This is a genomic window from Streptomyces sp. NPDC003035 (assembly GCF_042888285.1).
Classification (GTDB): domain Bacteria; phylum Actinomycetota; class Actinomycetes; order Streptomycetales; family Streptomycetaceae; genus Streptomyces.
Window position 1 is genome coordinate 158,158 of the sequence record NZ_JBIAPJ010000001.1, and the last position, 115,343, is coordinate 273,500.

Sequence of the window (115,343 nt, forward strand, 5' to 3'; positions counted from 1 at the left end):
GGTGGGGGGGGGGGGGGGGGGGGGGGGGGGGGGGGGGGGGGGGGGCGGGGGGGGGCGGGGGGGGGGGGGGGGGGGGGGGGGGGGGGGGGGGGGGGGGGGGGGGCGGCGGGCGCCCCCCCACCTCTCTCTTTCTCTGGAGTCACCCCGTCATGCAGAACGCACCTGTTTCTTCGTTGGTCGGGGAAGAGTACGAGGTCGAGGTCGGCCCCGTGGCCCACGGCGGCCACTGCATCGCGCGGACGGAGGCGGGCCGGGTCCTCTTCGTCCGGCACGCGCTGCCGGGCGAGCGGGTCGTCGCCCGGGTCACCGAGGGCGAGGAGACCTCCCGCTTCCTGCGGGCGGACGCCGTCTCCGTACTCGAAGCCTCCAAGGACCGCGTGGAGGCCCCCTGCCCCTTCGCGGGTCCGGGCAAGTGCGGCGGCTGCGACTGGCAGCACGCCAAGCCGGGCGCTCAGCGCCGTCTCAAGGGCGAGGTCATCGCCGAGCAGCTCCAGCGGCTGGCCGGGCTGACCCCCGAGGAGGCCGGCTGGGACGGCACGGTCATGCCGGCCGAGGGCGACAAGCTCCCGGCGGGCGAGGTCCCGCAGTGGCGCACCCGCGTCCAGTACGCCGTCGACGCCGAGGGCCACGCGGGTCTGCGGAAGCACCGCTCGCACGACGTCGAGGTGATCGACCACTGCATGATCGCCGCCGCCGGGGTCTCCGAGCTGGGCATCGAGAAGCGCACCTGGGAGGGCATGGCCTCGGTCGAGGCCATCGCCGCCTCGGGCTCGGGCGACCGCCAGGTCATCCTGACCCCGAAGCCGGGCGCCCGCCTTCCTCTGGTCGAGCTGGACAAGCCGGTCTCCGTCCTCCGGGTCGACGAGCACGACGGCGGGGTGCACCGCGTCCACGGCCGCCCCTTCGTCCGCGAGCGCGCCGACGACCGCACGTACCGCGTCGGCAACGGCGGCTTCTGGCAGGTCCACCCGAAGGCCGCGCAGACGCTGGTCCTCGCCGTCATGCAGGGCCTGATGCCGCGCAAGGGCGACACGGCCCTGGACCTCTACTGCGGCGTCGGCCTCTTCGCGGGCGCGATCGCCGACCGCGTGGGCGACCAGGGCGCGGTCCTGGGCATCGAGTCGGGCAAGCGCGCGGTGGAGGACGCCCGCCACAACCTCCAGGACTACGACCGCGTCCGCATCGAACAGGGCAAGGTCGAGGCGGCCCTCCCGCGCACGGGCATCACCGAGGTCGACCTGATCGTCCTGGACCCCCCGCGCGCGGGCGCCGGCAAGCAGACGGTCAAGCACCTGTCGGGCTTGGGCGCCCGAAGGATCGCCTACGTGGCCTGCGACCCGGCGGCGCTGGCCCGGGACATCGCGTACTTCAAGGAGGGCGGGTACCGGGTCCGTACGCTGCGGGCGTTCGACCTGTTTCCGATGACGCACCATGTCGAGTGCGTGGCGATCCTGGAGCCGGTGAAGAAGGACGCCTGACCTGCGGTTTCTTCGAGTGCGCGTGATGGGCGTCAACGGCGTATTTCCTGATGGGTCGTCACGTGCGGTTCGAGACTGCTGGGCGAACGTCGTGTCAGGGGCCGTAGGGGCTCCCGTGTCCGAGGGTGGGTTCGGATCTCGCGCTGTCGGTCATGACGACGTTGCTGGTGGTCGGCCCGCTGCCAACGAGCCCGAACCGCCGGAGGCATCCACCACCGATCAGCCGTCGCGCCGCGGCTTCCTTTGCTGACGGACCCAGCGGTCCAGGGCATCCGCAGCATGCCACCCGTTCGGTGGCATTGAGGCGGCGGGGCGTGTCCCGGTCGCGCTCGGTGGCCTTGTTCGGAAGGGACTCCGCAGCAGGGGCTCACCTTCGGCAAAGGGAAACGTGTGCGTATCACTGACATCCAGCGTTGCGAGGTCCGGCCGGGACGGCTCGTCGAGTGGACGCTGAGCCCGGTCACCGTCGCGGCGGCGGAGGCGCTGCCGGTGGATTCCAGGCCGCCGGCGTACATCCAGGAGTCACACCTTCGTCGGGCGCGAAGCGTGCGGGGCGAGGGGGTGTGCGTGCCGACCTGGATCGGCGTCGCCTTCGACCTGCCGGGGCCGGTCGATCTCGACGTACTCGAGGAGGCGCTGCTGTCCTGGACCATGCGGCACGAGACGCTGCGCAGTGGATTCCGCTGGGCGGGCGACTCGGGCGACGAACTGCACCGGTTCACGCTCGACGCGGCGGACATGGCACTGCACCGCGACGAGGTCGCTGACTTTGCCCACGCCGACCATCTGGTCCGGCACCTTCAGGACCGCTTCGACGAGGTCGCGGACGCGCTGGTCTGGCCGAACCTGATCTACACGGCGGTCCTGCGGGACGACTCGACCAGCGTGTACATGGCTTTCGACCACAGCAACGTCGACGCCTACTCTCTGTTCCGCGTTCCGGCCGAGCTGCAGGAGCTGTACGCGGCCGGGCGGGCCCGAAAGGAGCCCGCCCCGGCGGCGAGTTACGTCGACTTCTGCGAGATCGAGCGGATCCGTGCGGACCGTGTCGACGGCGGCCACGGCAGTGTGGCCCGGTGGCAGGAGTTCATCCGGCGCTGTGGTGGTCGGCTGCCGAGATTTCCGGTGGAGCTGGGGCTCACCCCCGACAGCCCGCCCGCTCCGCAGCGGCTGTTGTGCGAGCCGCTCGCCGACGCGGCCGAGGCCGAGGCGTTCGAGGCGTACTGCCGACCGTACGGCGGAAGCATGGCCGGCGTGCTGGCGGCGACCGCGCTGTTCGTCCACGAGACGGGTGGGCAGGACGTGTACCGCACGGTCGTGCCGTTTCACACGCGTGGGAAGTCGGGGTGGAACGACTCGGTGGGGTGGTACGTGGGTGGTGCCCCGATCGAGGTGCCGGTGGGCCGCAGTCCCCGCTTCCGGGAGGTGCTGCGGTCGGTGCGTGGTGAGCTGGTGGCCAACCGGCCGCTGGCCCGGATTCCGCTGACCCGCGTGCTCGCCCTCCTCGATGAGGACGACAGGCCCGGCTCCACGGACCTCTGCTCGCTGGTCTCCTTCGTCGACACCCGCTCTTTCCCAGGTGCCGAGCGGTGGCACGAGCAGCGGGCCCACGGCCTGGTGCGGGTGTCGTACAGCGATCACGTGTACGTCTGGGTCAACCGGACGCACGAGGGCCTGTGGCTGGCGAGCCGCTACCCCGACACCGACGTGGCGGTCAAGGTCATGAGGCTGTACGCCGAGCGGCTGCGGGACCGCATCACATCGGCCGCCTGGTGACGTCCGCGGCCACGCTGTTCACGGGCTGGGAAAAACATCGAAGGGGAATTCGAGAAACGAAAAGAGGAATGTCACTCGTTGGGGGATGAGAACGGTGGGTTCACTTCCTCTCTTGCTATGTTCTCGTGGCGGCCGGGCATATTCCGAGGCCGTGCCGAATTGAACAGGAGCGGTGGTTGGATACGTGTGCGGTCGTCGCCGGGTGGGGTGGGTGTCTTCCCCCGGGATCCGTCTCGAACGACGACCTGGCGACGCGTCTGGACACCTCGCACGAATGGATCCACCGGCGCACCGGCATTTCGGCGCGGCACTGGGCCGACGCTCGGACCAGCACGTCCGACCTGGCCGTGGGCGCCGGACTCGCGGCTCTGGAGTCCTCCGGCTCCCACGCCGCGGACCTCGTCCTGCTGGCCACCACCACTCCGGACCGGCGCTGCCCGGCCACGGCTCCCGACGTCGCGTGGCGCCTCGGGCTCGGGAACGTCCCCGCCCTGGACATCGGGGCCGTGTGCTCCGGGTTCGTCTACGGCCTCGCGCTGGCCGGTGCCCTGATCCGGTCTCAGCCGCCGCAGCGCGTTCTGCTGATCGCGGCGGAGACGTACAGCAGGATCGTCAATCCTGACGACCGGAACACCGCGGTGATCTTCGGCGACGGTGCCGGAGCGGTACTCCTGCGCGGAGGCTCCCCCGACGAGCCGGGCGCGCTGCACGGGGTCCACCTCGGCAGTGACGGCTCCGGCGGTGACCTGATCACCGTGGAAGCCGGCGGGGCTCGTATGCCGGTCTCCGATCACGGTGTGTCGGCCGAGGAGAAGTACTTCCGCATGAACGGCAAAAAAGTGTTCGGGCTCGCTGTTCGGCACATGGTCGATTCGTCGAGGGAAGTTCTTCTGAGGTCCCGATGGGATGCTTCCTCCGTGGAGGCATTCGTCGGCCACCAGGCGAACCAGCGAATTCTCGACGCGGTCGCCGAACGCATGGGAATCGATCCCGGCAAGTGTTTCGGAAACATCGGACGCGTCGGCAACACCGCGGCGGCGTCCATTCCCCTGGCGCTGGCCGACGTGTCCGCACGAGGAGTCGTCCGCCCCGGTGCCCGGACGCTGCTGGCCGCTTTCGGAGGCGGCCTCACCTGGGGGGCGGCCACACTCTCCTGGCCGACGGCCACGGCCGTCCACCGCGAACCCGTCCACCGCGAACCCGTCCACCGCGAACCCGTCCTCGCCGGCCGTCCGTTCGCCTCACGTCCACCTCGTCAACAAGAAGAAGGTACCGATGGACCCGGTTTACGAATTCCTCGTCCGCACGCTGACGGAGAAGTTCGAGGTCGCGCCTGAAGCCGTCTCCGCCGCCGCCACCCTCGGTGAGCTGGATCTGGACTCGTTGGAGATCGTCGAGCTGACCGACATTCTCCAGGAGTACTGCGGCACCCCTCTTGAGGAGGACGAACTCAGGGAGAACTCCACCCTGTCCGACCTGGCCCACTACGTCGGCTCCAAACCGCAGACCGTCTGATCCCCCACCCCACCGTCGTGGCACCGCCATCTGGTACGGCCTGACGGGCGCGCGCAAAGGACGTGAGGCAATGACACGGGCCGTTTCCGTCGCGATCACCGGCATCGGCCTGGTCACCCCCGCCGGAGTGGGAACGAAGCCTTCCTGGCGACGTCTGCTTTCCGCGTCCCCGACGGCCGGCAAAGACCCCCGCCTGGCAGGCCTGAGCATCGACATCTCCTGCCGCGTCCACGATTTCGACACCGCGGCGGATATCGCTCCCACCCTGACGCGACGCCTCGACCTGAGTGCCCAGTACGCGCTCGTCGCCGCACAGGAGGCGGTCAGGGACGCCGGCCACGACTGCTCGGTCTGGGACGCCGGCCGCGTGGGCGTGGTCCTCGGGTCAGCCGCCGGAGGTGTGCAGGCCTACGAGCACGAGACCGAGCGTTACCTCGACCGGGGACAGGCCGCTGTGACAGCCACCTTCCTTCCGAGGTACCTGCCGAACATGGCCGTCGGCCATGTCGCCCAGATCCTCAACGCCCAGGGACCCAGCCTCCATACGAGCACCGCGTGCGCCTCTGGCACGACGGCCATCGGGCTCGGTGTCTCCCTCCTGCGTTCCGGAGCGTGCGACATCGTCGTCGCAGGCGGCACCGAGGCGTTCACCACCCCCGTCATCACCAGCGCCTTCGCCCGCATGCGAGCCCTGTCGAAACGCGTCGACGATCCGTCTGCCGCCTCGCGCCCCTTCGACGTGGATCGCGACGGCTTCGTGATGAGCGAGGGCGCGGGCGTACTCGTCCTGGAACGCGCCGACCAGGCACGCCGCCGAGGAACCCCCGGTTACGCGCACATCGTCGGCTACGGCGCGTCGTCCGACGCCCATCATCCCGTGGCCCCCCACCCCGAGGGCAGGGGCGTCCGGGCAGCCATCCTGGCAGCGCTCGACGACGCCCGCGCACGCCCGCGGGAGGTCGATCACGTCAACGCGCACGGCACCAGCACACCGGCCAATGACGCGGTGGAGGGCGCGGTACTCGCCGAGCTCTTCCCTCATCACCCGGCGGTGACCGCCCCCAAGGGCGTGGTCGGACACATGATCGGTGCCGCCGGAGCCGTCGAGGCCGCCTTCACCGCTCTCTCCCTCGCCCACGGAGTGATCCCGCCCTGCGCGAACCTCGACACCCCCGACCCCTCCCTCAGGGTGGACACGGTGCGCGGCAGCGCACGCCACGGCGACATCGGCCTCGCCCTGAGCAACTCCTTCGGCTTCGGCGGACACAACGCCGTCCTGGCCATGCGGCCCGCGGTGTGAAGGGCGCCCTTGAGCCAGGCGTGGCGTGGGAGGGCCCGCGACGCTGATGACCTTCCCGCCGGGCTTGAGCACCCGCAGGGAGTTCACGAGCGTCTCGCCGCCGAGGCTGTCCAGGACGACGTCGTAGCCGTGGAGGAGCGTCTCGAAAGCCTGCTTCTTGTAGTCGACGACGACGTCCGCGCCGAGCTCCTTCACCAGGTTGACCTTGCCGGTGCTCGCGGTGGCGGCCACGTGCGCGCCCAGCTGTTTCGCCAGCTGGACGGCGATGGTCCCGAGGCCGCCGGAGCCCGCGTGGATCAGGACCTTCTGGCCTGGCCGCACCTGTGCCCGCTCGACCAGCGCCTGCCGCGCGGTGAGGGCGACCAGCGGGAGGGACGCTGCCTCCTCCTAACGACACCCAATGGGGAGGTGGCTGATGCAAAGGCTCCCCGCTCTCCGAGGAGATCCTCACCACCGCGCGCGCGGCGTTGACGGAAGCCGGCTGATCAGGGAATCGCGGGAAGGCCAACGGTTTTTCACGAGGGGCGCGATGCTCAGTCGAGACAGAACTCGTTGCCCTCGATGTCCTGCATCACGATGCAGGAGTCATTGCCGTCGTACAGGAGTCGCACGCGTACCGCGCCGAGCGGGATCAGTCGCGCGCATTCGGCCTCGAGCGCGGCCAGGCGCTCTTCTCCCACGAGTCCGGTACCGACTCTCACGTCGAGGTGCAGCCGATTCTTGGCGACCTTGCCTTCGGGGACGCGCTGAAAGTACAGGCGCGGGCCCACGCCCGAGGGATCGGTGCAGGCGAACCACGAGCCCCGATCCTCGGGAGCCTGGGAGCGGTCGAAATCGTCCCACGTGGCGAATCCCGCCGGCGGCGGCGGTACGACGTATCCCAGCACCTCGCACCAGAAGCGAGCGAGACGCTCAGGTTCCGCGCAGTCGAAGGTGACTTGGAACTGCTTGATCGATGACATCGGCGCACCCTAGCAGGGGGCTCTGTCGCCCATCTCCCGGTAGAAAACCGCTTGTTGATGTGAAGCGGACCGGATGTCCGGGAAAAGGGTAAATTTAGTCTAAAGGGCGAATCGCTCGCCTGGGATGCCTTCGCACAGCCGTAGCGGCCAGGAGGGCGCGATGGATCCATGGCTGATGTGGTTGGTCGCCGCGGCGGCTCTGGCCGTGGCGGAGATCTTCACTCTGACCGCCGCGCTGGGAATGCTGGCCGGTGCCGCTCTGGTGACCGCCGGCGTCGCGGCTTTCGGGGTCCCGCTGCTCGCGCAATTCTTGGTGTTCACCGTCGTCGCCACGCTGAGCGTGTTGTTCGTGCGGCCGATCGCCGTGCGCCACCTGCTCCAGCCTCAGGTGGAGCGGTTCGGAACGGACGCCCTGGTCGGAAAGGCGGCCTATGTCGTCACCGAGGTGACGGGGCTGGGCGGCAGGGTTCGCATCGGCGGCGAGGAATGGACGGCTCGCGCCTATGACGAGACGCTGGTGATACCCCCCGGAACAACCGTCGACGTCATAGAGATCAGCGGCGCGACCGCCCTTGTCTATCCCCGGGAGTGAGCCATGGAAGTTTCCGCGCTGCTCATAGCCGGCGTGATCGTCGCGCTCATCGCCGTCTTCACCGTGATACGGGCGGTACGCATCGTGCCCCAGGCTCGCGCTCGCAACGTCGAGCGTCTCGGCCGCTACCGTCGCACGCTGAAGCCGGGTCTCAACCTCGTCATTCCCTACATCGACCGGGTCTATCCGGTGATCGATCTCCGGGAGCAGGTCGTCTCGTTCAAGCCGCAGCCGGTCATCACCGAGGACAATCTCGTCGTCGAGATCGACACCGTTCTGTATTTCCAGGTCACGGACCCGCGAGCGGCCGCCTATGAGATCGCGGATTTCCTGCAGGGTGTCGAACAGCTCACCGTCACCACCTTGCGCAACGTCGTCGGGTCCATGGACCTGGAAAAGACCCTCACCTCGCGGGACACGATCAACAACCAACTGCGGGGCGTACTGGACGAGGCCACCGGCAAATGGGGTCTCAGGGTGAACCGGGTGGAGATCAAGGCCATCGACCCTCCGCAGTCCATCAAGGACGCGATGGAGAAGCAGATGCGGGCCGAGCGCGACAAGCGGGCCGCGATCCTCGGAGCGGAGGGACAACGGCAGTCGCAGATTCTCACCGCGGAGGGCGACAAGCAGTCCGCCGTTCTGCGGGCCGAGGGCAACCGTACGGCGGAGATCCTCAAGGCCGAGGGGCAGTCCCGGGCCATCGACGAGGTGTTCCAGGCCGTACACCGCAACGACCCCGACCCCAAGCTGCTCGCCTACCAGTACATGCAGATGCTGCCCCAGCTCGCCCAGGGCTCCGGCAGTACGTTCTGGGTGATTCCCAGCGAGGTCACCTCCGCTCTCCAGGGCGTGTCCCGCGCCTTCAGCGAGGTGCTGCCCCAGTCGCCGGCCACCCGGGAGACGTCCTCGGAGGACAGGGCCGCTCAGGCGGCCGACGATGCGGCGCAGGCGGCCGAAGCCGCGGCCGAGGCGCTCGCCGACGCGGCCGAGGCCGGCCCGCCGCGCCCCTTCGCCGAAGGCCGCCGGGAGGTGCCGGACGCGGAGTAGCCCGGTCCGGGTGGGCCGGGTCCCCTCGCAGGGTGGACAGGCTCCCGTCGCGGCCATACCCTCCCATGCACCTATTCAACTTGGTGAGTGATGGGAGGGTGCGTGCACCCGTTCCGCCAAGCTGTCGAGAACCGTGACGCGGACGCCCTGGCCGCGTTGTTGGCCGAGGATGTCGTGTTCACCAGTCCGGTCGCGTTCAAGCCGTACGCCGGGAAGGCGATCACCGCGGCGATCCTCCGCGGTGTCCTGCGTGTCTTCGAGGACTTCGCCTACGTACGCGAGATCGCGAATCCCGACGGCCGCGACCACGCCCTCGTGTTCACCGCCACCGTGAACGGGCGTCGGATCCAGGGGTGCGACTTCCTCCACTTCGACGAGGACGGCCGGATCGACGACTTCACCGTCATGGTCCGGCCGCTGTCGGCGGCGCAGGCCCTCGCCGAGGCGATGGGGGCGCAGTTCGACCGCATCGCCGAGGAGGCTGCTGCCGGCGCGTGAGGCCTGGGAGGGTAGGCCACAGGGAAGGTCAAGCCCGGGAGGGTCAAGCCCGGTAGGGGCAGGCCCGGGAGGGTCAGGCCAGCCTCTTCAGGAGTTCGGTGGCGAGCGGGGCGGCGGAGGCGGGGTTCTGGCCGGTGAGCAGGTTGCGGTCGACCACGACGTGCGGGGCCCACGGCTCGCCGGTCCGGACGTCGACGCCCGCTTCGGCCAGGCGGGTCTCCAGGAGCCACGCGGCCTTGTCGGCGAGGCCGGCCTGGGTCTCCTCGGCGTTGGTGAAGGCGGCGACCTGGTAGCCGGCGAAGGCGTTCGTGCCGTCTGCCTTCGTGGCGGCGAGGAGCGCGGCCGGGGCGTGGCAGACGACGGCGAGGGGCTTTCCGGAGTCGAGGGCGTCGATCAGGAGCCTGCCGGACGTGGCGTCCACGGCGAGGTCCTCCATCGGGCCGTGGCCGCCGGGGTAGAAGACGGCCGCGTAGTCGTCGAGGTTCACGTCCTCCAGGGTGATCGGGTGCTGGAGCTCGGTGAGGGAGGCGAGGACGGCGGCGATCCTGTCGGCGCCCTCCTGGCCGCCGTTGGCCTCGGGGGCGAGACTGCCCTGGTCGACGGTGGGGACGACGCCGCCGGGAGTGGCGACGACGATCTCGTGACCGGCGGCCTTGAACGCCTCGTACGGCGCGGCCGCCTCCTCGGCCCAGAAACCGGTGGGGTGCTTGGTGCCGTCGGCCAGCGTCCAGTGGTCGGCGCCGGTCATCACGAAAAGGATCTTCGACATGCTGAGTCACTCCTGGGGACGAGGGCCTCAAGGCCCGGGGATGATGGGCGGTCTCCTCGAAGCTATGCCTGTGGTCGACGGGTTTCCAATGGGGAATCCCATGGCCGGTATGGGAAGTCCGATGGCTCGGGGGGAATGCCCCCGCCCCGTCTCCGACCTGCAGCGATGCTCACAGGTCGGGCGACAGGCCACCCCGGAAGGTCCGTCGGTAGGCGAGGGGTGAGACCCCGATGGCGGCGTGCAGATGCTGGCGCAGCGAGGTCCCGGTCGCGAAGCCGACCTGGCCGGCGATGTCGTCCACCGCGAGGTCGGTGGACTCCAGGAGATGCCGTGCGTGGGCCACGCGCTGCTGGATCAGCCAGCGGCCCGGGCTCATGCCGACCTCCTCGTTGAAGCGGCGCGCGAAGGTGCGCAGGCTCATCCGTGCGTGGCCGGCGAGCTCCGCCAGGGTCAGCGGCTCGTGGAGGTTCTCCAAGGCCCACTGCCGGGTGGCCGATGTGCCGTTCGCGTCCGGCCCCGGCACGGGCTGCTCGATGTACTGGGCCTGCCCGCCGTCCCGCCACGGCGGTACGACGCAGAGCCGCGCCACCCGGTTGGCGAGGGCGGTGCCGTGGTCCTTGCGTACGAGATGCAGGCAGACGTCCACCCCGGAGGCGGCGCCCGCCGAGGTCAGCACGTCCCCGTCGTCGACGAAGAGAACGCCAGGGTCCAGGTCCACCTGGGGGAACCACGCGCGGAACACCTCCGCCAGCGCCCAGTGCGTGGTGGCCGGCCGGCCGTCGAGGAGACCCGCTGCCGCGAGGACGAAAGCCCCGGTGCAGATGGACACGATCCGCGTGCCCGCGGGGACGGCGGCGAGCGCTTCCGCGACCTCGGTCCGGGGTTCCCGGGTGATCTCGGTGGTGTCGAAAGGCGGGAGGACGACCGTGTCCGCCGTGCGCAGCGCCTCCGGACCGTGCTCCACCGTGACGGAGAAGTCGGAGTTGGTACGCACCGGGCCGCCGTCGACGGAGCAGGTCAGCACCTCGTACCGGCCGTCCGCCGCCCCGAAGACACGGCTCGGGATGCCGAGCTCGAAGGGATACACCCCGTCCAGCGCGAGGACGACGACGCGGTGGGCACGAGGAGGCATGGCACGATCCTGTCGAAAGATGGCAATCATGCCATGGTACGGGTGCTGGGCCGGCAAGGAACCTGGACGCATGACGAACACCGCCACCACCGCTGCCACCGCCGTCACCATGCGCGCCATCAGCCAGGACACCCACGGCACCCCCGATGTGCTCAAGGAGGTCCTCCTGCCCCGGCCCGTCCCCGGTCCCAGCCAGATCCTGGTCGCCGTCCGCGCGGCCGGCGTCAACCCGACCGACTGGAAGCACCGCTCCCAGGGACTGTTCCTCGACCGCCTGCCGCTCGTCCTCGGCTGGGACGTCTCCGGCGTCGTGGAGGCCGTCGGCTACGGCGTCACGCTCTTCGAGCCGGGCGACGAGGTGTTCGGCATGCTGCCCTACCCCTACGGAGTCGGCTCCCACGCCGAGTACGTGACCGCCCCCGCCCGGGCCTTCGCCCACAAGCCCGCGGGCGTCGACCACGTCCAGGCCGGAGCCCTCCCGCTCGCCGCGCTCACCGCGTACCAGGCGCTCGTCGACACCGCCGCGGTGGCCCCTGGGCAGCGGGTCCTCGTCCACGCGGCCGCCGGCGGCGTCGGCCACCTCGCCGTCCAGATCGCCAAGGCCCGCGGTGCGTACGTGATCGGCACCGCGAGCGCGCCCAAGCACGACTTCGTACGCTCCCTCGGAGCGGACGAGGTCATCGACTACCGCACCACCGACTTCAGGGACGTCGCCCACGACATCGACGTGGTGCTCGACGTCATGTCGGGCGAGACCCGCGCCCGTTCCCTGGAGGTCCTGCGCCCCGGCGGCATCCTCGTCTCGCTCCTGCCGCCCACCGACCCCGACGAGGCACGGAAGGCGGAGGCGCGGGGCGTCCGCGTGGCGACCCTCCTCGTGGAGGCCGACCACGCGGGCATGACCGCCATCGCCGGGCTCGTGGGGACGGGCGCGCTGCGCGCCCATGTGGAGGCCACCTTCCCGCTCACGGAGGCGGCGAAGGCCCACGCCCTCGGCGAGACCGAGCGTACGACCGGCAAGATCGTCCTGGTGGTCTGAAGCCGTTGGCCTCTAGCGGAGCGGCTGTGTGGTGCCCGTCAGGCGTTCCGGGGTGAGCAGTTCCGCGATGCGCGCCGCCGGCAGGAGGCCCTTCTCCAGGGTGAGTTCCGCGACGCTGCGGCCCGTGAGGAGGGCCTCCTGGGCGATCGCGGTGGCCGCCGTGTAGCCGATGTGGGGGTTGAGGGCCGTGGCGAGGCCGATGGAGTTCTCCACCGTGGCGCGCAGGGCGTCGGTGTTCGCCGTGATGCCCACGACACAGCGCTCGGCGAGGGTGAGGCAGGCCGCCCGCAGGGAGGTGATGCTCTTCGCCAGGGAGTGCAGGATGACCGGCTCGAAGGCGTTGAGCTGGAGCTGGCCGCCCTCCGCCGCCATCGTGATGGTGATGTCGTTGCCGATCACCTCGAAGGCGACCTGGTTCACGACCTCAGGGATCACCGGGTTGACCTTGCCGGGCATGATGCTCGAACCGGCTTGTACGGCGGGGAGGTTGATCTCGTTCAGGCCCGCGCGCGGGCCCGAGGACAGCAGGCGCAGGTCGTTGCAGGTCTTGGAGAGCTTGACCGCCAGGCGCTTGAGGACACCGGAGAGCTGGACGAACGCGCCGCAGTCCTGCGTCGCCTCCACCAGGTTGGCGGAGGTCACCAGCGGCATCCCGGTGATCTCGGCCAGGTGGCGGCGGGCCGTCTCCGCGTAGTCGGCGGGCGCGTTGAGACCCGTACCGATCGCCGTGGCACCCAGGTTGATCTCGTGGATCAGCTCGACGGCCTCGGCCAGGCGGTTGCGGTCCTCGTCCAGCATCACCGCGTACGTGGAGAACTCCTGGCCCAGCGTCATGGGCACCGCGTCCTGAAGCTGGGTACGCCCCATCTTCAGGACGTCCCGGAACTCCACGGCCTTCGCCGCGAACGCGTCCTGCAGCACCGCCGTGGCCTGGAGCAGCCCGCGCACCGCCGTGATCGCCGCGATGCGGACGGCGGTCGGGTAGACGTCGTTGGTGGACTGACTGAGGTTGACGTCCTCGTTCGGGTGCAGGTGCTGGTACTCGCCCTTGGCGTGGCCGAGGAGTTCGAGGGCGCGGTTGGCGACGACCTCGTTGGCGTTCATGTTCGTGGAGGTGCCGGCGCCGCCCTGGATGACGTCGACGACGAACTGGTCGTGCAGCTTTCCGGTACGGATCTCCCGGCAGGCGGCGACGATGGCGGCCGCCTTCTCGGGGGCGAGCAGGCCCAGCTCCTCGTTGGCCAGCGCGGCGGCCTCCTTGACGGCGGCCAGCGCGTCGATCAGCTGCGGGTAGACGGAGATCGGCGTTCCCGTGATCGGGAAGTTCTCCACGGCGCGCAGGGAGTGGATGCCCCAGTACGCGTCGGCGGGCACCTCCCGCTCTCCGAGGAGGTCGTGCTCATGGCGGGAGGCAGTCTTCATGGAGGTCATGGCCTTCGAGGGGGAGGTGGGTGCGCGATGCGCGGGGGCGCGAACCGCAGGAGAAGCGGGGTCGGGCGCCGCTGGAGGGGCGCGGCGTGAGTCGCCGGGGAAGACGGGGTCGGGCGCCGCTGGAGAAGCGAGGGCCGCCCGCCCGGAGGGAGCGGGTCAGGAGCCGCAGGAGAAGCGGGAGCCCGCCGCCCGGAAGGAGCGGGGTGGGCGCCTTGGGGGAATCGGGAGCCGGGTGCCCGGAGCAAGCGGAGCGCGAGCCGCCGGGGGAAGCGGGTCGGGCGCCGCTGGTGGATCGGGGGCCGGCCGCCTGGAGAGAGGGGGAGCCGGCCTCCCGGAGGGAGCGGGTCAGGAGCCGCCGGAGAAGCGGGAGCCCGCCGCCGTCAGGGCGGGTTCGGCGCGGGCGGGGCCGTTCAGCAAGCCGCTCAGGAGCGCGGGGCGGCGGTCCGGGGCGACGTCCGACAGGAGGGTCGCCAGCACGGCCATCCTGGCCTGCCCCGCACGGAGCGACCCGGTCGGTACCGCGCCCGCGGCCACCAGGTCCACGGCCCCGCCGCCCGTGTAGATCTCCGCGACCGGGCCGGCGGCGACCCGGGTGCTGAGGGCGACCAGGGTGCCCTGGGCGACCGCGTCCGCGACGGCCTCGGCGATCTCGGGGGTGGCGTTGCCCGCGCCGGTGCCGACCAGGACGACGCCCTGGGCGCCCGCCGCGACGGAGGTCTTCAGGAAGAGCGGGTCGCCGTCGCTGTGGTGCATGACCATGTCGACGCGGGGGAGGGTCGCGCCGACGGCCGTGGGAAGCGGAAGGGGAGCGGGCCGGTCGGGGCTGCGGCGGATGTCCACGCTGCCGAAACCGACCTTGCCGAGGTCGTGCTCGGACGGGTCGGCGAAGGCGTCGGCCGCCAGGGTCTGGGTCTTCACCGTGCCGCGCGCCGCGTGGACCCGGCCGTCGAAGACGACGAGCACGCCCAGGTCGCGTACCGAAGCGGCGACCTGCAGGGCGTCGTACACATTGCCCGGGCCGTCGCCGTCACCCGTGCCGAGCGGCCGCTGCGCGCCGGTGAAGACCACCGGGCGCGGGTCGGAGTGGTGGAGGTCCAGGAAGAAGGCCGACTCCTCAAGGGTGTCCGTGCCGTGCGTGATCACGACGCCGTCCACGCCGGGGTCGGCGAGGGCCGCGTGGACCGCGCGCAGCAGCGTCAGCTGGCGCGCGCTGGTCATCCGCGAGCTGTTGACGTTGAACAGGTCGACGACCTCGACCGTCACGCCCTCCGGGAGCGGGGATGTGGCCAGGACGTCGTCCCCGGTCGCGTCGGCGGCGTACCCGGTGCCCTGCCAGCGGCTGGCGATGGTGCCGCCGGTGCTGATGAGGGTGATCCGGCGGGGCCGGTCGTCGCGTATCCACTGCATGTCTGTCTGTCCCGGAGGTCGAGGGTCGTCGCTCCGCAACGATAGGGCAGCTCCCGTGCAATGTGGTTGCGACTTCGGGCCCGTCCGCAGGGCTTTCTTCGTGCATAATTGTGCGATGGACAAGATCGACCGCAGAATCTTGCGTGAGCTCCAGGAGGACGGTCGGCTGACCAACCTGGAGCTGGCCCAGCGCATCGGCCTCAGCGCTTCGGCCTGTCTGCGACGGGTGCGGCAGCTGGAGGAGGACGGGGTGATCCAGGGCTACCGCGCGGTCATCGACCCGGCGGCGGTCGGGCGCGGGTTCGAGGTGCTCGTCTCCATCGAGGTGCGCCGGGACCGGGAGACCGTCGAGGCCTTCGAGGAGGCGTTGCGGGACATCCCCGACGTCATCGAGGCGCACCGCCTCTTCGGCAGTCCCGGCTGCCTGCTGCGGATCGCGGTCGCCGACCTCGCCGCGTACGAACGCCTCTGGATCGAGCGGCTGACCTCGCTGGCCGGGGTCACCGAGGTCAACTCGCAGATCATCATGAAGCGGATCAAGGAACCGCGCGGGCTGCCGGTCGAACGCTGACCTGCCCGTCGAACACTGACGTACCGCCCGAGTCGTTCGTGTCGCTGTTGGGCCGAACGGGTGAGGGGCGGGAGGATGGGTGCATGAGTAGGTACGAGAGGTACGACGTCACCGACGAACAGTGGGAGGGTCTGGCCCAGGTCGTCCCCCTGCGCGGCCGTGACGAATGGCCGTCCAGGGTCGACCACCGCGCGATGTCCGGCCCGTACGAGGCCGCCGAGCAGCGCCGCATGGTCGTCCTGCGCGTGCAGATCTTCGCCGACGCCCGCGAGGTGGCCGAATACCTCATCGCCCAGATCCCGGTGCTGCTCGATCTCACCAGCGCCGACACCGAAGTCGCCAAGCGGATCCTGGACTTCAGCAGCGGCGTCGTCTTCGGGCTCGGCAGCGCCATGCACCGGGTCGACCGCAACGTCTTCCTGCTGACCCCGGCCGGTACCGAGGTCGAGGGTGCGCCGGAGACGGAGTCGCAGGACGACGAGGCGGGGATCTCCGTCCCCCGATCGTAGGAAGGTCATCACGGCGTAACGGTTCGTCATACACCGGTCTGCGTACGGTCCGGGCATGTACTCCACCGGCGGCCTCACGCCCGCTACCGACGTTTCCGCCACCCCTGCCACCGCCCCCACCGCAGTCACCGCTCCCGCTCCCGGGCCCGGTATCGCGCGCGACGTGTTACGGCAGGTCATGGGCGGTTCCGCACGACGCCCCGCCCGCCCCGCCGTCACCGAACTGCGGCTCTCCGCCTTCGCCGCCCACCGCGCCGCCGTCCACCCGCTCGGGCCGGTGACCCTGTTCGCCGGGGCGAGCGGGAGCGGGAAGTCGAGCGCTCTGCGGGCGTACGAGGCGCTGGCGCGGCTGGGCGCGGGCGACGACCTGGCCACCGCCTTCCCGGACGCGGCCGACTGCGTTCCGGAACGGGCCGGGCCCGACGCCCAGGGGAGGCGGGGGTTCAGGATCGGGTGCACGGTCGACGGCCCGGTGGGCCCCGTCCACCTCGACATCGCCGTCCAGGCCGAACCCCGGCTCCGTATCGTCGGCGAACGGCTCACCTGCCGCGGCCGCACGCTGCTCACCACCGCGCTCCGCGATCCCGGGCGCGACGCCGTCCAGGCCGAATGGCACACGGCGGGAGCCACTCCCGTCACGCGGGCTCCCTTCCCCGACGACCTGCTGGGGACGGCCCTGTTGCCCCTGCGGGTCGCGGGCAAGACGAAGGGGCAGTTGGAGGTTCTGGCGGCGGCCGAGCAGGTGGTGGTGGCACTGCGCTCGGTGTTCGTCTGCGACCCCCGGCCCGATCGGATGCGCGCACCGGTTCCGGCCGGGGAGGGGCGGTTGCTGCGGGGCTGCGACAACCTCGCGGAGGTACTGCACCGCACGCGCACCGAGTGCCCGCGTCGGCACGCCCGGTTGGCCTCGGTCGCCGACGCGGGCTGCGCCGGGACGGTGACGGGGCTCGGCGTCGAGGAACTGCCGGACGGGAGGGTACGGGCGGTGCTGGAGCGCGTGGCGCGGGGGCGTGTCGGGTTGGAGCGTCCGGGGTTGGAGCGTCCGGGGTCGGAGCATGTGGTGCTGGAGCGTCCGGCGTCGGAGCGTGCGGCGCTCGCCGGGGCGGGCGCAGGCACCGTGCAGGTCGCCGGGCCGGGGCCGACGGTCACCCCGCTGGGGCGGCTCGGCGACGGGGAGCTCCGCTATCTCGCGTTGGCCCTCGTCCTCCTCACCGGACCGGGTGTGCTCGCCATGGACCAGCTCGCCGAAGTGCCGGACGCCATGCGGACGCTGACCGTTCTCGCCGACGGATGGGACCGGGGGCTGGACCGTCGTCAGCTCCGGGAACTGCTCTCCCTCGCCACCACCATCTGCGCCAACGGGCACATCAGGCTCGTGGGAACCGTCGGGGAGACGGCCGCGGCGAGCGCGCGGGAGACACCCGGGGTGTCGATCGTCGACCTGGTGCGGTGACGGGAGGTACGGGGCGGACTGCCGCGCGGGTGGTCCAGGAGCGCCCTCGCGACCGGTCGTCGTCACTCTTCGGAGTGAGCGGGTTTTCCCCGTCGAGCTTCCTGTCCACAGATTTCCGAATTCCTCTGGCGTTGAGGCTCAGGCGCCTTCACTGTGGGTAATGGACTGAGTGGGCAGTAAGTCGTACGAACGGGGGCGGCGTCGATGGAAGCGGAGCGACTGATCGCGACGGGGCGGAACGCACTGGCGCGCAGCAGGGAAGCATGGGACATCGTGGCGGAGGCCTGGCAGGCGCAGGCCCTCGCCCAGGCGATAGGAAGTCATCTCGCGCTCTGCGGACCGCTGGAGCTCCGGAGCGAGGCGCGGGGGCTGAGCGAGACCGCCGGCGGGAACGGCGGGGTCGACCATCCGGCCCTGCGGGCAGGGGGATTGAGGGCGGCTCAGCTGACCGAGGTGGCGGACGCACGGGTGGCGTTGACCGCACTGGGCGCGCTGCTCGGAGAGGTCGGCATCGCTCTCGTCGGGGTGGCCTGCGTCACCGACGAGGAGGGCCTCTACTGGCAGTGCATCGAGGCGATCGACGCCGCCGACGAGTCGAACGACAGGGTACGGGGGATGCTGCGCCGGCTCGCCGTGCGGGAGCGGGACCGGCCGCCCGATGCCGCACGCGGACGGGCGGGCCCGGCGGGGCCGTCATGAACGGGGACCGCGGGGACGCCCGCCGGGGAAACGGACGGTGGGCGGCCGGAGCGCTGTCAGTCCGTGGGGCGCTTGTCCTCCGCACGGGGCTCATGGCGGTCCGCCGAGGACTGAAGGTCGGCGTCGAGCTGCGACAGATCGGCGGTGAGCGCAGCCATCAGCTCCTCCATCTGCTGCAGCAGGCCCTTGGGGGCGCCGGCACGCTTCTGCTCGGGCACGGACTGCTCGGGCACGGACTGCTGCACCGGCTGTTCGGGCATCGCCCGTTCAGGCGCGGCTTCCTGGGACATGGCGGCCTCCTCGGCCCAGGCCCTTCCCGTGGGGGAGGGCCACACGTGAGAACGACACACCGGCAGCGGCCGCCGGCGCGCGGGCCGGGCGGTCCGGCTCCGCCCGAGCCAACGACGGGCGCCGGGCCCCGGTCACTGGCCTGGCGGGACGCGCCCCGCCAGGAAGCCGGTATTCACCCGACCGGGCAGCCGTCGACCCGATGCTGACGGAAGGATTGACGGAACGATGGAGGGGAGGAGCGGCGGAAGGGTCGACGGCAGCGCGGGCGGTGGGGGACGAGCCGAAGTGGTGCGAGCCAGCAGGGCGGAGCCTCCCGTGGACGACGTCCGGGAGCCGGCGGCGGGGCGAAGCCCCCGCCGACCGGCTCGGAGGCCGCTGGCCGGCCGGGCGGGGACTCCTGCTGTGCGCCATCACCGTCACCCAGGGGGCAGTGGTAGACCTGGTGCCGTGACCGAACAGGACGTAGCGGGATTGCAGCGCCGACTGGCCGCATTCGCGGCCGCGCGGGAGTGGCAGCCGTACCACACGCCGAAGAACCTGGCCGCGGCGCTCAGCGTCGAGGCGGCCGAACTGCTGGAGATCTTCCAGTGGTTGACGCCCGACGAGGCGGGCCGGGTGATGGACGACCCGGAGCGGGCGCACCGGGTCGAGGACGAGGTCGCGGACGTGCTGGCGTACCTGCTCCAGTTCTGCGGGGTGCTCGGCGTCGATCCGCTCGCCGCGCTCGCGGCGAAGATCGACCGGAACGAGCTCCGCTTCCCGGCCGCTCGCCCGCCGGGCCGGTCCACGGACGCCGATGAGAGGGGTTGACGGGCACCCGCAGGTGCAGGATGGAGGCATGGATCTTCGCATCTTCACCGAGCCCCAGCAAGGGGCCGACTACGACACCCTGCTCACGGTCGCCAAGGCCACCGAGGACCTTGGCTTCGACGCCTTCTTCCGCTCGGACCACTACGTCAGCATGGGATCCGCCGACGGCCTGCCCGGGCCGACCGACGCGTGGATCACGCTGGCCGGCCTGGCCCGGGAGACCCGCCGGATCCGGCTCGGCACGCTGATGACCGCCGGAACCTTCCGCCTCCCGGGCGTCCTGGCCATCCAGGTCGCCCAGGTCGACCAGATGTCCGGCGGACGGGTCGAACTCGGCCTGGGGGCGGGATGGTTCGAGGAGGAGCACCGGGCGTACGGGATTCCCTTCCCCAAGGAGAAGTTCGGCCGGCTCGAGGAGCAGCTGGCGATCGTCACGGGCCTGTGGAGCACCGAGATCGGCAAGACCTTCTCCCACGAGGGCGAGTTCTACACGCTCGTCGACTCGCCCGCGCTCCCCAAGCCGGCCCAGGACAGGATTCCGGTGCTCATCGGCGGGCACGGCGCGAGCCGGACCCCGCGCCTCGCCGCACGGTACGCCGACGAGTTCAACATCCCGTTCGCCTCGCTGGAGGACAGCGAGCGGCAGTTCGGACGGGTCAGGGCCGCCGCCGAGGCGGCCGGCCGGCGGCCCGACGAGCTGGTGTACTCCAACGCCCTGGTGGTCTGCGTCGGCAAGGACGACGCGGAGGTGGCCCGTCGCGCGGCGGCCATCGGACGCGAGGTGGAGGAGCTGAAGGCCAACGGCCTTGCCGGATCGCCCGCCGAGGTCGTGGACAAGATCGGCCGGTACGCGGCGATCGGCTCGTCCAGGATCTACCTCCAGGTCCTCGACCTCGACGACCTGGACCACTTGGAGCTGATCTCCGCCCAGGTGCAGTCACAGCTGAGCTGAGGAGAGGACCCCCGATGACACCCGCGACACCCGCCCGCACACTCGCCGAGGCGCTCGCCGACGACGTCCTCGTCCTCGACGGCGGACTCTCCAACCAGCTGGAGGCGCAGGGCTGCGACCTGCGCGACGACCTGTGGTCGGCCCGGCTGCTCGCCGACGGGCCCGAACAGATCGCGGCGGCGCACACGGCGTACGTGCGGGCGGGTGCCCGGGTGCTGATCACCTCCGGCTACCAGGCCACCTTCGAGGGCTTCGCCCGGCGCGGCATCGGCCGGGACGAGACGGCCCGGCTGCTCGGCCGCAGTGTGGAGCTGGCCCGGGCGGCGGGGGAGGGGGCCGCCGAACAGGTCTGGATCGCCGGGTCGGTCGGCCCGTACGGCGCGATGCTCGCGGACGGCAGTGAGTACCGCGGCCGGTACGGGCTGAGCGTGACCGAGCTGGAGCGGTTCCACCGGCCCCGCGTCGAGGCGCTGGCGGCGGCGGGGCCGGATGTGCTGGCTCTGGAGACGGTGCCCGACCTCGACGAGGCGGAGGCGCTGCTGCGGGCGGCCGAGGGTTGCGGGGTGCCGGTCTGGCTCTCGTACACGATCGCCGGGGAGCGGACGCGTGCCGGGCAGGGGCTGGCGGAGGCGTTCGCGCTCACGGCGGGCAACGACCAGGTGATCGCGGTCGGGGTCAACTGCTGCGAGCCGGCGGACGCCGCCCGGGCCGTGGAGATCGCCGCCGCGGCGACGGGGAAGCCGGTGGTCGTCTACCCCAACAGCGGTGAGGAGTGGGACGCCCGGGCCCGGGCGTGGCGCGGGAGCGGATCCTTCGATCCGGAGCGGATGCGGGACTGGCCCGCGGCCGGGGCGCGGCTGCTCGGCGGCTGCTGCCGGGTCGGTCCCGACCGGATCGCCGCGCTGGCCGCCGCGCTGGCCGCCGTCCCGGACACCGGGAGACCTGCGGAGGGCTGAGGACACCACCTGGTCGAGGGCTGAGGAAAATACCTGGTCGGAGGGGGAGGGGCCGACCATACTCGGACAGGTGTTCCTGACGATCAGTACGACCGGCACTCCCGAACGTCCCGCGACCGATCTGGGCTTCCTGCTGCACAAGCATCCCGACAACGCGCAGACGTTCTCGACCTCGCACGGCACGGCGCACGTCCTCTACCCCGAGGCGACCGCCGAGCGGTGCACGGCCGCGCTCCTCCTGGAGGTGGACCCCGTGGCGCTGGTGCGCCGCGGCAAGGGCAAGGGCCGTGGCGGCGCCCCCGACGCCGCGCTCGCGCAGTACGTGAACGACCGGCCCTACGCCGCGTCCTCGCTGCTCTCCGTCGCCCTCTCCGCGGTCTTCAAGAGCGCCCTGCGCGGGAGCTGCAAGGCGATGCCCGAGCGGGCCGCCGCGCCGCTGCCCCTGCGCATCGAGGTGCCGGCGCTTCCCGCGCGCGGCGGGGCCGAGCTGGTCGGCAAGCTGTTCGGGCCCCTCGGCTGGGACACCGTGACGGCGGAGCCGGTGGCGCTGGACACCGCCTTCCCCGAGTGGGGCGACTCCCGCTATGTGCGGCTCGTCCTGGAGGGGGAGCTGCGGCTCGCCGACGCGCTCAACCAGCTCTACGTCCTGCTTCCGGTCCTCGACGACGCCAAGCACTACTGGGTGGCGCCCGACGAGGTCGACAAGCTGCTGCGCGCCGGTGACGGCTGGCTCGCCGACCACCCGGAGCAGAAGCTCATCACCAGCCGCTACCTCTCCCGCCGTTGGGGGCTGACCCGCGAGGCCATGGAGCGCCTGGAGCTCGTACGCCTCGCCGAGAGCGACGGGCTGGAGGTCGAGGACCTCGACAACGCGGTCGACGAGACCTCGGACACGGAAGCGAAGCCGGTGCCGCTCGCCGAGCAGCGCAGGGAGGCGATCCTCACCGCGCTGCGCGCCGCCGACGCCTCCCGCGTGCTCGATCTCGGCTGCGGCCAGGGCCAGTTGGTGCAGGCGCTGCTCAAGGACGTGCGCTTCACGGACATCGTCGGCGTCGACGTGTCCGTACGCGCCCTCACCATCGCCGGACGCCGGCTCAAGCTGGAGCGGCTCGGCGAGCGGCAGGCCGGCCGGGTGAAGCTGCTCCAGGGCTCCCTCGCGTACACCGACAAGCGGCTCACCGGCTACGACGCGGCCGTCCTGAGCGAGGTCATCGAGCACGTCGACCTGGAGCGGCTGCCCGCGCTCGAATACGCCGTGTTCGGCTCGGCCCGTCCCCGGACGGTCCTCGTGACCACGCCGAACGTCGAGTACAACGTCCGCTGGGAGTCCCTCCCGGCCGGGCACGTCCGGCACGGCGACCACCGCTTCGAGTGGACCCGCGAGGAGTTCCGCACCTGGGCCGCGCGCGTCGCCGAGCGGTACGGATACGGCGTGGAGTTCACGCCCGTCGGCCCCGACGACCCCGAGGTCGGCCCGCCCACGCAGATGGCCGTCTTCACCCTGCACACCCCGACCCCGAAGGAGGACTCGGCATGACCGACACCACCGGCGCCCCGCGCGCCCGCACGCTGCCCGTCACCGACCTGTCCCTCGTGGTCCTCATCGGTGCCAGCGGCTCCGGCAAGTCCACCTTCGCTCGCCGCCACTTCAAGCCCACCGAGGTCATCTCCTCCGACTTCTGCCGCGGTCTGGTCGCCGACGACGAGAACGACCAGAGCGCCAGCAAGGACGCCTTCGACGTCCTGCACTACATCGCGGGCAAGCGCCTGGAGGCCGGGCGGCTGACCGTCGTCGACGCCACCAACGTGCAGCAGGAGGCCCGGCGCCAGCTCGTCCAGCTGGCCCGCCAATACGACGTGCTGCCGATCGCGATCGTCCTCGACCTGCCCGAGGAGGTGTGCCAGGCCCGGAACGCGACACGCCCCGACCGGGCGGACCTGCCCCGCCATGTCGTCCAGCGCCACCGCCGCGAGCTGCGCCGCTCGCTGCGTGGTCTGGAGCGCGAGGGCTTCCGGAAGGTGCACGTGCTGCGCAGCGTCGAGGAGGTGGAGGCGGCCGAGGTCGTCCTGGAGAAGCGGTTCAACGACCTGCGCCACCTCACCGGCCCCTTCGACATCATCGGTGACATCCACGGCTGCCGCTCCGAGCTGGAGACGCTGCTCGCCACACTCGGCTATGTCGACGGCCACCACCCCGAGGGGCGTACGGCCGTCTTCGTCGGCGACCTCGTCGACCGCGGACCGGACAGCCCGGGCGTACTGCGCCGTGTGATGTCCATGGTGGCGTCCGGCGACGCGCTCTGCGTGCCCGGGAACCACGAGAACAAGCTCGGCCGCTGGCTCAAGGGCCGCAAGGTCCAGGAGACGCACGGGCTCGCCGAGACCATCGAGCAGCTGGGCCGGGAGCCGGAGGAGTTCCGCGCCGAGGTGGGCGCGTTCATCGACGGGCTCGTCAGCCACTACGTGCTCGACGAGGGCAGGCTCGTGGTCTGCCACGCCGGTCTGCCGGAGAAGTACCACGGCCGGACCTCAGGCCGGGTGCGGTCGCACGCGCTGTACGGGGACACCACGGGGGAGACCGACGAGTTCGGGCTGCCGGTGCGCTACCCGTGGGCGGAGGAGTACCGCGGCCGGGCCACGGTCGTCTACGGCCACACGCCGGTCCCGAACACCTCCTGGGTCAACAACACCATCTGCCTGGACACGGGCGCGGTCTTCGGCGGGAAGATGACCGCGCTGCGCTGGCCGGAGCGCGAACTGGTCGACGTACCGGCGGAGAAGGTCTGGTACGAGCCGGCCCGGCCGCTCGCGACCGAGGCGCCCGGCGGGCACGAGGGACGGCCCCTGGACCTCGCCGACGTCCACGGACGCCGGATCGTGGAGACCCGGTGGATGGGCAACGTCTCCGTACGGGAGGAGAACGCGGCAGCCGCGCTGGAGGTGATGAGCCGGTTCGCCATCGACCCCCGGCTGCTCGCCTACCTGCCGCCGACGATGGCGCCGACCGCGGCCTCGAAGGAGGACGGCTACCTGGAACACCCGGCCGAGGCGTTCGCGCAGTACGCGGCCGACGGGGTCGAGCGGGTCGTGTGCGAGGAGAAGCACATGGGCTCGCGGGCGGTGGCCCTGGTCTGCCGGAACGAGGACGTGGCGCGCGAGCGGTTCGGGGTCACCGGAGCGACCGGCGCCCTGCACACCCGTACCGGCCGGCCCTTCTTCGACGATCCGTCCGTCACCGAGCAGGTCCTCGAGCGGCTGCGCGCGGCCGTCACCGCCGCCGGGCTGTGGGACGAACTCGACACGGACTGGCTGCTGCTCGACGGCGAGCTGATGCCGTGGTCGCTGAAGTCCGCCGGGCTGCTGCGCTCGCAGTACGCGGCGGTCGGCGCGGCCTCCCGCGCGGTCTTCCCCGGCGTGCTCGGCGCACTGGAGCAGGCGGCGGCGCGGGGTGTGGGCGGGGTGGACGCGCTCCTCGCCAAGCAGCGCGAACGGGCGGTGGACGCGGAGGCATTCACCGAGGCGTACCGCCGGTACTGCTGGCCGACGCAGGGACTGGACGGCGTGCGCTTCGCGCCCTTCCAGATCCTCGCCGCGCGGGGCCGGTCGCTGGCGGCCGTACCGCACGACGAGCAGCTCAGGTGGCTCGACCGGATCGTCGACTCCGATCCCACCGGCCTGCTCCAGGTCACGCGACGGCTCGTGGTCGAGACGGGCGACGAACCCTCGGTACGGGCCGGAGTCGCCTGGTGGCGGGAGATGACGGCGGCCGGCGGCGAGGGCATGGTCGTCAAGCCGCTCGCGCCGAACCGGCACTCGCCCGTGCACGGCCCCGGCGGCCGGCTCGTCCAGCCGGGCGTCAAGGTGCGCGGCCGGGAGTACCTGCGGATCATCTACGGTCCGGAGTACACCCGTCCGGAGAACCTGGAGCGCCTGCGCAACCGTTTCCTCGGCCACAAGCGGTCGCTCGCGCTGCGCGAGTACGCGCTGGGCCTGGAGGCGCTGGACCGGCTCGCGGAGGGCGAGCCGCTGTGGCGCGTGCACGAGGCGGTCTTCGCGGTGCTCGCGCTGGAGTCCGAGCCGGTGGACCCGCGTCTGTGACAGGTGTCCCGCGGGGGGTGCGGCGGAGTGGATGGCCGCGCTCCCCCGCCGGGGCGGGGCGACGGCGGGCTGATCGCCTCGGCCGACCGCTCCGAGAACCACGCGTGAGCCGCCCGGCTCCGTCAGGATGGGCGCATGGGATTCCATGTCGACTCAGAGACCGGGCGGCTCCGCCGCGTCATCCTGCACCGGCCCGATCTGGAGCTGAAGCGGCTGACACCCTCCAACAAGGACGCTCTCCTCTTCGACGACGTGCTCTGGGTGCGCCGGGCCCGGCAGGAGCACGACGGATTCGCCGACGTGCTGCGGGACCGGGGGGTCGAGGTCCACCTCTTCGGCGATCTCCTGCGGGAGGCGCTGGAGCTGCCCGCCGCCCGCAGACTCGTCCTCGACCGGGTCTTCCACGAGAAGGAGTTCGGGCCGCTGGCGGCCGACCATCTGCGCGCGGCCTTCGACTCCCTCGACGCCGCCGAGCTCGGCGAGGCACTGGTCGGCGGCATGACGAAGCGGGAGTTCCTGGCCGCGCACCGCGAGCCGACCTCGGTCCGGTTCCATGTCATGGAGCTGGACGACTTCGTCCTCAGGCCGCTGCCGAACCACATCTTCACCCGGGACACCTCCGCCTGGATCTACGACGGCGTCTCCATCAACGCGATGCGCTGGCCGGCCCGGCAGCGCGAGACGGTCCACTTCGAGGCGATCTACAAGCATCATCCGCTCTTCACCGGACCCGAGGCGGGCGGCTTCCACCACTGGTCGGAGGGGCAGTCCGACTACCCGTCGACGATCGAGGGCGGGGACGTCCTCGTCATCGGCAACGGCGCGGTCCTGATCGGGATGAGCGAGCGTACGACCCCGCAGGCGGTGGAGATGCTGGCCCGCGGGCTCTTCGCCGCCGGCTCCGCCCGGACGATCATCGCGCTCGACATGCCGAAGCGGCGGGCGTTCATGCACCTCGACACGGTGATGACGATGGTCGACCACGACACCTTCACCCAGTACGCGGGGCTCGGCATGCTCCGCTCGTACACGATCGAACCGGGTGACGAGGGCCAGTCGTTGCGGGTCACCGACCATCCGCCGGAGCATATGCACAGCGCGATCGCGGCCGCCCTCGGTCTGCAGGACGTCCGCGTCCTGACGGCGACGCAGGACGTCCACGCGGCGGAGCGCGAACAGTGGGACGACGGCTGCAACGTCCTCGCGGTCGAGCCGGGCGTCGTCGTGGCGTACGAGCGGAACGTCACCACGAACACGCATCTGCGCAAGCAGGGCATCGAGGTGATCGAGATCCCGGGCAGCGAGCTGGGGCGGGGGAGGGGTGGCCCGCGCTGCATGAGCTGCCCGGTGGAGCGGGACGCCGTGTGAGGGCCCTGCCGGGGAGGACGAGTGGGCGGCATCACTGTATAGGCATGCTGATCAGCGTATAGACTTCCATGCGTCGTCTCGTTCGCCTTCCCCGACCGTACCCAGGAGTACCCATGGCCCCCGACCTCATCGGCCGCCACTTCCTCAAGGAGCTGGACTTCACCGCCGAGGAGTTCCGCGGTCTGATCGACCTGGCCGCCGAGCTGAAGGCGGCCAAGAGGGCGGGTGCCGAGGTCCAGCGGCTGCGCGGCAGGAACATCGCCCTGATCTTCGAGAAGACCTCGACCCGGACCCGGTGCGCCTTCGAGGTCGCCGCCGCCGACCAGGGCGCCTCCACCACCTACCTCGACCCCTCCGGTTCGCAGATCGGGCACAAGGAGTCGGTCAAGGACACCGCCCGCGTCCTCGGCCGGATGTTCGACGCCATCGAGTACCGGGGCGACAGTCAGGCCGCCGTCGAGGAGCTCGCCGCCCACGCGGGCGTCCCCGTCTTCAACGGCCTCACGGACGACTGGCACCCCACCCAGATGCTCGCCGACGTCCTGACCATGACGGAGCACACGGACAAGCCGCTGGACGGCCTCGTCTTCGCCTACCTCGGCGACGCCCGCTTCAACATGGGCAACAGCTATCTGATCACCGGCGCCCTCCTCGGCATGGACGTCCGGATCGTCGCGCCGGAGGCGTACTGGCCGGCCGGGGAGATCGTCGCCGCCGCACGGAAGCTGGCCGAGGCGAGCGGTGCGGCGATCACCCTCACCGAGGACGTCGCCGAGGGCGTCCGGGGCGCCGACTTCGTCGCCACCGACGTCTGGGTCTCCATGGGGGAGCCCAAGGAGATCTGGGACGAGCGGATCGCCGACCTCGCCCCGTACTCCGTGACCATGGACGTCCTGCGCGCCACGGGGAACCCGGACGTGAAGTTCCTGCACTGCCTGCCGGCCTTCCACGACCTGGGCACGGCCGTGGGCCGCGACATCCACGCCCGTCACGGACTGACCGAGCTGGAGGTCTCCGACGAGGTCTTCGAGTCGGAGCACTCCGTCGTCTTCGACGAGGCCGAGAACCGGATGCACACGATCAAGGCGGTCATGGTCGCCACCCTGGCGGGCAACGCCTGACGGCCGGCCCGGCCCTCGCCGGCCGGTCCGTCGTCAGCCCACCGGCCGACGCTGCCCCGGGACCGCGGGAAGGGTGAACCAGACCGCCTTCCCGCGGGCGGTGGGGCGGTGACCGCAGTCGCTGCTGAGCGCGCGGATGAGCATCAGGCCGCGCCCGTGCTCCTGCCAGGGGTCGGGTGTCTCGGCGGGCTCGGGTGTCTCGCCGGGCTCGGATGCCTCGCCGGGTCCGGGGCGGAGGATCAGGTCTCCGGCGCGGGCCGGACGCCGGTCGTGCACCTCGACCTGGCAGCCTCCCGGCAGCAGCTCGACGATCAGCTCGATGGGGTCCTCGCCCTCGGTGTGCTCGACCGCGTTGGCGACGAGCTCGGCGGTCAGCAGCTCCGCCGTGTCCCTGTCGGCCGGCGCGTCGCGGTCGGTGAGCGCCGTACGGACCAGCGCGCGGGCGATCGGCACGGCGGCGGTGGTGTGCGGAAGCTCGATGCGCCACGTGGTGGGGTCGGTGGCTTCGACCATGGCAGGGAGTCCGTTCGGCGAGGAAGGTGGCGGACGAGGCGTCCCGAGACGTCCTACTTTCAACCTTACGAACCGCAAACGCGAAATCCATGGGCACCCCCTCCCTCGTGCGAGGTCCACGGTCACCCGTGGGCCGGGACCTTCGGCACCTCCGGGGCCGTCTCCGCGTGCACCTATCGCGCACTCGTGACGACAGTCACAACACGGTGATACGCTCCCGGGAGGAGGAAGGGAGGCACGCGCGTATGAGCCCCTTTACCGGCTCCGCACCCCGCACCGAGCGCTGGCACCACCTGCGCCTGGCCATCGACGACGGTGTCGCCACCGTCACCCTCGCCCGCCCCGAGAAACTCAACGCGCTCACCTTCGGGGCCTACGCCGACCTGCGCGATCTGCTCGCCGAACTCTCCCGGGAACGCGCCGTGCGCGCCCTCGTCCTCGGCGGCTCGGGCCGCGGCTTCTGCTCCGGCGGCGACGTGGACGAGATCATCGGCGCGACGCTCTCCATGGACACGGCGGAGCTCCTCGACTTCAACCGGATGACCGGGCAGGTCGTCCGGGCGATCCGGGAGTGCCCCTTCCCGGTGATCGCCGCCGTCCACGGCGTGGCGGCCGGGGCGGGTGCCGTCCTCGCCCTCGCCGCGGACTTCCGGATCGCCGACCCGAGCGCCCGCTTCGCCTTCCTCTTCACCCGCGTCGGCCTCTCCGGCGGCGACATGGGCGCGGCCTATCTGCTGCCCCGGGTCGTCGGCCTCGGCCACGCCACCCGGCTGCTGATGCTCGGCGAACCGGTCCGCGCGCCGGAGGCGGAGCGGATCGGCCTGCTGAGCGAGGTCACGGAGGAGGGCGACGCCGACGCGCGCGCCGCCGAACTGGCCCGCCGCCTCGCCGACGGACCGGCCCTCGCCCACGCCCAGACCAAGGCCCTGCTCACCGCCGAGCTCGACATGCCGCTCGCGGCCTCCGTCGAACTGGACGCCGCGACCCAGGCGCTGCTGATGAACGGCGAGGACTACGCCGAGTTCCACGCGGCCTTCACCGAGAAGCGGGCCCCGAAGTGGCGGGGGCGCTGACGATGCCGCCCGCCGAGGCCCCCCGCACCGCGCCGGGCGGCGCCGGCGCGGTGCGACCGGAGGCCGACGGGGAGGGCGCCCCTGCGAAGAGCACCCGCGCACCGGGCGCCCGCCCCGAGAGCCCCCGCGCCCCGGAGCCCCCCACCCCCCTCCGTATCGCCGTCGTCGGCGGCGGGCCCGGGGGGCTGTACGCCGCCGCGCTGCTCAAACGGCTCGACCCCTCCCGCGAGGTCACCGTCTGGGAGCGCAACGCGCCCGAGGACACCTTCGGCTTCGGCGTCGTCCTCTCCGACGAGACCCTCGGCGGGATCGAGCACGCCGACCCCGCCGTGTACCGCGCCCTCCAGGACGCCTTCGTCCGCTGGGACGACATCCACATCGCCCACCGCGGCCACCTCCTCACCTCCACCGGCCACGGCTTCGCCGCCCTCGGCCGCCGCCGGCTCCTGGAGATCCTGCACGCCCGCTGCGCCGAGCTCGGTGTACGGCTCCGCTTCCGTACCGAGGCCCCGCCCGCCGCCGAGCTGGCCGCCACCCACGACCTCGTCGTCGCCGCCGACGGGGTCCACAGCCGGACCCGGGACGCCCACGCGGACGTCTTCCGGCCCACGCTCACCACCCACCGCTGCCGGTACATCTGGCTCGCCGCCGACTTCGCCTTCGACGCCTTCCGCTTCGAGATCGCCGAGACCGAGTACGGCGTGATGCAGCTCCACGGCTACCCCTTCTCCCGCCCCTCGTCCGACCACCGCCCTTCCACGAGGCCCTTCGGGCCACACGGCCAGTCGGGCTCCTCCACCGTCATCGTCGAGATGCGCGAGGAGGTCTGGCGGGCCGCCGGCTTCGACGAGCTCGACGAGGCGGAGTCCACCGCCCGCTGCGCCAAGCTCTTCGCCGAGGCGCTCGGCGGCCGGGCCCTGCGCTCCAACAACTCCACCTGGACCGCCTTCCGTACCGTCGTCAACGAGCGCTGGTCCCACGGCAACATCGTTCTCCTCGGTGACGCCGCCCACACCGCGCACTTCTCCATCGGCTCCGGCACCAAACTCGCCGTCGAGGACGCCCTGGCGCTCGCCGCCTGCGTGGAGGAACAGCCCACCCTCGACGAGGCGCTCGCCGCGTACGAGACCGAACGGCGCCCGGTCGTCGAGTCCACCCAGCGCGCCGCCGCCGCGAGCCTGCGCTGGTTCGAGGAGCTCGGCGGATACCTGGACCAGCCGCCCCGCCAGTTCGCCTTCAACCTCCTCACCCGCAGCCGCCGCGTCACCCACGACAACCTGCGGCTCCGCGACCCGGCCTTCACCGGATCCGTCGAGCGCGAGTTCGGCTGCCCGCCCGGCACCCCGCCGATGTTCACCCCGTTCCGGCTGCGCGGACTGACCCTCCGCAACCGGGTCGTCGTCTCGCCCATGGACCTGTACGTCGCCGAGGACGGACTCCCCGGGGACTTCCACCTCGTCCACCTCGGCGCCCGGGCCCTCGGCGGCGCCGGGCTCGTCATGACCGAGATGGTCTGCGTGAGCCCCCAGGGCCGCATCACCCCCGGCTGCACCGGCCTCTGGACCGACGAACAGGCGGCGGCCTGGGCCCGGATCACCGCCTTCGTCCACGACCGGTCGCCCGGCACCGCGATCGGCGTCCAGCTCGGCCACTCCGGCCGCAAGGGCTCCACCCGCCGGATGTGGGAGGGCATCGACCAGCCCCTCCCCGAAGGCAACTGGCCCCTGACGGCCGCCTCACCGCTCCCGTACCGCACCGGCGTCAACCAGATCCCGCACGCCCTGGACCGGGACGGGATGACCGCCGTACGCGAGGAGTTCGTGGCCGCCGCCCGGCGCGCCGCCCGCTCCGGCTTCGACCTGCTCGAACTGCACTGCGCGCACGGCTATCTGCTCTCCGGCTTCCTCTCCCCGCTGACCAACCGGCGGGACGACGCGTACGGCGGGGCGCTCGGGAACCGGCTGCGCTATCCGCTCGAGGTCTTCGACGCGGTACGGGAGGTGTGGCCCGAGGACCGGCCGATGACCGTCCGTATCTCCGCCACCGACTGGGCGGACGGCGGTACGACGGCCGAGGAGGCCGTCGAGATCGCCCGCGCCTTCGCCGCCCACGGCGCCGACGCGCTCGACGTCTCCACCGGCCAGGTCGTCCCCGACGAACGCCCCGAGTACGGCCGCTCCTACCAGACCCCGTACGCCGACCGGATCCGCAACGCGCTCGCCGTCCCCGTGATCGCCGTCGGCGCGATCTCCTCCTGGGACGACGTCAACTCCCTGCTCCTGGCGGGCCGCGCCGACCTCTGCGCCCTCGCCCGCCCCCACCTCTACGACCCCCACTGGACCCTCCACGCGGCGGCCGACCAGAACTACCAGGGCCCGGCGGCTCCCTGGCCCCCGCCGTACCGCGCGGGCAGCCGCAAACCCCCGACAGGCCGCACCGACGCGCCGAAGCCACGCCTCACGCTGGGGTAGGACGACCGCTCTCGCCCGTCGGCCGCACGAACTCCGCGCCCCGGTCCCGCAACCTCTCGTGCAGCGCCGCGAAGACCTCCGCCGAGCGGGCGCCCGGCCAGTCCTGCGGCAGCAGCTCGGCCGGCAGGACCGGGTCCGCGTACGGCAGACGGCGCCAGGAGTCCAGGGCGAAGAGGTAGTCGCGGTAGGCGTCCTCGGCCGTGCCGGGGGCCGTCGTCCAGGCCCGCAGGACCGGCTCGTGGGCGGCCAGGAACTCCTCGTGGAGCTTGGCGATCGACGGCAGGTCCCACCAGCGGGCCACCGCCTCCGCCGTCGCCGCGTACCCCAGATGGTCGCCGCGGAAGAGGTCCACGTACGACGAGAGCTCCAGGCGCTCCAGGGTGTGGCGGGTCTCCTCGTACAGCCGCGCCGGGGCGATCCAGACGCCGGGGGCCGCCGTGCCGAAGCCCAGCCGGGCGAGCCGGGAGCGCAGCAGATGGCGCTTGTGGCGCTCGGCCTCGGGGACGGTGAAGACGGCGAGGACCCAGCCGTCGGACAGCTTGGGCTCCGTGCGGGTGTAGATCCGGCGGTCGCCGTCGTCGAGGAGCTGGCGGGCGTCGTCCGACAGGGCGTACCCGGCCGCTCCGTCCGGCGTACGGCGCGGCAGCAGCAGGCCCCGCCGCTTCAGCCGGGACACCGACGAGCGCACCGACGGCGCGTCCACGCCGAGGGCCGCCAGGAGGCGGATCAGCTCGGCCACCGGCAACGGCTCCTCGCCCGGCGCGAGGCCGCGGCCGTACGCGCCGTACAGCGAGACGATCAGGGAACGGGGAGAGTGCTGCTCGACCACGTGATCACTCTAGGGGGTGGAGGTGCCGTCGAGGTCGGCGCGCAGCCGGAAGCGCTGCAGCTTCCCCGTCGCCGTCCGCGGCAGCGCGTCCAGGAAGACGATCTTGCGTGGGCTCTTGTACGGCACCAGCCGGGACCGTACGAACGCCCGCAGCGCCCCCGCCGTCTCCGCGTCGCGCGGCACCCCGTCCCGTACGACCGCGTACGCGACCACGATCTGGCCGCGCAGCTCGTCCGGGTGGCCCACCACCGCCGCCTCGACCACGTCGGGGTGGGCGAGGAGGGCCTCCTCGACCTCGGGGCCCGCGATGTTGAAGCCGGCCGAGATGATCATGTCGTCGGCACGGGCGACATAGCGGAAGTAGCCCTCCGCGTCGCGGACGTAGGTGTCTCCCGTGACGTTCCAGCCGCCGTGGACGTACTCGCTCTGGCGCGGGTCGGACAGGTAACGGCAGCCGACCGGGCCGCGCACGGCGAGCAGGCCCTCCTCGCCGTCGGGGACCTCGGCGCCCGTCCGGTCGACCACCCGCGCCCGCCAGCCCGGCACCGGCCGCCCGGTCGTGCCCGGGCGGATGTCGCCGTCCGCCGCGGAGATGAAGATGTGGAGCAGCTCGGTCGCGCCGATGCCGTTGATGAGTTTCAGACCGGTGCGCCGGTGCCAGGCGTCCCAGGTCGCCGCCGGCAGGTTCTCGCCCGCCGACACGCACCGCCGCAGCGACCCCAGCGAGGAGACGTCGTGCCCGCCGTGCCGGTCGATCTCCTCCAGCATGACCCGGTAGGCGGTCGGCGCCGTGAACAGCACCGACACCCGGTGCTCCGCGATCGCTTCGAGTAGCTGCTTCGGTCCCGCCTGTTCGAGCAGCAGCGCGCTGGCCCCGGCCCGTAGGGGGAAGAGCACGAGCCCGCCGAGGCCGAAGGTGAAGCCGAGGGGAGGGGAGCCGGCGAAGACGTCGTCCGGCTCGGGGCGCAGGACGTGCGCCGAGAAGGTGTCGGCGACCGCGAGGACATCGCGGTGGAAGTGCATGCACCCCTTGGGCCGCCCCGTCGTCCCCGAGGTGAAGGCGATCAGGGCCACGTCGTCCGCGGCCGTCTCCACGGCCTCGTAGGTGTCCGGTCTGCCCATGGCGAGGGAGAGCAGATCGTCCGGGGAGTCCCCGCCGAAGGCGGTGATCCGCAGCCCCGGCACCTCGGCCTTCACCAGGTCGTCGACGCTCCTGATGTCGCACAGCGCGTGGGTGCAGCGGGCCATCTCGCACATCACGGCCAGTTCCCGCGCGCGTTGCTGGGCCAGGACGGTGACGGCGATCGCGCCCGCCTTCATGACCGCGAGCCAGCAGGCGGCCAGCCAGGGAGTGGTCGGGCCGCGCAGCAGCACCCGGTTGCCGGGCAGGACACCGAGGTCGGAGGTGAGGACGTGGGCGATGCGGTTCACCCGCTCCCGGAGCTGTCCGTATGTCCAGACATGTCCGGTGCCGTCCAGGAACGCTGGGCGCTCCGCGCCGAACCGTTCCACCGTGCGGTCGAGCAGTTCCGCCCCGCAGTTGAGCCGCTCCGGGTAGTCGAGCCCCGGCAGATCGAAGAGCAGGCGCGGCCAGGCGTCGGCGGGCGGCAGATGGTCGCGCGCGAAGGTGTCGTGGTGGGCCGAGGGGGTCAGCTCCATGAGTTCGTCCCCTTGTCGTGGTGGGGTCGCCCATCGAGCGTATCGTGATGGTGACGACAGTCAACGGTGCGCGATAGAAGTCATGTCGGCGAACGGGACAGGGGTCAGAATGTCCGTATTCTCACTCGATCCACAGCAGACCGCCCGGTGCGCGGAGCTCCGTGTCCTCGCGGCCGAGCGCCTGCGGCCCCTCGCCGAGAAGGGCGAACCCGGCCGGGTGAACCGCCCCCTCGTCGCCGCCCTCGGCGAGCTCGGCCTCCTCGCCGGACTCTTCGAGGCCGGCGCGCTCGACCTCTGCCTGCTGCGTGAGTCCCTCGCCCACTCCTGCACCGAGGCCGAGACCGCGCTCGCCCTCCAGGGGCTCGGCGGGCACCCCGTCGCCGCCTTCGGCACCCCCGAGCAGCGGGCCCGCTGGCTCCCCGAGGTCGTCGCGGGCCGCGCCGTCGCCGCCTTCGCGCTCAGCGAGCCCGACGCGGGCTCCGACGCCGCCGCCCTCGCCCTGGAGGCGCGGCCGGACGGCGCGGGCGGCTGGCGCCTGCACGGTGAGAAGCGCTGGATCTCCAACGCCCCCGAGGCCGACTTCGCCACCGTCTTCGCCCGGACGACACCGGGCGCCGGAGCCCGCGGCGTCACGGCCTTCCTCGTCCCCGCCGACCGTCCGGGCCTCTCCGGCAGCCCCCTCGACATGCTCGCCCCGCACGCCATCGGCTCCCTCGTCTTCGAGGGCGTCCCGGTCGGCCTCGCGGACGTCCTCGGCGAGCCCGACCGGGGCTTCCGGGTCGCCATGACCACCCTCAACCGCTTCCGGCCCAGCGTCGGCGCCTTCGCCGTCGGCATGGCCCAGGCGGCCCTCGACGCGACCCTGGCCCACACCGCTGCCCGCCACGCCTTCGGCGGCGTCCTCGGGGACCTCCAGGCCGTCGCCCACCAGGTCGCTGAGATGGCCACCCGTACCGAGGCCGCCCGGCTGCTCGTCTACGCGGCGGCGGCGGCGTACGACGCGGGCGCGGCCGACGTGCCGCGCCGCTCGGCGATGGCGAAGCTGCTGGCCACCGAGACCGCGCAGTACGTGGTCGACGCCGCCGTCCAGCTGCACGGGGCGCGGGCGCTTCAGCGCGGCCATCTGCTGGAACACCTGTACCGAGAGGTGCGCGCACCGCGCATCTACGAGGGAGCCACGGAGGTCCAGCGCACGATCATCGCCAAGGAGCTCTACGCCGCGGCAGCGGCACCCACGGAGCCGCACGCCGTCCCCGCCGCTCCCCAGGACCCGTACGCCGCCACCGAGTCGCCGAAGGAGCCGTCCGTATGAGCCTGCACCGGCACAACCCCGCCGAACTCTCCCCGCCCACCGGCTTCTCCCACGCCGTCACCGCCACCGGCTCCCGCCTCGTCTTCCTCGCCGGACAGACCAGCCTCGACCGCGACGGCAAGGTGGTGGGGGAGACCCTGCCCGAGCAGTTCGAGACCGCGCTCGCCAACCTCCTCGCCGCCCTCCGACACGCCGGCGGCACCCCCGCCGACCTCGCCCGCGTCACCGTCTACGCCACCGACGTCGCCGACTACCGGCAGCACGCGCACCAACTGGGCCGGATCTGGCGGAGGTTGGCCGGACGCGACTATCCGGCGATGGCCGTGATCGGTGTCGTACGGCTGTGGGACGAGCAGGCGCAGGTGGAGTTGGACGGCTTCGCGGTGGTGGACTAGAGCCTGTCCCTGGGCGAACGCCTCCAAGCAGCCGAAGGGCTGAGCGAGTTAGACCGGCCCGCGCTCGTCGTCCGGGCGGCCGACGACCTCCTGCATGCCGCGCGAGTACGGCCGCCGGCTCTCCTGCTCAGGGCCTTCCTCGCGGAGACCGCTTGATCAATTGGTCACGCGCCGGGCCCGGGCTTACTGTCGAAAAGGTGGACCGACCCGGCCCACGGCTTCCCACCAGGCGAGGGCGCGATGCGCCATGAGTACCCCGAAGCCGACGACACCAGCTCGGACCGCGGCCCCGAAGCGCCGGGGCGACGGCAAGGGCATCGCCCTGTTCGTCATCGCCTCGTGCCAGCTGATGGTCGTTCTCGACATCACGATCGTGAACATCGCGCTGCCGCACATCCAGAGCTCGCTGGAGTTCTCCACCACCAGCCTGTCGTGGGTCGTCAACGCCTACACGCTCACCTTCGGCGGGCTGCTGCTCCTCGGCGGACGCGCCGGTGACATCCTGGGGCGGCGCCGGGTCTTCATCTTCGGAGTCCTTCTCTTCGGACTCGCCTCGCTGCTCTGCGGACTGGCCCAGAACGACTGGCAACTGCTGGCCGCTCGGGCCCTGCAAGGCGTCGGCGGAGCGATAGCCTCCCCGACCTCACTCTCCCTGATCACCACGAACTTCGACGAAGGCCCGGAACGCAACCGGGCCTTCGGTGTGTTCGCGGCCGTCTCGGCGGGCGGCGGCGCGATCGGTCTGGTCGCCGGCGGACTGCTCGTGGAGTGGCTCGACTGGCGCTGGATCTTCTTCGTCAACGTGCCCATCGCGCTGCTCATCGCCTTCTTCACCCCCCGTCACATCAGGGAGTCCGAACGCCACCCCGGCCACTTCGACTTCACCGGGGCGCTCACCTCCACCCTCGGCATGGTGGCGCTGGTGTACGGGTTCATCCGCGCCTCCCAGGAGGGCTGGCGCGACCCGTGGACGCTGGCCTCGTTCGGCGGTGCGGTCGTGCTGCTCTGCCTGTTCCTCCTCGTGGAGCGGCGCTCGCGGCAGCCGATCACGCCGCTGCACATGTTCGCCGACCGCAACAGGGCGGGCACGTACGCGATCATGCTGTGCCTGGCCGCCGCGATCTTCGGGATGTTCTTCTTCCTGACGCTGTTCGTGCAGACCGTCCTGGACTTCAGCCCCTTGCGGACCGGACTGGCCTTCCTGCCGGTGAGCGCGATCATCGCGGTGGGCGCCGGGATCACTTCCCAACTGCTGCCCACGTTCGGTCCCAAGCCCTTCATGGTCGTCGGCTCGCTGTTCGCGGCGGCCGGTCTCTCCTGGCTCACCCTGACCGATGTGCACTCCACCTATCTGGGCAGCGTCCTCGGCCCGATCCTGGTCTTCGGCTTCGGCATGGGCCTGATGTTCGTCTCGCTGACCCTGATGGCACTGTCCAACGTCGCGCAGCAGGACACGGGCGCCGCCTCCGGACTGCTCAACGCCACCCAGCAGCTGGGCGGTTCGCTGGGGCTCTCGATCCTGGTGACGGTCTTCGGCACGGCCAGCCGCAACGAGGCGAAGGACCAGGTGCCCGCCTTCCTCTCCCAGGCGAACCCGATGGAGAAGGCCGAGTTCGCCAGAACCGGGCAACTGCCCCCGCCCTGGGCCGACGAGGTCCTGACGGCGGGCGTCTCGTCCGGCTTCATCACGGCGGCGGCCTTCTCCCTGGTGGCGTGTGTCATCGCCCTCTTCGCGATCCAGGTGCGCCCCTCGGACATCGAGCGTCTCAAGGGTGGGATGGGACCGCCCGGGATCGGCTGACCATTGCAACGTGCCGTTGCCTTCATCTCCAGCGCCATTGCTTCAATTAACAGCGCTCTACCAGCACTTACGTTCCTCAGGCGATTGACCGTGTTCTGAACGCAACGTAGCTTTCGGTCTGCGTCAAACACGTGCTGTCGCGAGATGAGGAATGGCCATGACCGATTCTGTCCACACCGTCACGACACTGCCGACGGAGCGTCGGCCCGGCTGCCCCTTCGACCCCCCGGCGGAACTGATCGACGCCAGGCGGCACGGCCCCATCAGCCGCTACACCCACCCCGGCGGAAAGCCCGGCTGGCTGATCACCGGCTACGACCTGGTCAGGTCGGTCCTGGCCGACCCGCGGTTCAGCGCCCGCAAGGAACTCCTGAACGTGGTCGACTTCGAGCTCCCTCCGGCGCCGCCCGGCGAGTTCCTCCTCATGGACGAACCCCAGCACGGGCGCTACCGGAAACCGCTGGTGGGCAAGTTCACCGTACGACGGATGCGACTGCTCACCGAGCGCATCGAGCAGATCACCACCGAGTGCCTGGACGCCATGGAGAAGGCCGGGCCGTCGACGGACCTGGTGACGGCGTTCGCCAAGCCCATCCCCACCATCGTCATCTGCGAGATCCTGGGCGTGCCCTACGAGGACCGGGACTCCTTCCAGGAACAGATCGACACGTTCATGAACGGGGAGACGAGCGACGAGGACCTGCTCGCGGCCTACACCGCGACCCAGAACTACCTCGCACAGCTGGTGGCCGCCAAGCGCGCGAACCCCACCGACGACGTGCTCAGCGAACTCACCGACAGCGACCTGACCGATGAGGAGCTGCAGGGGATCGCCCTGATCCTGCTGGCGGCCGGCTTCGACACCACCGCCAACATGCTGTCCCTCGGGACCTTCGCACTGCTGCGGAATCCGGAGCAACTGGCCGCGCTGCGCGCCGATCCGTCGCTCATCGACCAGACCGTGGAGGAGCTGCTGCGATATCTGAGCGTCGCCAAGTCGTTCATGAGGACGGCGCTGGAGGACGTCGAGGTGGGCGGCCGGACGATCGAAGCCGGCACGACGGTCGTCCTCTCGTACAACACCGCCAACCGCGACCCCGAGCGCTTCGCCGACCCCCACTCCCTCGACCTCCGGAGGGACCAGGGCGGGCACCTGGCCTTCGGCCACGGCATCCACCTGTGCCTGGGCCAGCAACTGGCCCGTATCGAGATGCGGGTCGCGCTCTCGGCGCTGCTCCAGCGCTTCCCCACGCTGCGCCTGGCCGTCCCGGCCGAAGAGGTCGCCCTGCGCCCGGAGACCGCGGACATCTACGGGGTCAAGAACCTCCCGGTCACCTGGGACGTCTGAGAAGCCGTATCCCAACCGAGCTGGACCGGCAGGTGATCGCGCGAGAGAAACTCTTCGAGGCCCTGGCCGTGTCCGCTGCCGAGACCACCGCCCTGACCGAGGCGAAGACGGGGACGGAAGCGGAATCGGTGCCCGCTTCCGCGCCGTTGCCGGGAACGACGGTGCCGTCCTGGCGGGAAGGTTTGTCGGCGACGGCTCTCGCGCCGGACTACCGGCGGATCCTGGGCATGCCGGCGGACCGGCCGGATCAGGAGCCGGTGAGGGCCAAGGAAATCACGTTGGTGCTGGGGCTGGAGCCGACGCCGGCGAAGGTGGAGGGCGTACGGTCGAAGGCGAGGCGACTGGCGGAGCGTGGGTGGCTGGTCCAGGAGACGTCGGGGATGTTCAGCGCCGTCAGCAGGCCCGTGGCCGGGCCAGGCGGCGGCTCATCCGCGTGATCACCGACCGCTGGATCATGGCCTCGCTGGTGGCGGTCAGGGCTTCGTAGTCGCGGGCCAGACGGCGCGAATGCACCTGCCATGCGAACGTGCGCTCCACCACCCCTGCGGGGCAGCACCACGAACCCTTCCATGGTGTCGGTGCGCTTGACGACATCCAGAGCGAGCGCGAGTTTCTTGACGCACCAGTGGACAAGGCCCCCGGTGTAACCGGCGTCGGCCCAGACCAGGGTGATCTCCCGGTGCAGCGACCGCAGCCGCTCCAGCAGAGGCACGGCCGCATCCCGGTCGGAGGCCCGCACCGACTGCGCGTCGATGATCCCCGCCGAAGGCTTCGCCTCCCGGCCCTCGCGCTCACGGACCTTCCCACGCAGCCGGTCGTGGAACTCGTGACCAGCCCGTGCTCCCGCCACCGGCGGAAGATGGCATAGACCCGGCCCCAGGCAGGGGACTCAGCGGGCATCGCACGCCAGGAAATCCCGCCCGCGACCAGGTAACGGATCGCGTCCGGCATCTGACGGTGGCAGTAACCCTCGGGCTGCCCGCCCTTGCCCGCCAACCAGGCCGGCGCCGGCAGTAACGCACGCACCGCCGCCCACTCCACATCCGTCATGTCCGAGGGATAGCAGTGCGGCAGACACCGCGTCGAGCAGGGGTCGGCCTTATGGCTTGGCCGGGTCAGGCCACGGGATCTTCCGGGCGTAGTGGGACCAGGCGACCAGCACCATCAGGGCAGCGGCTGTGCCCGCAAGCGTCATGACCATGGATGGGGAGGAGCGGTCAACCACGAGGCCTCCGACCAGCGACCCGATGGAAATGGTGGCCTGGAACGAGGCGGTGAAGAGCACGGAAGAGGCTTCGGGTGAATCGGGTGAGGCTTTGGCGAACCAGGTCTGCGAACAGACAGGCACGGCCCCGTAGGCAACGCCCCACAAAACCAGCAGTGCCACGGCGCCGAGGTCATCCTTGCCGAGCACCGGGAGCAGCACCGTCGCGCCGGCGATCATCAGGGCGGCGGCTGCGAAGGTGCCCCTCGGATACCGCGCCACAGTCGATCCGCCCAGGAAGTTCCCGACAATTCCTGCAGCTCCGTACACGAGCAGATAGACCGTGATGAGCCCGGTGCTCACATGAGTCACCTGCTCCAGGAACGGAGTGACATAGGTGTAGGCACCGAAGTGGGCGAGCACCACAAGGAACGTCATCACCAAGGCAAACCGAGTATTGACACTCCTGAGCATGCCCGTGAGCGCACTCGGACGAGTCGGCTCATCGGCCGGCAGCGGCGGGACCACCAGGAGCAGCATGACGAAGACACAGAGAGTCAGAAGCCCCATGACAAGAAACGCGGTGCGCCACCCCGCGACGTCTCCGATGAACGTACCCAGCGGGACTCCGAGCACGGACCCGAGAGGCACCGCGGAGAAGATCACGGCGGTTGCCCGGCCCACCGATTCGGCAGGAACCAGCCGACTCGCCAACCCCGCGCCGATGGACCAGAAACCACCGATGGTGACCCCGACCAATACACGTGAGACCAGGACCAGCCAGTAGCTCGGCGCAACCGCGGCCAGGAAATTCGCCAATGCCAGCAACAGAATAAACGTACCCAGCATGAGCCGACGATCGATGCGCGCCGTGGCGACAGTTACCACTGGCGCCGAGACCGCGGCCAGAAGACCGGGCATGGTCATCATCAGACCAGCTATTCCATCGGAGATGGTGAAACTCGAGCCAATCGAGGTCAAAAGGCCGATCGGCAGGATCTCGGTGGTGACGATCGAGAAGATCCCCAACATCACCGAAATCACCGCCAGCCACGAGACCATTGGTGATCGAGCCGGCAATGAAGGCGAGTCGATGGAAGTGGTGGTTGCTGTGGACATGAATTCCGTCCTGTGTTGGGCATCACATGAAGTGTGAGCACTATTTCAGCAGGAACAGAAGCCACCTTCTGGCAGTTTCGCGACGTCAACAACGACTTCCGCGTCCGACATGTCCGAGGGATACCGGCGTTCCCGGTTCGGATAGTCGGCCGCGTTGCTGTACACATGCGCGAGGCAATCACACGATGGAGGGGACGAGTTGAAGGGAACGGGCTCGGACGCGTACGACAACGACACCAAGGCACCGCGGCGGCGCCTTCGTCGAGCGCAACGCCACGCCGTCGATCGCCGTGAGCCGGCCGGCCGCCGCGAGGCGTCCGGCGAGCTCGTCCGACCTGCCCGCGCGCGCCGCGTCCTCGGCGTCGCGGGCCAGGGCGGCGCCGCTGAAGTGGGCCTCCAGGCAGCCCTTGTTGCCGCACGCGCAGGCGCGGCCGTCCGGTTCCACCTGGATGTGGCCGATGTCGCCGGCGCTGCCCGTCGTACCGCGGTAGACGTGACCGCCGACGACGATGCCGCAGCCGATGCCGGTACCGATCTTGACGCAGAGGAAGTCGCCGACCGAGCGGGCGACGCCCGCGTGCTACTCCCCCATGGCGCGTATGTGGCAATGGGTCACCGCTCGGAGGGTGCCTGGCGATCAGCCGGGGCATCGTTGTACTGGGGGATGGCCATGGCCACCGAATCCTTGAGAAGGTCGATCGTGAACGCCACCCGGTCGAGTCCGGGGCCGTCGTAGTCCGGCTTCACGGCTGACGCGGTGAAGCCGAGCCGGGTGTGAAATGCCCGCGACGCGGTGTTCTCCGGACTCGTGATGCAGTGCACGTAACGGCGTCCGTGTGACCGGGCGAGCGCGAAGAAGGCCCGGTAGAGGACACGTCCGACGCCCTGCCCGTGCAACACCGGGTCGACGCCGACGAAGTGCACATAGGCGGTCTCGGGCTCTGTCTGCGACAGGAAGCCGACCAAGAAGGCGGCAACCTCGCCACCGCCGCGTTCGACCAGGAAACTGGTGGTGGCGAAGTGCTGAAAGTACAGCCGGGGCAGAAGCAGCGCACGTTCCGTCGCTCCTGCGTCCCCTTTCAGGCCGCCCCACCACGTGTCCAGTACGGCGAGCACGCGGAGATGGTCTTCGTCGGCAAGGTGCCGGGCTCTCAGGCCAGCGGGAAGGTCATCGATCATCTGTGCAGTCTGCCATCGTGCGCGAAGCGCATCGTGAACACGGTCGCCCGGTGACTCAAGAGCGCGCACGACAAGCCGAAAGCGGACACGCTCGGTTACCTCAGTCACTGAGCTTCTTCGAGTTGGCCACCGATCGGGTGATTGCGACTGAGTGCTTCATGGTCGAGTGGGCGAGCTAGCCGGCCTGAACGCCAAACCCGGCGGCAAGGCCGGTGAGCGACGATCAAGCTGTTGTCAGCCGCTAGCTCTAAGGTCGGAACCATGACATCAGACCTGGTCCAGGACTCATGGACTCGCATCGACGCGTGGCTGCGCGAGCACGCGCCCCGCACTTTTGCCACGCTTCGGTCGCCCGCAGGAGACGAGGAGATCACAGCAGCGCAACAGGAACTGGGGGTCACCTTTCCTTCGGACCTGGTCGCTTCACTCCTCCGGCACAACGGGGCGCTGGAGATACGTGAGGCTTTCCGGTTCAGCTCGGGCGACCGGGTGCTCGGAGTGAGCGGAATCCTCGGGGACACCGGGTTCATGCGCGGCATCGACCAAGGCCTCGACGGGGAGACCGAGGGCTACTGGCTTCACGACTACGTGAAGTTCGGTTCATACGACGTGACGTCGGACGGCCTTCTGGTGGACTGCCGTACTGGGCGGGACTCCTTCGGTGCGATCGGGCGGTTCTTCGACGAGACCGGCACCAGTTTCGGGGAGGCCGACTCGCTGGGCGAGTATCTGGCCAAAGAGGCCGACCAGCTTGAGCGAGGCCAGGACGCCGGTATTGTCACGTTCAACGGCCGGCTGTTCCGGGAGGACCCTCTGCCTGCCAGGCCGAAGTACAGTGCCGACGAGCCCCTTCCCGCACCGGATGAGCAGCTGCCAGAGCTGGACCTGTCCTACAGCCCCACCGACCTCCTCCACGTGAGCTACCTGGACGGACACGAGGAACTCGGTGCACTGATCGCGACCCTGCCATATGAGCGGGTGGTCGAGGCCGCGCGGAAGCAGTTGCGCAGACTGGCGGTCGAAACAGGCCTGAACAACTACCCAGAGGTCAAGGCAGCCCTGAACGCGTGGGAGCGCGGTGAGGCCCCGCCACAGCCGGACCAGACCGGCCCGCTCGCCTTGCGACTCCGCGCGGTGCTCGCGCAGGCCGACACCGGACGAGACCGCACGCGCAGGTGGGCCGCGGAGCAGATAGCGCTCGGGATCTGGGGGTCCCCTTACAGGTCCGTGTGCGAGAGCGCAAACATGCGAAGCCACTTCACTCTCGACTGGCGGGCGGATCTGCATGCGGACCTGGGCCATCCGCCACTGCCGCCTATACCTGACGACCGATTTTGGGGGGCGCTGCGCAACCCCGCCATCGACTCCAGTTGGTACGCGGCTCAGTACACCCAAGATCAGGACTGACCCCATGGGTTCTGGTTCCGCGTGAGCGCTTCATACGGCGGATATCGCCAGACGAAGCGCTCAACGAGCTTCTTCAGCGCTGCCGCTCCAACGTGAGGCCAGCCTTGACGATTGACGTCATGCGGTTGAGGCTGCACCGGGACCTGCGGAAGATCCGCCAGGACTTCAGGATCGCGACACCGCGTTCAACGGGCGCTCGTGCTGCAGCCAACGCCCGGTTGAGGGTCTTTTCAGTAGATGTGAGTTCTTGGAGTGGCTTGCGTTTGATGCTGGTCGTCAGCCACGGTCCGCCACCTTGGTAGGCGAGGTCGGCCAGGATGGGAACGCCCTGGCGCTCGCAGATCCGGATGATCCGGTGGGTGCGGGCGGCGGTCAGGTCGTGTGTGCGGCCCGGCAAGGCGGGCGAGAGCCACAGCAGCCGGCCGTGGGGGTCTGTGACGACTTGCACGTTCACGCCGTGGCGCCGGTGCTTGTGGGAGTAGTTGGTCCGGCCGTCGCCGACCCGGTCGCACTCGGCGAGGGTGCCGTCGAGCAGGACGAAGTCGGGATCGTGTTCGCGTAGCGTCTTGAGCAGACCCGGTGCACGTTCGGCAAGCAGGTCGACGACCGCGCGGGTAGGCGTGGGCGGTGGACTCGCTGATGCCGAACCCGGCGGCGATCTTCGCCAGAGTGGTGTGCTCGCGCAGGTACACCAGTGCCACCATCGCCCGCTGAGATGGACGGAGCTTGCAGCGCCGGTCGCCCTCACGGGTGACTATCAGCATGGTGACCCACTCCACCAGCGCATGCGGCAGGTCGAGTGCGGCAGGATGGCTCGGGGGCCTCGCTCGTTGTGCTCCACGGCCCATCACCCGGTCGGTGGCCAACTCGAAGAAGCTCACTGGTCGTAGGTGGGAACCTTGATGGCTTCCGGCCATGGGCGCCTCGCCCGTCTCTTAGCTGAACTCTGGCTGAACGCGGCGGCTTGGACTTCTGCCGGCACTGCTGCCGCGCCACCACCAGATCCACCCTCAATCCTTGGCGAACCCAAAGCACTACACCCAGCCTCCACGCGATCCCCTGCCACGCGGGTCACGCACGGTCAACGACGGGGCCGACACAGGGGGCGGCCGCTCGCCCTTCAATCAGGTCGTGGTCGAGGTCCCACATACCTCTCCTTGACGCTTGGGACCGCCCTGCCCAACAGGCCAGAGAAGGTGCAGTGAGAAGCCGTTGTCTTTCCGGATGTGATCGCTGTGTTTCCGCTGGTCGGGCATGGTTTCACTGTCGTCGCGGAAGGGGTTGGACGTTCTGTTCGGCCTCGACAGCGTCGTCTGTGCTTGCTGCGGAGAGCTGACCGCCCGGATTGTGGCGGTGCGGGCCAGGCGGCGAGCCATGAGCATGCTTGCCGAGAAGTGGATGAACGCCTCGCTGCTGGCGGGCAGCGTCTCGTAGTCCCGCACCAGACGCGGCGAGCGCATCAGCCATCCCAGACTTCGCTCCACCACCCACTGTCTCGGCAGCACCACGAACCCCTTCATTTCGCCACTGCGTTTGACGATCTGCAGGGTGAGATGGAGTTCTTCCTTCGCCCACGTGACGAGACGGCTGGTGTAGCCGCCATCGGCCCACACCAGGCTGACATTCCTGAACCGTGTCCGCAGCTGGGGCAGCATGACCCTGGCGGCCTGGCGGCCTGGCGGCCTGGCGGCCTGGCGGTCGGTGACGTCCGCGCCGGTCACCAGGGCCATCAAAAGCAGGCCGACGACGCAGTCGGCGCGGCCCCGCGGCCCTGCGGGCCTTGCCGCGCAGCTCCTTTACCAGGCCGTTCTCCCGCCACCTGCGAAAGAAGGCGTACACGCGGTCCCATGCGGGAAAGTCGGCAGGAACGGAGCGCCACTTGATCCCATTGTCGGTGACGTGGAAGACCGCATCCAGCATCTGCAGGTGGCAGTAGCCCTCCGGCTGGCCGCCCCTGCCCTCCAGCCAGGCCGGCACCGGCAGTGCGTCACGCACCACCGCCCACTCCACGTCGGTCATGTACGACGGACACCGTCGCGCTCTGTTCGGCCGGTCGGCCGCGTTCCCGAATCGGTGCGCGAGGCAATCGCACGTCGACACACGGGTGTTGGACGGGACCAGGACCGTCACGCGCTTCCTGTTCGACCCGCACGTTCCGTGATCGGTTGGGGCGTGAGTCCTCCATCGCCGTTCGGGAAGGGGTGGGTGGGGGATTCAGTCGCCGGCCGCGACGATCGTCTGCGCGGCCCGTGCCGCTTGGGCCGCTATGCCCGCAATGCTTGACGTAATGAACGGACCGCCCCCGGCGAGGTCTCCCACCACGTGCAGGCGTGGGTCAGCCGGAACCAGCCCCCCGGCCGGGTGCAGCTCGGCGGAGCCGTCGGCCAGCAGGGCCGTGACCAGCGGCCCAGCCATCCGCGGGATCGCCCGCGGTGGCGGGTTCACGGCGTTGATGACGGCGTCGAAAGTGCGTTCGCCGTCGTCGTGGCGTACCCGGAACACCCCTTCCGCCACCTCGATCTTGCGGACGCCCACGGCGACGGCGAGTTGCCCGGAGTCCAATAGCCGCATCATGGTGGCGGCGTTCACCGGGACCATCGGTGAGGCCACGCTCGTCGCCATGCGGAAGTGACGCCGTAGCCGCGTGCGGTCGGGTTCGGGCAGCAGCCGCCATGCGTACGGGCCAACGCTGTGCGCTGTCTCCTGGAGGACCCGGCGGCCGATCCTGGGGTCGTCGACAGCGTCCAGTTGCGCCCGTAGGCGCCGGACCGGCTCTTCGGTCTCGGCCGCCAGCAGTTCGGCCGCGAAGGCTTCGAAGTCCTCTCCCGCCTCCGCCAGTTCGGTACGCAGCAGCCCGAGGAGGTTCTCGAGGGTGACGGCACCATGCTCGTGGTGCAGCGCCGCCACCCGCTCGGCGGTCACGTGCTGCGGCCGGTGGTCGACCGGGCGCTGCCAGACGTGGGGCAGCACACCGCTGCGGGACAGCAGCGTGATCAGGCCGGTGTGCCCGCGTGCGGCGAGCGACACGACGATGTCGACCGCGGTCAGACCGCTCCCGATGACCGCGACGTTGCTGCCGGCCGCGACCCGTTCGAGTGTGCGTGCCAGCGGGTACGGATCGTCCACGAAGCCGGAGGCGCCGCCGAGACCGTAGTGGTCCTGCGGCGTCCCCCCGCCCACGGACAAGGCCACGTGGTCGGCCTCGTGCCCACGTCCGTCCTCGGTGCGGAGCGACCAGTTGGCCCCTGACCGGGCTACCCCGATGACACGGGCGGTGACGACCCGCACCCGCCAGCCGACTTCGCGCAGGACGGCCAACGCCGTCTCCGCAGTGTGTGCCAGGTACTCGCCGTAGAGCGCGCGCGGAACCAGCGGCTGGCCCAGCCGTTCGTCGAGGTGAGCCTGGCTACGCATGCCCAGCCAGGCCGCGTAGTGCCCGAAGTCCAGGTGGCGGATCGACATGATGGCCGGCGGTGCGTTGACCAGCACCGTGTCCAGGTCCGGGCCGTACGGGCGGCCTCGCCAAAGGTGCGGGGACGGCTCGAACACCGTGATGGTCCCAGGGCTGTCGGCGGTGGCCGCCAGCGTGTCCAGCAGGCCGACCGCGGCAGCACCCGCTCCGACGATTGCGATGTCCATGTTCTTCCCTTCACATTCCAGGCCGCCGCCGCAAGGAGCCGCGGCCTCATCGAGCCTCGCCGCCGCCAATGCCGAGCCCCATCCCCCACGAGCGGTGACCGGCCGGGAATGACCCCCTCACATGGGGGGTTGGCGCAGGACAGGAGGGCGGGCAGGCTGGCCTGCATCCAGACCACGGGAGGGATCTCCATGCCTGATGCGCGCCGCCACGCCGAGGTGCTGTCAGGTCATGCCAAGGTGCTGTCGGGTGCGGATCGGGTCACCGGCACACGCGAACTCTTCAGCCGGACGTCCGCCAAGCTGCGACGGCTCATGCCGTTCGACTCGGCCGTATGGGCGGCCACCGACCCGGAGACCGGTCTCATCACCGCGCCGATGCTGGTGGAGAACCTCGGCTCCGGCGAAGGCTGCGCCGAATACTGGGAAAGCGAACTCCTGGAGGAGAACGTCCTCCCGTTTCGGGACCTTGCCCGCGCCACCGTCCCGGCGGCCGGTCTGCGCGCGGCCACCGGCGACCTGCCCGCGCGCAGCGCGCGCTTCCGCCGGCTGCTCGGGAGTCAGGGCGTGGACGACGAGCTACGGGGCGTGCTGCGCGTCGGCGACCGGCCATGGGCCGTGGTGAGCCTGTTCCGTATGCGCGGTGGCGCCCCGTTCGGTCCGGCCGAGACCACGCTGCTCGCCGGTCTGTCCGGTCCGCTGGCCTCGCGGGTACGCCGGTTCGTCCGCCCGTCCGCGTCCGGCGGCGGAACTGACGCACCCGCGCCCGGACTGGTGCTCTTCGATCCCTCCGGCGAGCCGACGTCGATCAACGAAGAGGCGCGGCAGTACCTCTCGCAGCTCCCTGAAGGCCCCTCCATCCCCTCGCAGTTGGGCCTGAGGCTGCCGATCTGGGTGGTCGCCACTGCGCTGCAGGCCCGGGCGATCGCCCGGGGCCGCGACCGGGCGGGCGGCGCGAGGACACGTATCCGAACCGTTGACGGCCACTGGTTGACCTGCCATGCCTCCTGTCTCAGCGGCCCCGCTGGGCAACCAGGTCCCGTGGCACTCGTCATCGAGCCGACGGCCGCTGCCGATCGGGCGGTCCTCATCGCCGAGGCGTACGGCCTGACGTCGCGCGAGCTGGAGATCACCCAGCTCATCACGCGCGGGCTTCCCACCACGGAGATCGCCGCAACGCTGTTCATCTCTCCGCATACCGTGCGCGACCATCTCAAGGCCGTCTTCGGCAAGGCGGAGGTCTCCAGTCGAGGCGAACTCGTCGCGCGATTGTTCGCCGAGCATTACCGGCCCTGACCACAGAAGGTGCAATCATGTTCGGTTGACATACGGCTTCTGACTGTGGGCGTACTTGCTCAGGGGGGCGAGGCGGCCTGATCCTGTACTCCGATCAACTCCAGGACAGGCATCGGCTCGACGTGCGAGAAGGACCCAGTGGCGGCCATACTTCCCAAGATCACAGCCCTGTTGGGCGAACCCCGGTTCAACTGGACGGATCCGGCTCCATGGATCGAACTGGAGCAGGAACTCGGCACCCGGTTCCCCGCCGACTTCCGCGAGATCGTGGACGCCTACGGTTCGATCGAGATCAACAGCCAGCTGTATCTGAAGCACCCCGCCGGCCACCTTCTGCACAGCCTGGGAGAGAACATCAGGGGGGACCTCGAGCTCTGGCGCGAGGAGGACATGGCGGAGTTCCTGCCGAGCCCGGTGGGGGCGAACCCCGGTGACCTGATCCCGGTGGCATCGGCCACGACGGGCGAGGCGATCTTCCTTCGCATCCCCGACGACACCTCGTCGCCCTGGCGCGTCGTGGTCCAGGAGTTCGACAGTCCGTCCTGGACTCTCTACGAGATGGCGTTCGGCGAGTGGTTGCTGGCCTATCTCAAGGGCAGGGACGTGATGCTGTGCTCTCGCGACAGGGCGCCTGACGGCCCGTTCTACGAATTCCTGCCCTGACAAGCGATCGGGGACGGCGGGCCGCCTCACCGGAACCGCCTGTCCCGGCGTCGGGGTCACCACCGGGGGATCAGCGGCGTCTCCGGTTCGTGCCGGCGCCAGGCTTCGGTGAGGCGGGTGAGGCGGGTGGGGGCGGCGATGCCGCGCACGGTGGCGATCCTGCCGCTGGTGATGTCGAACGTCACGGCGCCGACGACCCGGTCGCCGGGTACGAAGAGGATGGCGGGCGCGCCGTTGAGCAGCGCGTAGTGGACGGCGGGCGTGCCGCCGGCCAGTCGCCGCTTCGCGGGTGTGGGCGTGAAGCCGGCCCGTGCGATGGCGGCGATGCGCCGCGGAGTGTCGTACCGCAGCAGCTTCTCGGTCAGGCCGGCGCCGTCGGAGATCGCGATCGCGTCGTCGGTGAGCAGCTCCACCAGCCGCTCGGTGCGGCCCGAGGTCGCAGCGGCGAGGAACTCCTCGACGATCCTGCGGGCGGAGGCCGGGTCGACGTCGCCGCCGCCGCGGCGTGCGGCCGTGACGCGGCGTCGGGCCCGGTGGAGGTGCTGCTGGCTCGCGGACTCGGTGATGTCGAGGATCCCGGCGATCTCCGCGTGGCCGTAGGAGAACGCCTCGCGCAGGAGGTAGACGGCCCGCTCGTGGGGAGACAGGCGCTCCATGACGGTCAGCATGGCCAGGGAGACCGATTCACGCTGCTCGAACGTGTCGGCCGGGCCGAGCATCGGGTCGCCGTCGAGGAGCGGTTCGGGCAACCAGGCGCCGACGGTGCGTTCGCGGCGCGCTTGCGCCGAGCGGAGCCGGTCGAGGCACAGGTTGGTGACGACCTTGGTCAGCCAGGCTTCCGGCACCTTGATCCGCTGCCGGTCGGCGGCCTGCCAGTGCAGGAACGCATCCTGCACGGCGTCTTCGGCGTCGGTGGCGGAGCCGAGGAGTCGGTACGCCAGCGAGGCCAGCCGGTTCCGGCTGGCCTCGAACCGACTGGTGTCGAAGCGATCAGTGGCGGTGCTGTCCACACGGACCACCCTAGGCGGCAACGCGGTTCTCGACGGACGCGTCCGGCGCGGCGGCCAGACGGTGCCGGCGCTTGGGCAGGCCGAAGGTCGGGTGTGTGACGCCCCACAGCGAGAGCGTGAGGATGCCCGCCTTGATCCGCGCGGCCTTCCGCCCGGCCACGTACGTCGGCGTCGCCCGCGCCTCGTCGTCGACCATTTGCAGGATCCCGTCCCGCCGCCCGAGGCTGATGTGGTTGCCCGGGTAGGACAGCTTGATGTTCGCGATCGCGCGGCCCGTCAGGTGTCCCACGATCGCGTTCGTGGCCTGGCGGCCGGTGTGGCCGGCCGAAGCGCAGGACATCGGCAGCGGCCGGCCGTTGTCGCCGATGGCGTGGGCGCTGTCGCCGGCGGCGTAGACGTTCGGGTGCGAGACCGACCGCATGGTGCGATCGACCACGATCCGACCGTTCTCGGTGACCGCGAGGCCGCTGGCGGCGGCGATGGGGTCGACCGCGAACCCGGCCGTCCACACGGTCGCGTCGGACGCCAGGGCGGTGCCGTCGGCGCACAGCACCCGCGTCGCTTCGACGGCTTCGACGCTGGTGTGCTCGAGGACGGTGATGCCCAGCCGGTCACAGGCCCGGCGCAGATGGCTGCGGGCCCCGGCGGAGAGCTGGGCGCCCAACTCGCCGCGGGCGACCAGCGTCACCGACAGACCGGGTCGGGATTCGGCGATCTCGGTGGCGGTCTCGATGCCGGTCAACCCGTCGCCGACGACCACCACCCTCCCGCCTTCGCCCCGCCTGCCCAGGTTGTCCAGACGCTCGCGCAGACGCAGCGCCGAGGGCCGGCCGGCGACGTCGAAGGCGTGCTCGCCGACGCCGGGAACGCCGCCATCGGCGACGTGGCTGCCGAGCGCGTGGACAAGCGTGTCGTAGCCGAGCTCGCCCCCGCCGTCACCATCGGCCACGGCGACGACCTGACGCTCGGGCTCGACCGCGGTGACACGGGCCAGGCGCAGCCGTACCCCCGTACCCGCGAAGACATCCGCGAGCCTGAGGGCCTCCACCTCCTGGCCGGCCGCGAGCTGGTGCAGCCGCAGCCGCTCGACGAAGTCCGGCTCGGCGTTGACCACGGTGATCTCGGCCTCCGCCGACGACAACCGGCGGGCCAGGTTCCCAGCCACGTAGGCCCCGGCATAGCCGGCGCCGAGGACGACGATGCGGTGCTTCATGTGATGCTCCTGTCGGTCGGTTGGCTTGCTCCCGCTGACTTGAGCGGAACACCCCCCCGATACCTGACAGGAATCGCATGTGACCTGAGTCACAGATGCAGCGCCGATAGTCAGTGGTCCCGAATCAGTGCTCGCAGGGGTTCGCTGAGCACAACGTCATGCGAAAGCCGCTCCAGCTCCCGCGTTTCCACGTCCACGCCTTGCCGCTTGAGGACGTCAGCCAGGAAGTTCCAGTGGCCGGCCGCCATCTGCTCAGGTGTTTCGCCGCCGATCGGCTCGTCCGGCCCGACCACCGTCCGGGCGTCCTTCTCGATCTCCTCGGCCGAGATCCGCGGCTGGGTGTCCATGGGAGCCGATGAGCTCCAGCTCCATCCGCGGTCGTCGAGCAACACCAGGCTGCGGTCATCCGCGCATACGGCCTCAAGCCGTGCTGTCACCGACACCTGCTGAGTGTCTGTGGCAGCCTCGTCCAGTTCGACGTAAGTGACCAAACGCGTCACGGTAGTCACGTTGTCCTCCTCTCGGCTCGCGCCAACGGCTCCCCACGCCCTGGCCGTGTTCGCCCGGTGCGCGGTCAGCGACTGCGCCCGTCAGCCGTCGCATCCTCGACAGGCGCGGGGGGATGGTGGACAGAAGGACCCGCTTCGGGCTTTGTGTGGGTGTCGAAGGGGCTCCTGGCGGGGGCGGAGTGCCCGTTCCCGAAGGCCGGGGGCGCGTCTGTGGCTGGGTGCGCCGGGAGGGAGTCGCAGTAGGTCGCGACATCCTCGCCGTCAGCCGCAGCGACCAGACGCTCCCAGGCCGCGGCCTCCATGGCTTTGCCCTTGTCCAGGGATTTCTCGTACGTACGGCAGAGGGACTCGCTCGACCGGGGCGGGTGGTCCGGATTGCCGGGAACGCCGGGTGTGGTGGGCACTCCGTGAGGGGCCGACGAACGTGAGTCCGGGGACTCGAACGATGGGATCGCGGGCTCCCGTGACGGCAGCGGAGCAGAGGTGCTGCGGTGGGGTTCGGGTTCGCGGGCCTCGGTCTCGTCGAAGAGGTCGAGCGGAACAGCCGCGGCGATCGCTACGCCGCCCAGGGTCAGGCTCGCGGCCAGGGCTGCCAGTGCGGTCTTCAGCGAACGTCCCGTGCGGCGTTCCGGTGCGGGGCGCCAGTCCTCGCGGCGTGTGATGCGCCGAGACGTGTGCAGGCCGGTGTCGCGGGCCGTACGGAACGCGGCGACGGCAGCCTGGGCCGAGGCATCGTCCACGCCCCTGGGGCGCAGGGCAGCGGCGAGTGCTGCCTCGACGTCGTCGTGCTTCCGCATACCGCCTTCACCACTCATCCCAGCATGTCCTTCGCGAGCCGCTTCAGTCCGCGGTGCGCGGCGGAGCGTACCGCTCCCACCCGCTTGCCCAGCACCCGGGCTGCCACGGGTCCGTCCAGGCCGACGACCACCCGCAGCAGTACCGCCTCGGCCTGGTCCCGAGGGAGCCCGGCGACCAGGGCCAGCGCCTCGGCGGTGGATATCGCCTCCAGGGCCTCGCCCGCCGTCTCCCGTGGCGAGGGCAGGTCCAGGATCTCCTGCTCGAACGGGGCCGTACGCGGTCGGGAGCGCAGGCGCCGTAGGTGGTCCAGCGCGCGGTGGCGGGCAATGGTCGCGGTCCAGCCGCGAAACCCCGCACCGTCTCCGCGGAACCGCCCCAGGTCGCGGGCTATCTCGAGCCACGCGTCGGAGGCCACGTCCTCGGCGGACTCGCCGACAAGCCCGCGCAGATATCCCAGAAGCCCAGGCTGCACGATCCGGTACGCGTCGGCGAACGCCTCGTCGTCACCGTTCTGCGCACGTTGCACCGCGTGCTGCAGAGTGGCGTCGTCCGCCCTCAAATGATCTTCCCTTGGTCTTCCCGCGTCGCGCCGTACCGCGCATCACCCTACGCGGCTGTCAGCCGACGGCTGTCGGCCGTCCCCCGTGGCAGCGGCAGGCGCTTCGGACGACGCGGAACCAGCAGGAAGAGCTCGTGAGCGGATTCGTCGGCGCCCAGCTCGAAACGGTTGACCACCTTGCCGAGCGGGTTCCACGCCCGTCCGTCGGGCGTCCGGACGCCGACCGTCTGCTGGAGCAGTTCGGACGTCATGCCGTCGAAGTCGACCCAGCGGGCTCGCGCTTGCCGGACGAGCACTTCGCCGACGTACGCACCGAGCTCTTGGAGGATCGGTGCGACGTCGACCGGGTCGCCGGCCCCCTGCCGCAGACCGTCCACCACGCGGTCGACGATTCGTAGGCTGGCCGCGGAGAAGTCGAGGGGGAGCCGTGTCTTCGCGGACGCGCGGGATGCGAACGTGGAGGCGTACCGGCTCATGTCGGCGGCCCGCAGCATGCGGCTGACTCGGTCCATCGGTCCCACCCCTCGTGTATGAACCGGTGCCGTTCCCCCGGTCCCCCTGGCTCCCTGGGAGGACCGCGGGTCTTCCACGTCCTCCCAAGAACCCAGCGGAACCGGGCGCCGGATCATCACGGGTCCGCGCTGTGATCAGCGTCACATCTTCGAACAGGCTCGCTAGCGGTCGAAGGTGGGGTCGGCGGACGTGCGCTTGTAACGACACGGGTAGGACTGTTCCGGTTCCCCGGGCACCGGGACACTACGGCTCATCCGCAGCTCTCCGTTCTCCACGTAGAACGGCAGCAACTTGTTGTCTTTTCCGTTGTCGAATTTGAGCACCAGATAGGGCGTCAGGCCGGGGTCCTTGTTGACCGCATGCCATTTCCCGTCGGTCGTACGACGTGTCACCTTCGAGTACCCGGGGCCTTCCCACTCGACCGGAAAGTCCTTGACGGAAAAGGTGTAGTCGTCGCGCAGCCGGATGACGGGGAGCGGTGATCTACATTCCTGCCCTCCATCCCATCGGCCGACCAGTTGTGAGTGTTCTACGGACTCCGGGGTCTCCGCGCGGACGGGGGTGGGTTGAATGATTCCGCAAGCGGTCGAGGTGAGTACCGTCAAGGTGGCGGCCGCAAGGCCTGCACTGCCGCGAAATACGTCGGGCTTCACGCGATCTGCTTCCAGTCGTTGCGAGCGGCGGGGCTGCCCCAGGAATCCTGGGGTCAGCCCCGCTGTTTTTCAAGGCGCGTCCCGACCGGGCGGACCGGCGGGAGCGTACGCGTCAGCCTGCCGTCAGAAGAGGCTGCCCAGCCAACTTGTCACGCTGTCCAGGAAGCCACTCCCCGAGTCCGACGACGACGATGACGACGACGACTGCGACGGAGTGTCGAGGTCGTTGAGGTCGACCGTCTCCGTCCATGTGACGTCCTGCTCCTGCTTGCTGAAACGCCCCGTACTGTAATACTTGTTGAGCGGGGCGGCGATGTTGATGTCCCACCAATCGCTGTACCCGCCGAGCTCCGGGGCGATGTGCGATCCGGAGTTCATGGTGCTGTTGTTGTGCACATGGAACTGAATGGTCGCCGTTCCCGCCTCCTTGTCGACGGACTTGACCGTGTAGTCCATGGTGTAGGAACCCAGGAACGCGGCGGACATGTTCGACGTGAAGTCCATGAGGACGGTCTTGGTGTTCAGCGAGTGATTGAGGCCGTTGTTCTCTACAAGGCCCGTGTCCTTGTTCGTGTACTGGGAAACGTTGGCGCCCACATTGTAGTTTCCGCCGTTGATGTTGTCGGCCGCGATCTCCCGCACACGCTGGACGTGGTAGTGGTCCATGAGCGTCTGCGTGAAGGCGTCGTTCCCGCCGAAGTCCCGCTGCTTGGGACCTTCGCCCGAGATCCATTCGAATCCCAGATCCACTCCATTGGGATTACCGGGAGTTCCGAAGCACGAAGGGCACTGATCCCGAAGGATCGGCTCCGCAGCGAGAACGGGGGCGGCCATCGTGTCGGCGACCGTCGTGACGGTGCCGACCCAGGCGGTGGCGAAGTTGTCGTCCCAGGGGCAGAAGGAGCCCCCTTCGCACCAGTTGTGCCCGTCGATCTCGATGCCGCTGATCGGGTTGCCGCCGGTGAAGGCGTAGCGGTTCCCTGTGAAGGGGTCCGAGCCGAGGCGCATGTCGGACAGGGCGCCGTTGTACATGTCCCGGCTGGTGAAGCGGTTCAGACCGGGGCTGTAGTCACGGAAGCCCATGTCGTAGGTGCCGGTGGCGGAGTCCCAGCGCTTGCCGTTGAAGCGGTAGGGGTTGTACGCCTCCTTGTCGGGCTGGGCCGTGTCGGGCTTGTCGATGCCGGTGAACTCGGCGTCGTTGTTGGTGCCGTAGGCGGTGTAGCCGTACGTGGACTTGGTGTCACCGCTGGTGTCGGTGAGGGTTTCGACGTCGGTGTGGCCGTTGTAGCCGTAGACGCCGAGCTCCTCGGAGCCGTCGGTGTTGCGCTTCAGCTGCGTCAGGCGTTCGCCCCACGGGCTGTACTGGTAGGACTTGGTGATCTCACCGGCGACGGCCTCGTTGAGAACCTCGCTGGAGGTACCGAGGTAGTTGAAGTCGGTGGTCTTGCCGCCCTCGGTCTTGGACGCCGTGCGGTCCAGGGGGTCGAAGACGTAGGTGGTCGTCTTCGTCGTGACGCCGTCGGTCTGGAGCTTGGCGTTCCTGACCACGTGGTCGAAGCCGTCGTAGTCCCTGTCCTCGGCCACCTTGCCGGCCGCGACGACCGTGTCCAGCCGGCCGTACGGGTCGTAGTTGTAGCTGTTGCTCGCGGCGCCGATGCTCGAACTGAGGAGCCGGTTGCGGTCGTAGGTGTAGTTGGTCGTGACGTTCTTGATCGTCTGGGTGACGACGTTGGCGTTGTTGTCGTGGACGTAGGTCTCGGTGCCCGCGCCGGTACCCGTCTTCACGGACTGGGCGAGCCGGTTGACCGGGTCGTAGGTGTAGTTCGTGGTGGAGTTCAGATACGCGCCGTGGTTGTCGGCGTTCATCTTGGACGCGACGTCCTGCGCCTGGTTGCCGTTGGCGTCATAGGCGTAGGTGTGCGAGGAGACCAGGATGCCGTTGGGCTTCTTCTCGCTCTGGGCCTTCAGCGCCGCGTTGAGATAGTAGGTGTAGTCGACCGTGTTGCCGTTGGCCTTGGTCTCCTTCAGCCGCAGGCCGCGGTCGGTGTAGGTGTAGTCGGTGGTCTTCGGCGAGGCGTCCGACGCGGACTTGCCGACCTTCACCGTCTTGACCAGGTCACGCAGGTCGTAGATGTACTGCGCGTACTGGTCCGGGTGGGACGTCGTCTGCTTCTGGCCGTTGGCGTCGTAGGTGAACGACGTGGCCTTCTTCTCGACGCCGGACAGCGACTCGCTGACCTTCTGGACCTGGTTGAGCCCGGTGTAGGTCATCGAGTACGTGTCGACCTTGGCACCCGAGGAGGTGTCCCCGATCGAGGTGAGGTTGCCGTTGAGATCGTACGAGTAGGTGAAGTTCTTCTTCTCGTTGTCCGTCTCTGTGACGGTACGGACGATCTTCACCGCGTCGGCGACGACCTTGCCGGAGGCGTCGGTCGCCAGGGTGATCTTGGACGTGTTCCCCTGCTTGAAAGTGAACGCACCCAGCGAGACCCAGGTGCCGCCACCGGTGGTCTGGTTGATCGCCTTGTCGGTGGTGCCGCTGCCGTGGGTGACGGTGTACTTCGCCGCCGTGGACGCGCCCGAGGTCGTCGGGTACTTCGCGTAGGCGGTGTAGCTGCCGTCCTGCGGAACGTTCAGGGTCCAGGTGAACGTGTCCGTCGACGCGCCCGCCGCGTGGGTGCGGTGGTCGTAGCCCTGCTGGCCGGTGGCCGAAGCCGTGGCCCAGGTACCGGTCGCCGAGACGGTCTGGGTGTCGGAGTTGTCGGCCACCACCACGTGGGCACCGACCGGCACGCCGTCGTCGGAGCGGGCCTGGAGGCTGCCGTCGGGGTAGTACGCCCAGCCCTGGGTCCGCGAGCTCGAGCCGCCGGCGGAGGTGAGGGTGCGCGAGACCTGCTGGCCGGTCTGGTTGTAGCCGTAGGAGGTGACGATGTCCCAGGGGTCGGTGGACGTCTTGGTCCAGCCGTTGTCGAAGTAGGTGTAGTCGGTGTCGTTGCGGACCGTCTGACCCGCCGACGGCGGCGCGGAGACCCGCGCGGGGCGGCCGACCGCGTCGTAGGTCGTCTGGGTGTAGACGTTGGGGTCGCTGTAGCGCGCGTCCGCCGGGTCGTAGGGCTGGAACCGCTTGACCGGGCGGTTGAGCTTGTCGTACTCGGTGCGGCTGGTGAAGTCGTCCACGGCCGCGGTGGCGGCGCCGCGCGGGGTGATCACCTTGGTGGTGTTGCCCATCTGGTCGTACTCGTACTTCGTCGACCGGACCGTGGTGCCCTCGTAGGGAACCTTCTGCTCGACGACCTTGCCGCGCTCGTCGTAGACGACCTGCGACGTGTTGCCCTCCTTGTCGGTGGTCTCGACGACCAGGGAGTCCTTGTCGTAGGTGTTGGTGGTGAACTTGCCCGCCGCGTCCGTGACCTTGGTGACGCGGTGGTTGAGGTCGAAGGTGCTCTTGCTGGTGTAGTCCGTGGTGTCGGCGGTGGCGTTCTTCTTCGGGTCGATGACCGTGACCGCGTTGCCGACGTTGTCGTACTCGTAGGAGACCTTGTCGCCCTGGGCGTTCACCACCGCCATGAGCTGGTAGATCTCGTTGTAGGTGTTGGTGGTGACGTAGTCGTCCGGGACGGAGGTCGTCGCCACGCCCTTGGGCTCGGTCGTGGTCTTGAGGTTGCCGACCTTGTCGTAGGTGTAGCGCGTCGTGCGACCGCTCAGGTTGTTGTCCGGGCCGGTCGACTCGGTCACCTGGTCCGCGGGGTCATAGACCGCGGTGGACACCACGCCGTCCGCGGCGGTGCTGCTGGTGACGTTGTCGTTGGCGTCGTACACCGGGGCCGGAGTGGTGATGAACACCCCCTGCGCCTGTTCCTTGGGCATCTTGTTGACCAGCGGACGCTTGAAGGCGTCGTAGGTCTGGGTGGTGGTGGTGCCCAGCGTGTCGGTCACCGAGGTGACCTGGCCGCGCTCGTCGTAGACGAACGAGGTGGCGTGGTTCTCCGCGTCGGTGATCGTCCTGGGGTAGCCCATGACGCTGAAGTCGGAGTTGACGGTGGCGTTGCCGTTGGCGTCGGTGGCCCTGGTCAACTGCCCGTAGGCGTCGTAGTCGTACCTGGTGGTGTAGTCGTCGGCCACCGAGGTGGTGGCGGCACCCTTGGGGTCGGTGACCGTCTTGAGGTTGCCGAAGGCGTCATAGCCGAACTGCCACTTGCGGCCCTCGGGGGAGGTCTTGGTGGACAGATCGGCCGAGAAGCCGTCCGCACGGGTCTGGTACGTGTAGACCGTCGCCGCGGTGCCGTTCTTGTTGGCCTCCGCGTCCTTCATCGTCAGCGGGTTGCCGGTCTTCGGGTCGTACGTCCAGGTGGTCTGGGAGCCGTTCGCCTCCTTCTGGAGGATGACGTTGTTGTCCGCGTCCCAGGACAGGTCCATGGACTCGGCCTTGGCGTTGGTGGACTTCACCTGGCGGCCGAAGTCGTCCAGGACGTAGTCCGTGGAGTGCGACGCGGCGTCCGTGACCTTGGTGTCGGTGAACTTCGGATTCGTCGCGTTCGCCTGGTAGGCGAACGTCGTGTTGCTGTTCAGCCGGTCCGTGATGGTCTTGGTCCACCAGTGGTACTTCGGGTCGTCGCCGGCCTGCGGGGCGTAGTAGGCCAGCTTGGTGGCATTGCCCCGGGGATCGGTGGCCGTCACCAGCTTGACGTTCTTGTTGCCCTGCGTGGCGTCGTAGGTGAAGGTGAACACCTTCGGCTGCGAAGAGCCCACGCCGTCGGTGAACTGGCCGAGCAGACCCTTGTCGGTGTACCAGAAGTTGATCTTACGGCCGGAGACGTCGGTGATCGACTTGATGTGGTCGTAGATCTTGGAGTTGGTCAGGTTCGAGCCCGTGGCGATGGTGCCGGTGCTCGAGACGTACTCGTAGGAGGCGTCGCCCTTCTTGAAGTAGTTCACCGTCAGCGTCTGCCGCGACGCCGGGTCGGTGATGTACGTCAGGAACTTGGTCGGCTTGTTGTTGGACCTGCGCTCCTCGTAGGTGAACAGCATGGTGTTGCCGTTCTTGTCCACCGTGGAGGTCAGGTAGCCGTCACAGCCGAACAGGAACCGGGTACCGTCCGGCCGGGTCATCGTCCAGGCGTCCGGGACCGGGTCCTTCGTCGGCTTGCAGTCCAGGCCCGCCTTCATCGTGACCTTGTAGTGGACGCCCGCGGGCGCCTTCCACACGCTGTTGACGGCGTCCCAGCGGAAGACGTGCGTGGTGCCGTCACCGTCGGGGAGACGGATCTCGGTCGGGTTGGGCTTGGGGTGGAACTCCAGCGGCGCGCCGAGCCGGATCGGGCCCGATGCCTGCATGGACCAGCCGTGGCCGGAGACCGTGTCGGAGGTGTCCAGGCTGTTGTAGGCCAGCCGGAAGAACGTGTTCAGACCCCGGCCGGGGTTGTTGAACGCGTTGTACGACCACGCCGCGTTGCCGGAGGAGAGGTTGTTCATCAGGCTCGCACCGGCGCCGGTGTTCTTGCCCGTGTAGCCGTAGAACTTCTCCAGGCCGAGCATGTTGGAGGTCGGGTCCTCGACCGTGACGTTCTGCTTCAGCGGCGGGATGGCGCCGGTGCCGGCGGACAGCCAGGTGCCGTCGGCGACCTTCTTGATGTCCCAGCCGAGCACGTAGTCCAGGCGCTTGTTGCCCTCATCGGAGTTGATGGGGGTCTTGACCTGCGCCTGGATGGTGGCCGACTTGCCCGGCAGGAGGGCCGGGATCGCGGTGGACAGCTGGTTGCCGCCCGTGGTGACGTCCGTGCCGTCGGGCAGCTTCCAGGTGTACGAAAGCACCCGCTCACCGGACGCCCACGCCGTGGACGTGGTGTTGGTGACCGTGTACTCGACCGTGTACTGCGAGTTCGGCGTCATACGGGCCGGAGTGGTCGGCGCGTAGTACGTGTCCTCGGTCGTCGAGTCGACGTAGATGACCTGCATGTACGGGCGCAGCTGCGGGTCCGAGGCCTCGGACGACAGGAACATGGTGCGCTCCTGCGGGCCGGTGGTGGTCTCGTCCTTCAGCTTGACCAGGACGCCCTTGTTGTTGGCGGGGGTCTTGACCCAGGACTGCATGAGTCCGGTGGCGTCCCACCAGTGGCGGCCGACCTCGTCGGTGATCTGCGGGACGGTGTCGGAGACGGTGGCCGAGAAGTCACCGCCGGCGGTGGTCCACGGCGTGGTCGAGTTGGCGTTGTTCCAGGTGGCCTGGGTCTCGGTGAAGTCCCGGGTCAGGGAGTGCAGTTCGTAGATCGCGCCGTTGGTGGTGCTGGTGGTCTCCGCGCCCCACATGTACATCTTGTTCTCCAGCACCGTGGCGGTGGTGGGGATGGATGTGGTGGGGAACTTCAGGGCGGCGCGGGTCTTGCCGTACGTGCCGGAGTTGTTGCCGACGCTCAGCCAGGTCTGCGCCTTGCCGGAGACCAGACCGTCGTGGTTGACGGTCGGCTGGGCCGAGGAGAGCGTGGTGTCGACCTGACCCGCCTGGATGATCTTCATCGTCCGGCCGGCCTTGGGGATACCCACGATGCGGGTCGGCGAGCCGAGCAGCTGCCCGTTCTTCGCCTTGACCGCGAGCTGGTAGTAGTACGACTTGCCGATCTCGCTGGAGCTGGAGTCCGGGGTCGGCACCGCCGTGGTGTCCGTGTACGCGGTCGTGGTCGACGCGATCGGGGCGATCAGCGTCGCGGCGGACGGCGTGAAGGCCTGCTGCGTGGAGCGGTGCAGCTGGTACTCGACGATGTCCAGACCGGTGTCACCGCTGCCGTTGGCGTACGCCGGCCAGGACAGTTCCGGACCGGTGGAGTGGACCACGGTCGGCGAGTTCAGTGACGTACCGACTGCGCCGTAGGTCACCGTCAGGCGCGGATACGTGGACGTCTCGCCGCCGTACGCGTTGCCGTCGGCGGCGGCGTAGCGCGGGCCGCCCTGCGGCGCGGTGCCCGACTCGTCGGTGGCCTTGAGCAAGAAGCCGTGGTTGACGGCCGTGCCGGAGACCCACTTCTGGACCGTGTCGGCGACGGGGAAGTCGTGCCACTTGTTGTAGTCCCAGGCGGCCTTGGTGATCGCCGAGGGGTTCACCAGCCGCACCGAGTCGGCGAGAGTACGGGTCGTGGCCGAGCCGGTGTCACCGAGGACGATCTTCCCGGCGTTCCCCTTGGCGAAGCTCAGCTCCGCCGCGTCCAAGGTCTTCCACACACCGCCGGTACCGGTCTGGTTGACGGTGTAGGTCTTCGTGCCGCCGTTGTGGGTGACCGTGTACGGGGCGGCCGTGGCCGCGTCCGCCGCGGCCGGGTAGTGCACGTCCACCCGGTACGTGTCGGTCTCCGGGACCCTCGGCTGCCAGGCGTACGACTCGCCCGTGAGCGCGTTCTTGTTGAAGGCGTAGTCGTCGTTGGTCGCCGCGCCGCCGGTCGTGGTGGACCGCGGCCACTCGCCGACCGCCGCCGTGCCGGCGTCACCGTCGTCCAACTGCACCGTGGTGCCGGACAGTTCACCTACCAGCGCACTGGTGTTGGACCAGGTCGCCGGCGTCGTGCCCGACTCGCTCCACGCCCCGGTGGCCCGGTGCGCCTCCAGGGAGACGACGTTGCCGTTGGTGGTGTGCGCCTGGTCGTAGTACATGCTCAGCCGGGCCGCATCGACCTTCACCCCCGCCGGGACCTCGTTCAGCGGGAACTTGATCAGCGAACGGGCGATGCCGGTGTCCGTCTTGCCGACCGACAGCTTCCAGGTGTTGTTGAAGTTCACCGCCGGCTGGTCCGACAGGACCATCGTGTCCTGCGACGCCGTGGCGTCAGGAGTGACCGTGATCGTCGGGTCGATGACGACCGGGTACTGGCGCTCCTTCGCCGCGAGCCACGTGGCGTCCGGCGTGAGGGTCAGCTTCCAGCCCTTGCCGTCGGCGTCCCTCGCGAGCTTCTGGGTGACGGCGGTGCTGTACGTGCCGCCGGTCACCGACTCCGGGACCTTCTTGGCATCCGTCATGAACGGAGCCGGGACGACCATCACCGGAGTGCCAGGAGCCTCGCCGAAGAAGGCGATCGAGCCGTCCTTCTGCGCCTTCGGCGTCAGACCGCCCTCGGTGTCCAGGGTGAACGTGAACGACACCGGGCCGGCCGGGCGTTCACCGAGGACGATGTCCTCCTTCAGCTCACCGTTGCCGACCCGGTACGACAGGTCCGCACCGGCGACGGCGTCCTTGTAGACGATCCGGTCGCCCTTCGCCTCCGGCTTGAGCGCGCCGGCACCGGCGCCGGCCAGGCCGAAGGTGACCGCCCCGCCGCCCTCCGCCTCGAACCGCATGAACCGGCCGGCGTCCGATCCGAACCAGCTCTTGCCGGTGTTCGCGGTGTTGGCGAAGTCGAAGCCCTTGTCCTGCGTGGCCCGCAGGGTGGTCTCGATCGGCTCCCAGGACTTCCCGGACCGGTACGACGTCGGTACGGCCGTCAGTTCGGCCTCGATCCGGCCGTCCGACAGCTGCCAGAAACGCGCCTGCGACGTGCGCTTGCCCGTCAGCTCCTTGACCCGCTTCGCCTTCGGGAGCTTCTCGCCCTTCGGCAGCTTCTCCCTGCTGGGTGTCTCCAACCCCCCGCCGCCCAGGGGCTCGCTCAGCCCCTCGTCGTCGTCCGAGAACCATCCCGCGATCGTGTCGAAGACGCCCTTGTCGCCGTCCTTCGACGACGATGCGGGCGCCGCATAAGCGATCTGCGGCAATAGCGTGCCCGCTACCGCCGACGCGACCAGACAGGAGATATATCTCCTGTACGGAGTTTTCAACTCAATACCTTTCGGCATCGACGCACCCGCGACGCTGCACGCGAAATAGGCACGCCGAACGAGCCGGGGCGGAGGTTTCCGCCCAGCTTGGAGCAATGCGGGGTGATCGCGTGGAAGGAACGAACCACGAGCTCACGAGCGTTGCAGCGGGCTTTCTAACCACTCTTCCGAGATCCGGTCAACCGTGACGACATAAAGGACAATTAATTGGCCGAAGGGAGTTCGGTTCGCCCGATTTTTGCGCTCGCTCGCGTTTGGTCGGCGGCATGGTGTATAACCGCCCGGTTCGTATGTCAGCTCACCGAAAGCCGGGCTCTTTCATGTCAACCAATGAACTCGCGGAAAACGCCGTCGGGGAGAAGAACGACCACGAGAGCACCGAAGTCTCCCCGGACCGACGGGGGTTGCTCATCGCCGGCATCGCCCTGCTCGCCTGCTTCGGGCTCGTCGGCTACGGCATGCTCGACACCGATGAGCAGCCGAAGCCGCGCGCCGTGCCGGCGGCCGAGGTGACATACGAGGTCACGGGGACGGGGACCGCCGAGATCTCCTACCTCGCCCGCAGCGAGGCCGGCACGGCCACGGTGGAGAAGGCCGTCGCGCTTCCGTGGAAGAAGTCGGTTCAGGTGCCTCTCGGCAAGGCTCCGACCGTCGCCATCATCCTCGACGGGAAGGGCGGACAGGCGTCCTGCACGCTCGCGATCCGCGGCACCCACGTCCAGCGGGCCACCGCCATGGGCGAGTTCGGACGTGCCACATGCACCGGCGAACTGCCTCCCGCCGACGGCCGGGGGTGACGGGGCCCCCTGCCTCGCAGCCTCCCACCGGGGGCCCAACAGCTGTTACTCGGGCATCGCCCTGCTCGGCGACTGCGAGAGCGGTGACACGCCGACGTCCGCGGCCAAGCGGGCCATCGCCGATCTGGCCCCCTGCTTACGCCACGCTCTGCCCCGGCGCGAGCCTCTACTCCGCGCTCCCGGGGCTCCGTACGGTCGCGGGGCAGTTCCCCCGACCCCGATCTCTCGGCGCCGGCCGCGAAGAACCCGGCCGGACCTGCTCGACTTCCTGCCCGAGGCAGGGTGACGACACGAACAACCAGGACCATGGAATCCTGGGCGCTGTTGGTCAGCTCGCGGCGAGGCGTGACTTCTTGACCTTGTTGCCGCAGGTGTTCATGGAGCACCAACGGCGGTTGGCTCCGCGGCTGGTGTCGAGATAGAGCCCCGCGCATCCTGGGCCCTCGCAGTTCTTGATGCGGTTGTGGTCAGGGCCCCCGAGGATGTGGATGGCATCCGTGGCCAGGACGCCGAGGGCGTCACCGACAGGGGTCGTGTCCGTCAGGTGCCATGCTGCGCGTCCATGTTCCAGCGCAGCCTTCGCGTGTCCAGCGGCAGCGACCGTGTTGAGGATGCGGACATCCTTGGAATCCGGCTGTTCACCTGCGGCGATCGCCGATCCGATTCGGTAGATCGCCTCGCGCAGTTCGACGGCGTCCTCCAGATCGGTCGGCGACACGTCGGTGACGTCGAGTCCTGTGGCCTGCAGCCACATCTTCAGTCGTGCGGGGTCAGTCAGCCGCTCTCTCGGCTTCAGGCCGGCTCTGTCGCTGACGGTGGCGGTGAATCGGAACGCCAGGACCTCGTTGTCCATCCGGAACACCCGCCGTACGTCTTCGGTCATTTCCCACCTCCGCAGTGCGACAACATCTGTCGAACCGCCTTAGACGGTTCGACAGGATGGTAGCCCCATGGCATCCTCGAACCGACTTGGGCAGTTCAGCAGAAGGGGCGTGCTCTCCATGCGCAGCATCGCGGTCATCGGTCTGGGAGCGATGGGCAGACCGATCGCACGCAACCTCTTGAAGGCCGGCCACGACGTCGTGGTGTGGAACCGCTCCGACGCACATGCGGAGCAACTCGTCGCAGCGGGTGCCCGTCGTGCCGCCTCCGTCTCGGAGGCCATGCACGCGCCGGTGGTCTTCTCGGTCCTGTCCGATGACCGGGCCGTCGCCGAGACGTTCATCGACTCCGGTGTCCTCTCCCAGATCCCGGGCGGGACTGTTCACGTCAACCTCGCCACGGTGAGCGCCGGCCTGGCTCGCCGGGCCGGCGCAGCGCACGCCGAGTCCGGTGTCGGGTACGTCGCGGCACCGGTCTTCGGCCGTGTTCCTGTCGCCGAAGCCGGGGCACTCACCATCCTTGCGGCCGGTGAAGACGGGCTGATCGACCGCGTGCAGCCATTCTTCGACGTCATCGGCTCGCGGACCTGGCGACTCGGCGACCGCCCGGAGCAGGCCAACATCGTGAAGATCCTCGGAAACTACCTGATCGCCTGCGCAATTCAGTCACTGGGCGAGGCTGTCAGCCTGGCGGAAGGCGCCGGTGTCGACTCCGGGCAGTTCGTCGAACTGCTGACCTCAACACTCTTCCCGGGTGCCGTCTACACAGGCTACGGGTCGATGATCGCCGAACGGCGCTACCAGCCGGCCGGCTTCACCACCGTCCTGGGCCGCAAGGACCTCCACCTCGCGCTCGATGCGGCGATCGACCACAACATTCCGCTCCCGATCGGTCAGCTGCTGCGGGCTGTCTTCGATCAGGCCATCGCCGACGGTCGCGGGGCGGACGACTGGGCGGTCATCGCGGAACAGCAACCGCGGTGACCCCTTGCCTGCGCCTCGAAGTGGGGCAACCGATATCGCCGCTACGGGGACCCCGGCCTCCTTGACCGCTCCTCGACTCCGCATCACCAGCCGACCGCAACACCTGACGATGTGGTGGCACAGACAGAGGATCTCCGGCGCCCGGCCGGGACTGCCGAGGCCAGGAAGCCCGCGAAAGTCCCAGAGAAGTCCCACAGTCACCGCCGCACCGCCATCTGTCCAGCGTATCCGCAGGTCAGAAGGGGCGCGGCGGTGCTGTCCGTCAGATGTCCCGGAAGATCTCGATCTGCGCGCCCACCGAGTTCAGGCGCTCCGCCAGGTCCTCGTACCCCCGGTTGATGACGTACACGTTCCGCAGGACCGACGTGCCCTCCGCCGCCATCATCGCGAGCAGGACGACCACGGCCGGGCGCAGGGCCGGCGGGCACATCATTTCGGCGGCGCGCCAGCGTGTGGGGCCCTCGACCAGGACGCGGTGGGGGTCGAGGAGCTGGAGGCGGCCGCCGAGGCGGTTGAGGTCCGTGAGGTAGATCGCGCGGTTGTCGTAGACCCAGTCGTGGATCAGGGTCTTGCCCTGGGCGGTCGCCGCGATCGCCGCGAAGAACGGGACGTTGTCGATGTTGAGGCCGGGGAACGGCATCGGGTGGATCTTGTCGATCGGCGCCTCCAGCTTGGAGGGGCGGACCGTCAGGTCGACCAGCCGGGTGCGGCCGTTGTCGGCCGCGTATTCCGGGGTGCGGTCGTGGTCGAGGCCCATCTCCTCCAGGACCGCGAGCTCGATCTCCATGAACTCGATAGGGACCCGGCGGATCGTCAGTTCCGACTCGGTGACGACGGCCGCGGCCAGCAGGCTCATCGCCTCGACCGGGTCCTCGGAGGGGGAGTAGTCCACGTCCACGTCGATGTGCGGCACGCCGTGGACGGTCAGCGTGGTGGTGCCGATGCCGTCCACCCGTACGCCCAGGGCCTCCAGGAAGAAGCACAGGTCCTGGACCATGTAGTTGGAGGAGGCGTTGCGGATGACGGTCGCGCCGTCGTGGCGGGCCGCGGCGAGCAGCGCGTTCTCCGTCACCGTGTCGCCGCGCTCGGTCAGCACGATCGGGCGGTCGGGGGCGACGGACGGCTCGACCACCGCGTGGTAGAGACCCTCGGTGGCGGTGATGTCCAGGCCGAAACGGCGCAGCGCGATCATGTGCGGCTCGATCGTGCGCGTACCGAGGTCGCAGCCGCCCGCGTACGGCAGCTTGAAGCGGTCGAGGCGGTGCAGCAGCGGGCCGAGGAACATGATGATGGAGCGCGTACGGATCGCCGCCTCGGCGTCGATCGAGTCCATGTCCAGCTCGGCCGGCGGCACGATCTCCAGGTCGACGCCGTCGTTGATCCACCGGGTGCGCACGCCGATGGAGTTGAGCACCTCGAGCAGGCGGAAGACCTCCTCGATCCGGGCGACCCGGCGCAGGACCGTGCGGCCCCTGTTGAGGAGCGAGGCGCAGAGCAGCGCGACACAGGCGTTCTTGCTCGTCTTGACGTCGATGGAGCCGGAGAGCCGGCGGCGGCCGACGACCCGCAGATGCATCGGGCCGGCGTAACCCAGAGACACGATCTCGCTGTCGAGCGCTTCGCCGATGCGCGCGATCATCTCAAGGCTGATGTTCTGGTTGCCGCGTTCGATCCGGTTGACCGCGCTCTGGCTGGTGGCCAGGGCCTCCGCGAGCTGCGTCTGGGTCCAGCCGCGGTGCTGGCGGGCGTCACGGATGAGCTTGCCGATGCGTACGAGGTAGTCGTCTGCCATGCCGTCACGTTATCTCAGATATGAGATGTGGCTCGCGAGGGGGTGGGCCGTCAGGGTGACGGACTGTGCGCAGTGGGGTGACGCGGTTCGTAGAGCGGCAGTTCGGCCCCGCTCGGCATCCGTACGGCGGCGAGCAGTCCCCAGCCCTGGTCGCTGATGGGCCGTGAGATCGTGGCCCCTCGGTCCTCCAGGGTGGTCAGCGTGCCGGTGATGTCGTCGCACATCAGATACAACTCGTGCTTCGGCTCGCCCGCGGCGGGGTGGACGGCGACCTCCGCCGGCGGCAGCCCGAAGATGAGCCAGCCCTCGCCCGCGTCGACGTGGTCGAAACCCACGACGTCCTTGAGGAAGGTCCGGTCGGCCTCCGCGTCGGGGGTGTAGAGGATCACATGTGCGCCGCTGAACATGGTTCGATCCTCGGTCCGCCGTACGGCCCCGGCAATCCATCCGCCGCCGTACGGGGTGAGGGCTGGGCGCCTGCCGCGCGTGGAGCGGCGCGGGTGTCGCCCGGAAGGCCGACCGGCGTGGGGCGGCGTCGACCGGACGGTCGTCAGGATGATGGCCGTCACAGCCATGCCGGGCATGACCGAGCGGCGGTGATGCACTAGAGTTATCTCGACATCGAGATAACTGCTTACGGCGCACCGCGGCCGCCCACCGGTAAGGGTCACCTAACTAAGTCTTACCTTAGCGGATTGGCGGGGAGTCGGGCGGCACCACGCGGCGGCAGCCGCATATTGTCGCTGCGCGGTAATCGCGCACATTGATGAAGGAGACTGTCGTGTCGGCGAACAGCTTCGACGCCCGCAGCACGCTGCGCGTGGGTGACGAGTCGTACGAGATCTTCAAGCTGGACAAGGTCGAGGGCTCCGCGCGCCTTCCCTACAGCCTGAAGGTCCTTCTGGAGAACCTGCTCCGCACCGAGGACGGCGCGAACATCACCGCCGACCACATCCGGGCCCTGGGCAACTGGGACTCCCAGGCCCAGCCGAGCCAGGAGATCCAGTTCACGCCGGCCCGCGTGATCATGCAGGACTTCACCGGTGTGCCCTGCGTCGTCGACCTCGCCACCATGCGCGAGGCCGTCAAGGAGCTCGGCGGAGACCCGGCGAAGATCAACCCGCTGGCCCCGGCCGAGCTGGTCATCGACCACTCCGTCATCGCCGACAAGTTCGGCACCGCGGAGGCCTTCGGCCAGAACGTCGAGCTGGAGTACGGCCGCAACAAGGAGCGCTACCAGTTCCTGCGCTGGGGCCAGACCGCCTTCGACGAGTTCAAGGTCGTCCCGCCCGGCACCGGCATCGTCCACCAGGTGAACATCGAGCACCTGGCCCGTACCGTCATGGTCCGTAACGGCCAGGCGTACCCCGACACCCTCGTCGGCACCGACTCCCACACCACCATGGTCAACGGCCTCGGTGTGCTCGGCTGGGGCGTCGGCGGCATCGAGGCCGAGGCCGCCATGCTCGGCCAGCCGGTCTCCATGCTCATCCCGCGCGTCGTCGGCTTCAAGCTGACCGGCGAGCTCCCGGCCGGCACCACCGCCACCGACCTCGTCCTCACGATCACCGAGATGCTGCGCAAGCACGGCGTCGTCGGCAAGTTCGTCGAGTTCTACGGTGAGGGTGTGGCGGCGACGAGCCTCGCCAACCGCGCCACCATCGGCAACATGTCGCCCGAGTTCGGCTCCACCGCCGCGATCTTCCCGATCGACGGCGAGACCCTGAACTACCTCAAGCTCACCGGCCGCTCCGAGCAGCAGGTCGCGCTCGTCGAGGCGTACGCCAAGGAGCAGGGCCTCTGGCTGGACCCGTCCGCCGAGCCCGACTTCTCCGAGAAGCTGGAGCTCGACCTCTCCACGGTCGTCCCCTCCATCGCCGGCCCGAAGCGCCCGCAGGACCGCATCGTCCTCGCCAACGCCGCCCAGCAGTTCGCGCTGGACGTCCGCAACTACGTCGACGACGTGGACGAGGCGGGCAAGGAGTCCTTCCCGGCCTCCGACGCCCCGGCGAACCACCCCAACGGTGCCCCGTCGAAGCCGGTCACCGTGACCGCCCCCGACGGCTCGACCTACGAGATCGACCACGGTGCGGTGACGGTCGCGGCCATCACCTCCTGCACCAACACCTCGAACCCGTACGTCATGGTCGCCGCCGCGCTCGTCGCGAAGAAGGCCGTGGAGAAGGGCCTGACCCGCAAGCCGTGGGTGAAGACGACCCTGGCGCCGGGTTCAAAGGTTGTCACCGACTACTTCGACAAGGCGGGCCTGACCCCGTACCTCGACAAGGTCGGCTTCAACCTCGTCGGCTACGGCTGCACCACCTGCATCGGCAACTCCGGCCCGCTGCCGGAGGAGGTCTCCAAGGCCGTCAACGAGCACGACCTCGCGGTCACCTCGGTCCTCTCCGGCAACCGGAACTTCGAGGGCCGTATCAACCCCGACGTCAAGATGAACTACCTGGCCTCCCCGCCGCTGGTCGTCGCGTACGCGCTCGCGGGCTCCATGAAGGTGGACATCACCAAGGACGCCCTCGGCATCGACACCGACGGCAACCCGGTCTACCTCAAGGACATCTGGCCCTCCGAGGCCGAGGTGAACGACGTCGTCGCCAACGCCATCGGCGAGGACATGTTCAACAAGTCCTACCAGGACGTCTTCGCGGGTGACGCCCAGTGGCAGGCGCTGCCGATCCCGACCGGCAACACCTTCGAGTGGGACACCGAGTCCACCTACGTCCGCAAGCCCCCGTACTTCGAGGGCATGACGATGGAGACCACCCCGGTCACCGACATCACCGGCGCGCGCGTGCTGGCGAAGCTCGGCGACTCGGTCACCACCGACCACATCTCCCCGGCCGGTGCCATCAAGGCCGACACCCCGGCCGGCCAGTACCTCACCGAGCACGGTGTGGAGCGTCGTGACTTCAACTCCTACGGCTCGCGCCGAGGCAACCACGAGGTCATGATCCGCGGCACGTTCGCCAACATCCGCCTGCGCAACCAGATCGCGCCGGGCACCGAGGGCGGCTACACCCGCGACTTCACGAAGGACGGCGCCCCGGTGTCGTTCATCTACGACGCCTCCCGCAACTACATCGAGCAGGGCACCCCGCTCGTCGTGCTCGCGGGCAAGGAGTACGGCTCCGGCTCGTCCCGCGACTGGGCCGCCAAGGGCACCGCGCTCCTCGGCGTCAAGGCCGTCATCGCCGAGTCGTACGAGCGCATCCACCGCTCGAACCTCATCGGCATGGGCGTCCTGCCGCTCCAGTTCCCGGAGGGCGCGACCGCGGCCTCCCTCGGCCTGACCGGCGAGGAGACCTTCTCCTTCACCGGCGTGACCGAGCTGAACGAGGGCCGCACGCCGCGCACGGTCAAGGTCACCACCGACACCGGTGTCGAGTTCGACGCGGTCGTCCGCATCGACACCCCCGGTGAGGCGGACTACTACCGCAACGGCGGCATCATGCAGTACGTGCTGCGGAACCTCATCCGCGGCTAGAAGCAGAGCAGAGAAAGGGCCCTCACCCCGGAGTTCCGGGGTGAGGGCCCTTCCGCGTGCGGGACTAACCCAGCAGTTCCACCTCCGCCAGCGTGGCGGGTGCGGCCGGCACCAGGCGGTACGACGCGTACGTCCCCGGTGCGGTGACCGTGAAGACCCGGGTCTGCCGGTCCCAGCCGAAGGACTCACCCGTCCGCCGGTCCAGGTCCTTCCAGACCGTGCCGTCCGCCGAGCCCTGGAGGACCCAGCCGCCCGGCGCCTTGTCCCGCGCCGACGAGGTCAGTGTGTACTGGACCGCGCGGACCGGCTTCGCCACCGGAAGGTCGAGCGAGGTCACCGCGCCCGACGTCGCCGAGGTGTCGTCGAAGAGCGCCCCCGTCCCGCTGATCAGGTCGGCCCGCGGCGACGGCACCTTGTCGTCCCGGGTGATCGAGACCGGCCCGGCCGACGCGCCCGTCCCCCAGGCCGAGGGCCGCGGACCCATCTCGAACTTCAGCGTGCCGCCGTCGGCCAGAAGCCGGTGCGGGAGCGCGGTGGAGTTCCAGTGGACGCCGTCGACCTTCACGCCCTGGACGTAGAGGTTCCTCGCGCTGTTCCGGGGCGCCTCGACGACCAGTGTGCGGCCGTTGTCCATGCGGACGGTCGCCTTGGTGAAGAGCGGCGAGCCGATCGCGTACTCCCCGCTGCCCATCACCAGCGGATAGAAGCCCAGCGCGGAGAAGAGGTACCAGGCCGACTGCTCGCCGTTGTCCTCGTCGCCGTGGTAGCCCTGCCCGATCTCGCTGCCGGTGTAGAGCCGGGAGAGCACCTCGCGGACCTTCTCCTGCGTCTTCCACGGCTGCCCGGCCGCGTTGTACATGTACGGGACGTGGTGGGCGACCTGGTTGGAGTGCCCGTACATGCCCATCCGGACGTCCCGCGCCTCGGTCATCTCGTGGATGACGCTGCCGTAGGAGCCGACGAACTCCGGGCTCGCGGTCTCCGGCGTGGAGAAGTACGTGTCCAGCTTCTCGCCCAGGGCCGGGCGTCCGCCGTAGAGGTTGGCGAGGCCGCGCGAGTCCTGCGGGGCGGTGAAGGCGTAGCCCCAGCCGTTGGTCTCGGTGTAGTCGTGACCCCAGATCCGCGGGTCGTACCGCTCCGAGGGCACCCGCCAGTCGCCCGCGAGGTTCCGGCCCTGGAAGAAGCCGGCCTTCGCGTCGAAGAGCGAGACGTACTTCTGCGCGCGGGAGAGGAAGTACGCCGCCTCCTCCTGGTACCGCTTCTCGCCGGTCTTCTTGTGCAGCGCCTCGGCCATCTTCGCGATGCCGTAGTCGTTGAGATACCCCTCCAGGGACCAGGAGAGGCCCTCGTGGGTCTCCGTCGAGGCGTAGCCGAGGAACGGCGAGGTCTCCATGCCCTTGCGGCCCACGCCCCGGCTCGGCGGCACGACCGTCGCGTTCTTCAGCGCCGCCTCGTACGCCGCCTCGGCGTCGAAGTCCACGCCCTTGACGTACGCGTCGGCGAAGGCGACGTCCGAGGAGGTTCCGGTCATCAGGTCGGCGTAGCCGGGGGAGGACCAGCGGGAGATCCAGCCGCCGTCCTTGTACTGCTGCACGAAGCCGTCGACCAGTTCACCGGCCTTCTTCGGGGTGAGGAAGGAGTAGGCGGGCCAGGTGGTGCGGTAGGTGTCCCAGAAGCCGTTGTTGACGTACACCTTCCCGTCGACGATCTTCGCGCCCGTACGGGTCGGGGTGTCCGGGCCCGTCATGGGCGAGAACGGGCTGGCGTACCGCTCCTTCGCCCCGACCTTCTCGAAACCGGAGTTGGGGTAGAGGTAGAGCCGGTAGAGGCTGGAGTAGAGAGTGACCAGCTGGTCGTGGCTCGCGCCCTCGACCTCGACCCGGCCCAGAACCTCGTCCCAGGCGTCCTGCGCCCGCTCCCGCACCTGCTCGAAGCCGGTGCCCTCCGGGATCTCGTCGGCGAGGTTCGCCTTCGCCTGGTCGACGGAGATCAGCGACGTGGCCAGACGCAGCGTCACCGTACGGTCGGCGCCGGCGTCGAATCGGAGGTGGCCCTTCACGCCCTGCGCGGCGGAGCCGGTGACCGGAGCGTCGAAGACGCCGTAGACGAACATCCGGGTGGCGCCGGTCGACAGACCGCTCTTGACGTCGGAGAAGCCGGTGAAGGAGCGCGTCGCCGGATCGAGGGTCAGTCCGCCCTCCTCGGTGACGTTGTCGAAGATCACGCTCGCGTCCTCACCCGGATAGGTGAAGCGCATCATCGCCGCGTGGTCCGTCGGCGTGACCTCGGCCTTCAGGCCGTTCTCGAAGGTGACGCCGTACAGGTGCGGCCTCGCCGTCTCCTTCTCGTGGCGGAAGGCGAGGGCCCGCTTGACCCGGTCGGTCTCGGGCGGGCCGGCGGCCGCCGAGGGCATCACCTGGAAGGTCTGCCGGTCACCCATCCAGGGACTCGGCTCGTGGCTCGCGGCGAAGGCCTGCACGGTGGGCAGGTTGTCCGCGTTGTTGCCGCGCGCGTACTCGTACAGCCAGCTCTTGGAGGCCGCGTTGGTGACCGGCGTCCAGAAGTTGAAGCCATGCGGGACGGCGGTCGCGGGGAAGGTGTTGCCGCGCGAGAACGAACCGCTGGAGTTCGTGCCGCGGGTCGTGGAGGCGTAGTCGGAGAGCCGGTCGAGACGCTTCTCCGGGGCCTTGGACCGCAGGACGAGGTCGTCGATCCAGCCCTGGAACGTCGCCGGGCCCTGGGGGGAGTCGTACGCGACCAGGATCCGGTCCACGGTCCTGCCGGCCGCGACCGCGCCGATCCGGGAACTCACCTGGTTCCACTGGTTGACGTAGAGCCGCTTGGCCGCGCCCTGCCCCCGCGGGCTCAGCAGCCCACCGTGGGAGTCGGTGGCCCGCAGGTCGCTCAGATAGGTGCCGTCCGTGAAGGCCAGGTCCACCGACGCGTGCGTCGCCGGGTACGAGAGGTCCGTCTCGGGCAGGGAGGGGAAGATCCGGTACGACAGCTCGGTGTCCCGGGCGACCCGCAGATCCACGTCGAAGATCTTGTTGTACGAGTACGCCCGGCCGTCGGCCTTGTGCGTACCGGCGTAGCGCAGCGCCCGCTTGCCGGTGAACCCGGCGTTGGCCTTGGCGGTGGGGGAGCCGCCGGGGCCGCGGTCGACATGGCTGCGCATCTCCTCGGGGACGGGGGCCGAGGTGTCCCCGTTCGAGAACTGAACGTCCGCCAGCTGAGTGAGCCCGGCACCGCCGTTCTTCGTGATCTCCAGGCGGTAGTGGGCGTACGCCGTGTCGTTCGTGACGTCGTACGTCCTCGTCTCGAAGCGCTTGGCGAAGGTCCGGCCCTCGCGCGTGTCGAGGACCTTCCACTCCTTGCCGTCGGCCGAGCCCTTCAGGGTCCAGTCGCGGGGGTCGCGCTCGGCGGCGTCGTTCGCCGAAGTCAGCGCGTAGGTCACCACCTTGACCGGCTCGTCGAGGTCGAACTCGATCCAGGCGGTCGGCTCGAAGACGAGCCACTTCGTGCCGGGCTGGAGGTCGACCAGGTTCTCCTTGGTCTCTCCCGCGCTCGCGTGCTCGCCGCTGGCGCGCAGCTCCACCACCTTGTCGGTGACGTTGCCCGGTATTCCGCTGGAGAAGCCGCCGTCGACGCCTGATGTCCGCTTGGTTCCGTCCGCGCCGACCTCCACCGTGTTGCGCCAGGTGGGTGGGTTTTCGTCACTTTCGAAGGAGGTGGTGAACTCCTGGGAGGGGTTGTCCGTTTGGTCGGGAAGTGCCTGTGCCACCGAGGGCACCGAGCCCAGTACCAAGGCCGTCGAAGCCACCAGAGCGGCGGCTGTGAGGCGGGAATTCCGGGGCCGTGATCGGGTGCGCATTCTGGGCTTCATGCCGTGTCGCCGCTCCTGCCACTGGGTTAGACAACGTTGTCAACTGAGGGACGCAGACCCAGTAGGGGCTAAGTGGCGGGTGGTGTCAAGGGTGTTGACGGCAAGTCGGGGGATGAAACGGTACAGATACAGCAGGGATATCCCCGAGGTCTCAACTCGGGAAAGACTGCCGCTCAAACCTGCTTTCGATCTTGCTCAGTTGAAGGGAAGTGGACTATACCTGTCGGCGTCCGGCCCGTCGTACCACTCAGGCGACGGCACGACCCCTGTACGACCCAAGCTGCATTCGAATGCGGTGGCGGGGCCCTTCGCCTGTGGCGAGCAGATAACGGGCGACCGGTACACCGCCTGAGTCCTGAATGAAGGCGAGGACTTGAGCATGGGATCCACCTCCGCGCACAACCACCCCGAAGGCGTCGGCCGCCGCGATCTGATCAAGCGCTCCGCCGCTCTCGGTCTGATCACGGTGCCGACGATGAGCTTCCTGTCCGCCTGTGCCACCGGTGGCGGTGGCGGCAGCGACAAGGAGACCAAGGCCGCGGGCGCCGAGAAGACCGAGAAGAACCCGCTGGGCGTGAAGCAGGGCGCCCCCCTCGAAGCGTTCATCTTCAAGGGCGGCCTGGGCGACCAGTACGCCAAGGACGCGGAGGCCGACTTCAAGGCCACGTACGGCGCCGAGGTCAAGCACACCGGCACCCAGCAGGTCGGCCCGAAGCTGACCCCGCGCTTCGCGGGCGGCAACCCGCCGGACGTCATCGACAACTCCGGCGCCGACCACCTGGACATGAACAAGCTCTCCACCCAGGGCCAGCTGCAGGACCTGGGCCAGCTGCTCGACGCGCCCTCCCTGGACGACCCGGCCAAGAAGGTCCGGGACACGATCCACCCGAGCACGATCGAGAAGGGCAAGCACGGCGACACCTTCGACGTGCTGTACTACGCCTTCACGATCTACGGCACCTGGTACTCGCAGAAGCTGCTCGAGTCCAAGGGCTGGGCGTACCCGAAGACCCTCGACGAGATGGTCACGCTCTGCGGCGAGATCAAGAAGGCCGGCATCGCGCCCTGGACGTACGCGGGCAAGTTCCCGTACTACGTGCACTTCAACCTCTTCGCGCAGATCGCCAAGATCGGCGGCATGGAGGGGTGGATCGCGATCGACAACCTCGAGCCCAACGCCTGGACCAAGAACGACGGGGTCAAGCAGGTCGTCGAGCACTACGAGGAGCTCGCCGCCAAGAAGTACTTTCTCGAAGGCAGCCAGGGCCTGACCCACATCCAGTCGCAGACAGCCTGGAACAAGGGCAAGGCCGTGTTCATCCCGAACGGCTCCTGGGTCGAGAACGAGGCCGCCCCGACCACCCCGGCCGACTTCGGCATGGCGGTCGGTCCCCTCTTCGACGGCAGCGGCGACAAGATGCCGCACGGCACCCTGCGCGCCGAGCCGAGCGAGCCGTACCTGGTCTCGGCCAAGGGCAAGAACCCGGCCGGCGGTATGGAGCTGCTGCGCATCATGCTCTCCAAGAAGCACGCGCAGAACTTCGCGACGAAGGTGAAGTCCCTCACCTGCGTCATGGACGCGACCGCGGGCATGACGCTGTCGCCCGGTCTCGCCTCCGCCAGCAAGGTCTTCAAGGACGCCGGCACCAACCTGATCAGCCTTCAGCTGCAGGAGTGGTACCCGGCGCTCACCGACGAGAAGATCGGTGGCCTGACGGGTCAGCTGCTCGCCGGGGAGCTGAAGGCCGCCGAGTGGATCAAGAAGACCCAGGAGGAATGCGACAAGGTGGCCAAGGACAGCTCCGTGGCCAAGTTCAAGCGCACCGCCTGACCTGCTGGTCCCGCACGACGTAAACGAGGGGAAGGGCCGGGGAGCACCATGCAACACGGCAAATACCGATTCATCGTGGGCTTCCTGGCCCTGCCTCTGATCATCTACGCGCTCTTCGTGATCTCGCCGTTCGTCCAGGCGTTCCAGATCTCGATGACCGACTGGTCCGGGCTCGTGGGAACGGCGGAGTTCGTCGGCCTGGACAACTTCCAGAAGCTTTTGGACAGCGACGACTTCTGGAACGCCCTGCGCCACAACATCTACATGCTGGCGTTGGTCCCGGTCGTCACGCTCGGCCTCGGCCTCTTCTTCGCCTTCATGCTGAATGTCGGCGGCCGGCGCAGGAAGAACGAGGTCGTCACCGGTGTGGCCGGTTCCAAGCTGTACAAATTCGTCTTCTTCTTCCCGCAGGTCATCTCGATCACGATCGTCGCCGTCATCTGGTTCAACATCTACAACCCGGACCCGCAGGACGGCATGCTCAACTCGCTGCTCGGCGCGGTGGGTCTGGACAGCCTGCAGAACTCCTGGCTGGGCGAGAAGAGCCTCGCGCTGTGGTGCATCAGCGCGGTCATGGTCTGGGGCCACGTCGGCTTCTACGTGGTGCTCTTCTCCGCGGCGATGGCCTCCATCCCGCGGGACATCTACGAGGCGGCCCTGCTCGACGGCGCCAGCCGCTTCCACACCTTCTTCAAGATCACCCTGCCGCTGCTGTGGGACACGGTCCAGACCGGCTGGGTGTACATGGGCATCATCGCGCTCGACGCCTTCGCCCTGGTCCAGATCATGTCGGTGAACATGGGAGGCCCGGACGGCGCCACGGACGTCATGCCACTGAGGCTCTATCTGACGGCCTTCCGTGACAGCCAGTTCGGCTACGCCTCCGCCATGGGCATCGCGATGCTCATTGTCACGATGACCTTCGCAGTGCTCACGATGCGCTTCGGGCGCCGTGAGCGGATCGAGTACTAGGGGTACGGCGGATGACGACCGAAGAGATCGTGAAGGTGGCGCCGGACGAGACGCCCGGCACCGTCACCAAGAAGCTCGGGCCGACGACCGGCCGCACGTCCGAGGGCGGTGTCCTCAACGTCTTCTCGCACGGCATCCTGATCGTCTGGGCGCTCATGGTGGGCGTCCCGCTGCTCTGGGTGCTGTGGAGCGCCTTCAAGGACAGCAACGGCATCCTGACCGACCCCTGGGGCCTGCCGACCGTCCTGCACTGGGAGAACTGGTCCAACGCGTGGAACGACGCGAACATGGGCCAGTACTTCGTGAACACCGTGATCGTGGTGGGCGGATCCGTCGTCGGCACGATGGTGCTCGGCTCGATGGCCGCGTACGTCCTGGCCCGCTTCACCTTCCCCGGCAACAGGTTCATCTACTACCTGTTCGTGGCGGGCATGTCGTTCCCGGTCTTCATGCTGGTCATCCCGCTCTTCTTCGTCCTGCGGGACTTCCCGGGCAGCTCGCTCCTCGCGACGTACCACGGCCTGATCCTGGTCTACATCGCGTACTCGCTGCCCTTCACCGTCTTCTTCATGACGGCGTTCTTCCGCACGCTGCCGACCTCGGTCGCGGAGGCGGCGATGATCGACGGTGCCTCGCACACCCGGACGTTCTTCCAGGTGATGGTGCCGATGGCCAAGCCCGGCCTGATCAGCATCGGCATCTTCAACTTCCTGGGGCAGTGGAACCAGTACCTGCTGCCGATGGTGCTCAACCAGCAGGAGGAGAAGTACGTCCTCACGCAGGGGCTGGCGATGATCGCGCTGCAGCAGGGGTACGAGAACGACTGGGGCGCGCTCATGGCGGGCATGATGATCGCCATGCTGCCCGTACTCGTCGTGTACACGATCTTCCAGCGGCAGGTCCAGTCCGGCCTCACCGCGGGAGCGCTCAAGTAGCGCGACCCCCGACCCCACACGCACCGAGGCCCCGGCGGGACATCCCGCCGGGGCCTCGGCGCGCGCGGGGTCGGGGGTCGGCTCATCCGAGCCTCTCACCGCTCAGGTCTTGACGGGGGACAGCCCCAAAGGCTCATCTTAGAGTTCACAAGTTGGAGAAGAGGCTGGGGTCTCAGTGGCGCGGCCCCCGCAGGCGGGAGTGGATGAGTCGATGGAGACTCCGGGGTCGCAGACATCTCTGCACAGGGCCAATCTCGAACGGGTCGTCCGTGCGGTACGCATGGCCGGCTCGCTCACCCAGGCGGAGATCGCCCGAGCGACCGGGCTGTCCGCCGCCACGGTCTCCAACATCGTGCGGGAGTTGAAGGACGGCGGGACCGTCGAGGTCACCCCCACCTCCGCCGGTGGGCGCCGGGCCCGCAGCGTCTCGCTCTCCGGTGACGCCGGCATCGTCATCGGCGTCGACTTCGGCCATACGCACCTGCGGGTCGCCGTCGGCAACCTCGCCCACCAGGTCCTCGCCGAGGAGTCCGAGCCGCTCGACGTCGACGCGTCCTCCGCCGAGGGCTTCGACCGGGCGGAACGCCTGGTCACACGGTTGATCGAGGCCACCGGCATCGGCCGGGACAAGGTCGTCGGCGTCGGCCTGGGCGTGCCCGGGCCGATCGACGTCTCCTCCGGCACGCTCGGCTCCACCTCGATCCTGCCGGGCTGGAGCGGAATCAACCCGGCCGACGAGCTCTCCGGCCGGCTCGGCGTGCCCGTGTACGTCGACAACGACGCCAATCTCGGCGCGCTGGGCGAACTCGTCTGGGGCAGTGGCCGGGGGGTCAAGGACCTTGCCTACATCAAGGTCGCCAGCGGTGTGGGCGCCGGCCTCGTCATCGACGGGCGGGTCTACCGCGGCCCCGGAGGCACCGCCGGGGAGATCGGGCACATCACGATCGACGAGTCGGGCCCTGTCTGCCGCTGCGGCAACCGCGGCTGCCTGGAGACCTTCACCGCCGCCCGCTACGTCCTGCCCCTGCTCCAGCCCGGCCACGGACCCGATCTGACCATGGAGAGGGTCGTCCAGCTGGCCCGGGACGGCGACCCGGGCTGCCGGCGCGTGATCGCCGACGTCGGGCGCCACATCGGCAGCGGCGTCGCCAACCTCTGCAACCTGCTGAACCCCAGCAGGGTGGTCCTCGGGGGCGACCTCGCGGAGGCCGGGGAGCTGGTGCTCGCGCCGATCCGCGACTCCGTCTCGCGCTACGCCATCCCCAGCGCCGCCCGCCAGCTGTCGCTGGCCCCCGGGGCGCTGGGCGGCCGGGCCGAAGTGCTCGGCGCGCTGGCGCTCGCCCTGAGTGAAATGGGCGATTCGACCCTCTTGGAGAGCGCCCTGCCCGGGGCGGCGCCGACGGCCCGGCGGACCGCCACGCCTGCCTTCACTTAGATAACGGATGGCACCGTTGTCATCTCGTTAAGGATTTACTCCTTGACGTCGGGGTTGCGGCCGAGTTGACTTCCAGCCACCTCGGCCGCAATGTCGCGGCCTCGTCAGGGAGGCACCCCACATGAACGCATTGACGCGTCGCGTCGTCATAGGCACGGCCGCCGTTTCGATGGCCCTCTCCGTCGCCGCCTGTGGCAAGGCGGGCGACAGCGACTCGGGTAGCGGGAACGGCGGAGACGGCAAGACCATCGGTCTGCTGCTTCCGGAGAACAAGACCACGCGTTACGAGACCTTCGACCGCCCGATCATCGAGGCGAAGATCAAGGCCCTCTGCTCGGACTGCGAGGTCAAGTACAACAACGCCGCGCAGGACACCGAGACGCAGAAGAAGCAGTTCGACGCGCTCGTCACGCAGGGCGTGAAGGTCATCATCCTGGACTCGGTCGACTACAAGGCCACCAAGTCCTGGGTCCAGCAGGCCGAGAAGAAGGGCGTCAAGGTCGTCGCGTACGACCGCCTGGCCGAGGGCCCGATCTCCGCCTACGTGAGCTACGACAACGAGAAGATCGGCCGTCTGCAGGGCGAGGGCCTCGTGAAGGCGCTCGGCGACAAGGCCAAGGACGCCAACGTTGTCATGATCAACGGCTCGCCGACCGACCCGAACGCCCCGCTGTTCAAGAAGGGCGCCCACAGCGTCCTCGACACGCAGGTCAAGAAGGTCGTCTACGAGCAGGACATCCCGGACTGGTCCCCGGACGAGGCCAACAAGAAGATGGGTGCCGCCATCGACTCGCTGGGCAAGAACGGCTTCCAGGGCGTCTACTCGGCCAACGACGGCATGGCCGGCGGCATCATCACCGCCCTCGCCAAGCAGGGCATCAAGGTCCCGGTCGGCGGCCAGGACGCCGAGCTCGCCGGTCTGCAGCGCATCCTGAAGGGCGACCAGTCCTTCACGATCTACAAGCAGATCAAGCCGGAGGCCGAGACCACCGCCGAGATCGCGGTCCGCCTGCTCAAGGGCGAGAAGATCGACGACCTGGTCCCCACCAAGGTCACCAGCCTGACCGGTGAGTTCAAGGACATCCCGGCGAAGCTGTACGACGCGCAGGTCGTCACCAAGGACGACATCGCCGGCACGATCATCAAGGACGGCGTCTACAAGGCCGCCGACATCTGCACCGCCGAGTACAAGGCGGCCTGCGAGGCGGCGGGCATCAAGTAACCCCCGCTGCCGGTACGGCCCTTCGGACCGCACACCTCCTCCGAAGCCGCCCCCGGTCCGGTCCGGCGCACCCCGCCCCGTTCAACGCCCCGCAAGCGGGGGCGGGGCGCCGGACTCCTCTCACAGCCCCCTCTGTGCTCTTCGCACCACCATCCCCGCCGGTCAGGCGGCGAAGGAGATGATTCACGTGTCCGCTACGCCCGTGCTGGCGTTGCGCGGAGTCTCCAAGCGGTTCGGCGCCGTCCAGGTGCTCACCGACGTTGAACTGGAGATCCACGCCGGTGAGGTCGTCGCCCTGGTCGGCGACAACGGCGCCGGCAAGTCGACCCTCGTCAAGACGATCTCGGGTGTCCACCCGATCGACGAGGGCGCCATCGAGTGGGACGGCCGCCCCGTCCAGATCACCAAGCCGCACGACGCCCAGAACCTCGGAGTCGCCACCGTCTACCAGGACCTGGCGCTCTGCGACAACCTCGACGTCGTCGCCAACCTCTTCCTCGGCAGCGAGCTGCGCTCCGCGTCCGTCCTCGACGAGATCGCGATGGAGAAGCGCGCCAAGGAACTCCTGGACACGCTGTCCATCCGTATCCCGTCGGTCCGTATCCCGGTCGCGGCGCTCTCCGGCGGTCAGCGTCAGGTCGTGGCCATCGCCCGCGCCCTGATCGGCGACCCCAAGATCGTCATCCTGGACGAGCCGACCGCCGCCCTCGGCGTCGAGCAGACCGCACAGGTTCTCGACCTGGTGGAGCGGCTGCGCGAGCGCGGCCACGGAGTCATCCTCATCAGCCACAACATGGCCGACGTCCGCGCCGTCGCGGACAAGGTCGCGGTCCTCCGCCTGGGCCGCAACAACGGTGTCTTCGACGTCAAGGACACCACCCACGAGACGATCATCGCCGCCATCACCGGTGCCACGGACAACGCCGTGACCCGTCGGCAGGCCCGTACGGCCTCGGCCACGGCCACGAAGGAGGACGCGAAGTGAGCGACCTCGCCAAGACCCCCGAGCCCGGCACCGAGCCCGGCACCGAGTCCGGCACCGCGCCCGAGGCCACCGGCGCCCCGGCCCCCGAGGCCACGCCGGCCCCGGCCGCCTCCGCCGCGCCCATCCCCGCCGTCGACCCGCGCCTGCTGGTCCGCGAGGAGGGCCTCAAGGGCTACTGGACCGAGTTCAACCGCAAGATCCGCGGCGGCGAGCTCGGCTCCCTGCCCGTCGTCCTGGGCCTGATCGTCATCGCGATCGTCTTCCAGGTCCAGAACAGCAACTTCCTCTCCGCGAGCTCCGTCGCCAACATCGCGGTCTACTCCTCCGGCCTCGGCATCATGGCCGTCGGCATCGTCTTCGTCCTCATCCTGGGCGAGATCGATCTGTCGATGGGCTCGGTCGCCGGCGTCGGCGCCGCCGTCTGGGCCGTGCTCAACGTCACCAACGGCGTGAACGACCTGCTGTCGGTCGTCCTCGCCGTCGCGTCCGGCCTCCTCATCGGCCTGCTGCACGGCTTCTTCTTCGCCAAGATCGGCGTCCCGGCCTTCGTGGTCACCCTCGCCGGCTTCCTCGGCTGGAGCGGCCTGCAGATCTGGCTGATGGGCAAGGAGGGCTCGATCAACGCGCCCACCGGCTCGATCGTGGAGAGCCTCACCGCGTACTACTTCGAGGACAAGGCCGCCGCGTACGGCCTCGCCCTCGTGGCGGTCCTCGCCTACGCGGGCTCCCTGTTCCTGGACGCCAAGCGCCGCAAGGCCGCGGCGCTGCCGGCCCGCCCGGTCAGCGAGATCGCGCTGCGCACCACCGTCGTCGCGATCCTCTGCTTCGTCGTCGCCTACGTCCTGAACGAGCCCGAGGGCGCCCGCGGCCTGCCGCTCGCCCTGGTCCTCTTCCTCGCCGTCCTGGTGATCGCCGACTTCGTCGCCCGCCGCACCCTCTTCGGCCGCAAGGTCTTCGCGGTCGGCGGCAACGCCGAGGCCGCCCGCCGCGCGGGCATCAACGTCGACCGCATCCGGATCCTGGTCTTCGGCCTCTCCGGCATGCTCGCCGCCTTCGGCGGCCTCTTCGTGGCCAGCCTCTCCGGCGGCGCCACCAAGAGCCTCGGCAGCGGCAACACGCTGATGCTGGTCATCGCGGCGGCCGTCATCGGCGGCACCAGCCTCTTCGGCGGCCGCGGCAAGGTCTGGTCGGCGCTCCTCGGCATGATCGTCATCCAGTCGATCCAGCAGGGCCTGAACATGATCGGCATGGCCAACGAGATCCAGTACATGATCACCGGCGCGGTGCTGCTCGCCGCCGTCGTGATCGACTCGATCTCGCGGCGCACCCAGAAGACAGCGGGTCGCGCGTAACGAACCCCACAGTGCCCGGCGCCGGAGAACCGGCGCCGGGCACTGCTGCGTCTGGCCCTGTGTACCCCACACGAGTGACGCGGAACCCGCCGCCCGATGACGACGGCCGGCGGCGGAACATTAGACTCGACAAATCGGCAAGCTCGACCAGCTCAATGGCAAGGAGGCACGGGTGGCATTGCTGACCCGTATCAGGGGACCGCGCGATCTGGACCGGCTCTCCCCGGAACAGCTGGAACAGCTGGCCGAGGAGATCCGGACGTTTCTCGTGGACGCCGTCTCCAAGACCGGTGGCCACCTCGGGCCGAACCTCGGCGTGGTCGAACTGACCATCGCCCTGCACCGCGTCTTCGACTCCCCCAAGGACAAGGTCCTCTTCGACACCGGCCACCAGAGCTACGTCCACAAGCTGCTCACCGGCCGCCAGGACTTCTCGAAGCTCAAGATGAAGGGCGGCCTGTCCGGCTACCCCTCGCAGGCCGAGTCCGAGCACGACATCATCGAGAACTCGCACGCCTCGACCGTCCTCGGCTGGGCCGACGGACTGGCCAAGGCCAACGAGGTCCTGAAGAAGGACGACCACGTCGTCGCCGTCATCGGCGACGGAGCCCTCACGGGCGGCATGGCCTGGGAGGCGCTGAACAACATCGCCGCCGCCAAGGACCGCCCGCTGGTCATCGTCGTCAACGACAACGAGCGCTCCTACGCCCCCACGATCGGCGGCCTCGCGAACCACCTGGCCACGCTCCGTACCACGGACGGCTACGAGCGCTTCCTGGCCCGCGGCAAGGACATCCTGGAGCGCACCCCCGTCGTCGGGAAGCCGCTCTACGAGACCCTGCACGGCGCCAAGAAGGGCCTGAAGGACTTCATCGCCCCGCAGGGCATGTTCGAGGACCTCGGCCTGAAGTACGTCGGCCCGATCGACGGCCACGACATCGAGGCCCTGGAGTCCGCCCTGACGCGCGCCAAGCGCTTCGGCGGCCCGGTGATCGTCCACTGCCTCACCGAGAAGGGCCGCGGCTACCGCCCGGCGCTGGAGGACGAGGCCGACCGCTTCCACGCCGTCGGCAAGATCCACCCCGACACCGGCCTGCCCATCTCCTCCTCCGGCGCCGACTGGACCGGCGTCTTCGCGCAGGAGATGGTCGAGCTCGGCAAGGAGCGCGAGGACATCGTCGCGATCACCGCGGCCATGCTCCAGCCCGTCGGCCTCGACAGGTTCGCCAAGGCCTTCCCCGAGCGGGTGTACGACGTCGGCATCGCCGAGCAGCACGCCGCGGTCTCCGCCGCCGGCCTCGCCACCGGCGGACTCCACCCCGTCTTCGCCGTCTACGCGACCTTCCTCAACCGCGCCTTCGACCAGGTCCTCATGGACGTTGCCCTGCACAAGTGCGGCGTCACCTTCGTCCTGGACCGCGCGGGCGTCACCGGCACCGACGGCGCCTCCCACAACGGCATGTGGGACATGTCCATCCTTCAGGTCGTCCCCGGCCTGCGGCTCGCCGCCCCGCGCGACGCCGAGCAGGTGCGCGCGCAGCTGCGCGAGGCCGTCGAGGTCACCGACGCCCCGACCGTCGTCCGCTTCTCCAAGGGCGCCGTGGGCCCCGCGGTACCGGCCCTGCGCCGCGTCGGCGGCATGGACGTGCTGCGCGAGCCCGGCTCCGACAGGCCGGACGTGCTCCTCGTCTCGGTCGGCGCGCTGGCGCCGATGTGCCTGGAGATCGCCGACCTCCTCGACAAGCAGGGCATCACCACCACCGTTGTCGACCCCCGCTGGGTCAAGCCGGTCGACGAGGCCATGGCACCCCTCGCCGAGCAGCACCGGGTCGTCGTCACCGTCGAGGACAACAGCCGCGTCGGCGGTGTCGGCTCGGCCGTCTCGCAGGCCCTGCGCGACGCCGGTGTGGACGTACCGCTGCGCGACTTCGGTATCCCGCCGCGCTTCCTCGACCACGCCTCCCGCGCCGAGGTCATGGCCGAGATCGGCCTGACCGCGCCGGACATCGCCCGGCAGGTCACCGGCCTGGTCTCGCGCCTCGACGGCCGGTACGAGGACAGCAGCCGGGCCGTGGAGCCCGCGCGCGACTGACCGCCGCCGGGCAGTGTGACCATTGGGCCGGTCGGACCACCTCAAGGGGTGGCCGACCGGTCCTTTCGTGTGAAACCCCGTTTCCCGGGCAGGCGGGAACCCCGAACCCTCTCGATCATGGGTCCTGTGACCGACGGCACGGAGGTACGACGGTGAGCACGGACCAGCACCCACGAGCGAGCTCCGGGATGTTCCGAACAAAGACGGTCGAGCAGTCGATCCGTGACACGGAAGAACCGGAGCACGCACTCAAGAAGTCCCTCTCGGCATGGGACCTGACCGTCTTCGGCGTCGGCGTCATCATCGGCACGGGCATCTTCGTGCTCACCGGCAAGGTGGCCAAGGAGAACGCGGGTCCCGCCACCGCGCTGGCCTTCGTCGCCGCAGGCATCGTCTGCGCGCTCGCGGCGCTCTGCTACGCCGAGTTCGCCTCGACGGTCCCGGTCGCCGGGTCGGCGTACACCTTCGCGTACGCCTCCATCGGCGAACTGCCCGCCTGGATCATCGGCTGGGACCTCGTCCTGGAGTTCGCGCTGGGCACGGCCGTCGTCGCGGTCGGCTGGTCCGGCTACGTCCGGTCCCTGATGGACAACGTCGGCTGGCATCTACCAGCGGCACTCGAAGGGCCCGACGCGCCCGACGGCACCTTCGACATCCTGGCCTTCCTGCTGGTCCTGGTGCTGACGGTGATCCTCGTCCTCGGCATGAAGCTCTCCGCCCGGATCACCGCCCTCGTCGTCGCCATCAAGGTGACCGTGGTCATGATCGTGATCGTCGCCGGGCTGTTCTTCATCGTCGGCGACAACTACTCGCCGTTCATCCCGCCCTCGGTGACCCCGCCCGCCGGCTCGGGCTGGGACGCCCCGCTGGTGCAGACGATCTTCGGCTACGAGCCCACCAACTTCGGCGTCATGGGCATCTTCACCGCCGCGTCCGTCGTCTTCTTCGCCTTCATCGGCTTCGACGTGGTGGCCACCGCCGCCGAGGAGACCAAGCTCCCGCAGCGCGACATGCCCCGCGGCATCCTGGGCTCGCTGTTCATCTGCACGGTGCTCTACGTCGCCGTCGCGCTGGTCGTGACGGGCATGCAGCACTACAGCGAGCTGTCGGTGAGCGCCCCGCTGGCCGACGCCTTCAAGGCGACCGGGCACCCCTTCTACGCCGGCGTGATCAGCTTCGGCGCCGCCGTCGGCCTCACCACCGTCTGCCTCATCCTGCTGCTCGGCCAGACGCGGGTGTTCTTCGCGATGAGCCGGGACGGGCTGCTGCCGCGGTTCTTCTCCGTGACGCACCCGCGCTTCAGGACGCCTTACCGGCCGACCGTCCTGCTCGGCGTGCTCATCGCGATCGTGGCCGGCTTCACCAGCATCAACGAGCTCGCGACCCTGGTGAACATCGGCACGCTCTTCGCGTTCGTGATGGTGGCCGTCGGCGTGATGGTGCTGCGCCGCTCCCGCCCGGACCTGCACCGCGCGTTCCGCACGCCGTGGGTGCCGGTGCTCCCGATCGCATCCATCGCCGCGTCGTTCTGGCTGATGCTCAACCTGCCGGGTGAGACCTGGTTCCGCTTCGCGGTCTGGATGGCCCTCGGCATCGTCGTGTACTTCCTGTACGGCCGCCGCAACAGCCGCCTCGGCAAGGCCGGACCGGACGCGGTGTACTAGACCGGCAGGGCGCGCGGGCCCACGCACCGGGCCCCGTGCTCCTCCGCCCGCCGCCGCAGTTCCCGGTCGGCCGTGACCACCAGGCACGGCCGACCGGCCGCGTTCCGGGCCAGGTCCACAATGAGGTCGTCGCCGCTGCCCGGCGCCTCCTCGACCCGTACCCCCGGCAGGGACTCCACGCCGCGGGCCCGGCCCTCGACGACCAGCACGATCTCGAAGGGGCCGCCCTCCGGCCCGCCCCCGGCAGCGAGCCGGTCGCGCAGCCGCTCAGCGGCCGCCCGCCGGTCCCGCCACCACCCGTCGGGTACGGAGCCCACGACATTGGCGCCGTCGACGATCAGCAGGGGCAGCTCAGGCTCCGGGTCCATACGGACAGGATGTCAGCCGCCGGTCGCGGGGGACTTCTTCGCGGACTCCGGGATCCGGGTGTCCTCCCGGATCGCCTTCCAGAGCTGCGAGGCGTTCGGCTCCGCCGCGACCACGCGGTTCGGGTCCTTCTTGTCGTACGCCACCGGCAGCATGATCGTCTCCATGCTGTTCGGGTCGACGCCGTTCATCGACTGCGCGAACTCGCTCAGCTTGGTCAGCGAGTCCAGCTCGGAGTCGGTGGTGAGTGCCTTCGTGGCGGAGTCGGCCACCGTGTAGGCCTTGGTCGGGCTGCCGAGCAGGTCCTGTCGCTTGATCTCGCCGAGCAGGGCCATCAGGAACTTCTGCTGGTTGCCGATGCGGCCGAGGTCGCTGCCGTCCCCGACGCCGTACCGGGTCCGTACGAACGCGAGGGACTCGGTGCCGTCGAGCTTCTGCGGACCGGCGGCGAGGTCGAGCCCGGCCGCACCGTCCTTGATGGGCTCCTCGATGTCGACGGTGACGCCGCCGATCGCGTCGACCAGGTCCTTGAAGCCGGAGAAGTCGATCTCCAGGTAGTGGTCGAGCCGCACCCCGGACATCTTCTCGACGGTCTTCACCACACAGGCCGGACCGAACTGGGAGTACACGGAGTTGAACATGACCCGCTGCTTGGACGGAGCCGTGCCACCGCCGGACTTCTCGCACTCGGGCCGGGTGACCAGCGTGTCGCGGGGGATGCTGATCGCGGTGGCCCGGGTCCGGCCCTCCGGGATGTGCACCACGAGCGCGGTGTCCGAGCGGGCGCCGGACACCTTGCCGCCGTCCAGCGAGGCGTTGGCGCCCGCCCGCGAGTCGGAACCGAGCACGAGCAGGTTCTGACCCGTGGTCGGGAGCCGCTGCGGGCGGTCGTCACCGAGCGCCTTGTTGAGGTCGACGCCCTTGATGTTGCCGTCGATGCTGGAGTACATCCAGTACGTCGTGCCGCCGGCGGCGAGGACGAGAACGAGCAGCGTCAGCAGGATGATCCGCCCGGTCCGGCGCTTCCGCTTGCGCTGGGAGGACTTTCCCCGCCGTGCGGCGCGCGGCCCCTGAGGCATGACGTCGTGGCTCAACTGCTCGAGTCCCTTGATCTCGTGGCCCGGAAAGGGCGGGGTGGAGTTGGGGACTCGGGTGGGGCCGGTCCACGTCGTGGGGGGCAGGCCATGCACTATAGACGTATTTTCGAATCGCGTATAATTAATCGCCCAGCCCTTCAGTTCCGGCATTCCCTTCGCGCATGTTGCGTGACACGGATTGCCGCATGCCGAGACGCCGAAGGGCGATGGGCAATTCCGGACTCGGAGCCGGGGAACTTCGGGGAAGGAAGACCTCACACCATGCCGGTCAGATCCAGGCGCGCCGCCAGGGGGAGAGCCCCGGTCGAGGGCGCGCCCCTCCCGGACACATACGCGACGCTCCGTGCGCGGGCGACCGCCGGCGGCCGGTGGCTCGTCCTCGGCAAGGACGGCAGACTCACCGCCTACGCGCTCGGCGCCGAAGGGGTGCTGCGCTGGACGGAGACCTTCCCCGGCGGCCCCGAGTGGACGGGGCCCGAGCTCCTGCCCGTACCGGGCCTCACGCACCTGTCGGTGGCTCAGGGAACCAACGGCTTCGTGTACTTCGCGGGCCGCCGCGTCCGGCACGACGAGAGCGGCGAGATCGTCGACCTGGTGAGCGCCACCCAGTTCCAGAGCGGTCGTCCCCTCACCGAGTGGCGCTCCTTGGGCAATCCCGACAGAGACCCCGTCAAGGCGGCCGGGCTCGGCGTGCCGTCGGCCGCGGTGGGTGCGGGCGGACTGCTGCACGTCGTCGTACGGAACTTCGCCGGAAGCCTGTTCCTGCGGTGCGAGCGGGCGGGCGGCCAGTGGGAGCCGTGGCAGGACCTGAAGGGCAGGCGGACCCATGACGGGACGGCCGCGGTGACCCTGGCCTCCGGCCGGGTGGAGCTGCTGGTCCCCGGGACGGGGCTGACGCTGCGTCTGAGCCGGCAGGCGTCCGACGGCGCCTACGGGCGGGACCACGACATCCCCTTCGCGCACGCCCCCGGCACCGCTGTCGGACTGGAGACGGCGCCGGACCGGGTGACGTACTACTGGGCGGACGAGGCCATGGGCACCGTCGTCGCCCATCGCCCCGGAACCTGGGCGATCCCGATGGGCGGGTCCGCCGTGTCCGGCCCGGTGTCGGCACTGCGCGCCCTGCTCGGCGGCTACGACTGCACGGTGCTCGCCCACCGGGCGCAGGACGGCCAGGTCATGTTCACCGCGTTCGGTACGGAGAACGAGGGCGGCGGTGCCTGGTGGTCGCCCACGGGCGAGGTCTGTGTGGGCGGGCCGGCCCTCGCGCACGACGCGTACGGGCGTGTGGTGCTCGCGCTGATCGGGGACGACGGCGCGCTGCGCGTCGCCCGCCAGAGCGGCGGACCGAGCCTCACGCTGGAGCGCTCGGTCCGCGTCTGAGGAACCCTCAGGAAGAGAGCTTCAGCCCGATCGACAGGTAGTTGCTGTCGGTGTAGTACGGGTGATACGTGACCGAGCGGCCCCCCGCGGTGGCGAGGGTGGTCTTCGGATGCACGTACACGGGCTTGCGCCTGAGGATGTCGTCGCGGAAGCGGCCGAGCCGCAGCCGGTAGGACGTGCCGTCGGCCGTCAGGTTCCCCGGCACGACGAGCGAGAGGTCCCAGCCCGTGTCGATGTCGATCATCCGGTCCGCGTACTGGTGGAGATCGAGGGTGAAGCCGGCCTGTCCGGGCGCGAACGCGCAGGGGATCGCGAAGAAGGCTTCCTTGTTCTTCCGGCTCTGGGCGATGACCTGTGCGCCCTGCCCGGCGACGTCGACCTGGGGGCCGGCGGCCGGGGACGCGGGGACCCCGAGCGGGTAGAGCTGGACGTAGAGATGTGAGCCGTTCGTCTCGACGGAGAGGACCTCCGCGTGGGCGGCGAACTCGCGGGAGACGATCTGGAGACAGCCGTCGTCCGAGCGGGTGAAGGTCCTGAAGCGCACCGGAGCGGGGTCCCCGGGGGCGGAGATGAGCGAGTTCGCGGTCTGCTGGAGTTCCTTGATCCGGACCCGGCGCAGGACACCGTCGTCCTCTCGGCGCAGCAGCACGTTCCAGGTGCCGGTGGCCAGCCGGAGCCCGCCCGGGACGGTGGCGTAGAGGTGCCCGTTGGCGGTCTGCTCCACGGGCGCGACCATCAACGCCTGCCTGCCGTCCGCCGCGTTGACGCACAGCACGGTGAAGCGGCCGCCGGGCGCGGTGGCGGGGTCGAGCACGAACTCCAGGTCGCCGGAGGACGTGGCCCGGCACAGGGCCTCGGGGCGGAAGTCGCGGGCCGAGAGCAGCTGGGTGAGGAAGCCCTCGTACGTCTCGGCCTGCGCCTCGGGGCTGTAGACGCGGGACTTCTCCAGCGCGTTGGCGCCGAGCCGCACGCGCAGGTCGGCGTCGCCCATCAGCCAGTCGAGGCTCTTGGCGAAGGCGTCCACGTCGCCGACGGGCGACAGGGCGCCGTTCACGCCGTCGTCGATGATCTCCGAGGGGCCGTGCGGGCCCGCCGTGCTGAGCACCGGCACGCCGCAGGTCATGGCCTCCACGATGGTCAGACCGAAGGTCTCGTCCGTCGACGTCGAGGTGTGCAGGGCGGCCTTGGCCAGCTCCTCACGCAGGTACGTGGTGTGCCCCATGAGCTGGATGCGCTCGTTGGCCCCGAGGTCGTCGATGAGCTTGCGGAGGTTGGCCTTCTCCACGCCGCTGCCGTAGATGCGCAGCGTCCAGTCGGGGTGCTTCGTACCGAGCTGGGCGAAGGCGTTGATGAGCAGGTCGAAGCGCTTCCAGTCGACGAAGCGCCCGGACGAGGTCACGATCCGCGAGGCGCCCACGTCGGCCCGCATGAAGGTGCCCGTGGTGGCGTTCGGGATGGCCTGGAAGACCGTTCCGACGGCGCCGTACGCGTCCCGGTGCGTCTGGGCGTCCTTGTGGGTCACCGTGACGAAGGCGTCGAGCCGCGGGATCTGGGCGTCCAGCATCTTCCGGGACGCGGGGGTCTGGTGGTGGTAGTGCGTGTGGGCCTGGCCGAGGGAGACGTACCGCCCGGTGCCCAGCTCGGCCAGCAGCGTGATGTTGCCGGGGGCCGTGGCGATGACGACGTCCGCGTCGGTGCTCTGCAGGTAGGCGGCCGTGCGCTCGACGAGGAGCTTGCTGTAGCGGTTCTTGTCGTCGGCCTTGTAACCGATCGCGTACTCGTTGGCCTCCTGGTGCAGCGGGTTCTCCAGGTCCGGCGAGCCGTTGCGGGTGTCCACGAGGGTGCGCAGCCGGACGTTCGGCTCGAAGCGCAGCGGCGGTACGTCGTGATACTGGAAGCAGCTCACCAGCTGGACGTCGTGGTGCCGGGCGGCCAGGGCGTTGGCGAGCGTCTGGGTGGCGACGGACGTACCGGCCTGACCGTAGGCGCTGTACATCAGGAAGTCGATCTTCACGGGTTCTCCGGGGGCGTGGCCGGGGCGGGACGAGGAGGGCGGGAGCAGCTCAGAGGGCCGGGCTCTCGGAGCTGGTCAGCACCTGCGTCAGTGCCGACTCGAAGGCCGAGGCCGGGGCCGCCGCCGTCGGGTCCTGGCGCCGTACGTCGATCACATGACCGGTCATGCCGGAGAGCAGGACGTCCAGAGAGCTGCGCGCGACCTCCTCGGAGGAGAGCAGCGAACCGGCCGGCTCCTGCCCGAACGCCTTCGTCCGCATCGGGGTGGCGGTCCGCTCGGGATTCACACAGTTCACCCGGATGCCGTCCTCGGCCCACTCGTCCGACAGGGCCTGGGTGAGGTTCACCATGGCCGCCTTGGTCGAGGAGTACAGGCTGTACTCGGCGCGTCCGCGGGTGTAGCTGCTGGAGGTGAACAGCAGCAGCTGGCCGTTGGTCTCCGCCAGGTACTTGTAGGAGGCGCGGGCGATGTTCACCGGTGCCAGGTAGTTCACCTCGAGCGCCTCCCGGACGGTCGCGTTGTCCGTCTCGTGGAGCCGGCCGACCCGCAGGACACCCGCGGTGTTGACGACGAAGTCGATACGGCCGGTCTCGGCGTACGCCGTGGCGAGCGCCTCGTCCACGTGGTCGGGGTTCTCCACATGGGTGCCGGTGGTGGAGCGTCCGAGGGCGTGGACCCGGGCACCGTACCCCTCGGCGATCCGCGCGATGTCGGCCCCGATGCCGTAGGAGCCGCCGAACACGAGCAGGGTCTTGCCCGCCAGCCGCTCCCGGTAGAACTCGTCGCCGCTGTGGGCGGGAGCCATCGTCGAGGCCAGCTGGAACAGCTTGTCGGCGATGAAGACGTCGACGGGCTGGGTGACCTTCATGTTGTACTCGTCGCCCAGAACGACATGGACGGGCACGTCGGGGAGGTACTTCACGACGACCGAGCAGTCGTCGGTGGCCTGGAAGAAGGGATCGGCGGCCGCCCGCTCGTAGGCGTCGCGGATCGTGGAGAGCCGGAAACCCTGAGGAGTCTGGCCGCGCCGGAGCCGGGAGCGGTCGGGCACCTCGGTGATGAACTCGCCGTCGGCGCCGTGCGTCCGCGTGACGATGATGGTGTCGGACGACGGGATGGCCACGTCGACGGCCGAGTAGCGCTCGAGCGCCGTCACGCATTCCTTGACCACGCGCGGGGAGAGCAGCGGACGTACCGCGTCGTGGAACAGCAGGTTGCAGTCCTCGTCGCCCTCGAGCTCCTCGGACACCGCCTGGATCGCGATCGTCGTCGTCTCGCTGCGGGTGCTGCCTCCGGCGAGCACCCGGGACACCTTGCGCAGCCCGCTCCTGGCGACGATCTGCTCCGCCTCGGCCACATGACTCGGCGTCATCAGGACGATGACGTCGTCGATGTCCGGGGCGTTCTCGAAGATGTGCAGGGTGTGCTCCAGGATGGGCTTTCCCGCGATCTTCAGAAGCTGCTTCGGGATGGAGAGCCCGATGCGCTGCCCGGTGCCACCGGCGAGGACAACTGCGACAGTACGGCGACGGGTGGCGCGCGTGGTCAAGATCTTCCTGCTTCCTGGAAAGAGTGAGGGACTGCTGCCTGCGGGGTGTCGGGCACCGGAGGCGTCAGGCGTGCTGTCGCGGCTGCTGTTCCGACGGGTGCGGACCCGGCTGCTGCGGGAACTCGGGCCGCTCGGGGTACTCGATGGGGAAGTCCCGCAGCCCCCGCCGGTAGAGGTCGTTCGCGGCCTTGGCGAAGCGGTAGGAGGACGGCGGCTGGTCCGTCCCGAGGAGATAGTCCTTGAGCTGTTCCCGGTACGGGGCCATGACGTCCTGGTCCAGCGAGAACATGGCGTCCAGGGCCGTCTGGAGGCCGTTGCAGTCGGTGTCGAGGAGGTACGAGGCGTACGCGGTGCGCTGCTCGTTGCGGAACACGTCGTCCGGCAGGCCCTCGAGGTTGAAGATCGCGTACGGCTTGCGGGTCGCCACGAAGTCCGAGACGACGCTCGACATGTCACCGATGAGCAGGTCCGAGTGGTTGAAGCAGTCGTACAGCGTGGGGATCCTGTCGGTCACGACATGGTGCGCGTCCACCGGCAGGGAGTCCCAGTAGAGCGTGCCGGCCTGCTCACGGAGCTTGCGGATCCGGAGCGTTCGCTCCGCCTCGGTGAGGTCGGGGTACCGGGACCGCACACCGCGCTCCTGGAGCAGCGCGAGCTTCTTGTCGATCCGCTCCAGCTTGCGGGCCGCGGTCTTCGAGTCGAGGATCTTCCGGCCGAACCGGCGCGCGTTGTCCTCCTGGAGGAGCGCGATGACGCGCCGGTGCGCGGCGGCCGCCGCGGGCGACCGGGAGCCGGTGAGGGGGTGCGGCTTGTAGATGATCCGCAGCGGACGCTCGTAGGAGAGCAGGTTCTGGATGAGCTTCTCGCCGGCCGGGATGACCGAGGTGTAGCAGGCGTCGTCGGTCCAGCCCTCCCACGTGGGGGCATAGATGACCGTGGGTATCTCGTTGTCGACCGAGCCCGTCCAACGGCGCAGCGACATCAGCTGGGGCCGGCCGACCTCGACGATCTGCTCGGGCCGTACCGCGTGCTTGATGCGCTCGTAGCGGTCCCGTCCGGCGCGGCCCGCCACCCAGATCTCGTCGAAGACCTTGCTGACGCGGTTGCTGCTGGCCGCCTTGTCGCTGTCACCGTGACCGATGAAGACGTGCTTGACGTCGTGGCGCTGGAGCATGTGCACGTTCTTGCCGGCGTTGCCGGGGTAGAGCGTGACCCGGAGCTCGGGCATCTCGACCCGTGCCAGGTACTCGGCCTTCGGGACACAGACGACCGGTACGGACGTGGCGTCCAGGAAACGCAGCGTGGCCCGCTCGCGCAGCACGATGATGGGGCGCAGGTCCATCGACTCCAGCGCTTCGAGCCACATGTTCACCTGGTACATGAAGTCCCGGGAGATCGCGGCGAAGGTGAAGTACAGGGCGACCTGCGGACGGTAGCGGGCGAGCTCGTCGTTGAGTTCGTCGATGGCCTGGTCGGCGGACGGGAGGATCAGCGCGTTCCGGGCGCCGGGCAGCAGGACCAGGAGCGCCAGATACGCCACCGAGACGGAGAGGATGCCGCCGTAGGTGACGTACCGCCAGTTGTCGGTGGCCATCGTGCCGAGCGCGCCGGCGAACAGCGGGATGTCCAGGTGCAGCGTCTTGCGGACGTGCTTCTCCATCAGGAACGGATGGGGCATGCGCCGGATGCCGAGGGACTCCATGTCGAGCCCGCGCGTGGTGTACGGCAGTTCCTGGCGCTTCTTGCGGACGTGCTTGAGGAGCGCGCCGTAGGCCAGCTGGAGCGCGAACAGCAGCAGAAGCCCGACCGAGGCCAGCTGGACGACGAACGAGTCGATGTCCGCGATCGAGCCGCAGAGCGCGAGCAGCAGGAACTGCCGGATGATGAAGCGGATGGTCAGGCCGAAGCGCGAGTCCCGGAGCCGGTCCAGGGTGGTCGACTGGGCGCTGTGCAGCAGCATGTCCGCGAGGTAGCTGACGGCGGCCGACGCGGCGAAGACGGTCAGCGAGGGGATCACGACCGCGGCCATCATCCCGAGGAAGCTCAGCACCAGGGCGCTCGAGATGAGGACACCCAGAAATGCTTGACGTTGCTGTTTGCCCATGGCCGTGCGGCCCCTCCTTGCCATGGCTGGCGCGCCGATTGACGGACACGCGTCGCGGTGTGCGTGACGCGCGTCACTCTGCGCCGAAACTGCGCCACGGTGGGGCGTGACATTCGACCCGTGCAGACACTGTGAAGTGTTCGAGAAGTATATGCGTGCGTCACGGTCGGATGTACCGGGAATGGACCTCAGGTGAAGACGACACCTCTGTTTATGGAATAGTTATCGAACGGTTTCGGAAGCGTGGTCGTTCCGCGCACAACCCTTGCTTCTGGTGATCGGACCCTCACTCACCGTGCCGGTGGCCTGAGTTCGAAACCGTAGAGGGCGAGGTTCCGGCGGTCGGTGGATTTGACCGAGAATCCGACGCACAAAAGCGGATCCGGGGCGATTCGTACAGCTATGCCCTCGGGTTCTCGGAAGGAAAGGTCGGGATCGACCGTCACCAGCGTCCGGCCGGCGATATACCCCGTCTTCAGGTCGATGGCGGAGACGAAGGTATTTCCGCCGGCGGCCCGTGGGTTTTTCCCGGAGGATTTGCTGTAGGCATTTCCGGTGAAGTGATAGACGTAATTCCCGTGGAGCGCGCAGCCCTGGAAGGTCTCGCCTTCCAGGGCGGTCGGGACAGGGAAGTCCCGGAGGGGTGCGCGGTCCCCCGCGAGTACGTCCCGCATCCGGTGCACGGAATAGCGGTGCTCGTCGTCTCCGTCCAGGTAGCTCACGAGAACCCTCCCGGTGGTCAGGTCCAGAGCCGGATGCACCCGCGTACTGTCCGGCGGCGCCGGCCGATGGTGCGCGACCGAGCGGTCGTCGCTGTCCAGGACCGACCCGTCGCGGAAGCGCACCCGGGCCACCGAGCGTCCGTAACCCGTCTTGGGGTGTGCTCGCGACTCCACCCACAGCCAGACCTCGCCGTCCTCCGGCTCCACACCCAGCGAGATGCCGTGTCCGAAGCCGCGCAGATACATGTGGCCGAGCTGTTCTCCGGAACGTGAGTACCGGGTGACGCACATGTCTCCGGCGCGCTTCCGCGTCTCGGTGTCCACCGGTTCGTCCTCGCCGGGCAGTCGCAGACCGCCCTGGACCAGCTGGAGCGCGTACACATGCTGCCGGACGTCGTCGAAGGCGAACGACTGGGGACCGGTGGTCTCGTGCAACGGCGTCGGCGACCACAACCGGGAGACCCGGCCGATGTCGAACGCCCCGACCGGCTGCGAGGGCCGCATGTCCGCGTCGCGCCCGTCGCCGCCCAGGGCCATTCCCGCCAGGCCGCCCACCGTCAGGGACACCGCGGCGGTCCCGCCGGTGACGAGCAGAGTCCTGCGGCTGAAGCGCGGGCCGTGAGTCGCCATGAGGGCGGGGAACCTCCTCGGGAGGGAACGGGGGAACCACCCATCCTCTCATCCCATGATCACGGTCCGGCGCACGGCGGTCCCGCGCACAGAAAGACGGGTGCCCGCCCCTCGGAAGGGACGGGCACCCGGTACGGTCCAAGCGGCGTTACGCCGGGACGCTCGCCACACCCTGCGGGAGGAACGGCTTGCCGTTCACCCGCTGGGAGACGCCCTCACGGTCCAGGTACGGCGTGATGCCGCCCAGGTGGAAGGGCCAGCCCGCGCCCGTGATCAGGCAGAGGTCGATGTCCTGCGCCTCCGCGACGACACCCTCCTCCAGCATCAGGCCGATCTCCTGCGCCACCGCGTCCAGGACACGGTCGCGGACCTGCTCCTCCGTCAGGACGGAGTCGCCCTGCTGGAGCAGCGCGGCGACCTCGGGGTCCAGCTCCGGCTTGAAGTTGTTCTCGGCGGAGTAGACATAGAAGCCCCGCTTGCCGGCCTCGACGACCCGCTTGAGGTTCGGCGAGACGGTGAAGCGCTCCGGGAAGGCGCGGTTCAGGGTCTCCGAGACGTGCAGACCGATCGCCGGGCCGACCAGCTCCAGGAGCACCAGCGGCGACATCGGCAGGCCGAGCGGCTCGATGGCCTTCTCCGCGGTCTCGACCGAGGTGCCCTCGTCGATGACGTTCTGGATCTCGCCCATGAAGCGGGTCAGGATGCGGTTCACGACGAACGCCGGGGCGTCCTTGGTGAGGACCGCGGTCTTCTTCAGCTTCTTCGCGACACCGAACGCGGTGGCGAGGGAGGCGTCGTCCGTCTGCTCGCCGCGCACGATCTCCAGGAGCGGGAGGATCGCGACCGGGTTGAAGAAGTGGAAGCCGACCACGCGCTCCGGGTGCTGGAGCTTGGAGGCCATCTCCGACACCGACAGCGAGGAGGTGTTGGTGGCGAGGATCGCGTGCGCCGGGGCGACCGCCTCGACCTCCGCGAACACCTTCTGCTTGACGGACATCTCCTCGAACACGGCCTCGATGATGAAGTCCGCGTCCGCGAAGCCCTCGGCCTTGTCCAGGACACCGGAGACCAGGCCCTTGAGACGGTTGGCCTTGTCCTGGTTGATCCGGCCCTTGCCGAGCAGCTTCTCGATCTCGGCGTGGACGTAGCCCACACCCTTGTCGACGCGCTCCTGGTCGATGTCGGTCAGGACGACCGGCACCTCCAAGCGGCGCAGGAAGAGCAGGGCCAGCTGCGAGGCCATCAGACCGGCGCCGACGACACCGACCTTGGTGACCGGACGGGCCAGCGACTTGTCCGGGGCACCGGCCGGGCGCTTGGCGCGCTTCTGCACCAGGTTGAAGGCGTAGATGCCGGAGCGCAGCTCGCCACCCATGATCAGGTCCGCGAGGGCCTGGTCCTCGGCGTCGAAGCCCTTCTGCAGGTCGCCGTCCTTGGCCGCCTCGATGATGTCCAGGGCGCGGTACGCGGCCGGGGCCGCACCGTGCACCTTGGAGTCGGCGATGAACCGGCCCTTGGCGACGGCCTGGTCCCAGCCCTCACCGCGGTCGATCTCCGGACGCTCGACCGTCACGGTGCCGTTCAGGACGGAGGCCGTCCAGATCAGCGACTGCTCCAGGAAGTCCGCGCCCTCGAAGATCGCGTCGGCGATGCCGAGCTCGAAGACCTGCGCGCCCTTGAGCTGACGGTTCTGGTTCAGCGAGTTCTCGATGATGACCGAGACGGCCTTGTCGGCGCCGATCAGGTTCGGCAGGATCGCGCAGCCGCCCCAGCCGGGGACCAGACCGAGGAAGACCTCGGGCAGCGAGAAGGCCGGCAGGGCCTTGGAGACGGTGCGGTAGGTGCAGTGCAGACCGACCTCGACACCGCCGCCCATCGCCGCGCCGTTGTAGTACGCGAAGGTCGGCACGGCGAGCGCGGAGAGGCGCTTGAAGACGTCGTGGCCGCCCTTGCCGATGGCGAGCGCGTCCTCGTGGCGCTTCAGCAGCTCGACGCCCTTGAGGTCGGCGCCGACGGCGAAGATGAACGGCTTGCCGGTGATGCCGACACCGACGATGGCGCCCTCGGCCGCCTCCTTCTCGACCTGGTCGATGGCCAGGTTGAGGTTGGCCAGCGACTGCGGGCCGAAGGTGGTCGGCTTGGTGTGGTCGAAGCCGTTGTCCAGCGTGATCAGCGCGAACCGGCCCGCACCTGCGGGCAGTTCGAAGTGCCGTACGTGGGCACTGGTGACGACCTCGTCCGGGAACAGCTCGGCCGCACCCTTCAAAAGCTCAGCGGTGGTGCTCACTTGCCCTCCCAGTGGGGGTTCTCCCAGATGACGGTGGCGCCCATGCCGAAGCCGACGCACATCGTGTTGAGGCCGTAACGGACCTGCGGGTTCTCCTCGAACTGGCGAGCCAGCTGCGTCATGAGACGGACGCCGGAGGAGGCGAGCGGGTGACCGTAGGCGATGGCGCCGCCGTACTGGTTGACGCGGGCGTCGTCGTCGGCGATGCCGTAGTGCTCGAGGAAGGCCAGCACCTGGACGGCGAAGGCCTCGTTGATCTCGAAGAGGCCGATGTCCTCGATGGACAGACCCGCCTGGGCGAGCGCCTTCTCGGTGGCCGGGATCGGGCCGTAGCCCATGACCTCGGGCTCGACGCCGGCGAAGGCGTACGAGACGAGGCGCATCTTCACCGGGAGGTCGTTCTCGCGGGCGAAGTCCTCGGAGGCGATGATCGAGGCGGTGGCGCCGTCGTTGAGACCGGCCGCGTTGCCGGCGGTGACGTTGCCGTGGACGCGGAACGGCGTCTTCAGGTTCGCCAGCGACTCCAGGGTGGTGCCCGGGCGCATCGGCTCGTCGGCGGTGACCAGGCCCCAGCCGGTCTCGCCGGCCTCGGGGGAGGTGCGGCGGACCGAGATCGGGACCAGGTCCTGCTGGATCTTGCCGTCGGCGTACGCCTTGGCGGCCTTCTCCTGCGAGCGCACGGCGTACTCGTCGGCGCGCTGCTTGGTGATGCTCGGGTAGCGGTCGTGCAGGTTCTCGGCGGTCATGCCCATGAACAGGGCGGACTCGTCGACGAGCTTCTCCGACACGAAGCGCGGGTTCGGGTCGACGCCCTCGCCCATGGGGTGGCGGCCCATGTGCTCGACACCACCGGCGATGACGGCGTCGTACGCGCCGAACGCGATGGAGCCGGCGACCGAGGTGACGGCGGTCAGCGCGCCGGCGCACATGCGGTCGATGGAGTAGCCCGGGACGGACTGCGGCAGACCGGCGAGGATGCCGGCGGTACGGCCGAGGGTCAGACCCTGGTCACCGATCTGCGTGGTCGCGGCGATGGCGACCTCGTCGATCTTCGCGGGGTCGAGGCCGGGGTTGCGGCGCAGCAGCTCCCGGATGGCCTTCACGACGAGATCGTCGGCGCGGGTCTCGTGGTAGATGCCCTTCGGGCCCGCCTTGCCGAACGGGGTGCGGACGCCGTCGACGAAGACGACGTCCCTGACGGTACGAGGCACGATGGCTCTCCTCCAGGTGCGGGATGGCACTGCACTGCTGCGGCGCACGCCTAAGCGCGCGCTTGCTCCACCCATGCTACTTGTGGGTAACCAGGCTGCCCAGCCCCAGGGGCCGGAGCGGCGAAGGTCACACTTTCCGGTGACCGACCGAGCTGGTGTGCGCCCCCGAGCGCGCCCGCCCGATCGGGTCCGCCCGGGGGGCCGGGACGAGGACGGGGTCCTCACCCCCATGGAGTGAGGACCCCGTCCTCGTCGCGACCTCGTCGCCCGTCGTATCGGTCAGGCCGTCGTACGGGTCAGGCCGTCGCCGTCGCCGTCAGTGCCAGGACCAGCAGCGGAGTCACCAGCTCGACCTGCCACGGCCGTGCGCCGTAACCGCTCAGCGCGGCCGCGACCGCGTCCGGGGTCGCCGTCGGCGGCTCCCAGCAGACGCGGCGGACCGTGTCCGGGGTGATCAGGTTCTCCTGGGGGAGGTTCAGCTCCTCCGCGAGGGCCGAGACCGCCGCGCGGGCCGCCGACAGGCGCGCGGCCGCCGCCGGGTCCTTGTCCGCCCAGGCGCGCGGCGGCGGGGGGCCCGCGACCGGCTGGCCGGGCTGGGGGAGCTCGTTGTCCGGGATGGCCTTCGCACGGTCCACGGCCGCCTGCCACTGCTCCAGCTGGCGCCGGCCCATGCGGTGCCCGAAGCCCGGCAGCGCGGTCAGCGCCGCGACGTTCGGGGGCACCGCGAGCGCCGCCTCCACGATCGCCGCGTCGCTGAGCACCTTGCCGGGCGAGACGTCGCGCCGCTGGGCGATCCGGTCACGGGCCGTCCACAGCTCCCGTACGACGGCCATCTGGCGCCGGCGCCGCACCTTGTGCATGCCGGAGGTCCGGCGCCACGGGTCCTGGCGCGGGGGCGCGGGCGGGGCCGAGGCGATGGCGTCGAACTCCTGGTGGGCCCACTCCAGCTTGCCCTGCCGGTCGAGCTCCTTCTCCAGTGCGTCACGCAGGTCGACGAGGAGCTCGACGTCCAGCGCGGCGTACCGGAGCCAGGGGTCGGGCAGCGGGCGGGTGGACCAGTCCACCGCGGAGTGCCCCTTCTCCAGGGCGAAGCCGAGGACGGACTCGACCATCGCCCCGAGTCCGACCCGCGGGAAGCCCGCGAGCCGGCCGGCCAGCTCGGTGTCGAACAGCCGGGTCGGCATCATGCCTATGTCCCGCAGGCACGGCAGGTCCTGGGTCGCCGCGTGCAGGATCCACTCGGTCCCGGCGAGCGCCTCACCGAGTCCGGACAGATCGGGGCAGCCCACGGGGTCGACGAGCGCGGTGCCCGCGCCTTCGCGGCGCAGCTGGACGAGGTAGGCGCGCTGTCCGTAGCGGTAGCCGGAGGCGCGCTCGGCGTCGACGGCGACCGGACCGCGACCGGCGGCGAAGGCGGCGATCACTTCGGCGAGGGCTTCATCGGTCGCGACGACGGGCGGAACGCCCTCGCGGGGCTCCAGCAAGGGGATCGGCAGCCCGTTCGCAGGGACGTCGTCGTCCGGGGGAGCGCCCCCGGTGGTTCGCAGTGCTGTGTCTGCTGCGGTCTCTTGGGCGTCGGTCACGTGTCAAGGGTATCTGCCCGTGCAAGCGGCGGACCTGCGCTTGCACGGTGACAAGGAGGCTGACCTGCGGAAACAATTCTCGCTACATCCGACGCCACAGGGCATTTCCGGGCCGCATGTGCCTTGTGGACGTGGTGAACGGCAAGCGCCTGCCGACGGAACGGCGGAACGTTCCGTCGACAGGCGCCGATCGTTCGTCAACCGGGTGGGAGACCCGGCGGAGCGCTCAGTGGATGATCCCGGTGCGCAGGGCCACCGCGACCATGCCGGCCCGGTCCCCGGTGCCGAGCTTGCGCGCGATCCGGGCGAGGTGGCTCTTCACGGTCAGCGCGGACAGGCCCATCGAGACGCCGATGGCCTTGTTCGACTGACCCTCGGCGACCAGCCGGAGCACCTCGACCTCGCGGCCGGAGAGTTCGCGGTAGCCGCCCGGGTGGCTCGGGGCACCCGGGGGGCGGCGGTGGCCGAGACGGGCGGCCGCGGCGCCGATGGGGGCGGCGCCGGGGCGGATGGGATGCCCGATGTTCGTACGGGTACCGGTGACGACGTAGCCCTTGACGCCACCGGCCAGTGCGTTGCGCACGGCGCCGATGTCGTCGGCCGCGGAGAGGGCGAGGCCGTTGGGCCAGCCCGCCGCGCGGGTCTCGGACAGCAGCGTGAGGCCACTGCCGTCGGGGAGGTGGACGTCGGCCACGCAGATGTCGCGGGGGTTGCCGACTCGAGGGCGGGCCTCCGCGATGGAGGACGCCTCGATGACGTCGCGTACTCCAAGGGCCCACAGGTGGCGGGTGACGGTGGAGCGGACGCGCGGGTCGGCCACGACGACCATGGCGGTCGGCTTGTTCGGTCGGTAGGCGACCAGGCTTGCGGGCTGCTCGAGGAGAACGGACACACGGCCTCCTGGGGAGATGCGGGACGGAGCCGGCTCGGGGAAGAAGCCGGGGGCGACCCGTGCGGTGAAGGGGTCAATGAGTCCTTCGGCAGCTCGGCCGCCCGCCTTTAGGGAAAGATCACGATTTGGTGAGTAACAATTCGGGCAATTCGGACGGGTGATCGATCATCCTACGAGTGAGCCTCCATCCGGCCGCCTCCGCGGGCACCGCCGTGGCCGCTGCGGACCCCTGTCCCGAGGCCGCTGCGGACCCCTGCCCCCGTAGCTGCTGGGCCCCCCGCGTCAAGGCTGCTGCGGACCCCTGCGCTGGGGCAGCGAGACGACCCCCGCGCCCGTGGTCGTGCCCGCCCCCGGATCGGGCGTCGACGGCGGCAGCCCCGCGATCTGGCAGAGCAGATCGCACCAGGCGGCCAGATGCGCCCCGGTGTCCGGTACGCCCCCCAGGCCCTCCTGCGGCGTCCACGAGGCCCGGATCTCGATCTGGGTCGCGGGACGGCGCTCCGCGAGCCCCCCGAAGTAGTAGGAGCCCGCCTGCGTGACCGTACCGCTCGCCTCTCCGTACCCCAGACCGCGCGCCTCCAGCGCGCCGGTCAGCCACGACCAGCAGACCTCCGGCAGGAGGGGGTCCGACGCCATCTCGGGCTCCAGCTCCGCCCGGACCAGCGTCACCAGCCGGAACGTCCCCTTCCAGGCATCGTGCCCGGCCGGATCGTGCAGCAGGATCAGACGACCGTCGGCCAGGTCCTCCTCGCCGTCGACGACGGCCGCCTCCAGGGCGTACGCGTGCGGAGCGAGCCGCTGCGGCGGCCGGGTCGGATCGATCTCGACCTCCGGCCGCAGCCGGGCCGAACGCAGTGCCTCGACCGCCCGCCGGAAAGCGGGCGGCACCGGGTCCGTCTCCCTGGTGCCCGCCGTGTCGCCCGCTCCTTCGTCGCCGTCGGAATGATCGGAAAAATGTCCCTGAGCCGCAGCCATGCGGGGAAGAGTAGGCGGAACGGGGGCCTCGCGCAGGGAGGGACACCCGGCCCGGGCGAGCGGCTTCCCGCCACATGCGAAGATTCTGGTCGTGAGTGCCAATGACAGCCCCGTGGGCCAGCAGACGAAGCAGCAGTCGCGGACGCACGACTCCGCGTTCCTCAAGGCATGCCGGCGCGAGCCCGTGCCGCACACCCCCGTCTGGTTCATGCGACAGGCCGGGCGCTCCCTCCCCGAGTACCTGAAGGTCCGCGAGGGCATCCCGATGCTCGAGTCCTGCATGCGGCCCGAGCTGGTCACCGAGATCACGCTGCAGCCCGTGCGCCGCCACAAGGTGGACGCGGCGATCTTCTTCAGCGACATCGTCGTCCCGCTCAAGGCCATCGGCATCGACCTCGACATCAAGCCGGGCGTCGGCCCGGTCGTCGCCGACCCGATCCGCACCCGCGCCGACCTCGACCGGCTGCGCGACCTGACCCCCGAGGACGTCCACTACGTCACCGAGGCCATCGGGATGCTCACCGGCGAGCTGGGGTCCACCCCGCTCATCGGTTTCGCGGGCGCGCCTTTCACCCTCGCGAGCTACCTCGTGGAGGGCGGTCCGTCCCGTAACCACGAGCACACCAAGGCGCTGATGTACGGCGACCCGCAGCTGTGGGCCGATCTGCTCGACCGCCTCGCCGGGATCACCTCGGCCTTCCTCAAGGTCCAGATCGAGGCCGGCGTCTCCGCCGTCCAGCTCTTCGACTCCTGGGTGGGCGCCCTGGCCCCGGCCGACTACCGCCGCTCGGTGATGCCCGCCTCCACGAAGGTCTTCGACGCGGTCGCCTCGTACGGCGTCCCGCGGATCCACTTCGGTGTCGGTACGGGGGAGCTGCTCGGCCTCATGGGCGAGGCGGGCGCGGACGTGGTCGGCGTCGACTGGCGCGTCCCGCTGGACGAGGCCGTCCGCCGCGTCGGACCCGGCAAGGCGCTCCAGGGCAACCTGGACCCCGCCGTGCTGTTCTCCTCGCGGGAGGCCGTGGAGGCCAAGACGGACGAGGTCCTGGCCGCCGCGAAGGACCTCGAGGGACACGTCTTCAACCTGGGCCACGGCGTGCTGCCGACGACCGACCCGGACGCGCTGACGCGCCTGGTGGAGTACGTCCACACGAAGACGGCCGTCTGACGCCGCTCACACCCACGGCACGGCTCCGGCCCGCCACCCGTCCGGGGTGGCGGGCCGGAGCCATGAAGGGTCAGACCTCGCAGTTGACCGGCGGGTTGCCCGTGGCGACCCGGCAGAAGTCGTTGCCGGTGCCGCCGTTGACGGAGCCGTTGTTGACGTTGACGCGCAGGTAGTCGCTGCCTGCGTTACCGAAGACGAAGGCGCCGGACGCCACCGTGCCGTCGATGATGATGTAGTCGTTGCCGCCCAGGCCGTCCACCCCGTGCATGGGCGGGAGCGAGTCGCAGCGGATGTAGTCGTTGCCGGCCGTGCCCGTCACGACGTTGGCGGTTCGGGGGAAGCCGTTGACCGTGCAGGTCACGACGGCGTGGGCGGGCGTGCTCAGAGCGAGCGGGGCGACGATGAGGGAGGCGGCGCAGAGCGCGCGCACTGTGTGTCTGATCATGTGACCAGTGGCACACGGTGACGGCGCTCTCGCAATTCGTCACCGGCGGTCAGTGGTCCGCTCGGGTCAGCCCGCCGCCCGAACGGCGGCGAGTGCCTTCCGCGCCGCCACCAGAACCGGATCCCACACCGGTGAGAACGGTGGCGCGTACCCCAGGTCCAGAGCCGTCATCTGCTCCACGGTCATCCCGGCCGTCAACGCCACCGCCGCGATGTCCACCCGCTTCGCGGCCCCCTCACGGCCCACGATCTGCACCCCGAGCAGCCGGCCCGTACGGCGCTCCGCCAGCATCTTCACCGTCATCGGGGCCGCCCCCGGGTAGTAGCCCGCCCGGCTGGTCGACTCGATCGTCACCGTCACGTACCGCAGGCCGACCTCGCGGGCGTCCTTCTCGCGCAGACCCGTCCGCGCGATCTCCAGGTCGCACACCTTCGACACCGCCGTACCGACCACGCCCGGGAACGTGGCGTAGCCGCCGCCCACGTTCGCGCCGATGACCTGCCCGTGCTTGTTGGCGTGCGTGCCCAGCGCGATGTGCCGCTCGCGGCCCGAGACCAGGTCGAGCACCTCGACACAGTCGCCGCCCGCCCAGATGTTCTCGTGGCCCCGCACCCGCATCGCGAGATCGGTGAGCAGACCGCCGTACGTCCCCAGCGGCAGCCCCGCCGCCTCCGCGAGGCCCGTCTCCGGGACCACGCCCATCCCGAGGACGACGACATCCGCCGGGTACTCGTCGTCCTCCGTCGCCACCGCCCGGACCCGCCCGTCCTCACCGGTGAGGATCTTCGTGACCGCCGAGGAACCGACCGTCGTGATGCCCAGGCCGTCCATCGCCCGGTGGACCAGCCGTCCCATGTCCGGGTCGAGCGTCGACATCGGCTGCTCGCCCCGGTTGAGCACCGTGACCTCGTAGCCCCGGTTCAGCAGCGCCTCCGCCATCTCCACGCCGATGTAGCCGGCGCCGACGACCACCGCCCGCCCGCCCTCCGTGCGCTCCAGCGAGTCGAGCAGCGCCTGTCCGTCGTCCAGCGTCTGCACCCCGTGCACGCCCGGGGCGTCGATCCCCGGCAGCGGCGGCCGCAGCGGACGGGCGCCGGTGGCGATCACCAGCTTGTCGAAACCCGTCCACTCCTCCGTGCCCGACTCCAGGTCCCGGGTACGCACCCGCTGGCCCGGCACGTCCAGCGCGGTCACCTCGGTCCGCATCCGCAGGTCGATGTCCCGCGCACGGTGCTCCCCCGGGGTGCGCGCGATCAGCTCGTCGCGCTCGTCGACGTCGCCGCCGACCCAGTACGGGATGCCGCAGGCCGAGTAGGAGGTGAAGTGACCGCGCTCGAAGGCGACGATCTCCAGTTCCCCGGGCCCCTTGAGCCTGCGGGCCTGCGATGCCGCGGACATGCCCGCCGCATCGCCGCCGATGACCACCAGTCGTTCGCTCATACGAACACGCTACGTCGACGCGGTGGTTCGGTCCGAGGATGTGTCAGGTTCCCCGGCCGGGCCGCCGTCCGCGCGGCGCGGCGGCCGGGGCCGGGACCGGGGCCGTACGAGCATCCGCCACACCAGGTACAGGGCGAGGGCCACCGCCAGCCACGGCGCCAACGCCGCCAGCACGACGACCACCCAGGCCAGCACCGTCACCAACGCGTTCCAGCCTCCCGCGAGAGCCTCCAGGAAGCCCGGACGGTCCTCACTCCCCGCCGCGCCCGAATCCTCCTTCTCGGTCAGTTCGAGGGTGATCGTCGCCATCGTCGTACGGTCCTTCAGCGAGGCCCGCTGGGCCAGCAGCGACTCCAGATCCGCCTGACGACGACTCAGCTCGCCCTCCAGCGTGACCACGTCGCTCAGCCGCTCCGCCCGGTTCATCAGCGTGCGCACCCGGTCCACGCTCGCCCGCTGGGTGGCGATCCGGCTCTCCACGTCCACCACCTGCTCGGTGACGTCCTTGGCCTCCGCCTTGCGGGACAGCAGCCTGCCCGTGCCCGCCAGTTCCTCCAGCACCGACGCGTACCGGTCCTGCGGCACTCGCAGCACGATCCGCGAGGTCATGTGCGTCTCGTCGAGCCGATCGGTCGACTCGTCGGAGACCTGGCCGCCCGCGCCCTCGGCGACCCGACGGGCGGCGGCCAGCGCCTCGACCGCGTCCTCGACCTCCACGGTCAGCTCCGCGGTACGGATGACGTGCTGCTGCCGGGGCACATCGGCGGGCTTCTTCTGGTCCGCCGCCGCCTCCTCCGGCCCGCGGGCACTGCCGCTGCCCGACTCGTGGCCTCGGTCGGCGGCGGCACCGTTCGCGGGCTTCTCCGCGCTCAGCCCCTTGCTGTCGGCGCTGTCGGCCGCGCCCCCGGCGCAGCCGGTCAGCGCCAGCGACACCGCCAGCAGCGCCACGGCCGCTCTTCGTGCTCCACGCATGGGATCCCCCCTCGGGTGGTGGTGAGTGGTGCCGGTTCGACGTACGGGGTGGGAGGACGGGTTGCGCTCCGGCGGTAGCGAAGCGGTCACGTTCCGGCCTCGGAACGGCTTTTGAGAGAGTGGTGCCATGAACGCGCACGTTGTCGTAGTCGGAGGCGGCATCGCCGGCCTCGCCGCGGCCCATCGGCTGCTGTCCGCCGGAGCGCGGGTGACGCTGCTCGAAGGCGGCGACCGGGTGGGCGGCAAGCTGCTCGCCGGGGAGATCGCCGGCGCACCCGTCGACCTCGGGGCCGAGTCGTTGCTCGCCCGCCGCCCCGAGGCGGTCGCGCTCGCCCGCGCCGTCGGCCTCGGCGACCGGCTCCGGCCGCCCGCCACGACCACCGCGTCCGTGTGGACCCGCGGCGCGCTGCGCCTGATGCCCAAGGGCCACGTCATGGGCGTCCCCGGCGACGCCGCGGCGCTCGCGGACCTCCTCACCGAGGAGGGACTGCGCCGGGTCGAGCGGGACCGCGAACTGCCCCCCGCCGAGATCGGCGAGGACATCGCCATCGGCGCGTACGTCGCCGACCGCATGGGCCGCGAGGTCGTCGACCGGCTCGTCGAGCCGCTCCTCGGCGGGGTGTACGCCGGCGACGCCTACCGGATCTCGATGCGGGCCGCCGTCCCCGCCCTCTTCGCCGCCGCCCGCACCCATGGCACGCTCACCGAGGCCGTCCGCGCCGTCCAGCGGGCCGGGGCCGCGACCCCGTCGGACGCGGCGGGCGCGGCCACCGGTCTCGGCGGCTCCGCCTTCATGGGCATCGAGGGCGGCATCGGCACGCTGCCCGCCGCCGTCGCCGCCGCCATCCGCGCGGCGGGCGGCGAGATCCTCACGCACGCCCCGGTGACGGAACTCCGCCGGGTGCCCGCACCGTCCGACGGCGCCGACCCCGAGTCCGGCTCGCGCTCCGGCACCGGCTCGGGTCCCGGCTCCGGCTCCGGCTCCGGCTCGGGCTCCGGCACCGGCACCGGCTTCGGTACCGGCACCGGCTCCGGCACCGGCTCTGGGCACGGCATCGGCTTCGGGCCCGGCACCACCCCCGGCACCGGCGCCCGGGCCGGCACGCGGTGGCGCGTCGTCGCGGGCGGGCGGAGCATCCTCGCCGACGGCGTCGTCCTCGCCACCCCCGCCTGGTCCGCCGCCGCGCTCCTCGCCGACGAGGCACCCGCCGCCTCCGCCGAGCTCGGGGCCGTCGAGTACGCCTCCATGGCCCTCGTCACCCTCGCCTTCCGCCGCTCCGACGTCCAGGGGCTGCCCGGCTCCGGGTTCCTCGTGCCCCCCGTCGACGGACACACCATCAAAGCGTCCACGTTCTCCAGCCAGAAGTGGCAGTGGGTGTCCGAGGCCGCCCCCGACCTCTTCGTGCTCCGTACCTCCGTCGGCCGCTACGGCGAGGAGGAGCAGGTCCTCCGCGACGACGCCGACCTCGTCGAGGCCTCGCTGAAGGACCTCGGCGCGGCCGCCGGCCTGACCGCCCGACCCGTCGCCACCACCGTCACCCGCTGGACCGGCGGCCTCCCGCAGTACCCCGTCGGCCACCTCGCCCGCGTCGCCCGCGTCCGCGAGGCCGTCGCCGGCCTGCCCGGACTGCGCCTCGCCGGGGCCGTGTACGAGGGCGTCGGCATCCCCGCCTGCATCGCCTCCGGCCACCGCGCCGCCGACGAGATCGCGGAGGAGATCATCGCCACGTCGAAAACGGTGGACCCTGGTGCAGGGCACTGTCCGTGACGGGCGAGAATAGGCGTATGAGTGCGCCCGAAAAGATCCCGAACGCCGGTAAGAAGGCGAAGGACCTCAACGAGGTCATCCGCTACACCCTGTGGTCCGTGTTCAAGCTGCGCGACAACCTGCCCGAGGACCGCGCCGGCTACGCCGACGAGGTCCAGGAGCTGTTCGACCAGCTCGCCGCCAAGGACGTCACCGTCCGTGGCACGTACGACCTCTCCGGTCTGCGCGCCGACGCCGACGTCATGATCTGGTGGCACGCCGAGACGAGCGACGAGCTCCAGGACGCGTACAACCTCTTCCGCCGCACCAAGCTGGGCCGCGCCCTCGAGCCGGTCTGGTCGAACATGGCGTTGCACCGCCCCGCCGAGTTCAACAAGTCGCACATCCCGGCCTTCCTGGCCGACGAGACGCCCCGCGACTACGTGAGCGTCTACCCCTTCGTGCGCTCCTACGACTGGTACCTGCTGCCGGACGAGGACCGCCGCCGGATGCTCGCGGACCACGGCAAGATGGCCCGCGGCTTCCCCGACGTCCGCGCCAACACGGTCGCCTCGTTCTCGCTCGGCGACTACGAGTGGCTCCTGGCCTTCGAGGCCGACGAGCTGCACCGCATCGTCGACCTCATGCGCCACCTGCGCGCCTCCGAGGCGCGGATGCACGTCCGCGAAGAGGTCCCGTTCTACACCGGCCGCCGCCGCTCCGTGGCGGACCTGGTGGCGGGCCTGGCCTGACGGCCGTCCGAACATGGTGACGGCCCGGCGCCCAGCCGGGCCCTCACCCCTCGACCCGGAAGATCAGACGGCGGACGGGAGTTCCGCACGCCGCTCCAGCGACACCGGGTCCGGCTCCGGGTGCGGCGCGCACGACGCGCGCCGCACCGGCGTCCCTCCGGGCACCGCCCCGGTCAGCAGATACCTCTCCAGGTGCCCGTTCACGCAGGCGTTCGCACCGCCCCCGATGCCGTGCGTACCGGCGTCCCGCTCGGTCACCAGGGCCGACCCCGACAGCCTGCGCTGCAGCTCCAGGGCCCCTTCGTACGGCGTGGCCGCGTCCCGCTCGGCGGCCAGGATCAGCACCGGCGGCAGCACACCCGGACCGGTGCGCACGTCCAGCGGCTTCTGCCGCGGCGCCTTCCAGTACGCGCAGGGCAGGTTCATCCAGGCGTTGTCCCAGGTCTCGAACGGCGCGAGCTTCGCGAGCCGGGTGTTGTCGCGGTCCCAGACGGCGAAGTCCTCGGGCCAGGGGGCGTCGTTGCACTCCACCGCCGTGTAGACCGCCCTGCCGTTGCCGTCGTCGGGAGACGTCTCCTTCGGCGGGGCCGCCTGCGCGATGAGCGGTTTCGGATCACCCTTCAGATACCGCGACAGCGCGGTGGCCCGTCGCGTCCAGTATCCGTCGTGGTACGCGACCTGGAGCAGCGCCGCGTGCAGCTGCCCCGGACCGACCTTCCCGCCCGCGGCGCGCACCGCGAGTTCGGCGCGGACCTTCTCGTAACTCTCCTGGACCTCCTGTGCCGTGGTGCCGAGGCCGTACACCGCGTGGTGCTTGGCGGCCCAGGCGCGGAAGTCGGCCCACCGGCGCTCGAACGCGGGCGCCTGGTCGAGGTTGTTGACGTACCAGATCTGCCGCGGCGCGGGATTGACGGGCGCGTCGAAGACCATCCGGCGCACCCGGTGCGGGAAGAGCGTCGCGTAGAGCGCGCCGAAGTACGTGCCGTACGAGGCGCCCATGTACGTCAGTCTCGTCTCGCCGAGCGCCGCGCGCAGCACCTCCAGATCGCGCGCGTTGTTCAGCGAGTGGTAGTGCCGCAGCGCCGCGCCCGTGCGGGTGGCGCAGCCCTGGGCGTACGTCTTCGCGCGGGCGATCCGCTCCCGCTTGAAGACCTCGGAGGGATGGGTGGGCGCCGGAGTGGGGCCCGTGGCGCGGTCGGCCGGGTCCTGGCAGGAGACGGGGGCCGAGCGGCCCACCCCGCGCGGGGCGTAGCCGACCAGGTCGTACGCGGCGGAGATCCGCTTCCAGGCCGGGAGCCCGGCGACGAGCGGGAAGTGCAGGGAGGAGGCGCCGGGACCTCCGGGGTTGTACACCAGCGCGCCTTGGCGGTCGGCGGCCGGGCCCGCGGCCTCGACCCGGCTGACCGTCAGCCCGATCCGGGTGCCGTCCGGGTCCGCGTAGTCGAGCGGGACCCGGACGGTGCCGCACGTCACGGACGCCGGCAGCTTCTCCTCGGCCGCGCAGGCGCCGAAGCGGATGCCCTCCGTGGCGGCGCGACGGGCGGCGAGCAGGGTGCCGTGGGTCTCGGCGGGCGGGGCGTCGAGGGCCCGCGCGGGGGTGACTGCCGCCGGTGACGCCAGCATCAGCGCTCCGACGGCTCCGAACAGCGCGAGAGTTCTCATCGGCCCCTACCCTTCGTGCCCTGTGGCCCCCCGCGTGCCGCGGGGACAAAGGGATCGTTGGGGGACGGATCACCGAAGTAAAGGATCTCCGGGCGGTGTCGGGCCCAATGCTCCGATGCGCCCCCGTCAGCTGCTCGAACTGGAGCAGCTGGAGCCGCTGCTGCTGGAGCACGAGCTGGAGCTGGAGCACGAGCTGCCGCTGGAGCTCGAACAGCTGGATCCACCGCCCCCGCCCCCGCCGCCTCCACCGGAGCAGGCGGCGGCCGAGCAGCCGCCCCCGCCGCCACCGGCTGCGCAGGAGGATCCGCCCCTGGAGGGGGACCCGCCGCCTCCGCCGCACGCGCCCCCGTTGTCCGGGCTGCCGCCGCACCATGCGAGCACCATGAGCGCCGCCGTGTCCGACGAGGAGCTGTGCGACGCCCGCGGGAACGGCCGCTGGCCCGGGCGCGAACCGTAGATCCGGGCGGCGGCGATCAGCTGCGCCCGGAGCTCCGGGTCCGGCACGCCGCGCAGCCCGTGCAGCGCGACCTGATGGCCGGCGTCCGGCAGATGGGCGTGATCCCGGTGGTACGCGGCCGACGCCCGCTGTCCGGCGCGGGTGACCCGCCCGGAGTTGACCGCGGCGCAGATCAGCGCGACGACCACGCCCAGCATCAGGGCGGGCAGCGCGGCGAGGAAGGACGGGACCGCGTCGAGGGGATCGTCGACGGCGACGGTGAGCACGAGGGAGAGCCCCAGCAGCGCGAGCGAGCCGAGCCCCTGGGCGAGGCACCACCGCCCGACCGCGCGGCGCCGCTCCGGTGGCACCATCAGGCCGCGCGCGGCGAGGCCGTCGCCGATCTCCTGCACGGCGGGGCTCCGCATCACGGCGAGGCGCAGCTCGTGCAGGGCGCCGCTCGGGGCGGCGGCGAGCCGCTCCAGAACGGCTCGGCCGACATGGTCCCGGGCCCGCAGGTCGGGCCGGAGTACGACGACGAGGCCGGGACCGCCGACCCCGATGAGCCCTTCGGCGTGCAGGGTCGCCAGAGCCGTGTCGACGACCCGGGGCGGGCCCCCGGCCAGGAAGGCGGCCTCGGAGAGGTCGTGCACGGAGGTACCGCCCGGGGTCGCTCGGGCGGCACTGACGCGGGCGATGAGCACCCCCGAACCGATGAGCACCGCGAACCAGACGAGGACGGTGAAGCCGATCATGTGTCATCCCCTCCGTGCGAGCGCGGCGCGGGCCGCGTGGATCAGCCGGGTCGCCCGGCGGGGCGGTCGGGTGTCGGCGCGCTCCTGCCACCAGCGGGTGAGCCGGCGCCGTGCGGCGGGGTCCTCGACGCGGCCGGCGACGAGCAGGTGCTCGACGAAGCCGAGCGCGTCGCGGCGGTAGCCGCCGGTCATGGGGCGGGAGGTGGCGTACGCGCGGAAGGCCGACCGGTAACCATCGCCGAGGATCTCGGGCAGCTCCGGGGCGATCTTGGCGACGACGTCGGCCCGCTTGGCCGTGAGCGCCCGGCTCTGCACGCCGAGGCGCCGCGTGTCGAACCCCTCGGGGGCGGGAGTCCCCGCGACGAGCGCGGACAGGAGCGCGGTCTGCGCCACCCCGACCCGCTCCCGCGCCCGCGCGATGCCGCCGGGCACGTCTGCGGGGCGGGGCCTTCCCCCGCCCCGGCCCTTCCCGAAACCAGGGGCAAGCCCCCGGACCCCCTGGGCCTCGACCGGTTCAGCACCGCCGTACGCCCCGGGCTCGCACGCGCCCCCTGGACCGAACCCGCGCGGCCGCGGCATCGCCCCGCCCGAGACCCGGGCCCCCACCCCGATGAGCAGCGGCCGCTCGGCGGCCACGGCCCCCGCCCGAGCCGTCGTCCGGTCCTCGGCGCCGTTCGGCGCGTCGCCTGTGGCGGGCGCGGCCCCCGTCCGGGTCGGCGTCGGGTCTGCGGCGGGTGCCGCACCACCGGCGGCCACCGCCTGCGTCACCGTTCTCCGGATCGTCGTCAGTTCCGCCGCCAGTTCTTCCACGGGCGGGAAGCGGTCGTCCCGTTCCAGCAGGACGCCCGGTGGGGAGATCCTCGATGTCAGGTCCGCGAGGACGGCGAGGACGGGCTCGGGGACCGGGTGGGCGTGGGTGTCGTGCCAGACGCCGTCGCGTTCGAGGCCGCCCGCGACATGGACGTACGCGATCGCCTCGACCGGGAGTTCGGCGAGTGCCTTCGCCGGGGACTCGCCGCGGTTGACGTGGTTGGTGTGGAGGTTCGCCACGTCGATCAGGAGCCGTACCCCCGTACGCTCCACCAGCTCCGCCAGGAAC

88 protein-coding genes and 6 pseudogenes (1 of these 94 running past the window's edge) are annotated in these 115,343 nt (G+C 70.1%); 46 read left to right on the plus strand and 48 right to left on the minus strand.

The window, feature by feature from the left end; all coding sequences use genetic code 11:
• Positions 1 to 149: 149 nt before the first annotated feature.
• The 5 genes from ACFYV5_RS00670 to ACFYV5_RS00690 all read left to right on the plus strand — a co-directional run bounded on the left by ACFYV5_RS00670 (position 150) and on the right by ACFYV5_RS00690 (position 6,069).
• Positions 150 to 1,478, plus strand: coding sequence for a TRAM domain-containing protein (locus ACFYV5_RS00670; protein WP_355106244.1), 1,329 nt, complete (start codon positions 150 to 152; stop codon positions 1,476 to 1,478).
• A 390-nt stretch (positions 1,479 to 1,868) separates the two neighbouring features.
• Complete coding sequence (locus ACFYV5_RS00675; protein ID WP_389162668.1) at positions 1,869 to 3,254, plus strand: condensation domain-containing protein; 1,386 nt, start codon at positions 1,869 to 1,871, stop codon at positions 3,252 to 3,254.
• Positions 3,255 to 3,430: 176 nt separating this feature from the next.
• Positions 3,431 to 4,591, plus strand: coding sequence for a beta-ketoacyl-ACP synthase III (locus ACFYV5_RS00680; protein WP_389162672.1), 1,161 nt, complete (start codon positions 3,431 to 3,433; stop codon positions 4,589 to 4,591).
• Entirely contained in the window at positions 4,530 to 4,769 is a 240-nt protein-coding gene (locus tag ACFYV5_RS00685) for an acyl carrier protein (RefSeq protein WP_389162675.1), read from the plus strand. The genes ACFYV5_RS00680 and ACFYV5_RS00685 overlap by 62 nt, the downstream gene beginning before the upstream one ends.
• Positions 4,770 to 4,839: 70 nt before the next feature.
• Positions 4,840 to 6,069 carry a beta-ketoacyl-[acyl-carrier-protein] synthase family protein gene (locus ACFYV5_RS00690; protein ID WP_389162678.1) on the plus strand — a complete coding sequence of 410 codons (1,230 nt, stop codon included), beginning with the start codon at positions 4,840 to 4,842 and terminating at the stop codon, positions 6,067 to 6,069.
• Positions 6,070 to 6,078: 9 nt separating this feature from the next.
• Here the strand turns inward: ACFYV5_RS00690 and ACFYV5_RS00695 are convergent.
• Positions 6,079 to 6,456, minus strand: a pseudogene (locus ACFYV5_RS00695) (zinc-binding dehydrogenase); the annotation flags it as partial.
• Between the two features lie 146 nt (positions 6,457 to 6,602).
• Positions 6,603 to 7,031, minus strand: coding sequence for a VOC family protein (locus tag ACFYV5_RS00700; protein WP_389162681.1), 429 nt, complete (start codon positions 7,029 to 7,031; stop codon positions 6,603 to 6,605).
• Positions 7,032 to 7,191: 160 nt separating this feature from the next.
• Here ACFYV5_RS00700 and ACFYV5_RS00705 point away from each other — a divergent pair, with 160 nt between their 5' ends.
• From ACFYV5_RS00705 to ACFYV5_RS00715, 3 genes are all read left to right on the plus strand, one after another.
• Positions 7,192 to 7,623, plus strand: a complete 432-nt coding sequence (locus tag ACFYV5_RS00705) for an NfeD family protein (RefSeq protein WP_355106256.1) — start codon at positions 7,192 to 7,194, stop codon at positions 7,621 to 7,623.
• Between the two features lie 3 nt (positions 7,624 to 7,626).
• A complete protein-coding gene (locus tag ACFYV5_RS00710; protein ID WP_389162684.1) occupies positions 7,627 to 8,673 on the plus strand; it encodes an SPFH domain-containing protein in 1,047 nt (348 codons plus the stop codon).
• 102 nt (positions 8,674 to 8,775) lie between these two features.
• Positions 8,776 to 9,171, plus strand: coding sequence for a nuclear transport factor 2 family protein (locus tag ACFYV5_RS00715; protein ID WP_355106260.1), 396 nt, complete (start codon positions 8,776 to 8,778; stop codon positions 9,169 to 9,171).
• Positions 9,172 to 9,244: 73 nt separating this feature from the next.
• Here the strand turns inward: ACFYV5_RS00715 and ACFYV5_RS00720 are convergent, their stop codons facing one another.
• Together ACFYV5_RS00720 and ACFYV5_RS00725 are read right to left on the minus strand one after the other, a co-directional pair.
• Entirely contained in the window at positions 9,245 to 9,940 is a 696-nt protein-coding gene (locus ACFYV5_RS00720; RefSeq protein ID WP_389162687.1) for a type 1 glutamine amidotransferase domain-containing protein, read from the minus strand.
• Between the two features lie 169 nt (positions 9,941 to 10,109).
• Complete coding sequence (locus tag ACFYV5_RS00725; protein ID WP_355106264.1) at positions 10,110 to 11,072, minus strand: helix-turn-helix domain-containing protein; 963 nt, start codon at positions 11,070 to 11,072, stop codon at positions 10,110 to 10,112.
• A gap of 109 nt (positions 11,073 to 11,181) precedes the next feature.
• Here ACFYV5_RS00725 and ACFYV5_RS00730 point away from each other — a divergent pair, with 109 nt between their 5' ends.
• Positions 11,182 to 12,111 carry an NADP-dependent oxidoreductase gene (locus ACFYV5_RS00730; protein WP_389164988.1) on the plus strand — a complete coding sequence of 310 codons (930 nt, stop codon included), beginning with the start codon at positions 11,182 to 11,184 and terminating at the stop codon, positions 12,109 to 12,111.
• Between the two features lie 12 nt (positions 12,112 to 12,123).
• Here ACFYV5_RS00730 and aspA read toward each other — a convergent pair whose 3' ends face one another.
• On the minus strand, positions 12,124 to 13,533 hold the full coding sequence (gene aspA, locus ACFYV5_RS00735; protein ID WP_389162692.1) for an aspartate ammonia-lyase: 1,410 nt from the start codon (positions 13,531 to 13,533) through the stop codon (positions 12,124 to 12,126).
• A gap of 354 nt (positions 13,534 to 13,887) precedes the next feature.
• Positions 13,888 to 14,949: an asparaginase gene (locus ACFYV5_RS00740; protein ID WP_355106268.1), complete on the minus strand. Its 1,062-nt coding sequence runs from the start codon at positions 14,947 to 14,949 to the stop codon at positions 13,888 to 13,890.
• 115 nt (positions 14,950 to 15,064) lie between these two features.
• On the opposite strand from ACFYV5_RS00740, the gene ACFYV5_RS00745 reads away from it, so the two are divergent.
• The 4 genes from ACFYV5_RS00745 (at position 15,065) to ACFYV5_RS00760 (ending at position 18,181) form a co-directional block, all read left to right on the plus strand.
• Entirely contained in the window at positions 15,065 to 15,520 is a 456-nt protein-coding gene (locus ACFYV5_RS00745; RefSeq protein ID WP_355106270.1) for an Lrp/AsnC family transcriptional regulator, read from the plus strand.
• An 83-nt stretch (positions 15,521 to 15,603) separates the two neighbouring features.
• On the plus strand, positions 15,604 to 16,029 hold the full coding sequence (locus ACFYV5_RS00750; RefSeq protein ID WP_355106271.1) for a cell division protein SepF: 426 nt from the start codon (positions 15,604 to 15,606) through the stop codon (positions 16,027 to 16,029).
• A 55-nt stretch (positions 16,030 to 16,084) separates the two neighbouring features.
• On the plus strand, positions 16,085 to 17,482 hold the full coding sequence (locus ACFYV5_RS00755) for an AAA family ATPase (protein WP_389162698.1): 1,398 nt from the start codon (positions 16,085 to 16,087) through the stop codon (positions 17,480 to 17,482).
• A gap of 204 nt (positions 17,483 to 17,686) precedes the next feature.
• Positions 17,687 to 18,181: a DUF6099 family protein gene (locus tag ACFYV5_RS00760; protein WP_389162701.1), complete on the plus strand. Its 495-nt coding sequence runs from the start codon at positions 17,687 to 17,689 to the stop codon at positions 18,179 to 18,181.
• A gap of 56 nt (positions 18,182 to 18,237) precedes the next feature.
• On the opposite strand, the gene ACFYV5_RS00765 is transcribed toward ACFYV5_RS00760, so the two are convergent.
• Complete coding sequence (locus ACFYV5_RS00765; protein ID WP_389164990.1) at positions 18,238 to 18,441, minus strand: hypothetical protein; 204 nt, start codon at positions 18,439 to 18,441, stop codon at positions 18,238 to 18,240.
• 478 nt (positions 18,442 to 18,919) lie between these two features.
• Here ACFYV5_RS00765 and ACFYV5_RS00770 point away from each other — a divergent pair, with 478 nt between their 5' ends.
• The 7 genes from ACFYV5_RS00770 to argF all read left to right on the plus strand — a co-directional run bounded on the left by ACFYV5_RS00770 (position 18,920) and on the right by argF (position 27,777).
• The gene (locus ACFYV5_RS00770; protein WP_389162704.1) at positions 18,920 to 19,282 is read left to right on the plus strand and encodes a nucleotide pyrophosphohydrolase; all 363 of its coding nucleotides are present in this window, start codon (positions 18,920 to 18,922) and stop codon (positions 19,280 to 19,282) included.
• 28 nt (positions 19,283 to 19,310) lie between these two features.
• Positions 19,311 to 20,234, plus strand: a complete 924-nt coding sequence (locus tag ACFYV5_RS00775; RefSeq protein WP_355106279.1) for an LLM class F420-dependent oxidoreductase — start codon at positions 19,311 to 19,313, stop codon at positions 20,232 to 20,234.
• Between the two features lie 14 nt (positions 20,235 to 20,248).
• A complete protein-coding gene (gene mmuM, locus ACFYV5_RS00780) occupies positions 20,249 to 21,190 on the plus strand; it encodes a homocysteine S-methyltransferase (RefSeq protein ID WP_389162707.1) in 942 nt (313 codons plus the stop codon).
• Positions 21,191 to 21,260: 70 nt separating this feature from the next.
• A complete protein-coding gene (locus ACFYV5_RS00785; protein WP_389162709.1) occupies positions 21,261 to 22,727 on the plus strand; it encodes a 3' terminal RNA ribose 2'-O-methyltransferase Hen1 in 1,467 nt (488 codons plus the stop codon).
• The gene (locus tag ACFYV5_RS00790) at positions 22,724 to 25,288 is read left to right on the plus strand and encodes a polynucleotide kinase-phosphatase (protein WP_389162712.1); all 2,565 of its coding nucleotides are present in this window, start codon (positions 22,724 to 22,726) and stop codon (positions 25,286 to 25,288) included. Before ACFYV5_RS00785 ends, ACFYV5_RS00790 begins: the two co-directional genes overlap by 4 nt.
• Before the next feature lie 135 nt (positions 25,289 to 25,423).
• Positions 25,424 to 26,656, plus strand: a complete 1,233-nt coding sequence (locus tag ACFYV5_RS00795) for an arginine deiminase (RefSeq protein WP_355106287.1) — start codon at positions 25,424 to 25,426, stop codon at positions 26,654 to 26,656.
• Between the two features lie 113 nt (positions 26,657 to 26,769).
• Positions 26,770 to 27,777 (plus strand): ornithine carbamoyltransferase, encoded by a 1,008-nt coding sequence (gene argF, locus ACFYV5_RS00800; RefSeq protein ID WP_389162715.1) that lies wholly within the window; start codon positions 26,770 to 26,772, stop codon positions 27,775 to 27,777.
• A 33-nt stretch (positions 27,778 to 27,810) separates the two neighbouring features.
• Here the strand turns inward: argF and ACFYV5_RS00805 are convergent, their stop codons facing one another.
• Positions 27,811 to 28,290 (minus strand): ATP-binding protein, encoded by a 480-nt coding sequence (locus tag ACFYV5_RS00805; RefSeq protein WP_389162718.1) that lies wholly within the window; start codon positions 28,288 to 28,290, stop codon positions 27,811 to 27,813.
• A gap of 245 nt (positions 28,291 to 28,535) precedes the next feature.
• Here ACFYV5_RS00805 and ACFYV5_RS00810 point away from each other — a divergent pair, with 245 nt between their 5' ends.
• On the plus strand, positions 28,536 to 29,363 hold the full coding sequence (locus ACFYV5_RS00810; RefSeq protein ID WP_355106293.1) for an enoyl-CoA hydratase family protein: 828 nt from the start codon (positions 28,536 to 28,538) through the stop codon (positions 29,361 to 29,363).
• A gap of 2 nt (positions 29,364 to 29,365) precedes the next feature.
• On the plus strand, positions 29,366 to 31,834 hold the full coding sequence (locus ACFYV5_RS00815; RefSeq protein ID WP_389164993.1) for a bifunctional salicylyl-CoA 5-hydroxylase/oxidoreductase: 2,469 nt from the start codon (positions 29,366 to 29,368) through the stop codon (positions 31,832 to 31,834).
• On the opposite strand, the gene ACFYV5_RS00820 is transcribed toward ACFYV5_RS00815, so the two are convergent.
• Together ACFYV5_RS00820 and ACFYV5_RS00825 are read right to left on the minus strand one after the other, a co-directional pair.
• Positions 31,821 to 32,663 (minus strand): PaaX family transcriptional regulator C-terminal domain-containing protein, encoded by an 843-nt coding sequence (locus ACFYV5_RS00820; RefSeq protein ID WP_355106297.1) that lies wholly within the window; start codon positions 32,661 to 32,663, stop codon positions 31,821 to 31,823. The genes ACFYV5_RS00815 and ACFYV5_RS00820 overlap by 14 nt on opposite strands.
• A 9-nt stretch (positions 32,664 to 32,672) precedes the next feature.
• The gene (locus ACFYV5_RS00825) at positions 32,673 to 34,322 is read right to left on the minus strand and encodes an AMP-binding protein (protein WP_389162722.1); all 1,650 of its coding nucleotides are present in this window, start codon (positions 34,320 to 34,322) and stop codon (positions 32,673 to 32,675) included.
• 109 nt (positions 34,323 to 34,431) lie between these two features.
• Here ACFYV5_RS00825 and ACFYV5_RS00830 point away from each other — a divergent pair, with 109 nt between their 5' ends.
• The 4 genes from ACFYV5_RS00830 (at position 34,432) to ACFYV5_RS00845 (ending at position 39,178) form a co-directional block, all read left to right on the plus strand.
• Entirely contained in the window at positions 34,432 to 35,634 is a 1,203-nt protein-coding gene (locus ACFYV5_RS00830; RefSeq protein ID WP_389162725.1) for an acyl-CoA dehydrogenase family protein, read from the plus strand.
• Positions 35,631 to 36,029, plus strand: coding sequence for a RidA family protein (locus ACFYV5_RS00835; protein WP_389162726.1), 399 nt, complete (start codon positions 35,631 to 35,633; stop codon positions 36,027 to 36,029). The genes ACFYV5_RS00830 and ACFYV5_RS00835 overlap by 4 nt, the downstream gene beginning before the upstream one ends.
• 247 nt (positions 36,030 to 36,276) lie before the next feature.
• Positions 36,277 to 37,830 (plus strand): MFS transporter, encoded by a 1,554-nt coding sequence (locus ACFYV5_RS00840; protein ID WP_389162727.1) that lies wholly within the window; start codon positions 36,277 to 36,279, stop codon positions 37,828 to 37,830.
• A 157-nt stretch (positions 37,831 to 37,987) separates the two neighbouring features.
• Entirely contained in the window at positions 37,988 to 39,178 is a 1,191-nt protein-coding gene (locus ACFYV5_RS00845) for a cytochrome P450 (RefSeq protein WP_389162730.1), read from the plus strand.
• Between the two features lie 247 nt (positions 39,179 to 39,425).
• On the opposite strand, the gene ACFYV5_RS00850 is transcribed toward ACFYV5_RS00845, so the two are convergent.
• The 5 genes and pseudogenes from ACFYV5_RS00850 to ACFYV5_RS00870 form a co-directional block, all read right to left on the minus strand.
• Complete coding sequence (locus ACFYV5_RS00850; protein WP_389165106.1) at positions 39,426 to 40,028, minus strand: hypothetical protein; 603 nt, start codon at positions 40,026 to 40,028, stop codon at positions 39,426 to 39,428.
• Positions 40,029 to 40,066: 38 nt separating this feature from the next.
• Positions 40,067 to 40,228 (minus strand): annotated as a pseudogene (locus ACFYV5_RS00855) (transposase); the annotation flags it as partial.
• A gap of 49 nt (positions 40,229 to 40,277) precedes the next feature.
• Positions 40,278 to 41,501, minus strand: a complete 1,224-nt coding sequence (locus ACFYV5_RS00860) for an MFS transporter (protein ID WP_389162733.1) — start codon at positions 41,499 to 41,501, stop codon at positions 40,278 to 40,280.
• A gap of 271 nt (positions 41,502 to 41,772) precedes the next feature.
• A pseudogene (locus ACFYV5_RS00865) lies at positions 41,773 to 42,081 on the minus strand (ROK family protein); the annotation flags it as partial.
• Positions 42,082 to 42,113: 32 nt separating this feature from the next.
• A complete protein-coding gene (locus ACFYV5_RS00870; RefSeq protein WP_389162736.1) occupies positions 42,114 to 42,680 on the minus strand; it encodes a GNAT family N-acetyltransferase in 567 nt (188 codons plus the stop codon).
• 261 nt (positions 42,681 to 42,941) lie between these two features.
• Between ACFYV5_RS00870 and ACFYV5_RS00875 the strand changes: the two genes are divergently transcribed.
• Positions 42,942 to 44,087 (plus strand): SMI1/KNR4 family protein, encoded by a 1,146-nt coding sequence (locus ACFYV5_RS00875; protein WP_389162739.1) that lies wholly within the window; start codon positions 42,942 to 42,944, stop codon positions 44,085 to 44,087.
• A gap of 73 nt (positions 44,088 to 44,160) precedes the next feature.
• On the opposite strand, the pseudogene ACFYV5_RS00880 reads toward ACFYV5_RS00875, so the two are convergent.
• The 4 genes and pseudogenes from ACFYV5_RS00880 to ACFYV5_RS00895 all read right to left on the minus strand — a co-directional run bounded on the left by ACFYV5_RS00880 (position 44,161) and on the right by ACFYV5_RS00895 (position 47,726).
• A pseudogene (locus ACFYV5_RS00880) lies at positions 44,161 to 44,935 on the minus strand (transposase family protein).
• A 276-nt stretch (positions 44,936 to 45,211) separates the two neighbouring features.
• On the minus strand, positions 45,212 to 45,817 hold the full coding sequence (locus ACFYV5_RS00885) for a transposase (protein WP_389162742.1): 606 nt from the start codon (positions 45,815 to 45,817) through the stop codon (positions 45,212 to 45,214).
• Between the two features lie 118 nt (positions 45,818 to 45,935).
• Positions 45,936 to 46,106: pseudogene (locus ACFYV5_RS00890) on the minus strand (transposase); the annotation flags it as partial.
• A 195-nt stretch (positions 46,107 to 46,301) separates the two neighbouring features.
• A complete protein-coding gene (locus ACFYV5_RS00895; protein WP_389162745.1) occupies positions 46,302 to 47,726 on the minus strand; it encodes an FAD/NAD(P)-binding protein in 1,425 nt (474 codons plus the stop codon).
• 189 nt (positions 47,727 to 47,915) lie between these two features.
• On the opposite strand from ACFYV5_RS00895, the gene ACFYV5_RS00900 reads away from it, so the two are divergent.
• Positions 47,916 to 49,019 (plus strand): response regulator transcription factor, encoded by a 1,104-nt coding sequence (locus tag ACFYV5_RS00900; RefSeq protein ID WP_389162748.1) that lies wholly within the window; start codon positions 47,916 to 47,918, stop codon positions 49,017 to 49,019.
• Between the two features lie 138 nt (positions 49,020 to 49,157).
• Complete coding sequence (locus ACFYV5_RS00905; protein ID WP_389162751.1) at positions 49,158 to 49,682, plus strand: SMI1/KNR4 family protein; 525 nt, start codon at positions 49,158 to 49,160, stop codon at positions 49,680 to 49,682.
• 56 nt (positions 49,683 to 49,738) lie between these two features.
• On the opposite strand, the gene ACFYV5_RS00910 is transcribed toward ACFYV5_RS00905, so the two are convergent.
• From ACFYV5_RS00910 to ACFYV5_RS00945, 8 genes are all read right to left on the minus strand, one after another.
• Complete coding sequence (locus ACFYV5_RS00910; protein ID WP_389162754.1) at positions 49,739 to 50,692, minus strand: sigma-70 family RNA polymerase sigma factor; 954 nt, start codon at positions 50,690 to 50,692, stop codon at positions 49,739 to 49,741.
• Between the two features lie 10 nt (positions 50,693 to 50,702).
• Complete coding sequence (locus ACFYV5_RS00915) at positions 50,703 to 51,905, minus strand: NAD(P)/FAD-dependent oxidoreductase (RefSeq protein WP_389162757.1); 1,203 nt, start codon at positions 51,903 to 51,905, stop codon at positions 50,703 to 50,705.
• A gap of 110 nt (positions 51,906 to 52,015) precedes the next feature.
• The gene (locus ACFYV5_RS00920; protein ID WP_389162760.1) at positions 52,016 to 52,414 is read right to left on the minus strand and encodes a hypothetical protein; all 399 of its coding nucleotides are present in this window, start codon (positions 52,412 to 52,414) and stop codon (positions 52,016 to 52,018) included.
• A 65-nt stretch (positions 52,415 to 52,479) separates the two neighbouring features.
• A complete protein-coding gene (locus tag ACFYV5_RS00925) occupies positions 52,480 to 53,211 on the minus strand; it encodes a hypothetical protein (protein ID WP_389162763.1) in 732 nt (243 codons plus the stop codon).
• Between the two features lie 14 nt (positions 53,212 to 53,225).
• Positions 53,226 to 53,771 (minus strand): RNA polymerase sigma factor, encoded by a 546-nt coding sequence (locus tag ACFYV5_RS00930; protein ID WP_355106335.1) that lies wholly within the window; start codon positions 53,769 to 53,771, stop codon positions 53,226 to 53,228.
• A gap of 47 nt (positions 53,772 to 53,818) precedes the next feature.
• The gene (locus ACFYV5_RS00935) at positions 53,819 to 54,283 is read right to left on the minus strand and encodes a hypothetical protein (RefSeq protein ID WP_389162766.1); all 465 of its coding nucleotides are present in this window, start codon (positions 54,281 to 54,283) and stop codon (positions 53,819 to 53,821) included.
• A gap of 162 nt (positions 54,284 to 54,445) precedes the next feature.
• The gene (locus tag ACFYV5_RS00940) at positions 54,446 to 54,937 is read right to left on the minus strand and encodes a hypothetical protein (protein WP_389162769.1); all 492 of its coding nucleotides are present in this window, start codon (positions 54,935 to 54,937) and stop codon (positions 54,446 to 54,448) included.
• A 123-nt stretch (positions 54,938 to 55,060) separates the two neighbouring features.
• Positions 55,061 to 63,748, minus strand: a complete 8,688-nt coding sequence (locus ACFYV5_RS00945; protein ID WP_389162771.1) for a DNRLRE domain-containing protein — start codon at positions 63,746 to 63,748, stop codon at positions 55,061 to 55,063.
• 302 nt (positions 63,749 to 64,050) lie between these two features.
• On the opposite strand from ACFYV5_RS00945, the gene ACFYV5_RS00950 reads away from it, so the two are divergent.
• Positions 64,051 to 64,527 (plus strand): MmpS family transport accessory protein, encoded by a 477-nt coding sequence (locus ACFYV5_RS00950; RefSeq protein ID WP_389162774.1) that lies wholly within the window; start codon positions 64,051 to 64,053, stop codon positions 64,525 to 64,527.
• Between the two features lie 328 nt (positions 64,528 to 64,855).
• Here ACFYV5_RS00950 and ACFYV5_RS00955 read toward each other — a convergent pair whose 3' ends face one another.
• Positions 64,856 to 65,410: a CGNR zinc finger domain-containing protein gene (locus ACFYV5_RS00955; RefSeq protein WP_389162776.1), complete on the minus strand. Its 555-nt coding sequence runs from the start codon at positions 65,408 to 65,410 to the stop codon at positions 64,856 to 64,858.
• A gap of 118 nt (positions 65,411 to 65,528) precedes the next feature.
• On the opposite strand from ACFYV5_RS00955, the gene ACFYV5_RS00960 reads away from it, so the two are divergent.
• Complete coding sequence (locus tag ACFYV5_RS00960) at positions 65,529 to 66,392, plus strand: NAD(P)-dependent oxidoreductase (RefSeq protein WP_389162778.1); 864 nt, start codon at positions 65,529 to 65,531, stop codon at positions 66,390 to 66,392.
• Between the two features lie 6 nt (positions 66,393 to 66,398).
• Positions 66,399 to 66,557 (plus strand): annotated as a pseudogene (locus ACFYV5_RS00965) (leucine zipper domain-containing protein); the annotation flags it as partial.
• A gap of 97 nt (positions 66,558 to 66,654) precedes the next feature.
• Here the strand turns inward: ACFYV5_RS00965 and ACFYV5_RS00970 are convergent.
• Together ACFYV5_RS00970 and ACFYV5_RS00975 are read right to left on the minus strand one after the other, a co-directional pair.
• Positions 66,655 to 68,184 carry a UDP-N-acetylglucosamine 1-carboxyvinyltransferase gene (locus ACFYV5_RS00970; RefSeq protein WP_355106349.1) on the minus strand — a complete coding sequence of 510 codons (1,530 nt, stop codon included), beginning with the start codon at positions 68,182 to 68,184 and terminating at the stop codon, positions 66,655 to 66,657.
• Positions 68,185 to 68,234: 50 nt separating this feature from the next.
• Complete coding sequence (locus ACFYV5_RS00975) at positions 68,235 to 68,591, minus strand: VOC family protein (RefSeq protein ID WP_389162781.1); 357 nt, start codon at positions 68,589 to 68,591, stop codon at positions 68,235 to 68,237.
• A 374-nt stretch (positions 68,592 to 68,965) separates the two neighbouring features.
• On the opposite strand from ACFYV5_RS00975, the gene acnA reads away from it, so the two are divergent.
• A complete protein-coding gene (gene acnA, locus ACFYV5_RS00980) occupies positions 68,966 to 71,683 on the plus strand; it encodes an aconitate hydratase AcnA (protein ID WP_355106353.1) in 2,718 nt (905 codons plus the stop codon).
• Between the two features lie 64 nt (positions 71,684 to 71,747).
• Here the strand turns inward: acnA and ACFYV5_RS00985 are convergent, their stop codons facing one another.
• Positions 71,748 to 75,554, minus strand: a complete 3,807-nt coding sequence (locus tag ACFYV5_RS00985; protein WP_389162784.1) for a GH92 family glycosyl hydrolase — start codon at positions 75,552 to 75,554, stop codon at positions 71,748 to 71,750.
• A gap of 391 nt (positions 75,555 to 75,945) precedes the next feature.
• Here ACFYV5_RS00985 and ngcE point away from each other — a divergent pair, with 391 nt between their 5' ends.
• From ngcE to ACFYV5_RS01030, 9 genes are all read left to right on the plus strand, one after another.
• Positions 75,946 to 77,397, plus strand: coding sequence for an N-acetylglucosamine/diacetylchitobiose ABC transporter substrate-binding protein (ngcE, locus tag ACFYV5_RS00990; RefSeq protein WP_389162787.1), 1,452 nt, complete (start codon positions 75,946 to 75,948; stop codon positions 77,395 to 77,397).
• A 48-nt stretch (positions 77,398 to 77,445) separates the two neighbouring features.
• Positions 77,446 to 78,369, plus strand: a complete 924-nt coding sequence (locus ACFYV5_RS00995; RefSeq protein ID WP_389162789.1) for a carbohydrate ABC transporter permease — start codon at positions 77,446 to 77,448, stop codon at positions 78,367 to 78,369.
• A gap of 11 nt (positions 78,370 to 78,380) precedes the next feature.
• On the plus strand, positions 78,381 to 79,304 hold the full coding sequence (locus ACFYV5_RS01000) for a carbohydrate ABC transporter permease (RefSeq protein ID WP_355106359.1): 924 nt from the start codon (positions 78,381 to 78,383) through the stop codon (positions 79,302 to 79,304).
• Between the two features lie 211 nt (positions 79,305 to 79,515).
• The gene (locus tag ACFYV5_RS01005) at positions 79,516 to 80,739 is read left to right on the plus strand and encodes an ROK family transcriptional regulator (protein ID WP_355106361.1); all 1,224 of its coding nucleotides are present in this window, start codon (positions 79,516 to 79,518) and stop codon (positions 80,737 to 80,739) included.
• A 121-nt stretch (positions 80,740 to 80,860) separates the two neighbouring features.
• On the plus strand, positions 80,861 to 81,961 hold the full coding sequence (locus ACFYV5_RS01010) for a substrate-binding domain-containing protein (RefSeq protein ID WP_355106363.1): 1,101 nt from the start codon (positions 80,861 to 80,863) through the stop codon (positions 81,959 to 81,961).
• Positions 81,962 to 82,139: 178 nt separating this feature from the next.
• Entirely contained in the window at positions 82,140 to 82,946 is an 807-nt protein-coding gene (locus tag ACFYV5_RS01015) for an ATP-binding cassette domain-containing protein (protein WP_389162794.1), read from the plus strand.
• Positions 82,943 to 84,298: a sugar ABC transporter permease gene (locus ACFYV5_RS01020; RefSeq protein ID WP_389162798.1), complete on the plus strand. Its 1,356-nt coding sequence runs from the start codon at positions 82,943 to 82,945 to the stop codon at positions 84,296 to 84,298. Before ACFYV5_RS01015 ends, ACFYV5_RS01020 begins: the two co-directional genes overlap by 4 nt.
• 172 nt (positions 84,299 to 84,470) lie before the next feature.
• Positions 84,471 to 86,390, plus strand: a complete 1,920-nt coding sequence (dxs, locus tag ACFYV5_RS01025; RefSeq protein WP_355106367.1) for a 1-deoxy-D-xylulose-5-phosphate synthase — start codon at positions 84,471 to 84,473, stop codon at positions 86,388 to 86,390.
• 188 nt (positions 86,391 to 86,578) lie between these two features.
• Entirely contained in the window at positions 86,579 to 88,054 is a 1,476-nt protein-coding gene (locus tag ACFYV5_RS01030; protein WP_355106369.1) for an amino acid permease, read from the plus strand.
• On the opposite strand, the gene ACFYV5_RS01035 is transcribed toward ACFYV5_RS01030, so the two are convergent.
• Both ACFYV5_RS01035 and ACFYV5_RS01040 read right to left on the minus strand, forming a co-directional pair.
• A complete protein-coding gene (locus ACFYV5_RS01035) occupies positions 88,051 to 88,422 on the minus strand; it encodes an NTP pyrophosphohydrolase (protein WP_389162802.1) in 372 nt (123 codons plus the stop codon). The genes ACFYV5_RS01030 and ACFYV5_RS01035 overlap by 4 nt on opposite strands.
• 12 nt (positions 88,423 to 88,434) lie before the next feature.
• Entirely contained in the window at positions 88,435 to 89,514 is a 1,080-nt protein-coding gene (locus ACFYV5_RS01040) for an LCP family protein (RefSeq protein ID WP_389162805.1), read from the minus strand.
• A gap of 264 nt (positions 89,515 to 89,778) precedes the next feature.
• On the opposite strand from ACFYV5_RS01040, the gene ACFYV5_RS01045 reads away from it, so the two are divergent.
• A complete protein-coding gene (locus ACFYV5_RS01045) occupies positions 89,779 to 90,900 on the plus strand; it encodes a hypothetical protein (RefSeq protein WP_389162808.1) in 1,122 nt (373 codons plus the stop codon).
• Between the two features lie 7 nt (positions 90,901 to 90,907).
• Here the strand turns inward: ACFYV5_RS01045 and ACFYV5_RS01050 are convergent, their stop codons facing one another.
• The 9 genes from ACFYV5_RS01050 to ACFYV5_RS01090 all read right to left on the minus strand — a co-directional run bounded on the left by ACFYV5_RS01050 (position 90,908) and on the right by ACFYV5_RS01090 (position 104,867).
• The gene (locus tag ACFYV5_RS01050; protein WP_389162810.1) at positions 90,908 to 92,914 is read right to left on the minus strand and encodes a glycosyltransferase; all 2,007 of its coding nucleotides are present in this window, start codon (positions 92,912 to 92,914) and stop codon (positions 90,908 to 90,910) included.
• 49 nt (positions 92,915 to 92,963) lie between these two features.
• Positions 92,964 to 94,463, minus strand: a complete 1,500-nt coding sequence (locus ACFYV5_RS01055) for a D-ribitol-5-phosphate cytidylyltransferase (RefSeq protein ID WP_389162813.1) — start codon at positions 94,461 to 94,463, stop codon at positions 92,964 to 92,966.
• A 64-nt stretch (positions 94,464 to 94,527) separates the two neighbouring features.
• Positions 94,528 to 96,567 (minus strand): hypothetical protein, encoded by a 2,040-nt coding sequence (locus ACFYV5_RS01060; RefSeq protein WP_355106380.1) that lies wholly within the window; start codon positions 96,565 to 96,567, stop codon positions 94,528 to 94,530.
• Positions 96,568 to 96,857: 290 nt separating this feature from the next.
• Positions 96,858 to 97,919, minus strand: a complete 1,062-nt coding sequence (locus tag ACFYV5_RS01065) for a signaling protein (protein WP_389162815.1) — start codon at positions 97,917 to 97,919, stop codon at positions 96,858 to 96,860.
• A 148-nt stretch (positions 97,920 to 98,067) separates the two neighbouring features.
• Positions 98,068 to 100,206 (minus strand): 3-hydroxyacyl-CoA dehydrogenase NAD-binding domain-containing protein, encoded by a 2,139-nt coding sequence (locus ACFYV5_RS01070; RefSeq protein WP_389162818.1) that lies wholly within the window; start codon positions 100,204 to 100,206, stop codon positions 98,068 to 98,070.
• Entirely contained in the window at positions 100,203 to 101,417 is a 1,215-nt protein-coding gene (locus ACFYV5_RS01075; RefSeq protein ID WP_389162820.1) for a thiolase family protein, read from the minus strand. Before ACFYV5_RS01075 ends, ACFYV5_RS01070 begins: the two co-directional genes overlap by 4 nt.
• Before the next feature lie 296 nt (positions 101,418 to 101,713).
• On the minus strand, positions 101,714 to 103,000 hold the full coding sequence (locus ACFYV5_RS01080) for an HRDC domain-containing protein (RefSeq protein ID WP_389162822.1): 1,287 nt from the start codon (positions 102,998 to 103,000) through the stop codon (positions 101,714 to 101,716).
• Between the two features lie 226 nt (positions 103,001 to 103,226).
• Positions 103,227 to 103,892, minus strand: a complete 666-nt coding sequence (locus ACFYV5_RS01085; protein WP_355106390.1) for a response regulator transcription factor — start codon at positions 103,890 to 103,892, stop codon at positions 103,227 to 103,229.
• Between the two features lie 282 nt (positions 103,893 to 104,174).
• A complete protein-coding gene (locus ACFYV5_RS01090) occupies positions 104,175 to 104,867 on the minus strand; it encodes a DUF3000 domain-containing protein (protein WP_355106392.1) in 693 nt (230 codons plus the stop codon).
• Positions 104,868 to 104,958: 91 nt separating this feature from the next.
• Here ACFYV5_RS01090 and hemE point away from each other — a divergent pair, with 91 nt between their 5' ends.
• The gene (gene hemE, locus ACFYV5_RS01095; protein ID WP_389162825.1) at positions 104,959 to 106,035 is read left to right on the plus strand and encodes a uroporphyrinogen decarboxylase; all 1,077 of its coding nucleotides are present in this window, start codon (positions 104,959 to 104,961) and stop codon (positions 106,033 to 106,035) included.
• Positions 106,036 to 106,105: 70 nt separating this feature from the next.
• Here hemE and ACFYV5_RS01100 read toward each other — a convergent pair whose 3' ends face one another.
• The 3 genes from ACFYV5_RS01100 to ACFYV5_RS01110 form a co-directional block, all read right to left on the minus strand.
• On the minus strand, positions 106,106 to 106,480 hold the full coding sequence (locus ACFYV5_RS01100; RefSeq protein ID WP_389162827.1) for a hypothetical protein: 375 nt from the start codon (positions 106,478 to 106,480) through the stop codon (positions 106,106 to 106,108).
• Between the two features lie 66 nt (positions 106,481 to 106,546).
• Complete coding sequence (locus ACFYV5_RS01105; RefSeq protein ID WP_389162829.1) at positions 106,547 to 107,920, minus strand: FAD-dependent oxidoreductase; 1,374 nt, start codon at positions 107,918 to 107,920, stop codon at positions 106,547 to 106,549.
• Between the two features lie 9 nt (positions 107,921 to 107,929).
• Positions 107,930 to 108,892 (minus strand): DUF4349 domain-containing protein, encoded by a 963-nt coding sequence (locus ACFYV5_RS01110; protein ID WP_389162832.1) that lies wholly within the window; start codon positions 108,890 to 108,892, stop codon positions 107,930 to 107,932.
• Positions 108,893 to 109,019: 127 nt separating this feature from the next.
• Here ACFYV5_RS01110 and hemG point away from each other — a divergent pair, with 127 nt between their 5' ends.
• Both hemG and hemQ read left to right on the plus strand, forming a co-directional pair.
• Positions 109,020 to 110,660: a protoporphyrinogen oxidase gene (gene hemG, locus ACFYV5_RS01115; protein WP_389162835.1), complete on the plus strand. Its 1,641-nt coding sequence runs from the start codon at positions 109,020 to 109,022 to the stop codon at positions 110,658 to 110,660.
• A gap of 17 nt (positions 110,661 to 110,677) precedes the next feature.
• The gene (gene hemQ / locus ACFYV5_RS01120) at positions 110,678 to 111,391 is read left to right on the plus strand and encodes a hydrogen peroxide-dependent heme synthase (RefSeq protein WP_355106401.1); all 714 of its coding nucleotides are present in this window, start codon (positions 110,678 to 110,680) and stop codon (positions 111,389 to 111,391) included.
• 63 nt (positions 111,392 to 111,454) lie between these two features.
• Here hemQ and ACFYV5_RS01125 read toward each other — a convergent pair whose 3' ends face one another.
• The 3 genes from ACFYV5_RS01125 to ACFYV5_RS01135 form a co-directional block, all read right to left on the minus strand.
• The gene (locus tag ACFYV5_RS01125; protein ID WP_389162837.1) at positions 111,455 to 113,053 is read right to left on the minus strand and encodes an alpha/beta hydrolase; all 1,599 of its coding nucleotides are present in this window, start codon (positions 113,051 to 113,053) and stop codon (positions 111,455 to 111,457) included.
• Between the two features lie 126 nt (positions 113,054 to 113,179).
• Positions 113,180 to 114,244, minus strand: coding sequence for a TIGR04222 domain-containing membrane protein (locus ACFYV5_RS01130; RefSeq protein ID WP_389162840.1), 1,065 nt, complete (start codon positions 114,242 to 114,244; stop codon positions 113,180 to 113,182).
• A gap of 3 nt (positions 114,245 to 114,247) precedes the next feature.
• A protein-coding gene (locus ACFYV5_RS01135) for a DUF692 family multinuclear iron-containing protein (protein ID WP_389162843.1) crosses the window boundary here: on the minus strand, positions 114,248 to 115,343 show its 3' portion. The gene runs 491 nt beyond the window's last position; the window shows 1,096 of its 1,587 coding nt (coding positions 492-1,587); the start codon falls outside the window, past its right edge — the gene reads right to left on this strand; the stop codon is at positions 114,248 to 114,250.

What these genes read in the sequence shown, in the direction of transcription:
- ACFYV5_RS01000 (WP_355106359.1), top strand. Translation starts at nt 78,381, where the DNA reads ATGACGACCGAAGAGATCGTGAAGGTGGCGCCGGACGAGACGCCCGGC.
- ACFYV5_RS00895 (WP_389162745.1), bottom strand. Translation starts at nt 47,726, where the DNA reads ATGGACATCGCAATCGTCGGAGCGGGTGCTGCCGCGGTCGGCCTGCTG.
- ACFYV5_RS01045 (WP_389162808.1), top strand. Translation starts at nt 89,779, where the DNA reads ATGCCGGTCAGATCCAGGCGCGCCGCCAGGGGGAGAGCCCCGGTCGAG.
- ACFYV5_RS00915 (WP_389162757.1), bottom strand. Translation starts at nt 51,905, where the DNA reads ATGAAGCACCGCATCGTCGTCCTCGGCGCCGGCTATGCCGGGGCCTAC.
- ACFYV5_RS01035 (WP_389162802.1), bottom strand. Translation starts at nt 88,422, where the DNA reads ATGGACCCGGAGCCTGAGCTGCCCCTGCTGATCGTCGACGGCGCCAAT.
- ACFYV5_RS00935 (WP_389162766.1), bottom strand. Translation starts at nt 54,283, where the DNA reads ATGGACCGAGTCAGCCGCATGCTGCGGGCCGCCGACATGAGCCGGTAC.
- ACFYV5_RS00725 (WP_355106264.1), bottom strand. Translation starts at nt 11,072, where the DNA reads ATGCCTCCTCGTGCCCACCGCGTCGTCGTCCTCGCGCTGGACGGGGTG.
- ACFYV5_RS00875 (WP_389162739.1), top strand. Translation starts at nt 42,942, where the DNA reads ATGACATCAGACCTGGTCCAGGACTCATGGACTCGCATCGACGCGTGG.
- ACFYV5_RS00830 (WP_389162725.1), top strand. Translation starts at nt 34,432, where the DNA reads ATGTCCGTATTCTCACTCGATCCACAGCAGACCGCCCGGTGCGCGGAG.
- ACFYV5_RS00795 (WP_355106287.1), top strand. Translation starts at nt 25,424, where the DNA reads ATGGGATTCCATGTCGACTCAGAGACCGGGCGGCTCCGCCGCGTCATC.
- ACFYV5_RS01015 (WP_389162794.1), top strand. Translation starts at nt 82,140, where the DNA reads ATGATTCACGTGTCCGCTACGCCCGTGCTGGCGTTGCGCGGAGTCTCC.
- ACFYV5_RS00995 (WP_389162789.1), top strand. Translation starts at nt 77,446, where the DNA reads ATGCAACACGGCAAATACCGATTCATCGTGGGCTTCCTGGCCCTGCCT.
- ACFYV5_RS00885 (WP_389162742.1), bottom strand. Translation starts at nt 45,817, where the DNA reads ATGGCCCTGGTGACCGGCGCGGACGTCACCGACCGCCAGGCCGCCAGG.
- ACFYV5_RS00760 (WP_389162701.1), top strand. Translation starts at nt 17,687, where the DNA reads ATGGAAGCGGAGCGACTGATCGCGACGGGGCGGAACGCACTGGCGCGC.
- ACFYV5_RS00970 (WP_355106349.1), bottom strand. Translation starts at nt 68,184, where the DNA reads ATGGCAGACGACTACCTCGTACGCATCGGCAAGCTCATCCGTGACGCC.
- ACFYV5_RS00945 (WP_389162771.1), bottom strand. Translation starts at nt 63,748, where the DNA reads ATGCCGAAAGGTATTGAGTTGAAAACTCCGTACAGGAGATATATCTCC.
- ngcE (WP_389162787.1), top strand. Translation starts at nt 75,946, where the DNA reads ATGGGATCCACCTCCGCGCACAACCACCCCGAAGGCGTCGGCCGCCGC.
- ACFYV5_RS00705 (WP_355106256.1), top strand. Translation starts at nt 7,192, where the DNA reads ATGGATCCATGGCTGATGTGGTTGGTCGCCGCGGCGGCTCTGGCCGTG.
- ACFYV5_RS00720 (WP_389162687.1), bottom strand. Translation starts at nt 9,940, where the DNA reads ATGTCGAAGATCCTTTTCGTGATGACCGGCGCCGACCACTGGACGCTG.
- ACFYV5_RS00790 (WP_389162712.1), top strand. Translation starts at nt 22,724, where the DNA reads ATGACCGACACCACCGGCGCCCCGCGCGCCCGCACGCTGCCCGTCACC.
- argF (WP_389162715.1), top strand. Translation starts at nt 26,770, where the DNA reads ATGGCCCCCGACCTCATCGGCCGCCACTTCCTCAAGGAGCTGGACTTC.
- ACFYV5_RS00975 (WP_389162781.1), bottom strand. Translation starts at nt 68,591, where the DNA reads ATGTTCAGCGGCGCACATGTGATCCTCTACACCCCCGACGCGGAGGCC.
- ACFYV5_RS00740 (WP_355106268.1), bottom strand. Translation starts at nt 14,949, where the DNA reads ATGCAGTGGATACGCGACGACCGGCCCCGCCGGATCACCCTCATCAGC.
- ACFYV5_RS00860 (WP_389162733.1), bottom strand. Translation starts at nt 41,501, where the DNA reads ATGTCCACAGCAACCACCACTTCCATCGACTCGCCTTCATTGCCGGCT.
- ACFYV5_RS00925 (WP_389162763.1), bottom strand. Translation starts at nt 53,211, where the DNA reads ATGCGGAAGCACGACGACGTCGAGGCAGCACTCGCCGCTGCCCTGCGC.
- aspA (WP_389162692.1), bottom strand. Translation starts at nt 13,533, where the DNA reads ATGAAGACTGCCTCCCGCCATGAGCACGACCTCCTCGGAGAGCGGGAG.
- ACFYV5_RS00815 (WP_389164993.1), top strand. Translation starts at nt 29,366, where the DNA reads ATGCCGCCCGCCGAGGCCCCCCGCACCGCGCCGGGCGGCGCCGGCGCG.
- ACFYV5_RS00730 (WP_389164988.1), top strand. Translation starts at nt 11,182, where the DNA reads ATGCGCGCCATCAGCCAGGACACCCACGGCACCCCCGATGTGCTCAAG.
- ACFYV5_RS01110 (WP_389162832.1), bottom strand. Translation starts at nt 108,892, where the DNA reads ATGCGTGGAGCACGAAGAGCGGCCGTGGCGCTGCTGGCGGTGTCGCTG.
- ACFYV5_RS00765 (WP_389164990.1), bottom strand. Translation starts at nt 18,441, where the DNA reads ATGCCCGAACAGCCGGTGCAGCAGTCCGTGCCCGAGCAGTCCGTGCCC.
- ACFYV5_RS00845 (WP_389162730.1), top strand. Translation starts at nt 37,988, where the DNA reads ATGACCGATTCTGTCCACACCGTCACGACACTGCCGACGGAGCGTCGG.
- ACFYV5_RS00775 (WP_355106279.1), top strand. Translation starts at nt 19,311, where the DNA reads ATGGATCTTCGCATCTTCACCGAGCCCCAGCAAGGGGCCGACTACGAC.
- ACFYV5_RS00810 (WP_355106293.1), top strand. Translation starts at nt 28,536, where the DNA reads ATGAGCCCCTTTACCGGCTCCGCACCCCGCACCGAGCGCTGGCACCAC.
- ACFYV5_RS00840 (WP_389162727.1), top strand. Translation starts at nt 36,277, where the DNA reads ATGAGTACCCCGAAGCCGACGACACCAGCTCGGACCGCGGCCCCGAAG.
- hemQ (WP_355106401.1), top strand. Translation starts at nt 110,678, where the DNA reads ATGAGTGCGCCCGAAAAGATCCCGAACGCCGGTAAGAAGGCGAAGGAC.
- hemG (WP_389162835.1), top strand. Translation starts at nt 109,020, where the DNA reads ATGAACGCGCACGTTGTCGTAGTCGGAGGCGGCATCGCCGGCCTCGCC.
- ACFYV5_RS01105 (WP_389162829.1), bottom strand. Translation starts at nt 107,920, where the DNA reads ATGAGCGAACGACTGGTGGTCATCGGCGGCGATGCGGCGGGCATGTCC.
- ACFYV5_RS00825 (WP_389162722.1), bottom strand. Translation starts at nt 34,322, where the DNA reads ATGGAGCTGACCCCCTCGGCCCACCACGACACCTTCGCGCGCGACCAT.
- ACFYV5_RS01130 (WP_389162840.1), bottom strand. Translation starts at nt 114,244, where the DNA reads ATGATCGGCTTCACCGTCCTCGTCTGGTTCGCGGTGCTCATCGGTTCG.
- ACFYV5_RS01060 (WP_355106380.1), bottom strand. Translation starts at nt 96,567, where the DNA reads ATGGGCAAACAGCAACGTCAAGCATTTCTGGGTGTCCTCATCTCGAGC.
- ACFYV5_RS01065 (WP_389162815.1), bottom strand. Translation starts at nt 97,919, where the DNA reads ATGGCGACTCACGGCCCGCGCTTCAGCCGCAGGACTCTGCTCGTCACC.
- ACFYV5_RS00955 (WP_389162776.1), bottom strand. Translation starts at nt 65,410, where the DNA reads ATGACCGAAGACGTACGGCGGGTGTTCCGGATGGACAACGAGGTCCTG.
- ACFYV5_RS00835 (WP_389162726.1), top strand. Translation starts at nt 35,631, where the DNA reads ATGAGCCTGCACCGGCACAACCCCGCCGAACTCTCCCCGCCCACCGGC.
- ACFYV5_RS01125 (WP_389162837.1), bottom strand. Translation starts at nt 113,053, where the DNA reads ATGAGAACTCTCGCGCTGTTCGGAGCCGTCGGAGCGCTGATGCTGGCG.
- ACFYV5_RS00755 (WP_389162698.1), top strand. Translation starts at nt 16,085, where the DNA reads ATGTACTCCACCGGCGGCCTCACGCCCGCTACCGACGTTTCCGCCACC.
- ACFYV5_RS01030 (WP_355106369.1), top strand. Translation starts at nt 86,579, where the DNA reads ATGTTCCGAACAAAGACGGTCGAGCAGTCGATCCGTGACACGGAAGAA.
- ACFYV5_RS00750 (WP_355106271.1), top strand. Translation starts at nt 15,604, where the DNA reads ATGAGTAGGTACGAGAGGTACGACGTCACCGACGAACAGTGGGAGGGT.
- ACFYV5_RS00700 (WP_389162681.1), bottom strand. Translation starts at nt 7,031, where the DNA reads ATGTCATCGATCAAGCAGTTCCAAGTCACCTTCGACTGCGCGGAACCT.
- ACFYV5_RS00805 (WP_389162718.1), bottom strand. Translation starts at nt 28,290, where the DNA reads ATGGTCGAAGCCACCGACCCCACCACGTGGCGCATCGAGCTTCCGCAC.
- ACFYV5_RS01005 (WP_355106361.1), top strand. Translation starts at nt 79,516, where the DNA reads ATGGAGACTCCGGGGTCGCAGACATCTCTGCACAGGGCCAATCTCGAA.
- ACFYV5_RS00950 (WP_389162774.1), top strand. Translation starts at nt 64,051, where the DNA reads ATGTCAACCAATGAACTCGCGGAAAACGCCGTCGGGGAGAAGAACGAC.
- ACFYV5_RS00900 (WP_389162748.1), top strand. Translation starts at nt 47,916, where the DNA reads ATGCCTGATGCGCGCCGCCACGCCGAGGTGCTGTCAGGTCATGCCAAG.
- ACFYV5_RS00690 (WP_389162678.1), top strand. Translation starts at nt 4,840, where the DNA reads ATGACACGGGCCGTTTCCGTCGCGATCACCGGCATCGGCCTGGTCACC.
- ACFYV5_RS01010 (WP_355106363.1), top strand. Translation starts at nt 80,861, where the DNA reads ATGAACGCATTGACGCGTCGCGTCGTCATAGGCACGGCCGCCGTTTCG.
- mmuM (WP_389162707.1), top strand. Translation starts at nt 20,249, where the DNA reads ATGACACCCGCGACACCCGCCCGCACACTCGCCGAGGCGCTCGCCGAC.
- ACFYV5_RS00710 (WP_389162684.1), top strand. Translation starts at nt 7,627, where the DNA reads ATGGAAGTTTCCGCGCTGCTCATAGCCGGCGTGATCGTCGCGCTCATC.
- ACFYV5_RS00960 (WP_389162778.1), top strand. Translation starts at nt 65,529, where the DNA reads ATGCGCAGCATCGCGGTCATCGGTCTGGGAGCGATGGGCAGACCGATC.
- ACFYV5_RS01090 (WP_355106392.1), bottom strand. Translation starts at nt 104,867, where the DNA reads ATGGCTGCGGCTCAGGGACATTTTTCCGATCATTCCGACGGCGACGAA.
- ACFYV5_RS00745 (WP_355106270.1), top strand. Translation starts at nt 15,065, where the DNA reads ATGGACAAGATCGACCGCAGAATCTTGCGTGAGCTCCAGGAGGACGGT.
- ACFYV5_RS01100 (WP_389162827.1), bottom strand. Translation starts at nt 106,480, where the DNA reads ATGATCAGACACACAGTGCGCGCGCTCTGCGCCGCCTCCCTCATCGTC.
- ACFYV5_RS00870 (WP_389162736.1), bottom strand. Translation starts at nt 42,680, where the DNA reads ATGATCGATGACCTTCCCGCTGGCCTGAGAGCCCGGCACCTTGCCGAC.
- ACFYV5_RS00670 (WP_355106244.1), top strand. Translation starts at nt 150, where the DNA reads ATGCAGAACGCACCTGTTTCTTCGTTGGTCGGGGAAGAGTACGAGGTC.
- ACFYV5_RS00685 (WP_389162675.1), top strand. Translation starts at nt 4,530, where the DNA reads ATGGACCCGGTTTACGAATTCCTCGTCCGCACGCTGACGGAGAAGTTC.
- ACFYV5_RS00985 (WP_389162784.1), bottom strand. Translation starts at nt 75,554, where the DNA reads ATGCGCACCCGATCACGGCCCCGGAATTCCCGCCTCACAGCCGCCGCT.